At 70.4% G+C, this 102,461-nt stretch carries 87 protein-coding genes and 9 pseudogenes; 39 read left to right on the top strand and 57 right to left on the bottom strand.

Features of this window, described 5'->3' with window-relative positions; translation table 11 throughout:
- Positions 1-116 precede the first annotated feature (116 nt).
- Positions 117-377 carry a hypothetical protein gene (locus ACWGR4_RS29395; RefSeq protein WP_452130192.1) on the top strand — a complete coding sequence of 87 codons (261 nt, stop codon included), beginning with the start codon at positions 117-119 and terminating at the stop codon, positions 375-377.
- A 158-nt stretch (positions 378-535) separates the two neighbouring features.
- Here the strand turns inward: ACWGR4_RS29395 and ACWGR4_RS29390 are convergent, their stop codons facing one another.
- The gene (locus ACWGR4_RS29390; protein WP_452134269.1) at positions 536-946 is read right to left on the bottom strand and encodes a hypothetical protein; all 411 of its coding nucleotides are present in this window, start codon (positions 944-946) and stop codon (positions 536-538) included.
- Between the two features lie 38 nt (positions 947-984).
- Positions 985-1,446, bottom strand: a complete 462-nt coding sequence (locus tag ACWGR4_RS29385; RefSeq protein ID WP_452130240.1) for a DUF2199 domain-containing protein — start codon at positions 1,444-1,446, stop codon at positions 985-987.
- A gap of 451 nt (positions 1,447-1,897) precedes the next feature.
- On the opposite strand from ACWGR4_RS29385, the gene ACWGR4_RS29380 reads away from it, so the two are divergent.
- From ACWGR4_RS29380 to ACWGR4_RS29365, 4 genes are all read left to right on the top strand, one after another.
- Entirely contained in the window at positions 1,898-2,119 is a 222-nt protein-coding gene (locus ACWGR4_RS29380) for a hypothetical protein (protein ID WP_452130194.1), read from the top strand.
- A gap of 107 nt (positions 2,120-2,226) precedes the next feature.
- Complete coding sequence (gene mihF / locus ACWGR4_RS29375) at positions 2,227-2,469, top strand: integration host factor, actinobacterial type (RefSeq protein ID WP_452130195.1); 243 nt, start codon at positions 2,227-2,229, stop codon at positions 2,467-2,469.
- A 700-nt stretch (positions 2,470-3,169) separates the two neighbouring features.
- Entirely contained in the window at positions 3,170-4,195 is a 1,026-nt protein-coding gene (locus ACWGR4_RS29370; RefSeq protein WP_452130196.1) for a hypothetical protein, read from the top strand.
- A 92-nt stretch (positions 4,196-4,287) separates the two neighbouring features.
- The gene (locus ACWGR4_RS29365) at positions 4,288-4,761 is read left to right on the top strand and encodes a hypothetical protein (RefSeq protein ID WP_452130197.1); all 474 of its coding nucleotides are present in this window, start codon (positions 4,288-4,290) and stop codon (positions 4,759-4,761) included.
- A gap of 509 nt (positions 4,762-5,270) precedes the next feature.
- On the opposite strand, the gene ACWGR4_RS29360 is transcribed toward ACWGR4_RS29365, so the two are convergent.
- Complete coding sequence (locus tag ACWGR4_RS29360; protein ID WP_452130198.1) at positions 5,271-5,468, bottom strand: hypothetical protein; 198 nt, start codon at positions 5,466-5,468, stop codon at positions 5,271-5,273.
- 2,053 nt (positions 5,469-7,521) lie between these two features.
- On the opposite strand from ACWGR4_RS29360, the gene ACWGR4_RS29355 reads away from it, so the two are divergent.
- Positions 7,522-9,648 carry a flavin monoamine oxidase family protein gene (locus tag ACWGR4_RS29355; RefSeq protein ID WP_452130199.1) on the top strand — a complete coding sequence of 709 codons (2,127 nt, stop codon included), beginning with the start codon at positions 7,522-7,524 and terminating at the stop codon, positions 9,646-9,648.
- The gene (locus tag ACWGR4_RS29350; protein ID WP_452130200.1) at positions 9,645-11,489 is read left to right on the top strand and encodes an alpha-keto acid decarboxylase family protein; all 1,845 of its coding nucleotides are present in this window, start codon (positions 9,645-9,647) and stop codon (positions 11,487-11,489) included. The genes ACWGR4_RS29355 and ACWGR4_RS29350 overlap by 4 nt, the downstream gene beginning before the upstream one ends.
- Before the next feature lie 214 nt (positions 11,490-11,703).
- Here ACWGR4_RS29350 and ACWGR4_RS29345 read toward each other — a convergent pair.
- Positions 11,704-12,099 (bottom strand): annotated as a pseudogene (locus tag ACWGR4_RS29345) (transposase); the annotation flags it as partial.
- Positions 12,100-12,421: 322 nt separating this feature from the next.
- On the opposite strand from ACWGR4_RS29345, the gene ACWGR4_RS29340 reads away from it, so the two are divergent.
- The 4 genes from ACWGR4_RS29340 to ACWGR4_RS29325 all read left to right on the top strand — a co-directional run bounded on the left by ACWGR4_RS29340 (position 12,422) and on the right by ACWGR4_RS29325 (position 17,162).
- Positions 12,422-12,655, top strand: coding sequence for a hypothetical protein (locus ACWGR4_RS29340; protein ID WP_452130201.1), 234 nt, complete (start codon positions 12,422-12,424; stop codon positions 12,653-12,655).
- A gap of 418 nt (positions 12,656-13,073) precedes the next feature.
- Positions 13,074-14,549, top strand: a complete 1,476-nt coding sequence (locus ACWGR4_RS29335) for a hypothetical protein (protein WP_452130202.1) — start codon at positions 13,074-13,076, stop codon at positions 14,547-14,549.
- Between the two features lie 302 nt (positions 14,550-14,851).
- Positions 14,852-15,460, top strand: a complete 609-nt coding sequence (locus tag ACWGR4_RS29330; RefSeq protein WP_452130203.1) for a DUF6461 domain-containing protein — start codon at positions 14,852-14,854, stop codon at positions 15,458-15,460.
- 685 nt (positions 15,461-16,145) lie between these two features.
- Positions 16,146-17,162: a methyltransferase domain-containing protein gene (locus ACWGR4_RS29325; RefSeq protein ID WP_452130204.1), complete on the top strand. Its 1,017-nt coding sequence runs from the start codon at positions 16,146-16,148 to the stop codon at positions 17,160-17,162.
- Positions 17,163-17,862: 700 nt separating this feature from the next.
- Here ACWGR4_RS29325 and ACWGR4_RS29320 read toward each other — a convergent pair.
- Both ACWGR4_RS29320 and ACWGR4_RS29315 read right to left on the bottom strand, forming a co-directional pair.
- Positions 17,863-18,470, bottom strand: a pseudogene (locus ACWGR4_RS29320) (ATP-binding protein); the annotation flags it as partial.
- A pseudogene (locus ACWGR4_RS29315) lies at positions 18,410-19,120 on the bottom strand (IS21 family transposase); the annotation flags it as partial. The pseudogenes ACWGR4_RS29315 and ACWGR4_RS29320, both read right to left, overlap by 61 nt.
- A gap of 539 nt (positions 19,121-19,659) precedes the next feature.
- Here ACWGR4_RS29315 and ACWGR4_RS29310 point away from each other — a divergent pair.
- From ACWGR4_RS29310 to ACWGR4_RS29300, 3 genes and pseudogenes are all read left to right on the top strand, one after another.
- Positions 19,660-20,098, top strand: a pseudogene (locus ACWGR4_RS29310) (IS110 family transposase); the annotation flags it as partial.
- A 326-nt stretch (positions 20,099-20,424) separates the two neighbouring features.
- Positions 20,425-21,654, top strand: coding sequence for an IS110 family transposase (locus ACWGR4_RS29305; RefSeq protein WP_452130205.1), 1,230 nt, complete (start codon positions 20,425-20,427; stop codon positions 21,652-21,654).
- A 22-nt stretch (positions 21,655-21,676) separates the two neighbouring features.
- Positions 21,677-22,069: pseudogene (locus ACWGR4_RS29300) on the top strand (transposase); the annotation flags it as partial.
- A gap of 269 nt (positions 22,070-22,338) precedes the next feature.
- Here the strand turns inward: ACWGR4_RS29300 and ACWGR4_RS29295 are convergent.
- The 10 genes from ACWGR4_RS29295 to ACWGR4_RS29250 form a co-directional block, all read right to left on the bottom strand.
- A complete protein-coding gene (locus tag ACWGR4_RS29295) occupies positions 22,339-23,184 on the bottom strand; it encodes an alpha/beta fold hydrolase (protein WP_452130206.1) in 846 nt (281 codons plus the stop codon).
- 85 nt (positions 23,185-23,269) lie between these two features.
- Positions 23,270-23,587: a hypothetical protein gene (locus tag ACWGR4_RS29290; RefSeq protein ID WP_452130207.1), complete on the bottom strand. Its 318-nt coding sequence runs from the start codon at positions 23,585-23,587 to the stop codon at positions 23,270-23,272.
- 43 nt (positions 23,588-23,630) lie between these two features.
- Positions 23,631-24,302, bottom strand: a complete 672-nt coding sequence (locus ACWGR4_RS29285) for a saccharopine dehydrogenase NADP-binding domain-containing protein (protein WP_452130208.1) — start codon at positions 24,300-24,302, stop codon at positions 23,631-23,633.
- A gap of 8 nt (positions 24,303-24,310) precedes the next feature.
- Entirely contained in the window at positions 24,311-25,162 is an 852-nt protein-coding gene (locus ACWGR4_RS29280) for an aminotransferase class V-fold PLP-dependent enzyme (protein WP_452130209.1), read from the bottom strand.
- Between the two features lie 524 nt (positions 25,163-25,686).
- Entirely contained in the window at positions 25,687-26,481 is a 795-nt protein-coding gene (locus ACWGR4_RS29275) for an SDR family NAD(P)-dependent oxidoreductase (RefSeq protein WP_452130210.1), read from the bottom strand.
- 5 nt (positions 26,482-26,486) lie between these two features.
- A complete protein-coding gene (locus ACWGR4_RS29270; protein ID WP_452130211.1) occupies positions 26,487-27,296 on the bottom strand; it encodes an SDR family NAD(P)-dependent oxidoreductase in 810 nt (269 codons plus the stop codon).
- A 50-nt stretch (positions 27,297-27,346) separates the two neighbouring features.
- Positions 27,347-27,850 carry a hypothetical protein gene (locus ACWGR4_RS29265; protein ID WP_452130212.1) on the bottom strand — a complete coding sequence of 168 codons (504 nt, stop codon included), beginning with the start codon at positions 27,848-27,850 and terminating at the stop codon, positions 27,347-27,349.
- 300 nt (positions 27,851-28,150) lie between these two features.
- Positions 28,151-28,966 carry an ArsR/SmtB family transcription factor gene (locus ACWGR4_RS29260; RefSeq protein ID WP_452130213.1) on the bottom strand — a complete coding sequence of 272 codons (816 nt, stop codon included), beginning with the start codon at positions 28,964-28,966 and terminating at the stop codon, positions 28,151-28,153.
- A gap of 138 nt (positions 28,967-29,104) precedes the next feature.
- A complete protein-coding gene (locus ACWGR4_RS29255; RefSeq protein ID WP_452130214.1) occupies positions 29,105-30,049 on the bottom strand; it encodes an NADP-dependent oxidoreductase in 945 nt (314 codons plus the stop codon).
- Between the two features lie 136 nt (positions 30,050-30,185).
- Positions 30,186-31,037: an SDR family NAD(P)-dependent oxidoreductase gene (locus ACWGR4_RS29250; RefSeq protein WP_452130215.1), complete on the bottom strand. Its 852-nt coding sequence runs from the start codon at positions 31,035-31,037 to the stop codon at positions 30,186-30,188.
- A 182-nt stretch (positions 31,038-31,219) separates the two neighbouring features.
- Between ACWGR4_RS29250 and ACWGR4_RS29245 the strand changes: the two genes are divergently transcribed.
- On the top strand, positions 31,220-32,098 hold the full coding sequence (locus ACWGR4_RS29245) for a LysR family transcriptional regulator (protein ID WP_452130216.1): 879 nt from the start codon (positions 31,220-31,222) through the stop codon (positions 32,096-32,098).
- A 661-nt stretch (positions 32,099-32,759) separates the two neighbouring features.
- Here ACWGR4_RS29245 and ACWGR4_RS29240 read toward each other — a convergent pair.
- The 10 genes from ACWGR4_RS29240 to ACWGR4_RS29195 form a co-directional block, all read right to left on the bottom strand.
- The gene (locus tag ACWGR4_RS29240) at positions 32,760-33,683 is read right to left on the bottom strand and encodes an NADP-dependent oxidoreductase (protein WP_452130217.1); all 924 of its coding nucleotides are present in this window, start codon (positions 33,681-33,683) and stop codon (positions 32,760-32,762) included.
- Between the two features lie 106 nt (positions 33,684-33,789).
- Positions 33,790-34,185, bottom strand: a complete 396-nt coding sequence (locus ACWGR4_RS29235) for a MerR family transcriptional regulator (protein WP_452130218.1) — start codon at positions 34,183-34,185, stop codon at positions 33,790-33,792.
- A gap of 349 nt (positions 34,186-34,534) precedes the next feature.
- A complete protein-coding gene (locus ACWGR4_RS29230; protein WP_452130219.1) occupies positions 34,535-35,089 on the bottom strand; it encodes a hypothetical protein in 555 nt (184 codons plus the stop codon).
- Positions 35,090-35,156: 67 nt separating this feature from the next.
- On the bottom strand, positions 35,157-35,678 hold the full coding sequence (locus ACWGR4_RS29225; RefSeq protein ID WP_452130220.1) for a transposase: 522 nt from the start codon (positions 35,676-35,678) through the stop codon (positions 35,157-35,159).
- 1,846 nt (positions 35,679-37,524) lie between these two features.
- Positions 37,525-37,932, bottom strand: coding sequence for a hypothetical protein (locus ACWGR4_RS29220; RefSeq protein ID WP_452130221.1), 408 nt, complete (start codon positions 37,930-37,932; stop codon positions 37,525-37,527).
- Positions 37,933-37,967: 35 nt separating this feature from the next.
- Entirely contained in the window at positions 37,968-38,846 is an 879-nt protein-coding gene (locus ACWGR4_RS29215) for a helix-turn-helix domain-containing protein (RefSeq protein ID WP_452130222.1), read from the bottom strand.
- A gap of 438 nt (positions 38,847-39,284) precedes the next feature.
- On the bottom strand, positions 39,285-39,635 hold the full coding sequence (locus tag ACWGR4_RS29210) for a hypothetical protein (protein ID WP_452130223.1): 351 nt from the start codon (positions 39,633-39,635) through the stop codon (positions 39,285-39,287).
- The gene (locus tag ACWGR4_RS29205; protein WP_452130224.1) at positions 39,632-40,891 is read right to left on the bottom strand and encodes an MFS transporter; all 1,260 of its coding nucleotides are present in this window, start codon (positions 40,889-40,891) and stop codon (positions 39,632-39,634) included. The genes ACWGR4_RS29210 and ACWGR4_RS29205 overlap by 4 nt, the downstream gene beginning before the upstream one ends.
- Positions 40,892-40,919: 28 nt before the next feature.
- Complete coding sequence (locus ACWGR4_RS29200) at positions 40,920-41,708, bottom strand: PIG-L deacetylase family protein (protein ID WP_380013931.1); 789 nt, start codon at positions 41,706-41,708, stop codon at positions 40,920-40,922.
- Positions 41,709-41,777: 69 nt separating this feature from the next.
- A complete protein-coding gene (locus ACWGR4_RS29195) occupies positions 41,778-43,130 on the bottom strand; it encodes a glycosyltransferase (RefSeq protein WP_452130225.1) in 1,353 nt (450 codons plus the stop codon).
- Between the two features lie 500 nt (positions 43,131-43,630).
- Between ACWGR4_RS29195 and ACWGR4_RS29190 the strand changes: the two genes are divergently transcribed.
- Positions 43,631-43,933, top strand: a complete 303-nt coding sequence (locus ACWGR4_RS29190; protein WP_452130226.1) for a hypothetical protein — start codon at positions 43,631-43,633, stop codon at positions 43,931-43,933.
- A 427-nt stretch (positions 43,934-44,360) separates the two neighbouring features.
- On the opposite strand, the gene ACWGR4_RS29185 is transcribed toward ACWGR4_RS29190, so the two are convergent.
- Both ACWGR4_RS29185 and ACWGR4_RS29180 read right to left on the bottom strand, forming a co-directional pair.
- Positions 44,361-44,873, bottom strand: coding sequence for a hypothetical protein (locus tag ACWGR4_RS29185; protein ID WP_452130227.1), 513 nt, complete (start codon positions 44,871-44,873; stop codon positions 44,361-44,363).
- Between the two features lie 84 nt (positions 44,874-44,957).
- The gene (locus tag ACWGR4_RS29180) at positions 44,958-46,523 is read right to left on the bottom strand and encodes an ISL3 family transposase (RefSeq protein ID WP_452134268.1); all 1,566 of its coding nucleotides are present in this window, start codon (positions 46,521-46,523) and stop codon (positions 44,958-44,960) included.
- Positions 46,524-46,721: 198 nt separating this feature from the next.
- Here ACWGR4_RS29180 and ACWGR4_RS29175 point away from each other — a divergent pair, with 198 nt between their 5' ends.
- The 4 genes from ACWGR4_RS29175 to ACWGR4_RS29160 all read left to right on the top strand — a co-directional run bounded on the left by ACWGR4_RS29175 (position 46,722) and on the right by ACWGR4_RS29160 (position 50,450).
- Positions 46,722-47,030 (top strand): hypothetical protein, encoded by a 309-nt coding sequence (locus ACWGR4_RS29175; RefSeq protein WP_452130228.1) that lies wholly within the window; start codon positions 46,722-46,724, stop codon positions 47,028-47,030.
- Positions 47,023-49,176, top strand: coding sequence for an NACHT domain-containing protein (locus ACWGR4_RS29170; protein WP_452130229.1), 2,154 nt, complete (start codon positions 47,023-47,025; stop codon positions 49,174-49,176). Before ACWGR4_RS29175 ends, ACWGR4_RS29170 begins: the two co-directional genes overlap by 8 nt.
- Positions 49,177-49,191: 15 nt before the next feature.
- Positions 49,192-49,746, top strand: a complete 555-nt coding sequence (locus ACWGR4_RS29165) for a HEAT repeat domain-containing protein (protein WP_452134270.1) — start codon at positions 49,192-49,194, stop codon at positions 49,744-49,746.
- Between the two features lie 215 nt (positions 49,747-49,961).
- Entirely contained in the window at positions 49,962-50,450 is a 489-nt protein-coding gene (locus tag ACWGR4_RS29160; protein WP_452130230.1) for a DUF4265 domain-containing protein, read from the top strand.
- 117 nt (positions 50,451-50,567) lie between these two features.
- Here ACWGR4_RS29160 and ACWGR4_RS29155 read toward each other — a convergent pair.
- Positions 50,568-50,687, bottom strand: a pseudogene (locus ACWGR4_RS29155) (IS21-like element helper ATPase IstB); the annotation flags it as partial.
- A gap of 177 nt (positions 50,688-50,864) precedes the next feature.
- Between ACWGR4_RS29155 and ACWGR4_RS29150 the strand changes: the two are divergent.
- Complete coding sequence (locus tag ACWGR4_RS29150; RefSeq protein ID WP_452130231.1) at positions 50,865-51,410, top strand: hypothetical protein; 546 nt, start codon at positions 50,865-50,867, stop codon at positions 51,408-51,410.
- 67 nt (positions 51,411-51,477) lie between these two features.
- Here the strand turns inward: ACWGR4_RS29150 and ACWGR4_RS29145 are convergent, their stop codons facing one another.
- Entirely contained in the window at positions 51,478-52,239 is a 762-nt protein-coding gene (locus ACWGR4_RS29145) for a hypothetical protein (protein WP_452130232.1), read from the bottom strand.
- A gap of 393 nt (positions 52,240-52,632) precedes the next feature.
- Positions 52,633-53,976 (bottom strand): Fic family protein, encoded by a 1,344-nt coding sequence (locus tag ACWGR4_RS29140; RefSeq protein WP_452130233.1) that lies wholly within the window; start codon positions 53,974-53,976, stop codon positions 52,633-52,635.
- A 560-nt stretch (positions 53,977-54,536) separates the two neighbouring features.
- On the opposite strand from ACWGR4_RS29140, the gene ACWGR4_RS29135 reads away from it, so the two are divergent.
- Both ACWGR4_RS29135 and ACWGR4_RS29130 read left to right on the top strand, forming a co-directional pair.
- On the top strand, positions 54,537-55,571 hold the full coding sequence (locus ACWGR4_RS29135; protein WP_452130234.1) for an MFS transporter: 1,035 nt from the start codon (positions 54,537-54,539) through the stop codon (positions 55,569-55,571).
- On the top strand, positions 55,538-55,675 hold the full coding sequence (locus ACWGR4_RS29130) for a hypothetical protein (RefSeq protein WP_452130235.1): 138 nt from the start codon (positions 55,538-55,540) through the stop codon (positions 55,673-55,675). Before ACWGR4_RS29135 ends, ACWGR4_RS29130 begins: the two co-directional genes overlap by 34 nt.
- Here the strand turns inward: ACWGR4_RS29130 and ACWGR4_RS29125 are convergent.
- Positions 55,664-55,972, bottom strand: coding sequence for a hypothetical protein (locus ACWGR4_RS29125; protein WP_452130236.1), 309 nt, complete (start codon positions 55,970-55,972; stop codon positions 55,664-55,666). The genes ACWGR4_RS29130 and ACWGR4_RS29125 overlap by 12 nt on opposite strands.
- A gap of 619 nt (positions 55,973-56,591) precedes the next feature.
- On the opposite strand from ACWGR4_RS29125, the gene ACWGR4_RS29120 reads away from it, so the two are divergent.
- Together ACWGR4_RS29120 and ACWGR4_RS29115 are read left to right on the top strand one after the other, a co-directional pair.
- Positions 56,592-56,828: a DUF397 domain-containing protein gene (locus tag ACWGR4_RS29120; protein WP_452130237.1), complete on the top strand. Its 237-nt coding sequence runs from the start codon at positions 56,592-56,594 to the stop codon at positions 56,826-56,828.
- An 88-nt stretch (positions 56,829-56,916) separates the two neighbouring features.
- Positions 56,917-57,801, top strand: a pseudogene (locus ACWGR4_RS29115) (helix-turn-helix domain-containing protein); the annotation flags it as partial.
- Positions 57,802-57,873: 72 nt separating this feature from the next.
- Here the strand turns inward: ACWGR4_RS29115 and ACWGR4_RS29110 are convergent.
- The 8 genes from ACWGR4_RS29110 to ACWGR4_RS29075 all read right to left on the bottom strand — a co-directional run bounded on the left by ACWGR4_RS29110 (position 57,874) and on the right by ACWGR4_RS29075 (position 63,704).
- Positions 57,874-58,629 (bottom strand): SAM-dependent methyltransferase, encoded by a 756-nt coding sequence (locus tag ACWGR4_RS29110; RefSeq protein WP_452130243.1) that lies wholly within the window; start codon positions 58,627-58,629, stop codon positions 57,874-57,876.
- Between the two features lie 249 nt (positions 58,630-58,878).
- Positions 58,879-59,208: a hypothetical protein gene (locus ACWGR4_RS29105; protein ID WP_452130238.1), complete on the bottom strand. Its 330-nt coding sequence runs from the start codon at positions 59,206-59,208 to the stop codon at positions 58,879-58,881.
- A gap of 226 nt (positions 59,209-59,434) precedes the next feature.
- Entirely contained in the window at positions 59,435-60,157 is a 723-nt protein-coding gene (locus ACWGR4_RS29100) for a helix-turn-helix domain-containing protein (protein WP_452134267.1), read from the bottom strand.
- Positions 60,158-60,422: 265 nt separating this feature from the next.
- Complete coding sequence (locus ACWGR4_RS29095) at positions 60,423-60,590, bottom strand: hypothetical protein (protein ID WP_452130411.1); 168 nt, start codon at positions 60,588-60,590, stop codon at positions 60,423-60,425.
- Between the two features lie 1,409 nt (positions 60,591-61,999).
- Positions 62,000-62,617 (bottom strand): S1 RNA-binding domain-containing protein, encoded by a 618-nt coding sequence (locus ACWGR4_RS29090; RefSeq protein ID WP_452130410.1) that lies wholly within the window; start codon positions 62,615-62,617, stop codon positions 62,000-62,002.
- Between the two features lie 102 nt (positions 62,618-62,719).
- Positions 62,720-63,106 carry a hypothetical protein gene (locus tag ACWGR4_RS29085; protein ID WP_452130409.1) on the bottom strand — a complete coding sequence of 129 codons (387 nt, stop codon included), beginning with the start codon at positions 63,104-63,106 and terminating at the stop codon, positions 62,720-62,722.
- A 7-nt stretch (positions 63,107-63,113) separates the two neighbouring features.
- Positions 63,114-63,290, bottom strand: a complete 177-nt coding sequence (locus tag ACWGR4_RS29080) for a hypothetical protein (RefSeq protein WP_452130408.1) — start codon at positions 63,288-63,290, stop codon at positions 63,114-63,116.
- Between the two features lie 96 nt (positions 63,291-63,386).
- Positions 63,387-63,704 (bottom strand): immunity 53 family protein, encoded by a 318-nt coding sequence (locus tag ACWGR4_RS29075; RefSeq protein ID WP_452130407.1) that lies wholly within the window; start codon positions 63,702-63,704, stop codon positions 63,387-63,389.
- Between the two features lie 72 nt (positions 63,705-63,776).
- On the opposite strand from ACWGR4_RS29075, the gene ACWGR4_RS29070 reads away from it, so the two are divergent.
- On the top strand, positions 63,777-64,898 hold the full coding sequence (locus tag ACWGR4_RS29070) for an IS630 family transposase (protein WP_452130406.1): 1,122 nt from the start codon (positions 63,777-63,779) through the stop codon (positions 64,896-64,898).
- A 24-nt stretch (positions 64,899-64,922) separates the two neighbouring features.
- Here ACWGR4_RS29070 and ACWGR4_RS29065 read toward each other — a convergent pair whose 3' ends face one another.
- Entirely contained in the window at positions 64,923-66,221 is a 1,299-nt protein-coding gene (locus ACWGR4_RS29065; protein WP_452130405.1) for an IS630 family transposase, read from the bottom strand.
- Between the two features lie 123 nt (positions 66,222-66,344).
- Here ACWGR4_RS29065 and ACWGR4_RS29060 point away from each other — a divergent pair, with 123 nt between their 5' ends.
- Positions 66,345-67,781 (top strand): hypothetical protein, encoded by a 1,437-nt coding sequence (locus tag ACWGR4_RS29060; RefSeq protein WP_452130404.1) that lies wholly within the window; start codon positions 66,345-66,347, stop codon positions 67,779-67,781.
- On the opposite strand, the gene ACWGR4_RS29055 is transcribed toward ACWGR4_RS29060, so the two are convergent.
- On the bottom strand, positions 67,703-68,089 hold the full coding sequence (locus ACWGR4_RS29055) for a hypothetical protein (RefSeq protein ID WP_452130403.1): 387 nt from the start codon (positions 68,087-68,089) through the stop codon (positions 67,703-67,705). The genes ACWGR4_RS29060 and ACWGR4_RS29055 overlap by 79 nt on opposite strands.
- 216 nt (positions 68,090-68,305) lie before the next feature.
- On the opposite strand from ACWGR4_RS29055, the gene ACWGR4_RS29050 reads away from it, so the two are divergent.
- On the top strand, positions 68,306-69,745 hold the full coding sequence (locus tag ACWGR4_RS29050; RefSeq protein WP_452130402.1) for a hypothetical protein: 1,440 nt from the start codon (positions 68,306-68,308) through the stop codon (positions 69,743-69,745).
- A 297-nt stretch (positions 69,746-70,042) separates the two neighbouring features.
- Positions 70,043-70,723 carry a hypothetical protein gene (locus tag ACWGR4_RS29045; RefSeq protein ID WP_452130414.1) on the top strand — a complete coding sequence of 227 codons (681 nt, stop codon included), beginning with the start codon at positions 70,043-70,045 and terminating at the stop codon, positions 70,721-70,723.
- 302 nt (positions 70,724-71,025) lie between these two features.
- Here ACWGR4_RS29045 and ACWGR4_RS29040 read toward each other — a convergent pair whose 3' ends face one another.
- Positions 71,026-71,175 (bottom strand): hypothetical protein, encoded by a 150-nt coding sequence (locus tag ACWGR4_RS29040; protein WP_452130401.1) that lies wholly within the window; start codon positions 71,173-71,175, stop codon positions 71,026-71,028.
- A 114-nt stretch (positions 71,176-71,289) separates the two neighbouring features.
- The gene (locus ACWGR4_RS29035) at positions 71,290-71,658 is read right to left on the bottom strand and encodes a hypothetical protein (protein ID WP_452130400.1); all 369 of its coding nucleotides are present in this window, start codon (positions 71,656-71,658) and stop codon (positions 71,290-71,292) included.
- Positions 71,659-71,862: 204 nt separating this feature from the next.
- Here ACWGR4_RS29035 and ACWGR4_RS29030 point away from each other — a divergent pair, with 204 nt between their 5' ends.
- Positions 71,863-72,258, top strand: coding sequence for a hypothetical protein (locus ACWGR4_RS29030; protein WP_452130399.1), 396 nt, complete (start codon positions 71,863-71,865; stop codon positions 72,256-72,258).
- Between the two features lie 221 nt (positions 72,259-72,479).
- Positions 72,480-72,917: a hypothetical protein gene (locus ACWGR4_RS29025; RefSeq protein WP_452130398.1), complete on the top strand. Its 438-nt coding sequence runs from the start codon at positions 72,480-72,482 to the stop codon at positions 72,915-72,917.
- 197 nt (positions 72,918-73,114) lie between these two features.
- Here the strand turns inward: ACWGR4_RS29025 and ACWGR4_RS29020 are convergent, their stop codons facing one another.
- Positions 73,115-73,876, bottom strand: coding sequence for a hypothetical protein (locus ACWGR4_RS29020; RefSeq protein WP_452130397.1), 762 nt, complete (start codon positions 73,874-73,876; stop codon positions 73,115-73,117).
- Positions 73,877-74,061: 185 nt separating this feature from the next.
- Entirely contained in the window at positions 74,062-75,114 is a 1,053-nt protein-coding gene (locus ACWGR4_RS29015; protein ID WP_452130396.1) for a hypothetical protein, read from the bottom strand.
- Between the two features lie 199 nt (positions 75,115-75,313).
- On the opposite strand from ACWGR4_RS29015, the gene ACWGR4_RS29010 reads away from it, so the two are divergent.
- Positions 75,314-76,216 carry a hypothetical protein gene (locus tag ACWGR4_RS29010; RefSeq protein WP_452130395.1) on the top strand — a complete coding sequence of 301 codons (903 nt, stop codon included), beginning with the start codon at positions 75,314-75,316 and terminating at the stop codon, positions 76,214-76,216.
- Positions 76,217-76,726: 510 nt separating this feature from the next.
- Positions 76,727-77,188, top strand: coding sequence for a hypothetical protein (locus tag ACWGR4_RS29005; RefSeq protein ID WP_452130394.1), 462 nt, complete (start codon positions 76,727-76,729; stop codon positions 77,186-77,188).
- A gap of 104 nt (positions 77,189-77,292) precedes the next feature.
- Here ACWGR4_RS29005 and ACWGR4_RS29000 read toward each other — a convergent pair whose 3' ends face one another.
- The 7 genes from ACWGR4_RS29000 to ACWGR4_RS28970 all read right to left on the bottom strand — a co-directional run bounded on the left by ACWGR4_RS29000 (position 77,293) and on the right by ACWGR4_RS28970 (position 87,516).
- Positions 77,293-78,444: a hypothetical protein gene (locus ACWGR4_RS29000; protein ID WP_452130393.1), complete on the bottom strand. Its 1,152-nt coding sequence runs from the start codon at positions 78,442-78,444 to the stop codon at positions 77,293-77,295.
- Between the two features lie 2 nt (positions 78,445-78,446).
- The gene (gene fxlM / locus ACWGR4_RS28995; RefSeq protein ID WP_452130392.1) at positions 78,447-80,528 is read right to left on the bottom strand and encodes a methyltransferase, FxLD system; all 2,082 of its coding nucleotides are present in this window, start codon (positions 80,526-80,528) and stop codon (positions 78,447-78,449) included.
- A 20-nt stretch (positions 80,529-80,548) separates the two neighbouring features.
- Positions 80,549-81,778 (bottom strand): lanthionine synthetase C family protein, encoded by a 1,230-nt coding sequence (locus tag ACWGR4_RS28990; protein ID WP_452130391.1) that lies wholly within the window; start codon positions 81,776-81,778, stop codon positions 80,549-80,551.
- Positions 81,775-82,605 (bottom strand): thiopeptide-type bacteriocin biosynthesis protein, encoded by an 831-nt coding sequence (locus ACWGR4_RS28985; protein ID WP_452130390.1) that lies wholly within the window; start codon positions 82,603-82,605, stop codon positions 81,775-81,777. The genes ACWGR4_RS28990 and ACWGR4_RS28985 overlap by 4 nt, the downstream gene beginning before the upstream one ends.
- Positions 82,569-84,845, bottom strand: coding sequence for a lantibiotic dehydratase family protein (locus ACWGR4_RS28980; RefSeq protein WP_452130389.1), 2,277 nt, complete (start codon positions 84,843-84,845; stop codon positions 82,569-82,571). Before ACWGR4_RS28980 ends, ACWGR4_RS28985 begins: the two co-directional genes overlap by 37 nt.
- A gap of 157 nt (positions 84,846-85,002) precedes the next feature.
- Positions 85,003-85,182, bottom strand: coding sequence for an FxLD family lanthipeptide (locus ACWGR4_RS28975; RefSeq protein ID WP_452130388.1), 180 nt, complete (start codon positions 85,180-85,182; stop codon positions 85,003-85,005).
- A gap of 396 nt (positions 85,183-85,578) precedes the next feature.
- On the bottom strand, positions 85,579-87,516 hold the full coding sequence (locus tag ACWGR4_RS28970; RefSeq protein ID WP_452130387.1) for an ABC transporter ATP-binding protein: 1,938 nt from the start codon (positions 87,514-87,516) through the stop codon (positions 85,579-85,581).
- An 899-nt stretch (positions 87,517-88,415) separates the two neighbouring features.
- On the opposite strand from ACWGR4_RS28970, the gene ACWGR4_RS28965 reads away from it, so the two are divergent.
- Positions 88,416-89,771, top strand: a complete 1,356-nt coding sequence (locus ACWGR4_RS28965) for a tetratricopeptide repeat protein (protein ID WP_452130386.1) — start codon at positions 88,416-88,418, stop codon at positions 89,769-89,771.
- Between the two features lie 81 nt (positions 89,772-89,852).
- Positions 89,853-90,308 (top strand): NUDIX domain-containing protein, encoded by a 456-nt coding sequence (locus tag ACWGR4_RS28960; protein ID WP_452130413.1) that lies wholly within the window; start codon positions 89,853-89,855, stop codon positions 90,306-90,308.
- Positions 90,309-90,995: 687 nt separating this feature from the next.
- On the opposite strand, the gene ACWGR4_RS28955 is transcribed toward ACWGR4_RS28960, so the two are convergent.
- The 3 genes from ACWGR4_RS28955 to ACWGR4_RS28945 form a co-directional block, all read right to left on the bottom strand.
- Positions 90,996-92,189: a cell wall protein gene (locus ACWGR4_RS28955; protein ID WP_452130385.1), complete on the bottom strand. Its 1,194-nt coding sequence runs from the start codon at positions 92,187-92,189 to the stop codon at positions 90,996-90,998.
- Positions 92,190-93,626: 1,437 nt separating this feature from the next.
- Positions 93,627-94,643 (bottom strand): HNH endonuclease, encoded by a 1,017-nt coding sequence (locus ACWGR4_RS28950; protein WP_452130384.1) that lies wholly within the window; start codon positions 94,641-94,643, stop codon positions 93,627-93,629.
- Positions 94,640-95,260 (bottom strand): class I SAM-dependent methyltransferase, encoded by a 621-nt coding sequence (locus ACWGR4_RS28945; protein WP_452130383.1) that lies wholly within the window; start codon positions 95,258-95,260, stop codon positions 94,640-94,642. Before ACWGR4_RS28945 ends, ACWGR4_RS28950 begins: the two co-directional genes overlap by 4 nt.
- 1,158 nt (positions 95,261-96,418) lie before the next feature.
- Between ACWGR4_RS28945 and ACWGR4_RS28940 the strand changes: the two genes are divergently transcribed.
- Positions 96,419-98,458: a tyrosine-type recombinase/integrase gene (locus tag ACWGR4_RS28940; protein WP_452130412.1), complete on the top strand. Its 2,040-nt coding sequence runs from the start codon at positions 96,419-96,421 to the stop codon at positions 98,456-98,458.
- Between the two features lie 48 nt (positions 98,459-98,506).
- A pseudogene (locus ACWGR4_RS28935) lies at positions 98,507-99,135 on the top strand (DUF6000 family protein).
- Between the two features lie 117 nt (positions 99,136-99,252).
- Here the strand turns inward: ACWGR4_RS28935 and ACWGR4_RS28930 are convergent.
- Positions 99,253-99,546 (bottom strand): annotated as a pseudogene (locus ACWGR4_RS28930) (DNA cytosine methyltransferase); the annotation flags it as partial.
- A gap of 767 nt (positions 99,547-100,313) precedes the next feature.
- On the opposite strand from ACWGR4_RS28930, the gene ACWGR4_RS28925 reads away from it, so the two are divergent.
- A complete protein-coding gene (locus ACWGR4_RS28925) occupies positions 100,314-100,724 on the top strand; it encodes a hypothetical protein (protein ID WP_452130382.1) in 411 nt (136 codons plus the stop codon).
- On the top strand, positions 100,721-102,461 hold a 1,741-nt coding region (locus ACWGR4_RS28920; RefSeq protein WP_452134266.1), incomplete at its 3' end, for a tetratricopeptide repeat protein. The genes ACWGR4_RS28925 and ACWGR4_RS28920, both read left to right, overlap by 4 nt.

Raw genomic sequence — 102,461 nt, 5'->3', positions numbered from 1 at the left:
CAGTTGCCTTCGCGTCACACCAAGACGATCTACCAGACCAGGACCGCCTTGACGACGAATCCCACAAATTGATCACAACCCGATACGCGACCTAGGGCCTGTCCGACAAAACGATCATGGTTGTGGTCGCGGAGCCACAGGATCAGCGAGGCCAGGACGACACCTGCGGTTGGTACGTCCAACGAAAGCCGGACCACACCGCAGGACTCCTGAGCGAGATCTGCCTGGACGCCCGCACGCGGCTGGACCTGGCCCCCAAGACCGTGGGCCGATTCATCCGCCGATCCCTCCATCTCGACAGCACGTTCGGTAGGGAAACCATCGACGCGCACCTCGACATGGCCCTCCCGCCGTCCGCGAAATCCGTCGCGAGCTAGCTGGCGATCGCAAAGTAGACGTACTGAGTCAACGACACCCGCGGAGATTACCGACGCAGGCCCACTGCCGCCTGAGTATTTCCTCGACTGCTGCATGGGCGTCGGGCGGGATGTTGCAGGCTGCCAGTCCGGTTCGGGTCCGGGCACCAGCCCGTCGGTCATGCCGTTCCTCCGCTCGTCCGCCGCAGAGTGTCAGCTGTGATGCCCGCTCCAGTGATTTCGTCGGCCTCGCACCCGTCGTCAGCCGCCTCGCGTTCGGCTGCGAACTCGTCGAGGAGTTCAAAGAGGACCTTGATCGCGTGCTTGTCGTCGTCGGGCGGCAGGTCCCAGTACGTGTTCCAGCCGTGCGGGAGCGCGATGTGCAGGACATGGCCAGGCCAGGCGTGGTTGCAGTCGCGGCCTCGGCGGGCGATGAGCCACTCCGACCAGCCGGCGAGACCTTGTCCGCCGTGTCGGACGGCGCTTTGGTCGTAGCCGTTCAGGAACGCGGTGATCGTGTGGAAAGAGGCCTTGCCCATGAGCATTCCAGGGCGGTGGCCGACGCAGGCGAAGTACTCGCGATCGCTCATCTCCTCGAGAGGCTTCGTCTGACCCTCGTTCGTGCCGGTCATGAGTTGCCGCCGGTGGGGTGCAGGATGCTTTCAGCGATCTCGCGCACGCGGTCCGGGGTGATGCCGGTGCGTTGCTCGACGGCGAGGGGGTGGTCGGTGGGTTCGAGTTCGATGAACGGGCGGTCGCCGACCGGGCGGCTGTGGACGTGCGTCTTCAGGTTGACCGTGCTCGGTGAGTAGAGCGGCAGATCGGTGCTCAGCCAGCCGAAGTACGGGGTCTCGGCCTCCCGTCCCGGGGTGTCCCACAGGTCCGCCATGCGGACGAAGCTCTCGCGGCTGAGGGAGGCCCAGACGCCCCAGGAGAACACCTCGTCGCTGCCGATGACCGGTATTTCGACCAGTCCTTTCACCAAGTAGTGCTGCCCGTTGATGACGCACTGGTCCGACGACAGCAGGCAGTCGGGGGCGTCGGCGAAGCTCGGGTCCCAGACGTAGGGAGCTGCAGCCGAGTAGTTCATCGCCAGTTCGGCGTGGCGCTCGCCGCAGCACGAGCAGGTGAATCCCAGGTCAGTGGCCATGGGACGGAGCCTAATGATCGCCTTCGCCCCTGATTCACGGTGGGCTCGCGGGTCGGCCGATGATCGGCATGCCCAGGTCCACCGGCTTCCGCACACATGCCTGGTCGATCTGTGTGATCTTGTTGTGGGCCCCGGCGAGGCTGACCTGGAGCCCCTCGATCTCACCGAGCCGGCCCTCCCGGTCGGCTTCGGCGATCCGGGCCGGCAGGTTGTCACGGATCTCCAGCAGCCGTGGTCGCTGGGCGGGGTCTGGCCGCAGGAGTGAGCATCTGACACATGCTCCTCTGAACTATCCCTCGGGTCCCGCCGAATCGCGAACCCCTGTGCGTCGGCGAACGCCGGTGTCGGAGGTGCTGGTTACGGTGTCGCCGTTCGCATCCACGGGAGGATCATGCGTCGGTACCGGAAGCACGTCGTGGTCTACGTGTTCGTCGTCGTGGCGGCGTGGTCGGCGACGCGTGTGCTCGACGAGGGTTCGCCGGCCGCCCCCGCGGAGCGGCCGGCGGTCGCGGACTCCCCGACGTCGCCGCCCCCGAGCGCCTCCGACGTCGCGGCGATGTGTGCCCGGCCGAACGTGGCCTGTCTGGTGGCGACCGCCACGTCGAGGAAGTAGGACGGGGCCGACGCCTCGCGCCGAGTCGCGTGCGTGTCCGCGAGGTTCGGGACGGACGGTCGTGCCGGGCGTCGTCGGTGGCATCGACCATGATCGGCCCGTTCCGGATGGACGACGCGAGAGCGGCGCTCAAGAGCGGTCGGCTGTCACTGGGCGAGGTGTTGGCCACCGACACCCTCGCCGTGGGCAAGATGCCGGTCCGGGCCCTGCTCGAATCCCTCCCGCCCATCGGGAAGGCACGCGCCGCCGAACTTCTCGTCGAGTTGGGGATCTCCGAGAACCGCCGAGTCCGCGGCCTGGGCGTCCAACAGCGCGAGCGGCTTCTGGAGCGCTTCGCGCCTCGGACGTGACCTGCGGACGCGGGGTGCCGACGCCCCACTTCGACGGCTCCGACGAACCCCTCGACGTCGACACCGACGACCTGCGACGCGCCCGCAACAAACGCCGGGGGCGTTGCGGCCGTCCGCGAACGCGAACACGCCGCCCGACGCGCCGGCCACCCCTCCTGGGCCGACGCCACCATCGCCCCGACCGTCGACCGGGCAGCGCGAGCGCCGCGCCCACGAGGCCGGCCACCCCTCGTGGGCCGAGGCGATCAGGGCGACGGCCACGCTGCCCGCTGCCCGAGCGGCCCGGGAATTGGGTGGCTCGATCCGATCGATCCGACTCCGGCGTGCCCGACTCGTCCCCGGGCCCGGCGTGAACGCGCCCGGGCCGGAAGGGCGGAGAGGGCCTTCGAGCGCTCCGCAGCCCTCGATATCCCGTCCCGCGTGCCGAGCCCGATGATTCCGGTCGCCCGCGCGGTACGCCACGCCGGCCCCGCCGATGGGGAACCTGCGCGTGGCCGAGGCCGAGGCGCCGTGAGGAACACGCCGTGCGGGGTCGACGTTCCCCGACGGTTCGCGCTCTTGATCCGATCCGCCCCACCGCTCCGCCCCTGTGGCCTGCGCGTCCGCGTGGTCGCGGTCGCGTGAGAGTGTGGATTCGTCGGTGACGGACGGGAGTTCGGGGGAACGGATGCACAGTCGGGCGAGACGAGTGGGTGCGGCGGTGATCGCTCTGGCCTCGGTCGGGGCCGCGGCGGGGTGCTCGTCGGGGGGCGGGTCGGGCAAGCCGGCCGTGCCCAGCGCGTCGATCGTGGCGCCGGTACCCGATCCTGCGGTGATCTCCGAGGCCGAGGCCCGCCAGGTCCTGGAGCGCTACGACACCGAGAACAACACGGCGAACACGACACTCGACGGCGACCGCCTCGCCGGGGTCGAGGGCGGCGAACTGCTGGAGGCATCCCTGGCGGGGTACCGCGCCGACCGGGCACGCCCGGACCGGGAACCCTACAAGCCGTTCACCCACCCGGCCCCGCAGTTCTGGATCCCCCGGGCGAGCGGCCATCCCCGCACGTTCCTCGCCGTCGCCGCCACCGGTGCCGACAGCGAGGACAAGGCCGTCGTCCACTTCGTCCAGGACACGCCCGGCGCGCCGTGGAAGGCCGTATTCACCGCCCACGCCCGGGTGGGCGACCCACCCGCCACCGCGAGCGCGAGCCCCGAACGCCAGGCCCGCCCCACACTCGACGACGTCGCCCGCGACACCTCCGGCTCCGCGCGCACCACGACCGCGGGCGACGCCGCGACGGTGTGCGGGCGATACGCCGCGATGATGTCGGTGCCCGCCGGGCCCGGCGCGGGCGAGGCCCGCCTCGCGCCGGGCAGTTACACCACCGAACTGCGCAAGCGGATCGAGGACGACGCCCACCGGGACGAGCGGATGTCGCAGACCACCACCGTCACCGCCCGCCCCGTCGTTCGGCAGACGTTCCGGACCGCCACCGGCGACCGCCTGGTCCCCTGCGTCCTGGACAAGACGATCGAGGCCAAGGCCCTGATACCCCAGGCACACCTGACCGCCACCGCCCCCACGACCATCGCGTTCCTGGGCAGGAGCGGGCCCTTCACCACCGTCAAGGAAACATTCCTCGCCTGCGTCCTGATCCGGGTCCCCGCCGCACCCGACGCGCCGGCCACCGTCCTCACCGGCGGACTGGCCCAATCACACCCCCTCGACGCCACCGGAACCTAGACGCGCACCCGGACCGAGCCCGCGGAACGGCCCTGTTCGATCCATACCGGCCGCCACGCTCGCGCCTCGGCCGAATCCGGAAGGACGACCCCGTGACGACGGACCCCGCCGGCTACGCCACCCCCTGGTATTTCGCCCCGGCCCCGGACCAACCGTGGAACCTCGCCGTCGAGCAGGTCATCGCCTCCCTCGAACAACGACCCGACGCCCATTGGAGGGCCGGGGAGGGCTTTCGCGGAGAGCCTCTCCTCGAGGTGTGGTTCCCCATCCGACCGTGGCTGTTCCAAGGCTCCTACACCCCGCGTCCGCCGTCGCTGAGCATCCGCATCTGCGACGCCCGCGCCGCCGCCCAGGCGTGGACCACCTGGTTCCTTCCACAACTCCCCGCACACATCACGAGCGTCGCCTTCAACACCGAGGACGGAGTCGAGAACGGCTACGCCGACATCGACTTCACCCTTTTGTGCCGTGACGGCCGCGACGCCGTCGTCGACACGCTCACCGACCACCTCCGGCACGTGTGGCGCGCCGGCGGCACATCCCCGCCGCCCCGCGCCGACGATTGAGCGCAGGGCACGACGGGTGAGCCGGCCGCCGTCGGCGGCTGCGCCGGAGAATACGCCCACCGAGCACCTCGACCGCGATTGTCCGCGGTCGTCCGCGACCGTCCGCGCCCCCCGGGCGCGCGCCGCGTGCTCCCGTGAGGGTTCTCCACCTGCGCTCGGTGCGCGCAAGATCACCCTCGTAGGCGACGGTCCGTCCCCTCCGCCGGCCGAGGATGCACGCAGGGGGTATGCGCTGACCCGTCGGCCTGGATTAGCCCGCCCTCCGGCGACGCGGCGGTGTGTGCGGGTTCGACACCGGAGGTGGCTACTCGCAGCTTCCGGGGATTTCGAGCCGCGTGGGGCAGTCGGGTTTCGCCGCGTGCATCCCGTGCGGCGCGATCTTGAACACCCACGACCCCGGGCGATCCTCGAGCGCGCACCACGACACTGATTTCGGGCGCCTCGGAAGCGGTCCGGGTCGGTGCCCGCACCGTGGGAGGTCGGGAAGGAGCGCAACGCGTTGCCGTGGTCTACTCGCCGGGTGATTCGGCGGCGATGGCGGTGGCCGTGAGGGTGATGGGCCCGGTGTCGGGGACGGGGATCGGTTGTGGTGGTGAGGTGTCCACGGGCAGGGGTGCGGAGAGTCCTTCGCGCAGTCCGGCGGCGAGGAGTGGGCCGTGGACGACGTCGTGGTGGGGGAGGTCGAGGCCGAACACGGTCTCGGCCATGCGCAGTTCGCATCCGCGCGGCGAAATACTGCCGACAATGGATGCCGCGACCAAGCCCGATCGCGCTCGGAAATGATCATCTGTGTAGCGCTTTCGACGGATACGGAAAGTTGTTGTTACAAGGTCATGGCATCGATGCCATCCTGTGGACCCGCCGCAGAACGCGGCGATACCCGACGTGTATCGCCGACTATCAATACGTGAGCACACTCACCTCCGACCGTGACGGAGGATGACGGATTCGATACGGGAGCGGAACTTTCTTCGCTCGATCGCCGGCGCCGGCCCCCCGTCACCCGGTCGAGCGCAACGCCCGGCCGCCCGAAGGCGGTTGGTCCGCGCAAAATGGATGTCCGTCAGGCGGTCCCAGTGAAGACCCAGCGCGCCGGCGTCGAAGGCATCGGTGTCGTGGTGAAGCCGTGCACGGTGCCGGGGTGGATCTCGGCCGTGTAGTCGACACTCGCCGCATCCAGAGTCCGGCTGAGCCGCCCGAGCGCTCGTCTACCGCTCCACGGCCCGCCGCTACCTCGGCGAGGACGAGGATTGCCACCCACGCCCCCGGCAGCACCCTGGCCGCCCACCTTTCGGTTCCCCTTCCACTTCGCGGGCCCGAACACTCAGGGCGACAAGGCCCCCCGATGGCGGTCCTGAGCGACGATGAGGCCGCGGCCCGGACCGACTCTGTGGCCTGCTCGGCCGCCGGTTTCGCCCGCCTGCGCCTGGTGGTGGTCGCCCACGCCCTCGACTCGACGTCCTGCGGCCGACCGTCGAACGCGGTCACGGTCGCCACGTGGGTGCGCCGCACCTGCGGGTGCCCGACCCGGGCCCGGTACGTCGCCACCGCGCCCACCCCGATCGTCCACGCCCGCTCGCACGTGCGCTTCAGCCCAGGCCCGTCCGACACCGCCACCGCGGTGTCGATCGTCGCGGGCGGGATCGGCCCCGTTGCCCGGCAACTGCTCGCGCTGCGCCGCGTTCGGCCCGTCCCATCCCGACCGCTGCCGGGCCGTCCACCGCCCGATCGACGTCCCGCAGGGCACGACGTGCGGGCCCACGTCGTGCGGCCGTGCCCCGTCGTCCCGCCCGCCGGGGACCGGCCCGGTCACCGGGCGGCGTTGCGGCGGTGCGACCGCCCGGCCGAGGCCGGCAAACGGCTCGGTCGCCTCGATCGGCGCGGTGAGCGCCGGTACCGGCGGGTCGTCGGGGGCCGGTCGCACCCGCAGCCGCAGGAACCGCGAGCGCATTGGACCGCGCGAGCCGTGCCGCCAGGTGACGTCGACGAAGGCGTCACGGCCGTGGCCGCCGCGAGCGCGGCCACGGCCCTGCGCCATGCCCACAGACGAACAACCGAAATCACATCAACGATCCAGGCGCACAAGGTCATGTGGAACACACCCGGGCCTTCTCGACGAAACCGCGATATCCCCAGGCCAGACCTCTCACGGCCCCATCCGAACGGCCATGAACCGCTCCCATCCAACCCGCAACGCCCCAGCCCACACCACCAACCACCACTGCGGAATCACACGGCACTCCCCGGAGCACTACTCAGTGTCATTATTATGATACTTTGCGTGTGCAATCGGAGTTCCGCAGGCTCCGTGCACGATGACACTCGGGGCAGTGGCGACGACCGCCACCTGTCCACCCCTGGGAAGGCGTGTGATGGGCGAGACCTCGACCGGGAGCCGCTCGTCCCCCCTGCCGGATCGGCGGTGCATATCCCAGCGACCGTGAACGCGGGCGCGGGCGCGTAGGCGTCGAAGATCGCCGGTCAACCGCGCAACATTCAGACCATCCGGTTGTATGGAGTCGTCGACAGTCCGTCGACGGCCCTTCCGGCACGGCCCGACGGCCCGAACGAGCCGGTTCCTCGGCACCGCCGGCACAGTCTGCGCGTCCACGCCCTCCGTCGGCACCCCGCGCCCGCCTACCGTGCACAGGCCGCGGCCCGCCCGGTTGCGGACCGCACGGCGGCAGCCTCCCACCGGCAACCCTCGGCCACTCGACCATCCCCCGTCCCAAGACCCTCGTCCCCACCCCAGGAAGTGCGATGAACGACAACTCCAACGGTCACCGCAACGGCGCCGGCCGCGCCGATCAGCAGACCTACCGCCAACTCGCGCGCGAACTGCTGCTCGTCGGCCCCGAACCCGCCAACGAAGACCTCAAACTGCGCTACCTCGACACCCTCATCGACAACGGACTGCAACCGCCGCCGCAACGCAAGCGCGTACTCATCGTCGGCGCCGGCATCGCCGGCCTCGTCGCCGGCTCGCTGCTGACCAAGGTCGGGCACGACGTGACGATCCTGGAGGCCAACGCCAACCGGGTCGGCGGCCGGATCAAGACCTTCCACACCACCAAAGGCGAGCCTTCCCCGTTCGCCGACCCCGCGCAGTACGCCGAGGCCGGGGCCATGCGCGTACCGAGCTTCCACCCGCTCACCCTCGCACTGATCGACAAACTCGGCCTGAAGCGGCGGCTGTTCTACAACGTCGACATCGATCCGACAACCGGCAACGAAGACGTGCGGGTACCGCCCGTGACCTACCGCTCCTTCACCGGCGAGACGTGGACGAACGGCCCCGCCAGCCCCGAGTTCCGCGAACCGGACAAGCGCAACCACACCTGGATCCGCACCAACCGCGAGCAGGCCCGCCGCGCCCGCTACGCCGAGCAGCCCTGCGCACTCAACGAGGGCTTCCACCTCAGCGGCCACGAATCACGGGTGACCGTCGCGCAGTTGGTCCACGACGCCCTGGAGCCGGTCCGGAACTACTACTCCGACCTGATCGACGGCCAACGGATCAACAAGCCCTTCGAACAGTGGCTCGACGGCTGGGCCGCGGTGGTCCGCGACTTCGACGGCTACTCGATGGGCCGCTACCTCCGCGAGTACGCGGGCTTCAGCGACGAGGCCGTCGAGGCGATCGGCACCATCGAGAACATGACCTCCCGACTGCACCTCGCCTTTTTCCACACCTTCCTGGGGCGCAGCGACATCGACCCGAAAGCCACCTACTGGGAGATCGACGGTGGCAGCCGACTGCTCCCGGAGGCGCTCGCAAAGGATCTGCGCGACCAGATCGTGATGGGTCAACGCATGGTCCGCCTCGAGTACCGCGATCCCGACCGCGACGGCTCGGCCGCCGCCGGGGGCCTCGTGGGACCCGGCGATGCGGTCGTCGTGCAGACCGTGCCCGAGGACGACCCATACGCCGAACCGCAGGCCTGGACCGGGGACGTCGCGATCGTCACCATCCCCTTCTCCAGCCTGCGCTTCACCCGGGTGGCTCCGGCGTTCTCGTACAAGAAGCGCCGTGCCGTGATCGAGACGCACTATGACCAGGCGACCAAGGTGCTGCTCGAATTCTCGCGCCGCTGGTGGGAGTTCACCGAGGAGGACTGGAAACGCGAACTCGACGCGATCGACCCGGACCTCTACGACTACTATCAAAACGTGGGCGAGGACCCCGCCGAAGCCGCCCTGTCCGCTCCCTCCGCCGTGCGTGACCTGCCCACCGGGCTGCTCGGCGCCCACCCCAGCGTCGACGAATCCCGGATCGACGCCGCGCAGGTGGCCTACTTGCGCAACGCACCACTGTTCGACGCCGGGGTTCGACCCGCCACCAACGCTTACGGCGGCGGCTCCACCACCGACAACCCCAACCGCTTCATGTACTACCCCTCCCACCCGATCCCCGGCAGCCCCGGCGGGGTCGTCCTGGCGAGCTACTCGTGGTCGGACGACGCGGTGCGCTGGGACTCGTTGGAGGACGCCGAACGCTACGGCTACGCGCTGCGCAACCTCCAGTCCGTGCACGGGCTGCGCATCGAGGTGTTCTTCACCGGCGAGGGCCGGACCCAGAGTTGGCTGCGCGACCCCTACGCGTTCGGCGAAGCCGCCGTGTACACGCCGCATCAGATGACCAGCTTCCACCTGGACGCGGTCCGGCCCGAAGGTCCCGTGCACTTCGCGGGCGAGCACATCTCGCTCAAGCACGCCTGGATCGAGGGCGCCGTGGAAACAGCCGTACGCTCCGCCATCGCCGTCAACGGCGCCCCCGTTCCCGCCCGACCCGGCAACGTCGCCGAGGTCGCGGACGCCGACGGTGTCCAGGTCGTGGACGGAGCCGCGCAGCCGCACCGGATCCCCGAGGAGATGCCCGCGTCATGACCACGAACCAGGACTGCACGGTCGCCGAATACCTCGCCGTCAGGCTCGAACAACTCGGCATCAAACACCTGTTCGGGGTTCCGGGTGATCTTCTCGGCCCGTTCCTGACCACGATGCGCGCCAAGTCCGCGGTGCGCTGGGTGGGTACCCCCACCGAGGTCGGCGCCGGGTACGCCGCCGACGCCTACGCCCGGGTCGCCTCGGCCGACGCCGACCTCGCGCTCGGCGAGCAGGGCGTCGCCGCGTGTGCCGTCACCTACGGTGTGGGCGCGTTCAACCTGCTCAACCCCATCGGCGGCGCCTACGCCGAATTCGTGCCGGTGATCGCGATCAATGCCGCGCCCAGCCACGAACAGTGGCTCAACCAGCAGGCGATCGGCCTGCTCACCACGCACATGATCCAGCGCCCCGAAAGCAACCTCGACGTCTACCGGCAGGTCACCGTCGACGCCCAGGCGATCTCCAACCCCGGCCTGGCGCCCATTCAGATCGACAGCGCCATCACCGCCTGCCTGACCCATCGCCGACCGGTCTACCTGGAAGTCATGGCGGATGTGTGGTCGGCGCCGTGCCCCGCGCCGCAGGGACGACTGACCGCACGCGAACGGCCGTTCACCGAAGCGAACCGACGCATGCTCGCCAAGGCCGTCGCGGCGACCGTCGACCTGATCCGCACCGCCCGCAACCCGATCCTGTGGGCCGGCGAGGAGATCGACCGCTTCCGGCTCTCCGACGAACTCACCGCGCTGGTACGCGATACCCGTATCCCGTTCTGTACCACCATCGGCGCCAAGGCCGTCGTCTCGGAGGAGACCCCCGGCTACTCGGGCGTCTACAACGGCAAGGCCAGCGACCCCGACGTGTACAAGGTGTTCCACGCCGCCGGTTGCCGCATCGGCCTCGGCTCGTGGGCGACGTCGAAGAACCTCGGCGGCGAACAGTCCATCGGCGCCGACTGGGCCGTCGCCGCCCACGAGGGCGTCAACGTCGGCGCCTCCTACTTCCCCGACGTGCAACTCGCACGGTTCATCCCGGCCCTGCGCGAGGCCCTGACCGCCGAGTTCGGGGCGGGCGTCTTCGCCGCCGACTACTTCGCCCAGGCACACGCGGCGGGCCTGGACGTCCCTGCCACCACCTCCGCCTACCTGGCCGGCCTGGTGGGCGGCGACTACCCGACCGACCTGACGTACGACAGCTTCTTCCGCCACGTCAACTCCTTCCTCCAGGACCAGGACAGCGGCATGCCCGGAGCGCGCGTCAACCCGTTCACCGTCGTCTCCGACGCGGCGTTCGCCCTGATCGGCTCGATGAACCTGAACATGGTCGAGCGCGCCTCCTTCGTGGCCCAGAACAGCTGGCTGTCCATCGGCTACTCGGTCGGCGCCGCCTCCGGCGTCGCCCTGGCCCGGCAGGAGCCGGAGAAGCGACCCCTGGTGTTCGTCGGCGACGGCTCCTTCCAGGAGACCTGCCAGGAACTGTCCACCCAGGTCCGGTACGGGCTGCGACCCATCGTGTTCGTTCTGGACAACGAGGGGTTCTACGGCATCGAGCAGATGCTCGTACACCCCTGCTTCTACGCGGAAAACCCGTCCGAGGGAGCCGAGTTCTACAACGAGCTGCACGTATGGCGCTACGAACGACTCGCCGACGTCTTCGGTACCGAGAAACACCCGATGACGGGCGCGAGCGTTCGTACCCACACCGACCTCGAGGCCCTCCTTGCCAAGGTCACCGACCCGGACCACTCGATCAACCGCGGCCCGATCCTGGTCCGGGTGCTACTGGACCGGCGCGACTACCCGAGAGCGATGCAATACAAGATCGACGAGAACTGCCGATAACCACACACCGCATCGCGAGGAGGCGCGTTCTTCGGCGACTTCGGGCGACATCGCCTCCGTCCGCTCCACGATCAAGGTCGGCGAGAGGCCGGTGCGGAACATCGCGCGGATGTCGTCCTCGCACCTCGGGAACAGGCCGTTGCGCCTGATCCCGAGGTGGAACGCCGTACCGGGCGTTCCGTCCCGGCTGCTTTGAAAGATCTTGTCGGTTGATCATGTGTTGACCGCTACCGCAGCCGTAGGTGTGGCAGAACAGCCGGTCCGCGCTGCACTCCGCGTCCGGCCGCAGCCAGTTGCTCACGTCCACCGCCAGGACGAGGCGGTCGTCGGCGGCCTTCGGCTGGGGTAGCGCGGCCGGCGTCCGCCGCGGCCGTCCAGTGTCGAGGCGGCCGCGGTTGAGAGCGTCGTACAGCGCGCCGTGCCCATCTCGGTGCTCGGCCACCAGCGTCAGCTCCACCGGCGACGTCACCGGGCCGTCCGCGCACGGCAACGCGTCCGCGAGCTCGAACAGTTCGTCACGCCGCGCGGTCAGGCACCCGCAGAAGTCCTCCCGGAAGTGTGACGCTTCAGCGAACGGCTCTCGCCGGACATTGCGGTACAGCAGACTCATCCCCCACGGCCTTCGTCGAGTTCGGGTGCGTCCTTGGTCGGAGCACATGGTCAGACGAAGGCCGTGTCCACGTCCGGCGAACTCCCGGATGAGTGAACTCGTTCGAGAAGCGCGCGTGATCGTGACACCATGGACCGCGTGACGACGAACCGAAAGGTCCATGCCGCGTAGACGGCCGACGGACGTCCGGACCAGCTTCCCTCTGCACCGGACACAGGCTTCGAGACCCGCGATCGACGGTGTCTCCTCGCGGGCGCTCTCCGAGGCAGCCCGCCTCGAACGCACTCGGAACTACCTGCAACCAGGGGATGTCACCGTCGCTGTGCGCCTGTGGCGAGACCACGTTCGCCGCTCCGAGCGGCAGCAGTGGCACGACTACGAGTGGGGCAACGTGCACTGGTACTGCTGTGGCAACCCCTTGGAGGCGCGCGCCCTCCTGGACACGGTGATGAACGCGATGTCACCCCGGGGCGCCCGCGAACTCCGGAAGATCATCAACAGGCTTGACGCCGCCTACAGCATCCCCCAGCCGCCGCATGACGGCGAAGGAGGATAAAGCACAAGCTCAGTGATCGTTCTGGATCCGGATCCCCGCGCAACCGCTGGGCGACCCCTCGTTGGCGCCGGGTGAGTCCCCGATATCCGGACCGCGAACGCTCCTGCCGGTGCGCCTCACCCGACCGGAAGCCGCAGTGATCAAAGTACGGAGCACCGGCGAGGAACGTGGCGGACGTCGGCCTCGGTATCGGCTCGTGGTTGCAAGCTCTCGCCGTCGCCCGTGCAACCCCCGGGGTGTGGCTTCGGGATCGGCCTGCTGGCCGTGGCGTCCGTTTCGCCTCGCCTCCGGTGATGTCAGTCCGGGCCCGGCGATCACATACGCCGGTCCGCGGCGCGAGTGTCGAGTCCGCCTTCGGCGGCGGACCCGACGGGCCCGGGGATCGAGCCGGGCCCCTGGAACGGGCACGATCGTCCGTATGCCGCAAACTCCCGAATCCGGCCCGGACACGGCCGTGATCGTTCTCGTGCTGACGTTGGCCCTGCCGGACGCCCGGGTGGAGGTGAGGGTGCTGGGGCATCACGCGACCGGGGAGCGCCTGCGGCCCGAGGAAGCGCGATCCCCCATCGACGTCGGCGAACTCGTTCGGGACGGCATGGTGGATTCCTCGGTGATCACCCGGGCATTCCCCGGCGCGCACGTGCGCCACGGACGCTGCCTGTCCGCCCCACCGCGTCCCCTGCCGGAAGGGGACCTCGCCCACGGAGTGGTCGACGTCCCAGCGGACAGCCCCCTGCTTCCACAGCCCCCGAAGCCCGCGCCGAACACCTTCGACCGGCCGGACATGACGTCCCCGACCAAGCGCCTGATGGAGGCCCTGGGCCGGATCGGCTGTGCCCTGGGACTGGTCGACCCCGACGCGCACGCCTCGCCGGGAGACGATCTCCATCGACTCCTGCGGGTTCTGCGCGACGTACACACCACTACGGGAGAGGAAGCCCGCGGCGAGGGGCTGGAACTCGGGCTGGTGATGCCGCTCGAGTACGCCCACATCGAGGACCGGCCCGCGACGATGGCCCGGGTGAACGAGGAGGGATGGCCCGTCGATTGGAGACTCGAGGTGGCGTCCGGCGAATTCGACCGGATCACCAACATCACCGTCCTGTGTACGAACTGCCACACCCTGTTCGACCAACGACGGACCCTTCCGCGGTCCGTGGTCGAGGCCGCCGCCCGCGCCGTCTGGGCCACCGCCGCCGCTGGCGACGCCCTGGACGAGTTCATCCGCGCATCGTTGGCCATGCGCTCCAAGCACAAGCCCGACCTCGTCAACGTCGCGCTCGCCGCCGCGCTCCTGCGTGAACATCATCCCGGCCGACCCCCGTACGTGATCTCTCCTCAAGCACGACCCGACGAACGATTCACCGTGAACCCCGACGCCCGGCGGCACGTCGTGGTCCCCGGCTGGCACTTCCACGGCGAGGGAGGCCGACGAGCATGCAGACCCCGGGCAGAGCCCCACGCGCTGACCTTCAATCGGTACGGCGCAGGAACGCGTACCACCCCTCGCCCGAGGCGGCGGTTCACCGTCATCGCCGACCTGCAGGCCCGACCGGCACCGTGGGGCCCGAACGCGGCCGCGGTGCACCGCGAGTCGATCGCCGAGGCCCATGCGCGGCCACCACACACCGCGCGACGGGAACAGGGGACACGCCGACCCCACCCCCACCGCCGGCCGTGCCGTCGTCCGCCACACCGCGGCGCGCGGTACGCCGAGGTGTCGCGCGCCGCGTTCAAGGGCGGTGAACGCGCCCGCCGCCTGCACGCCGTCCCTCCTGCCGGGACCCGTCTTCGGGCCGTGGTCCCGGGCTGTACCACCCCGGTGGGTTCCGACCCGCCCGACTGTGCCCGGCCCTCCGGCCCGAACATCGTCGACGCCACCGAGAACTCGTGAATGCGGGCATGGGAGGGCGGCGTCGACGCATTCGAGGCCATCCTGTACCGAACGGCACGTCAGCCGGCTCCTGTTCCTCGCGCGGCCGTACGCCGATCACGGAAGAAGCGGCGGCCCGGGGCCGCGTGTGGTGTGTCGGTCTGCGTGTCGGGCGGGTTTCCTGCCCGGTGTGCGGTGGGGTGTTCTTCGACACCGGCCCGTTTGTGACCCGACGCGCGATGTCGGCTCGACCCGGCAGGCTCGGCCCACTCGCCGCCCGGCTCACCCGTGCCCGGGCCGAGGAGCCGCCGGGAGGATGACGCATGAGTGTCGGTCACCAGTCGTACGCGTGGATCAACGAACCCGGATTACCCGTCTATTACCGCATCACCTTGGTTCGGAGTCTGGAGCCGGACGAGGTCCTGCGTCGCTTCGGCGCCGATCCGAGCACCGTGAGGTCGATGACGCTCGAGGAGCGTTCGTTGCACCCGCAATCGTGGCTGTTGGTCTGCGTGCACGACCTCGGCGGCTGGACCCTGGCGCTCGAGGACGACTGTCACGACGGCCCGGGGGAGAACGCGGTGACCGCGCTGTCGGCCGGGACCGAACTGGTCACCGTGTACACCGATGTTCTCGCACACCACCGCTTCACCCACATCGTCGACGGGGACGTTCGCACCGACTTCGACGCGCTGGACGCCGGCACGCGCTTCGGGAGCCGACCCGACGGCCTGGCGGCCGCAATGCGCCGGATCGGCCTCGACTCCCGCCCCGAGTTCGAGGACCCGGACGACGAGCCCGAGTACGTCGCGCACGCGGGCGCGATGCTTCTCGCCCTCGCCGAGGAGGTGACCGGCGTTTCCGTCACCGCCGAGATGTTGAGCGGCCCGGCACCCACCGCCAAGGTCCCCGACCCGGCGACGAACGGATGATGCAACCCGGACGGCGGAAGGAACGGAGCACACGCCGGCGTGGCTCCGCTTCGCGTCGGCGCCGATCCGCCGACCCCCACCGGGAGCCGACGGTGGGGCACCGCGGATGTCCCGCCTCCCCCGGCCGACTCCCCTGCGGGCAGCCGTGTGCGATGATCCGACGCCGGCGCGCTACACGACCACGCCCGCAGCGAGGCAACACCATTACGACCACGCCCGGTGAACCCAGGACCGGCCGTTCCTGCGGTGGCTGATCGACGGACTTGCCACGGCCGGTTCCACTCTCCGCCGAGACCGCCTCCTCCTTCGCCCCCCGCGAACCGCTATCGCAAGCCTCAGGTGACACGTGCGTAGAGCTATTGCGACCCTCACCGACCGACATCAGCGTCGAGCAGGTGCACACCGCGCATGGGGCCGGCCTCGTGGACCGGGCGCGGGAGCAGAAGTTGCGGGCCGCCCGGATCTCGCCCGCTTGGACGCGGACCTGCATCGCACCCGGGCCACGCCTGAACCGGAGGCTCGCCCGGCCGCGTTGGCCCTTCGACTCGATCTGCCGTGCGGGCACCCGACCACGGTCGATGCTGCGGCGGCGACGTCGGGTGTTTCTGGGTTCGGTTCCCCTCGGGGTGTGTTCCGCGTCATCATGGGACTTCGGACCGTGACGATCCCGGGGTGTGTGTGGTGGGTGATCACAGTATGCCGGAGCAGCCGTTGGGTCGACCGCGCCGAGGATCCGCAAGGTTGGGCCCGGCTCGTCCACGCCGGCCCGGACGACGCGACGATCACCGAGATCACCGACGGCGTCCCGTCCTCGTCCTTGTCGTGTACGTCGATCGTCGTCGACATGCTCGACTCCCTCGACCTCGAACCCGGCCACCGTGTCTTGGAGTTGGGCACGGGCACCGGTTGGAACGCCGCCCTGATCGCCCACCGGGTCGGTCCCACCGGCCACGTCACCAGCGTCGAGGCCGACCGCGCCCTCGCGACCACTGCGGCCGCGACCTTGACCGGCGCCGGAGCGCGCGTGGACGTCCGGGTCGGCGACGGTGCCCTCGGCTGGGCCCCGAACGCCCCCTACGACCGGCTGATCGCCACCTACGCGGTCGAACGCGTCCCCCGCGCCTGGATCGAACAGACCACCCCCGGCGGTGACATCGTCTTCCCCTGGACCCGCTTGGGCTACTTCGCCCTCACCATCGGCAAGGACGGACGGTCGGCGAGTGGATGGCTCCACGGCCTCGCCCAATTCATGAACGCCCGCGGAACCCCCACCACCCCCACGCACCGCCAGGTCCGCGCAGACCGCGACCCCGATCACGAACGCGCCTTCACCCGCGACCCGCGCCCCCTGCACGACGACGCCCATCTGATGTGGGCGCTGCGCCTGCGCCTGCCCGACGTCCTGTTCGACACCACCGCCGACACGCACGGCGTCCACGCTCGCCTCCACGACAGCGCCGAGTCCTGGGCGACGATCACCACACCGCCGAACGGCCCCGCGATCGCCTCCCAGGGCGGTCCGCGTCGCCTCGTCGACGAAATCGAGGCCGCGTGGGACGCGTGGACTGCGGCGGGCGCGATCGGCCTGTACGAGCACGGCATGACCGTCACGGCCGACGACGAGCAGTTCGTCTGGGCGGGTGACCCCGACACCGGCCCCCGTTGGCCTCTTCCCGTGCCCGCGTCGATCACGATTGGGTGAGGCTGGCATCCCCGCGGCGCGGCCCGGCGACGGCGTGATCAGGGCCGCCCCGGGCGTGACGTGGCAGCCGATCCACGCACGCTCACCCGCCGGGGTTTGCGGCGCTCGTCAATGACGAGCCCGCGTGCGCGGGATCACCGTGCACCAGCTGCTGGGGTCAGGAGTTTCCTGCTCGGTTTTCCTGTCTGGTTTCTCACGACTGCGTCTTCTCAACGGCGGGTTCGGGGCGCGGTGCTCTGACCTGGGGTGCGGCACCGATTGGGAAGGTCGGCCTGTGCTTGGTGACATGGGACTTCGGTCTGTGGTGGTGGGTGTGCTTTCGGCGATGGGTCGGTTGACCTGCGGTGCAGCAAGGTTTGAGAAGGCCGCGCAATGTGATTGAGAATTCCGTGTGGCGGGCGATGTGTTCGTGCGTCGAAACCGTGCTCGCTGCGCCGGGTGTACCGAGTCGGAGAGGTCCGGACTCCCCTGACCGGTGACCGGTGTGAGTGGGGCTGGCCGACGCCGCGACTCTCGCGCCCACCCGGGGCCGCCCGCGCCGGCCTCTCTGCGTTCCCGGCTGCGGGGGCGGGCTCGCGGAATGTGGTGGATGTCAACGGCCTTTGAGTCCTCCCTGCTGGCGGCCAGATAATCAACGCGCTGGTGGCCGATATGCCCTCCCCAACGGCGGCCGGATAATTCCCCGCTGTTGGTGGGTGGGTCAGCGCAAGGGGATCACCCCCTGGCCGGAGGTCGCCTGGTTGAGCCGGAAGGAATCACCCTGGGTGACCACGACGTGGGCGTGATGCAGGAGCCGGTCGACGGTCGCGGTGGCGAGGGTCTTGGTCATGATCTCGTCGAAGCCGGACGGGTGGAGGTTGCTGCTGACCGCGAGCGCGCGTCGTTCGTAGGCGGCGTCGACCAGGCGGTAGAAGCCCTCGGCGGCGTCCGGACTGACGGGCAACAGGCCGATGTCGTCGACGATGATCAGGTCCGTGGGATCAGACGGGCCATCGCGCGGGCGAGGGAATCGTTTGCGCGGTGTCGTCGAACCAGGGCGCCCAGGTCCTCGATGGTGAACCACGCGACCGTCATGCCCGCCTCGATCGCGGCTTGCCCGAGGGCCTCGGTGAAGTGCGACTTCCCGGTTCCCGAGGGCCCGCAGATGCAGAGGTTCTCCTTGCGGGTGACCCATTCGAGCATCTTCAGCGAGTCCTGGGTCGGCCGCGGGATCGAGGACGGGGTCTCGTCCCAGTCCCCGAAGGTCATCCCGGCCGGGAACCCGGCCCGCTTTCGCCGGGTCCGCAGGTTGGCCGCGTCGCGGCCGGCATGCCGTAATGCCGTCCGATTTCGACGATCTCGGGGTTGCGGATCGCGATGTTCGCGACGTGGGTGGTGGTGACGGTCTTCTCGTTGTCGGTCAGACCGTAGGTGGGAACCCCGCCTATCCGCCGCAACGTCGCGTCCAGGCAGGCCACGATCGTGGGCAGCGTCTTGTCGAACACCGGGATCACGACCCGGAACCGCGACCAGGACAACCACACACACCACAGGGAAGTACGACGTCCGCCGATCCTCGGACCCTCCCCCCAGTCCCATTGCATCCACAGTCCCGGCTCGACGATCCACGGCCGATAGACCCTGCGCTGTCCGGCTCGCAGAGCCGCCTTGGCCTCCGCGACCGCGCGGCGGGTGGTGCGTTCCCCGCCGGTGAAGCCCATCGCGGTGATCCGGCGGTGCACGACGTCGGCACGTATCCTGCCGCGCGAGTTGACCACCAATTCCTCGATCTTGCCGAGGTATTCGTCGATCGGCTGGGCCCGGTGGGCGCGGGCCACCGGGCGCTCTCCGGTCTCACGCATCCGGACATACCTGGCCACGGTGTGGTGGTCGCACCCGGCCAGCTCGGCCGCCGCGCGGTAACTCCCCGTGAGGTCGTATGCCTCGAGGATTTCCATGATCTCCCTGCTGTTCTTCACACCGGTCAGCCTCACCGACCGGCATATCCGTCCAGGTCCGGGGAGGTATCTGGCCATACGTGGGGAAGATCGTGGCCATCAGTGGGCCGATAAATGGCCGCCTGCGGGGAGTATCCACTGACCGCTGTCAGCGGTGTCACCGCCACGGCCAAGCGCCCACGTTTGCGCCAAACCTGCACGCGGCGAACATTCGACACCGGGGTCGAGATCGTCCGGGGCCCGCATCTCGCGCGGGTGGGCGTACGCCGCGAAAAGCACCGAGAACCGTCCAGGCCGACGGTGAGATCACGTGTGGTTTCGACCAAGGCGCTCCCGAGGGCCGCTTCGGCGCGGACCCCGACCGGCTCGTGCACATGATCACCGCCGAGCTCCTCACCTCGGACAGCACACCCTCTCCCGGCACGGTCGCCAAGCTCGGTCGAAGCAACCCCGGCCCCGTCCGAACGAATGCCCCAGCCCGCCCCAGGAATCCCGACGCCGAGATGCCGCCCCCTGGAACCACCGGCCGGCGCACCACCACGTCCACGGCCTCACCACAGCGGGCCGTCTTCGACAAACTCCGGACGACGTTCGGCACCGTCCTGGTGATCGTCGACCAACCCGCCTCCATCGGCGCCCTGCCGCCGACGGTGGCCCGGGACGCCCGCTGCGAGGTCGCCTACCCGCCGGGCCTGGCCATGCGCCGCATCGCGGACCTCTACCCGGGCGAGGCCAAGTCCGACGCCCGCGACGCCCACGTCATCGCCGACGCCGCCCGCACCATGCCCCAGGCCCCACGCATGGCCGAACGCCTGGTGAACGACATCTTCGACGCCCTCGACGAAAAAACAGACCGTCGTCGGCCCCGGCACCACCACCCTCGACACCGTCGTGCCCTCCCTCGCACGCTCGCTCGCCGCCGTCCACGACCAACGACGCGCCGTCGAGGCGCAGATCGCCGAGCTCCCGGAGGCCCACCCTGTTTCCGAGGTCCTGACCTAATGGTGGTGCACGACGGTGACGGAGGGCCGGTGGACGTCTGGTCCCGACCCGGAGCTCGACTCCTACTTCACTGAGGCTGCGCGCAACCGGTCCTCCGTTTCCGGCACATCGTGATCATCCGCTGGATAGTGCGTCTTTCGAGCCGCCGGCAAGGAGACCTCTCATCGAGACCAGAGCCACCTGCTCCGCATACAGAGCGCGGCCCTTGCCGACCGCTGGGGATGCGAACTGCCAATCGGATGCCGGACCTACGAGTCCTCCCATTAGGGCGCGGCGTTTCCCTGCACAGGCTCCTGTCTCATCTGTGTTCAAGGAGGGCCCACTTGAAGATCTTCTGCGGAATCGACTGGGCGGAGGACCACCACGACGTCGCCCTGGTCAACGAGCCGGGCGACCTGGTCGCCAAGCAACGGATCACCGATGACCTCGCCGGGCTGGAGACCCTGCAGCAACTTCTTGCCGCGGCCGAGGAGAATCCCGCGGACCCGATCCCCGTTGCGATCGAGACTTCCCGGGGCCTCCTGGTGGCCTGCCTGCGAGCCGCAGGCCGTCCCGTCTACGCCATCAATCCCATGGCGCTCGCTCGCTATCGTGAGCGACGGTCGGTGACACGGGCCAAGTCGGACCACGCAGACGCCCTCGCCTTGGCGAACATCCTGCGCACGGACGCGGACCATCACCGTCCGCTGCCCGCCGACTCCGAACTCATCCAGGCGATCGCCGTCCCGGCCCGGGCTCAACAGGACGCCGTCTGGAACCGCCGGCAACTGGCCAACCAACTCCGTTCCCTGTTGCGAGAGTTCTTCCCGGCCGCCCTGTCCGCCTTCCAGGTCGAGAACGTGGGCCTGGCCCACCCGGAGGCCCGCGCCGTCCTGGCCGCAGCCCCCACCCCTGCCGCGGTTGCCGCCCTGAGCAAAGCGCGGCTTCGGTCCCTTCTGCGCAGGGCGGGCCGCCGGCCCCGCATCGACACTCGGGCCGAGCATCTCGCCGATGTTCTGCGCGAACCGCACATGCGTCAGCTCCCGTGGGTCGAGGAAGCCCTCGGTCACCAGGTCCGGGCACTCGTCTTGCAACTCGATGCGGCTGCCCAGGCAGCCGACAACCTCGCCGCCGCATGCGCCGAGAGGTTCACCGAACACGAGGACGCGGAGATCGTCACCAGCCTCCCCGGCCTGGGTGACCTCACCGGAGCCCGCATCCTCGCCGAGATCGGCGACGACCGGTCCCGGTTCGCCGACGGCCGGGCGCTCAAGGCATACGCAGGCTCTGCACCCATCACCAGAGCCTCCGGCAAGAGCTTGATCGTCCACCACCGCAAGGTGAAGAACCAGCGATTGGCCGCAGTCGGCTATGTCTGGTCCTTCGCCGCGCTGACCGGCTCCCGCGGAGCTCGCGGCCACTACGACCGCCGCCGAAGTATCGGGAACCGGCACACGGCCGCCTTGCGCAACCTCTTCAACCGGCTCCTCGGCCAACTCCACCACTGCCTCGTGACACGCCGGCACTACAACGAGAACACCGCCTTTCCCACCCCACTGCCGGTCTCGGCTTGACGCCATGGACCGATCGGATGTCTCGATGCCCGGAATCGGCGTCAGGACCGCAGCCACCCTCCTCGTGACCATCGGCGACGGATCGTCGTTCCCGACCGCCGCCCACCTTGCCTCCTACGCGGGTCTCGCCCCGGCCACGAAGTCCTCCGGAACCTCCATCCACGGCGAACACGCCCCCAGGACGGGCAACCGGCTCCTGAAACGGGCGATGTTCCTCTCCGCGTTCGCGGCCCTGCACGACCCCGCCTCCCGCACCCACCACGACCGATGCAGAACTCGCCGCAAAACCCGCACCCAGGCCCTCCTTCGCCTCGCCCGCCAACGCATCGGCGACCTGTTCGCCATGCTCGGAGACGGCACCTTCTACGAATCCCGACCGGCCGAACCGGTCGCAGCATGGCCCGCCCACGCTTGACGAAAGACATAGAGGCACGTTACGGAAGTCCCACTCGCCCGCACGCGTGCTTCCCGGCCGGCCACCCTCGGCCTCGCAACGTGAACTCGATTGGGCAACAGGGTCATCGAAGCCTGGTAGAACATCCGCAGGCTCCACAGCAGCCTCGGCTACCGCACACCCGTCGAATACGAAACCACACTCGCGGCCCGACCACCACAACGGCGGTGTCCGTCAAAACGGAGCAAGCTCACATACCACCACCCGGACACCAACCAACCACCCCCGGGCTATTCGGCGAGGAAGAACGCCGTGACTGCTGCGGCGATAACGGCGGGGGAGTTCTCCGGGCCGAAGTGGTCGAGTTTGGGGAAGAGTGCCAGTTCGGCGTTCGGCAGAACGTCCTTGAGGCGGACGGCCGTGCGTCCCGCGCCGGTGTTCTTGACGCCCTTGCCCGCCATCAGCAGCACGGGGGTGGTGAGCGCCCTGTACTTCGGATAGTCGCCGTCCCGGCGCGCCGCCTCGCCGTGCTCCGCGATGGTGCCGGGGAGCAGCGCGTACTTCCTCAGGCGCTCCGGCTTTTTGATGGCGATCGGGATGATCCGGCGCAGCAGCCAGCGCGGCGCTTTGCCGCTGGTCTCCGGGTTGATGCCCTGGATGAACGCGAGGAAGGCCTCGGCCGGCCTGCCGGCGTCCAAGTGGCACCGGCACTCGTCGGCCCAGCCGAACGGGACCGAGCCGTCGATGGAGACACCCGGCTCGTAGAGGGCCATGCGTTCGAACGCGGAACCGGCCAGGGCCGCTTCGAGGGTGAGGAACGCCCCGAGGCTCTGCGCGACGACGAAGCGGGAGCCGGTCGCGGCACGCACCGCCTCGATGTCGGCGGCCTCGGCGTCGGAGCTGTACGCGTCGCCTTGCTGCCCGCTCGCGCCGCGGCCGCGCCGTTCGATCGTGTGCACGGTGAAGCGGTCGGCGAGCGCGGCGGCAAGGGTGTCGTAGTCGGCGGCGACGACGAGGGCGCCGGGCACGATCAACAAGTCGGGCCCCGACCCGACGGTCCGATAGCTGATGACCGTTTCATCCGCAGATCTCACGAATTTCACTGATATATCCAGTATTGACGGTACTTCCGTCATCAGGCCTCCTCGTCTGCGTGATGGTTAAAGTCGTGTATCGCACGCAGTGGCGTCCGGGCCGACGACGGAGCGCGCACTGCGCAACTCAGTGCCGGAACCAGGCGATGTCGCCGACCGACGAGAGGAAGTCCTCGGCGTCGAACACCTCGCCCGCCGCGCGCATCCCGGTGGCCGCCCCGCCCGGCGCGGTGTCGCCCGCCAGGATCCGGACGGCCGCCTCCGCGACCAGGGGGGCGGTCACGGCATAGATGTCCTGACCGGTCGCGGAGGCGGCGCGGCGTTCGTCCCCGCGCCGCACCACGACGTCGACCAGCCACGTCTGCGCCGAGCGGCCGTCCTCGGACACTGCGGTGGGCGGCGGCGTGCCGGGGTCGCGCAGGTCGGTCAGCGGCGCCTCGTTCATGAACGCCCGCACCTCGGGCGCCTTCAGATCTGGTCGGCCGTGCCTAGCGCCCGCACCGGCTGCGTGCCTGCGGGTGCGGGGAACACCCAGTCCACCGCGACGTCCTGGTCGTCGTCGAACGGCACCAGCCGCCCGCCGCTGACCGTGATCCGGTGCCCGGCGCTGCGCGCCCCCGCCTTACGGGTGCCCGCCGTCGGCTGCCAGCTGTCCAGCGCGAACGCCAGGGTGATCTCGTCGGCGCCGCCGCCCAGTCGCCCATCGCGGCGGTGGCCAGCAGGTCCGGCAGCCCACCGAAGAAGCCGAACGCCGGCAGGAACAGCAGCCCGCTGTCCGCCAGCCGCTCCCGGTATGTCTCGAAGCTGCGCCGGGTGACCGGCTGCTCGCCGGTGATGTCGATGTAGTGGACGCCCACGCGCAGCGCCGCCTCGATCAGCGGCGGCGTGGTGTCGCCGAACGGCCCCGCCGCGTTGACCACCAGCGACGCGCCAGCCAGCAGCGCGTCCAGCGACGCCGGGTCCTCCACGGTCGCGACGTGCGTGCGGGCGTACGGATGAGCCTCCGCGACCTCGGCCATCCGCTCCGGGTTCCGGCCGCCGAGCGAGAGGGCGAAGCCGCGCGTGTGCAGGCTGCCGATGAGGAAGCGGGCCGTGTGGCCGTAGGCGCCGAACAGCGCAATGCGGTGCTGCTGTGGGGTCTGCGAGGCGTCGGTTTCCATGACCAAGATCATCGTTCGAATGTCCAGGCCTTGCGAGTGCCGCAACGGACGGGCTGCGCACGTTTTCGGACAGGACTCTGGCGGCCACGCCACTCTGCAGTGGCATGACGATCACGCGGCGCACGCCGTGCGTCAGCCGGGCAGGGGTGCAGGCAGCGCGTCGACGAGGCTGTCGTGCCCGTCGACGGTGAACGTGACGATCGCGCACTGTTCGGAGCCGAGGTCTCGCGGAGGGTGACGCCGGGGCATTCGGCGAGGGCGTCGTTGCGGGCCTTGACGGCGCCCATGCCGATGTCGAGCATGTAGTCGACGGCGACGCCGAGTCCGATTTTGCCCGCATAGTTGGTCTCCCACGTCTCGAAGCGCCGCGCATCGTCGCGGATCTCATAACCGTCGGCGGACGTCCACGTAGCGGCTTGCAGGTCGAGGAACGGCGGCTCGAGGTCCGCGAGGAGGCGGCGCAAGCAGTACAGGAATCCAGTGCCGCGCGGGCCGCGCAGGAACTTGCGGCCGGTGGCGCTCAGCAGGTCGCAGCCGATCTCGGCGACGTCGACGGGCAGTTGCCCGACCGACTGGCAGGCGTCGAGCAGGTACGTGATGCCGGCCGCGTTGGCGACGCGGCCGGCCTCGGCGGGGTTGACCAGGCCGCCTTGAGTCGGCACGTGGGTGATGGCGATGAGCTTCAGGCGCTCGTCGAGCATGCCGCGCAGGGCGTCGACGGGCAGCCGTCCTGTCTCGTGGTCCGGGACGACGTCGATCTGGACGCCGGGGCGGCGCGCGGTCTGGAGGAACACGATCGCATTGCCGGCGTACTCGGCGCGCGGTGAGGATGTGGTCGCCAGGCTGCTGGCGCCGGCCATAGAAGGCCATGTCCCAGGCCCGGGTGGCGTTCTCGACGACCGCGATCTCATCGGACCCGGCGCCGATCAGGCGGGCGATCGCGTCGTATGTGTGCTCGATGTCGGCGGCGCGCGCGGCGGCTCCTCGTAGCCGCCGGTCTCGGCCTCGAAGCGCACCGCGTCGGTCACCGGGCGCGGCGGCAGCGCGGCGCCGGCGTTGTTCAGGCGGGCGACGTTGGCACAGCCGGGAGTGTCGGCCCGGAATCGCGCGATCTCGGAATTCGCGAGTACAGGGATCTCTTGAGTAGCGAATAGGGACCGGTGGCACCATGAAACCTTCCGTCGAGCAATGTGCCGGGAAGATCACGCACACGCTCGGCGCCCGACGACGGATCGATGCCCCAGGGATGACGCACTGCGAGCAGGACCCCGGATGCCGGCCCCAGCACACCCGCCGCGCCGCGTCGGGCCGTCGGACGGATGTCGATCTTGACGCAGCGTTGGATCCACCTCGACTGCGTAAGGCTATGCAGTCGATGCGCCGGTCAAGACGCGTCCGCTGCCATCGCCGCGAATTCGCGTTCCAGCGCCTTCGCCGGGCTCACGTCCCAGTTGCCTGCGGCCATGTTGGAGACCGGGTCGGGGAAGATGTCCTCCTCGCCCTTCTCCACGGCGTCGAACACCGCGCGTGCCACAGACTCGACGGTCGCCTTGGGGATGTCGAAGTCGCGGTTCATTTCCGTGTCGGTCGGCCCGGTCAGCACCGCGTGCACGCTCACGCCCTGCCTGGCCAGCAGCATGCGCAGTGCCTGCGTCAACGAGAACGCCGCCGCTTTCGACGCCGAGTACGCCGGGACCATCGGCAGCGGCGCAACGGCCGCGAGTGAGATGTTGTTCACCAGCGCTCCGCCCGACCGGATCAGGTGCGGGAGGAACGCCTGCGTCACGCGGTTCGTGCCGAACAGGTTGACGGCCAGGTGCCGTTCCAGGACGGCCGGGTCGGTCAGGTCGTCGAACTCGGATATGCCGGCGTTGTTGACCAGCACGTCCAGAAGCTCGACTGCGGCGGCCGCGGCGGCGATCTGCCGCGGGTCGGTCACGTCGAGCGCGAGCGGAACGACCCTCGCATCATGATGGGTGAACGACTCGATACGCGTGCCGGCGTAGAGGAGGCGGGCACCGCGGCGCAGCGCCTCGTCGACCAATCCGGCGCCGATGCCACGGTTGGCGCCGGTCACCAGGAGGGTCTTGTCGGTGATACTCGGCATGCTGTTCTCCTTGGCGAAGTGATGATGCGTCGTTGGGAGGGTCGGAGGGCGATGTCGGTTGGCGAGCAGCACAAGGCTCAGTCGACGAGTGCGCCGGCGGAGAGGTTGACGACCGTGCCGGTCATGGCCCCCGCACGGTCTGATGCCAGGAACGCGGCGGTCTCCGCGATCTGGGAGAGCGTCGGAAGCCGCTTGAGGAGCGTGCCCTGCGCGAGGCCGCCGTCCAGGAATTCCTGGACGGTCAGCCCGGCGGCTTCCGCGGACGGCTGGAACAGGTCCTCGGTGTAGGACCCCGCTGCCGGTGCGTCCGCGACGGCATGCGGCCGGATGGCGATCACCCGGACGTTGTCCGGTGCCAGCTCCGCGGCCAGGACCCGCGAGAACGCCTCCTTGCCGGCCGCGGTCACGCTGTGCCCCAGGATCCCACCGAGTGCCAGCTTGGAGCCCGGCTCCGACAGCGTCAGGATGACGCCGGGGCGCTCGCCGCCCATGTGCCGTGCCACGGCTTTGCTGGTGATGAACAGGGCCCGCAGGAAGCCGTCGATCGGCCGCATGAACTCCTCGATCGACAGGTCGGCCAGCAGCGTCCCCTGGTCGTGCATGACACTCACGGCGTTGACGGCAATGTCGATGCCGCCAGCCGCCGCGGCGACCGCGTCGGCGTGCTTCTCGACCGCCTCCTGGTCAAGGACGTCGACGAGCGCGGTCTCGACCGTGCCGCCCGCGGCGGCGATGTGGCCCGCCACGGCGTCGAGCTTCGCCTGCGTCCGCCCTGCGATGAAGACGCGCGCCCCTTCCCGCGCGAAGACCCGGGCAATGGCGCCTCCGATGGCGCCCCCTCCGCCGTAGACCACGGCGTTCTTGTTCTCAAGCAGCAAGCGGTTCATCTGTGTTCTCCGGTTGATCGATGTGTGCGGGTGGTTGTGCGGGCAGGTGGTCACGCCGTCGCCGCTGCGGGGTCTGTCGTTTCCGCGTCGGCCGGGGGCTTGAGGAAGCCGGTAGCCCAGGCGATCGGGTTTGCGATCAGCGCGACGACGAGTCCGGTGATGACCGCGGACGAGGCGGTGGAGGTGCCGATCGCCAGGCCGCCCGCGTACGAGCCCAGCGCGATGCCGAGATTGGCGGCGGAGGCGCGATCACCGTGAACGCACCGCGCAGGCCCAGCGCCTGGCCGACCAGTGTGCCCGGCGGCACCCCCGAAGCGGTCGACACGAACGCCCCGGAGACAACCACCGAGATCGCCCGCCCCCTGCGCTCCGGGGGCACGATCGCATCGCCGGCACGAACCCGACGGCGACGAACAGGCTGTGAAGCGCGCCGACGACGACGCGCACCACGACGAACACGGCGAAGCCGTGATCAGCAGCGGGATGACAGTGAGCAGGACGACGCACGCGAGCGTGCCGGTCGGGATCGCCTGCTTGTTCGGCTTGATGGCCAATGCGGTCGAACAGCGGCCCGCCGATGGCCGGGCCCAACGCATAGGCGGTCACCAGTACGCCGCGGGAACGGTGACCCGAAAGTCGGTGGAGATCCGGTTCAGCAGACCGACCACGAGCAGTTCCCCGCTGCCCATCACGGACATCCCCAGGAACAGCGCGGCCAACGCGAGATTGGTCTTGCCCCGGTCCGGCGCCTCGGGCGGCGTGCTTGTGTGTATCGTCTTGCTCCAAAGGTCGCGGCCAAGTGTCCACCCGGCATGGGGGCGAGTGGCCGACGGCGCCGTGGCCGCCGGGGTCGTTCAGAGCGCTGTCGACACGACCGTGCCGGTTTCCAGCAGCGACTTGAGGTTGGCGATCACCGCCGGCCAGCCGTTCGACATACGGGTGTGCAGTTCCGCGTCGGGCAGGTTCTCGTGGGTCACGGTCAGCCGGACGATGTCGGCGTGCGGCTCGATCAGGAATGTGACCACCGACGGCCCGTTGGCCCGCTGCTCGTCCGGGGAGACCTCGAAGGTGACCGTCAGACGGGTCGGCGCGTCCACCTCGAGAACGGTGCCGACGACGTCGACGAAACCGGAGCCGTCGACCCGACGGTGCTCCCACGGCGAACCGACCCGCCAGTCGGACACGTTGGCATGGTGCCAGTACTGCGCGGTCACGTCGGCGTCGGTGAGTGCCTGCCACACCTGCTCGGCGGTCGCCTTGATGTACGTGATGTAGACGTAGGTCGGGACGGTCGTCGCAGCCCCGGTCACGGCGGTGTCGGTCAGGGTGGTCTCGGTCACGGCATGCTCCTCTGCTCGGTCTCGGATGGCGCCCAGGGCGGTCAGCCGGGGCACGTCGTACGCCGCGATCCAGCGCTCGCCGATCTCGTGGATCGGGGCGGGGTTGAGGTAGTGCAGGCGCTCCCGCCCCCGCCGCACGACGACGACCAGGTTCGCCTGCACCAGCAGGTCGAGGTGCTGGGTCGCCGACTGACGCGCCATCCCCAGGGCGCTGCACAGCTCGGAGAGAGGCTGGCCGTTCCGCCGGCGGAGCCGGTCGAGGAACAGCCGCCGGGTCGGGTCGGCCAGTGCCTTGAACACCGGGTCGAAGGCGTCCTGTTGCGCGGTCATGAATCCATCATGCAGGTATTTGCCTGCCTATTCAAGCAGCATCTCGCGCCGCGCGGATGGATTGTGAGATATCGCCGCTTAAGTCACTGCTTGAACAAGCACCTGCACACGGGCGGCGGCGTGCCGGGCCGAGCCGGTTCAGGGCGTGAGCACGACCTTGCCGGTCACCCGGTTCGTCTCGACCAGTCGGTGCGCCGCCGCGGCCTCGGCCAGCGGGAACACCGCGGCCACGTGCACCGCGAGGTGCCCCGCTTCCACCAGCGCGGTGATCTCCTCCAGGTCGGAGCCCGAAGGGGCGACACCGACCGTGTGGAACCGCAGGCCGCGCGCGGCGGCCTCGGCCCCCGAAGTGCCCGGGTCGGCGAGGAAGGCGGACACCAGGAGGCCCCCGGGGCGGAGGGTGGCCAGCGAACGCGCCCCGTACTCGCCGCCGACCAGGTCGAAGGCGATGTCGACGTCCTTGACCGCCTCGGCGAAGTCCACTTCCGTGTAGTCGACCGCTTCGTCCAGGCCTACGCCGCGCAGGAATTCGTGCTTTTCGGCGCGTGCGGTGCCCAGCACGTACGCACCGCGGGCCTTCGCGATCTGCACCGCCAGATGCCCGACCCCACCCGAGGCCGCGTGCACCAGCACCCGCTGCCCCTCGGTCACACCCCCGATGCGGACCAGCGCCTGCCAAGCGGTCAGCGCGGACGACGCCAGCGCCGCCGCCTGGACGTGGTCGAGCGAGGCCGGCTTGCGGGCCAACCCGGCGGCCGGAGCGGCGGTGTACTCGGCGTACGCCTGCCCGGACTCCGGCATGCGCGGCATCCCGAACACCTCGTCGCCGATCGCGAACCGGCCCACGCCGGGCCCGATTTCCGCGACCGTGCCGGACACATCCACGCCGAGCACGAACGGCGGCTCGCCGTACATCGGATGCACGCCTTCCCGGACCTTCCAGTCCAGCGGATTCACCCCCGCTGCGGCGACCTTCACCAGTACTTCGCCGGGGCCCGGCACCGGCCTCTCCCACTCGACGGGTTCGAGCACTTCCGGTCCGCCGAACCGGCTCTGGACAACGGCGCGCATGACGGTGGACACGGTGTCTCCTCGGACGTATGGCTGACTGGGTCGTGTGCGGGGCCGCCGTCGTGCGGACGGCCCTGGTTCTTCCTGGACGCGTTCGCCCGTGTGGCGCCGCCGCCCGGGCGGCCGGCGACCGGTCCGCGAACGGGAATCACGAACGGAAGGGCAGAACCTTGCGGTACTGGACAAGCTCGCCGTGCGGCGCGGTGGTTCCCGCCGACAACGTGGCGAGCCACAGCACGTCCCGTGCGGCGTCGTCGGGGCTCAGTGCGTCGGCCATGCTCGCGGCGTCGAACCACGGCCGCGACGCGTCGGTGTCGACCAGGCCCGGGCACGCCGCGTTCACCAAGATGTCCCGCCGAACCGCGGCCTCGCCGAGGTCGCGGGCCAGGATCCGCACCGCCGCGACCTGACCGACCTTCGAGGGCACGTTGATCCAGTCGGGCCAGCCGCTTTCGGCGGCCCGGTCCTGTTCCACGGCGTCGACATAGCCGTCCATCGCATGCTCGAGATCCACGAGGGACAGGCCCGCGTCGGTGTCGAACAGCGGCCGCAGCGGCTGGGGCAGGTTGCGCAGCCGCCCGAACGAACTCGCGACCACGACGAAGCGCGCACCATCCGCGAGCAGCGGCGTGAACGCCTCGATCAGGCGTACCGTGCCATGGTTGTTGGTGTCGACGAACGCCCGCACCTGCGCCGCGTTCGATGCGTCCGGTGAGATCCTTGCCGCAGCGTTTCCGACGACGACGTCGACCGCCCCGTGCCGACTCCGGACCTGCTCCGCAAGGGCCGCGACCGACCCGTCGTCGCGCACGTCCACCTCGGCGAGTTCGGGTGCCAGCCCCTCGGCGCGCAGCACGGCGACCGCGTCCGCTCCGCGCCGCGCGTCGCGGGCGCACAGGTACACCGTGCTGCCCGGCGGCAACTCCCGGCACAGCCCGCGCACCAGCGCGAACCCGAGGCCCTGGTTCCCGCCGGTGACCACAGCCGTCTTGGCGTTCATGAAGCTCCCTGGGTGGTGCGCCGGTCCAGGTGACACGGCGCTCCGCAATCGTCGGCGGGCTGCCCACGTCCGACAAGATCGGGATCGGCAATAATCGATTCGTCCGACTGATCGATCGCACATCCGGAACTCCGGCGACACCGCCGGGCATTCCGGACGACCGGCACGCGAGGGGGTGGGGCATGGCCTTGGATCGGCACGAGATCGAGTGCTTCCTGACGCTCGCCGAGGAACTGCACTTCGGCCGCACCGCAACCCGCCTGCTGGTCTCGCAGGCGAACGTCAGCCAGACCGTGCGCAAAACCGAACGGCACATCGGCGCACCGCTCTTCGAGCGCACCAGCCGTTCGGTGCGGCTCACCCCGCTCGGGCAGCGCTTCCACGACGAACTCGCGCCCGCGTACCGCGAGATGACCGCCATCGTCGAACGCGCCAGGGAACGCGCCCGCGGCGTCACGGGCGTACTCAACGCCGGGTTCATGGGCGCCGGCCTCGCCGACCGGCTCGCCGCCCGCGCCGCGGCGTACCGCACGGCCAACCCCGGCGCCGACATCCGGCTGCGCGAGGTGCACTTCGCCGCCGGGTTCGCTCCGCTGCGTGCCGGCGAGGTCGACGTCATGACCACCTGTATGCCCGTCACCGAGCCCGATCTCGTGACCGGCCCGACGGTGCTGCGCGAACCGCAGGTCCTCGCCGTCGCCGTCGACCACCCGCTCGCCAGGCGCGGTACCGCCTCCCTCGAGGACCTCGCCGACCAACGCGTCCCCACCATGACGACCAGCTACCCCGACGCCTGGGTGGACGCCCGGCTGCCGCGCAACACGCCGGCCGGCCGGGCGATCGAACGCGGCTCCGGCGCCGCCACACTCCAGGAACTGATCGCACTGGTCACATCCGGTGGCTACGTCATGCCGTTCGGCGCGCACATCCGCCGCTACTACGCCCGGCCCGACATCGCCTACCTGCCGCTCACCGCCGCCCCCGAACTCGACTGGCGGCTGTTCTGGGCACGCAGCCACGAGACGGAGCTGGTCCGTGGGTTCGCCGCCGAGACGACCTGAGGGACGCTGCTCCCGACCCACGTCAGGACCTGGGGCCTCGGCGGGTGTGGCGGATCAGCACAGCCCGTCACGCCCTGTCGGGGGTGACGGGCGAAGCCCAGGATGCGGGCGCCGGTCTCGATGCGGGGCCGGTAGCTGCTGCCGGGACCTCGGCGCCGTCGCGGTCGTCGACGTTCGCCGGGCCGACGCAGACTGCCGGGACCAGGGCGTCCCCGAATCGCTGCCGACCCTCGTCACCGAACTCGCCGAGCAAGCGGCGCACCCGCACCTGGTGCGGCCCCGATGCCACCGCAAGGCGACTTGCCCGGTTCGGACCGGCAGCCGCACCAGCAGTGCCGGACCTGCGCTGGCTGTGGCTACCCGCGGCATTGCCAAGACCCATGTCCAACACGTTCTCGCCGCCGCTGGCACCAACATCGCCCGGCTCAGCGGATGCCTGCCACCAGGCACGATGCCCACCCGAACACCCAGAGCTCCCAGCCGTTTCCAACGACTCTGCGACGAGCTCGCGATCCCCCGGAATCACTGACCCACAGAAGATCGCCAACAGCATCCAAGATCAGCGACAGAGCCGACGAACGTGCTCAGTTGATGATGCGCTGACCACGGGTTCCGTCAGTCCGCAATGGACGGTCGACAGCTTCGGACGGCCGGGCACTTCTCATGCCACCTTGATGACAACCTTGCCCGAGGTGTGACCGTTCTCGACGGTGGCGAGGGCGGCCGGGGCATCGGAGAGCGGATGGACCGCGGTGATTACGGGTGCGAGGAGCCCGTCGAGGGCCAGCCGGGCCGACCGCTCCAGGTTCTCGCGGTCGACGCGACGCTCGACGAAACGCCCACCGAGATCGGGCACAGACATATCACCCACAGCGATGACGTTGCGGGGATCCTGGGCCAGCGGAGCGACCGTCCGCAGCGAGGTGCCTCCGGCCAGGTCGACGATCCCGTCGAAGCCGTCCGGAACCAGCTCGCGTGCCGCGGCGGCGACGTCCTCGGCGGTGTAGTCGATGAACCGCACCCCGATGGCCTCGGCGTGCTCGCGTTTGGCGGTACTCCCGGTGCCGATCACACGCAGCTCGCGCCCGATAGCCAGCCGGGCGACGGCAAGGCCGACCCCGCCCCCGACTCCGTTGACCAGGACCGTGGCACCGGCCGGGAGGCCGAGCTGGTCGAGCACGTCCATCGCGGTCGTCCCGGCTACTGGCAGCGTTGCCGCCACGGTCGTGGACAGACCCTCCGGGATGCGCGCGGTGTTCGGCGCGGACAGCACCGTCGTCTCGGCGTAGGTGCCGCCACCGGTGAGTGCGAAGCCGAAGACCGCGTCACCCACCTCGAGCCCGTCGACGTCCTCGCCCCGGGCGAGAACGATTCCGGCTGCCTCCATGCCCAGCACACGGGGAAACGGACGCCCGCCGTCGAGCCCGTCGACCAGACCCGAGCGCAGAAGGTGGTCGAGGGGATTCACGCCGGCGACATCGACCCGGATCAGCACCTCGCCGCGACCGGGGACGGGATCGGGACGATCGAAGAACTCCTGCACCTCGGGCCCGCCATACCTGCCGAAACCCCACGCCTGGCCCATCTTCCGCCGCCTCTCGTACCACCGACCCGGTGATTCCGGGCGTTGTCACCATCCTCACCTCTGACATTGACGTGAGGGGCAACCGACTGAGATGCAGATCACATCATCAGGCCGACTGCGCCACCGGTTCCGGGCCCGTGGACAGCTCCGCCCGGTGTCGGCTGTTGGCCCTGATCAGCACGTCGAGTGCATCCCGGGTTTCGATCAGGTGCGCGATGTCGGCGTCGATCCGGTCGCGCTCGCGCATCATCGCCGTGAACGTCTCCTCGGCGACGCCCAGGTCACCCGGGACGTCCACACACGGCAGCACAGTCGCGATCACCCTGCTGGACATACCCGCGTCGAACAGCTGTCGGATGAGTGACACGCGCTGGACCGCAGCATCGGAATAGTGACGCTGCCCCGCGTCGGAGCGTGAGCTGGTCAGCAGGCCCTGCTCTTCGTAGTACCGCAGTGAGCGCGGACTCACGCCCGTGCGCTTGGACAACTCGCCTATACGCATCCCTGAGAGCCTACGCCCGCGTGCTCCAGGTTCATACCGCCGTCGAGTCATGGACGCTCGCGGACACCCCCACGGCCGCAGGGTTGTCCTCCCGGTCCCACGACTGAGCACGTTCGTCTGTACACGCCTGAGCACTTTTCTGGCTCTGGCAAGATTTTCGTAGCCGGAGATCAGTCCGAGCTCGTGATCGGCCGATCCTGGTATCGGCGGCGTAAGTGGGCGATGAGAACGACGCGTTGGCGGAGAAGGGGGACGCCGGCGCATCCCGCCATGATGCGTTTCTGGAGTTTCACGTCGGTGATGCGGCCTTCGTCGACGCCGGAGTTGTAGGGGGTGGTGATCCCCTGGATCAGCGCGTCCCGGTCCTCGCGCAGGGCTGTCGCGATCCCGACGAGAGGTGGCAGTCGAGCCAGTCCGGTAGTGGTGTGGCGTCGTGGTTGTCGAGCATGGCCGCGAACCGGCGGATCAGGTCGTGGGTGCGGTGGAGTTCCGGGCAGTGCTCGAGGAGCCGGTGCAGTCGCTCGGCGGTCTGCGGGGTGTGCCGGTGGGGCGCGGTGACGATCCAGCGCGCGACCTCGCGCGGAGACGGCGGTCGTTCGCGCGGCTCGTCCAGGGGCAGGCCGCGCCGCAGCGGCGCGACCGCCATCTTCACGCGCTGGTAGTGGCCCGAGTAGCCCTTGGTCGAGAGCTCCTGGTGAAGGACGGTGGCGCTGTGCTCGCCTTCGTCCCAGCGTTGTTGCAGGTAGTCGAGGTACGGATCCAGTGTGGACGGGCGGCGGGGCGGTCGGCGCACGACCTCCTGCCAGGTGCGGGCGCGAGCGTACTTGCGGACCGTGCGGCGGTCCAGGCCGAGTTCGCGGGCCACGCTGCTGTGGGAGCGACCGGTGTCGATGGCCGCGTGCACGGCTTCGAACAGCCGCCGTGCGTGGCGATCGGCGCGTGTGTCCGCCGTTGTTGCCGCCCCGTCGCGCTCAGGGGTGGTGTCCTCGGGTTCGGGCAGCGCGGTGGGCGGAGGCGATGTCCTTCACGCGCCGGGACAGGCCCTGCCAGAGGTGGAAACGGTCGCTGACCTGGAGGGCATCGGGGGCGCCCGCGGCGATGCCCTGCCGATAGGCGAGAGAGCCGTCGCGGCAGGCGACCTCGACGCCGGGGTGTTCACGCAGCCATCGGCCGAGCTGCTCGGCGTCCCGGCCCTCCCACAGAGAGAGCGGGAGGCGGGTCGTGGCGTCCACCAGGAGGGTGCCGTAGGTGTCGCCGTACAGCGCGAAGTCGTCCACCCCCAGCACGTGTGGTGTGACGAGCGGGGGCAGCGGCATGCGCATAAGTTGGGAAAGGACGGTGCTCCGCGAGAGCGCGACGTCGACGACCCGCAGCATCCGGGCCCCGCCGCGGCCCGCCAGGAGGACGCCGACCTCCTCGACCACACGCTGCAACAGCGGAGTGCGCTGTTGACAGCGCTCGGTCAACCCCGGCATCTGCTCGGCGAAGGTCACCTTCGGGCAGGCCGGATTCTCGCACTACAAACGGCGCACACTCAGGTCGATCCGCACGGGCCGACCCCCGACCGCAGCGTCTGCGAGGTGACGCACGTAGCGGCTGCGACTCCACTCGCTCGGCGCACCACACCCCGTACAAGCCGCCGCCGCAAGGGAGTTCGTACGGGCCTGGATCCCGATCACGGGACCCGTGAGATCAGTCGAGGTCACCAGCACGTCGGCCAAGTTCGGTATCAATTGCGACAGTTCGATAGAACACAGTCAGAGGATTCCCGCCGACGACTGGGCAGACCATCATCTCGGGATGATCTCCGGCTACGAAAATCTTGCCAGAGCCACTTTTCTCGGTACGCCGACAACTGGTCGACGACCAGCACGACACGAGACCCGGGGGCCGCTCTGGCGAACGGCCGGAACAAACCGGCCGTCCAGGACCGGTCGCGCTCCAGCGTTGTCGTAAGCCTCGTGCCACCCGACGAGCGGCCGGAGATGGCGAACCGGCAGGGAGCGCGGGCACGGCCACCTCCCAGGATCCGAGCGGAGGGACACTGGCTCCAGTGCGCCTCGATCGGCGTACACACGCCAGGGCGCGCGGGGCGCAGATGGGTGACAGGGGGACGGCGGGGGAGACTTCGGGGGCGCTTGGCCCAGGGCTGGGTGTCGGCGAGGGACACCACCGCCGACGACACACCAAGTACGTGCCAGCCGGATTCGAAAATAAGACGTAACCGGACGATCAGGGCGCCGTGTGAGGCACCGCCCACCCACGAGGTTGTTGCGGAATCGGCACGGACGACACGAGGACGGTCAGGGCACGATCGGTTCCCGGCCGGTCCAGGAGATGTCCAGGTGCGGGGCGTCTTCGCTGAGTTTTGCGTTGCATGATCGCGAAGCCGGTGGGGCCGGTGAACGGCGGCCGGCCGGTCAGGAGCGCGAACAGGTTCATCGTCTGTCCGCACCTGGAGGCGGTGCACTTGGATCGGGACGGCGGCAACGGCTGGAGCGTGAACACCGAACGGCACTGGCGGGCCCGAGGGCTGCGCCCCATGGGCCGCGAACTGATCGTCGACAAGTGGGTGGCCGACCAGGGCCCCGCCCCTCGCCCGACTGACCGGCTCCACCGTCCACGTCGACGCCGGCCCGGACGGGCAATGGTCGTCGTCGGCGAGCTTGGACGCCGTCAAAGCGTGTCGCGTGACGGGCGGGCTGCTGCTGGGGGTCTCCACCGCGTGCGAGCCGACTTCCACCACCGGCCCTCAGGACGTTCTGCGCTACGGGGCCGCCGGCCACATCTTCCTCGGTTGGGTTCCGCTCGTGTGAGCGAAGGAAGGCGGCCGTGGCAACACAGAGGGCGGCCTTCGCACCGGATACCCACTCGGCGCTCCTGCGGATCGCCCGCGTCCTGGCGCCTGGCGGCGTGGGCACCACCCTGCGGAGCGGTGCCCGAGGTCACTCGGGCCCGTGAGATGAAAGAGCAACTTCCGGAGAAAGGCGGGGCGCGAGCTTGACAACTCGGAACAGCGGCTCGGTTCCTGCGGGCAGGTCGGGAGATCCATTGCCAACGGAGGCTCGGATTCGCTCCAAGACCGAGCGGCGGGCTCGCGCCGACTCGGGGCGGGCGGCGATCACCGCACGCATGGTGTTCGGGCGGCGTGCCCGTGCCCGGTCCGAGTCGAAGGGTGCGTTCACTCGGACGAACCAGCGTCGATCTCGCCCACCGAGCCGAGAGGTTGCGATCGGCTCGACGCGTCCGGCACCGGCAGGGGCGTACTCCGCACCGGCTCCTCGGCATCGGCCCGAACGAACCTGAGCGGCCACCGGTCCGCCTGCGCCTCGCCGATGGTCAGGTGATGGCGCAGCGTGTGGCGAGTGCGCGGAGTTCGGGTGTGGTGCGTGCGCTCACGAGGAGGGTGGTGACGAGGGCGCGGACGGCGGGGCGGGTGTGGGTTTCCTCGGGGGAGCAGCGTTCGGCGTTCAGGAGGGCTTGGAGGCTTTGGTCGCGGCGTCTCCAGTGGGCGTAGGCGGTGGCGATGTCGGTGTAGTAGCGGCAGCGGCGCTCCACCGTGGGCAGGGTCGCGGGTGCGATGGTGCGGGCGGCGGTGATGGCCGCGTCGGGGTCGCCGGCGGCGTTCTCGGCGGAGATGCGGTGCAGGGCGACGGTGGCGGGTCCGAAGCCGCCGCCGTGGTCGCGGAGCATGACCCCGCCCAGGCGCTCGGCGATGGCGGCAGCCTCGTCGGTGAGTTCACGCATGCCGTCCCGATCCCCGGCCCGCGCGGCTAATTGGATCAGCAAACCGCGTTCGGCGGCGAAGCGCGGGAGGGGCCCTGGAGGGTGGGGTGGTCGGCGGCGTCGAGAGCGATGCGCATGGCCTGTTCGTGCCAGCCGGCCTTGCGGGCGAGAACGGCCAGGTTCCGGGCGGCCTCCGCGGCGACGAGTGGACTGTTCCCGGCGTGGGCGGTGGCGCGGGCGCGGTCGGCGGCCATCCACCCCAACTGGACGTCGTCCAGCTTGATCAGCACATAGACCTCCGCCAGCAGCGCCTGGTGCTCGGGGCTCGCGCTGTCGTCGGCCAAGGCGTGGCCGGCCACGACCAGGCACGGCAGACGTTCCGCGAGGGCACCGTAGCGACCGGCGTGATAGTCGCCCATGGCCACGGCCAAAGCGCCGCGCACCCGCGCCGTAGTAGTGGTCGGCGGCGCGGCGTCAAGACCGAGCATCGCATCGCGCACCCGCGCGACCAGGACATCGCCCGACGCCGGCGTCCGCGCGCCTCCGGCCCCGACGAGGGGGAGGGACGCGGTGGCCGCCAGGTTCGCCAACAGGCGTCGTCTGCGCACGTTCTCGCCCTCTTGTGGTTCCTCGCGCACCACAGTAGGACCCGGCAGCCCCGGAAACGGTCCATGCGCGGCCGGACGCGCTCCCGGTAACGGCGGCGTCGGCGCGAGCCCGAAGTCCTCGACCGACAACTCCAGCGCGTGGGCGAACCGCCGGATGACCGTGACGTCCGTCAACGGCGCGAGACCGCGTTCGTACCGCGAGACCTGCGCGGCGGAGTACCCGGCACGCCGACCGAGTTCGGCCGGCGTCCATGCCCGGGCCAACCGAGCCTGCCGTACCCGCATGCCCGAACCCGGGCGCTGCCGCTGTTGCCTGACGCCGGCCACGGACGACCTCCTCGCCTGCCGGTGCGGGAACTCCCAGTGATAGCACCCGCACACCCCCACGATGAACCGCTTTGCACAACACGCAAAGGGATTGCGCCATGCGTTCCCGGCCGGGACGCGACGACCCCGTCCGAGGCGTGATGGGACCACGCGGCCCACTTTCCAGTCCGCGTCCGGCGTCGGAGTGGCCGCGGTCGCGGCCGCGGCGCTCCTGGTCGTCGCGGCCTGCGGCGGCAAGAACTCCTCGAGCAAGGCCGGCGGCCCGCAGAACAACGACGCCAAGGCGACCGGCACCAAAAGCAACGTCACCATCGGCCTGTTCAACCCGACCATCGGCCCGTTCGCGGCGCTCGGCACCGACGTCAATGCCGGCTTCGACGCGGCTGTGCGGGGAATGACATACGGATTCACCCGGGGCAGATCGCGCCGCGCTGCTGCTCACCGCGTTCGGCGTGCCGGCCACCCACATGACGAACCGCTCGGCACGACGCGCTTGCGGGCATGGTCGGTGCACGCGTCGAGCGCGGCCTCGGCGACGCCGATCGACAACCACGGCAGGCCGAGCACGATGACGTTCGGCGCGGTCGGGTCGACGATGTGGCACCGGTGCTCGCGCGCGCAGCAGCGTTTCGCGAACTCCACCAACCGGCTGCGGGTGCCGCGCAGTCCCATCGAGTCCCGGATCGAGACCAGCTCGATGGTGTCGTCCCGGCCGACCCCGAAGAACGCCGGTCCGTCGTCGAGCAGCGCGTTGACCAGGAAGTGGTCCGCCCTGTCGATCTGTGTCACGCACTGGCACACGGTTGTGGCCGGCGTGGGTGTGGGTCGATGCTCGGTTCGCGGGACAGGAGTCCGGCGAGGGACGCGGCGGCGAGGGCGAGGAGGGGCAGCACGAGCAGGGCCGCGCGGAGGGCGAGGTGGGCGGCGAGGAAGCCGACGAGTGGCGGTCCGGCGAGGAAGGCCAGGTAGCCGGTGCTGGAGACGGTGGCGACCGCCGGGCCCGGCGCATCGGGGAACTGCCGGCCGACACCGCCGAGCACGAGCGGGAACGAGGACGCGATACCCAGGCCGACGGCCGCGAACGCCGGTACCACCACCCACGGGGTGGGCGCCGCGATCGCGATCGCGGCGGCGGAGCCGGCCGTCAGCGCGCCGAAGCGCACGACGCGAACCGGGCCGAATCGCGCCGCCACACGGTCACCGGCGAGCCGCCCGAGCGTCATGGCCAGCGCGAATGCCGCGTAGCCCGTGCCCGACACGCCGGGCCGCGCGTGCACCGAATCCGCGAGGTATACCGTGCCCCAGTCGGTGATCACCCCTTCGATGAGCAGCACGGACAGCCCGAGCAGGCTCAGCCACAGCAGGCGCCGGCGCGATCCGGGCCCGACCCGGGAGCGGGGCCGCGTCCGCGAACGGTGGATGGCGTGTACGGCCGGCCGCAGCACCGCGGCGGCCGGCGCCGAGGCGAGTAGGGCCACGGCGGCGGTGACGAGGAACTGGGTGTCCGGACGCACTCCGGCCGCCGCCGCGGCCGTACCGATCAGCGCGCCGGCGAGCGCGCCCGCGCTGTAGAGGCCGTGGAACGAGGAGATGCCGGAGCGCCGCGAGCCGCGTTCGCCGTCGACGGCGTGGGTGTTCATGGCCACGTCCAGGGTGCCCACCGCGGCGCCCAGGACCGCGAGGGCGAGGGTCAGGGAGAGCAGTCCGTCTGCCGGTGCGAGCAGGGCGATCGCCGACGCGTACACCGGCAGTGCGGCGCGGGTGACGATCCGGCTGCCGAATCGGTCCACCAAGATGCCGGCCGCCGGCATCGCCGGAACCGAACCGAGCGCGACGCCGAGCAGGGCGATGCCCAGTTGCCCATCCGACAGGTGGAGGTCGGCCTTGACCTGCGGAATGCGCGGCGCCCAACTGGCGAGGATCGATCCGTTGAGGAAGAACACGGTGTACAACCCGCGACGGCCGACGCGCGATCGGCGCTGCTCGGCGCCGCGTCGGGGCCCTTCGGGCCGGGTGGCGGGCGCCGCGTCGGCTCGGATACGCATGCGGTTCCGTTCCTTCCCGTCCCGGGTCTCATGCCCCGGCTCGGCGGTGTTCGCGCGTCGTGTCGAGGGACTCGGACGCGTTGCCCACCTCTGGCGCGGCACGGGCGATCCACGGCAGTTCGAGGGCGGTGGGGGTCGTCGGCGGATGGGCCCGGGCGCCCGTGAACGCCTCCGCGTGGGCGACGCCCACCTCGGCGCCGCGCACGGTGGACTGCCGCCGGGCGAGATCCACGAAGTCCCGGCCGGCGCGCCGGCGGCGGCGATCGTTCTGGCTCTCGTGGCGCGCCAGCATGGCCTCCTTCGTCGGCATCGTGTCGGTGATGTCCACCCACAGGTCCGGTGTACCCGCGTTCGCGCCGGTCAGGGTGTCCATGTGGAACATCCCCGGCACCGCGCCGAGCGCGGGGTGGTCGGTTTCGATGCCCGGTTCGCGGGCCAGCAGCCGCGCGGCGCCCGCGAGGGCGCTCGCGGCCCGGTGGTCGGGGTGGTAGTCGTCGGGGTGGTGTGCGAAGACCAGGTCGGGGCGGGTACGGCGGAGCAGGTCCACGACGAGCAGTCGGGTCTCGGGGGTGTCGTAGAGGAAGCCGTCGGGGAGGCCGAGGAGGATCGGATCGACTCCCAGTACCGACGCGGCTTCGCGAGCCTCGCGCGCGCGGACGCCGATCGTGGCAACGGGAGGGGCGACTCGCGCGGTGGGCGCGCCGTTGGTCAGGATGGCGATGTCCACGTGGGCGCCTCGTGCCCGGTAGTACGCGAGGGTGCCCGCGCACAAAAGTTCGACGTCGTCGGGATGGGCGCCGAGGGCGAGAATGCGCATGGTGATCGGTTCTCCTTGGTGTCGTGGTGGACGGGGCCGCTGCCGCGTCCAGCCGTCTCCGGCCGTCTCCTACGCGACATCGGAGAGAATCCGGGCGAGCCCCAGCACGCCGCTGTCGGTGAGGAAGCGCCCGCGCACGTGTCGTCGTCCGTTCTCGCCCAGTTCCCGGGCGTACCTCGGGTCGGCGAGCAATCGCCCGACCGCGGCGCCGAGCCCGGACAGATCACGTGCGTGCGCCAACAGCAGCCCGGACCGGCCGTGTTCGATCTGCTGCCGGATGCCGCCCACCGGTGAGGCGATGACGGGCCGCCCCTTCCAGGCGGCCTCCGACACGGTCAACCCGAATCCCTCCGCGAGACTCTTCTGGATCACCACGGTCGAGCACCTCTGGATGGCGTTGATCGTCAGCGCGTGCTCGGTGGGCTGGTCGGTGGGGATCTGCACCAGATGCACCCGATCCCGCTGGTTCGGGCGACGCTCGCGGGCTTCGCGGCACTCCGCGAGTACCCGTTCGGCCTGCGGATCGCCGGCCGCCCGGGGCCCCACGAGGAGCAGGTGCGCGCCGAACCCCGGATCGACGTGGTCGGTGAACGCCTCGATCACGCCCGGAATGTCCTTCACCCGGTCCCATCGACTCACCTGCGTCACCAGCGGGGTACCCACCGGCAACGATCCGGTGTCCCGGTCGATCCGGGCCATCACCCGCGACGCCTCTGCGGCGGGCCGCAGGAGGAGGTTCTTCGGTGCCAGCGGATTGATGGAGGGCGTCAGGATACGAATCGGCACATCGGGTGGCCCTGCGGACAACGCTCCGTCGTAGGACGCGATGAAGCCGTGTGCGGCGGACAGGTATCGACGCAGGAAGTCCCATGCGGGACCCGCCCGTTCGGCGTCGAGAGGGGTGCCGATGTGGCATTGCCACAAGACGACGCACCCGGCCTCGCGCAGGTACGGGATCAGGCCGGCCGTCTGGTGATCGTGCAGGACGACCACGCTGCTCCGACGCACGACGCCGAGCAGTCGCCGCGCGGCGGCGCGACTCACCTGCTCGTACAGGTCCCGTCCGCTTTCCGGGTCCGGCACGTCCTCGTGGTCGCGGGCGGCCACCCCGCACAACCGGTAGTAGAGCGCCTTGGTGAAGGCGCGGAACTCCCTGCTGCCCTCGATCGTGGCCCATCGGGTATCGATACCCTCGCCACGCAGGTGGGGCAGGGTGGTGCGCAGGAGTTCGGCGACGCCGCCGCGCGTCGGATTGTCGCTGACGTGCCAGACCTCGCGGCCGGCGAGGCGCGTCCGGGCCGCACGCAGCGCGTCGCGCACCTCGGCCAACCGGCGTGCCCCGACGAGGTGTTCGAGCCGGGACAGGGGCGTCGCCGGCAGCAGCACCTCCGGGAGCGGAGCGGTCGGCCCGGGGGGCGGCATGGGCGGGTATCGAACACGGCGCCGGCTCGGGTCCGGGTTGGGGTTGGGGTGGGGGTCCGGGTTCGGGCGGTTCTCCGGAGTGACGGTATCCCTGGCGCGGGCGCCGAAGCGGGGACGGGGTGGCCCGTGCGGGCATCCGGTGTGGTTCATCGTGTTGCCTTGCTGTGCGTGGACGGGGGCGGCGGCGGGCCGGGGTGCGACCCGGCTCGCGGCCATCCGGTCCCGGTCGAGGTCCCGGATCCGGCACCGGACCCGATCCCGGCGCCTGCGCTTCACCATCGGCCCCCCGTTGTCCCGGGTGCCTGAGTCCGCCGTCCCTGACCGGTCCCACCCTCGCCGCGCCGAGATGGGCGCCTCCGGGATGTACCCCCTCGTGCATACCGTCGCCAACGTTCGCGCCGACGACGCGAGTACGGACGACGGGGGAACGAGGGCCCACGCATGTTCGACGACGCATCGGCAGACGAGACCGCTTCCGAGTCACCGAGACCGCGCTGCTCGTGGCCATCGGGCGGGCAGCAGACCACGAACCCGATCTCGACCGAGAGTTCGCGCTGTTCACCCGGCCTCTGACACGGAGAGTTCCGCCGCGCAGCCTGGTGGACGCCGTCTTCGCGTCCCACCGGTCACCCGGACCCGAACTCGTCCGCGCCCAGATCGACGCCCTCATGGCAATGACGACCAGGATCAGCAACCACGGCCTAAAACTCGAACACGCCTCCCAAGGCGACATCACCACCGCTCGCACCTTCGTCTGCACGGTCGAGTCACTGCTCATGTCGCTTTTCCTGGAGCGTCTGTGACCCCCGGCCATCACGAGCGCCGCAGCACGGAACGAGCGAAACCGATCACGTGAGCCCCGGAGCGGCCAAGGGCTCGGCACGCCGACGAAGCCGCACGGCGCACCCGGCCGGGCGCCATGCCGGCCCTGCCCACGACCCAGAACGCGCCAACCATGCGGGGCGGACGACGACCTTCCGAACGTCGGCACCCGTTCCCCGTGAAGGCGCCCGGTCGGATGTACCGCCCGCCCGCACCGCTCGCCATCCGGGTCCACCGGCTCCGGCGGACACCTCGAGTCGGCGTACTGGTCTATCTGGCTCTGGCAAGATTTTCGTAGCCGGAGATCATCCCGAGACGGTGGTCTGCCGATCCGGATGTGGGTGCGGTTCGTTTCGAGGACCGACACTGATCATCCAGTGAGCGCGAACTTCCGTGCGGGAGCGCCGGTTACGGGCGGATGGCGATGGTGCTGAGCGTGCCGTTGCCCCAGATGGTGGTGCTCATCATCATCTGACCGTCCAGGGACGCCACCGTGAACTCCGGAACGAAACGATCAGTGAAGAGGGTCGCGAAGCCGCTCCGCAGCAAGTCCACCTCACTTCTCACCAGGTCCCACTCGTCGAGCAGTTGGAAACGGAACCACACCTCGTACGGCTCATGGTCCGAATCGTCCCCGAGGCGGGCTCGGCCGAGCGCGAGCAGAAACTCGCGCTTCTCGTCGAGGAGCCCGAACTCCGCGGCCATTCGATGCCAGCCCGTGTTGACCTTGTCGGCGAAGTCCGAAGCGTCCAGGTCGGCGACCTCTTCCGGGTCGGAGTCGAAGCGTCCGTGCTCAGGCCCGGCGCTCGCAGGCGACGCGTACTTCGGTAGCGGCAGTCGGACCTCCTGTCGGACTCGTTCGACGAGTCGGAGCCCGGCGGAGGCGAGCAAGTCACCTATCTCGGCGTCAGTCAGAATCACGGCAGCACAGTAACCGCAGTTCACGCCACCCGCGCCGGATTTTCTGGCGATCCAAGAGCGCCTACCACCCCTTGATCGCAAGCTTCACTCGAAACGAGCCGCACCCTCCGGATATCGGCGGCGTAGGTGGGCGATGAGGACGACGCGGTGGCGGAGGAGGGGGACGCCGGCGCGTCCGGCCATGATGCGTTTCTGGAGTTTCACGTCGGTGATGCGACCTTCGTTGACGCCGGAGTTATAGCGGGTGGTGATCCCCTGGACGACGGCGTTCCGGTCCTCGCGCAGGGCTGCTGCGACCCCGACGAGAGGCGCCGGTCCGCTGTTGGTGAGCCCGTCGAGCCAGTCGGGTAGCGGTGCGGCGTCGTGGGAGTCGAGCATGGCGGAGAACCGCCGTACCAGGCCGTGGGTGCGGTGGAGTTCCGGACAGTGTTCGAGGAGCCGGTGCAGGCGCTCGGCGGTCTGCGGAGTGTGCTTGTGGGGAGCGGTGACGATCCAGCGTGCGACCTCGCGTGGGGACGGCGGTCGTTCGCGCGGCTCGTCCAGGGGCAGGTCGCGCCGCAGCGGCGCGACAGCCATCTTCACGCGCTGGTAGTGGCCCGAGTAGCCCTTGGTCGAGAGCTCCTGGTGAAGGACGGTGGCGCTGTGCTCGCCTTCGTCCCAGCGTTGTTGCAGGTAGTCGAGGTAGGGGTCCAACGTGGACGGTCGGCGGGGCGGTCGGCGCACGACCTCCTGCCAGGTGCGGGCGCGAGCGTAGTTGCGGACCGTGCGGTGGTCCAGGCCGAGTTCGCGGGCCACGCTGCTGTGGGAGCGATCGGTGTGGGTGGCCGCGTGCACGGCTTCGAACAGCCGCCGTGCGTGGCGATCGGCGCGCGTGTCCGCCGTTGCCGCCCCGTCGCGCTCGGGGGTGGTGTCCTGAGGTTCGGGCAGCGCGGCGGGCAGGCAGTCGCGGTGGGCGGAGGCGACGTCCTTCACGCGCCGGGACAGGCCCTGCCAGAGGTGAAAACGGTCGCTGACCTGGAGGGCGTCGGGGGCGCCCGCGGCGATGCCCTGCCGATAGGCGAGAGAGCCGTCGCGGCAGGCGACCTCGACGCCGGGGTGTTCACGCAGCCATCGGCCGAGCTGCTCGGCGTCCCGGCCTTCCCAGAGCGTGAGCGGAAGGCGGGTCGTGGCGTCCACCAGGAGGGTGCCGTAGGTGTCGCCGTACAGCGCGAAGTCGTCCACCCCCAGTACTCGGGGAGTGACGAGCGGGGGCAGCGGTATGCGCATCAACTGGGCGAGCACGGTGCTCCGCGAGAGTGCGACATCGACGACCCGCAGCGTCCGGGCCCCGCCGCGGCCCGCCAGGAGGACGCCGACCTCCTCGACCACACGCTGCAACAGCGGAGTGCGCCGTTGATAGCGCACGGTCAACCCCGGCACCTGCTCGGCGAAGGTCACCTTCGGGCAGGCCGGATTCTCGCAGTACAAACGGCGCACACTCAGGTCGATCCGCACGGGCCGACCCCCGACCCCAGCGTCCGCGAGGTGCCGCACGTAGCGGCTGTGACTCCACTCGCTCGGCACACCACACCCCGTACAGGCCATTGCAGCAAGGGAGTTCGTACGGGCCCGGATCCCGATCACGGGACCCGTGAGATCAGTCGAGGTCACCAGCACGTCGGCCAAGTTCGGTATCAATTGCGACAGTTCGATAGAACACAGTCAGAGGTTTCCCGCCGACGACCGCGCCGACCATCATCTCGGGATGATCTCCGGCTACGAAAATCTTGCCAGAGCCACTTCGACGAGTACGCCGACACCGCGACATGCTTCGTGTTGGGGGTGTCGGTTTTGCCCGGGGGGTAGTGGATGAGTCCGGTCGTGCAGCGTTTCGTGGGTGCCGCGGGGACGGTGGTGGTCGCGGTCGTGGTGAACGTGGCCACCGGGTTCCTCACCGATCACCGGTCGACGGCCTGGTGGGTCTCCGCGGTCGTGTTGCTCGTGGTGGGTGTCGGGGTGCAGTGGTGCCTTCCGGTGCCGGCCGCGGGGACCAGGCGCCAGTCGGCCGAGGACAACACGGTCGGCGGTTCGTTCACCCAGACGTCCGCGGGACCCGCCGAGCAGCAGGCGCACCGGAACGCGATCACGGGCGACTTCGAGCAGCGCCAGGATGGGTGAGCCGCGCAAGGGCCTTCGGCGCCTGTTCGGCCGGCGTCCCGCGCGGCGATCCGAGATCGTCCAGGAGGCGCACGGCAACACCGCCGCGGGGAGCCTTCAGCAGAACATCGGCGGGACCAACGTCGGTGGTGACCAGCACAACGTCACCGCGCACACCGTCCTGGTCTCTCAGGCCGCGGCCGGGGACGACACCGGTGCCAGCGAGTCGCAGGACGCGGCTTTCGCACGGGAGCGGCGGGAGTACCTGCATCGCGTGTGCGACCGGTACCGGCGGGTGGATCTGGAGATCCTCACCCCCCTCGACGCGCAGGACGAGCACCCGGAGATGCTCCTGCGCGAAGTGTTCGTCCCCCAGAACGTGCGGGAGAACCCCCCTCCCTTCGAACTCCTCGACCTCCCCCGCGAGGTGCTGCGGCGCCTCGCCGACGGCGAACACATACCCGCTCTGCCGGACCGCCTGGACCGCGAACGCCTGGAACAGGCCCGCCCGGCCTACCGCGACCGCCCCGCGCACCCGGTCCTGGACGCGCTCGCCCGCACGGACCGAGCTGTGATCCTCGGCGGCCCCGGAGCCGGCAAGTCCACCCTCGCCCGCTTCGCGATGCTCGCCCTGGCCACGGCCGAACTCGAACCCCACACCGACACCACCACCGTGCCCGCCGATTGGGAGGGCCGGCTGCCGCTCCTGGTCGAACTGCGCTCCTACGCCGACCCGATGTGGCGCGGCCGCGGCTTCCTCGACCTGATCGACGAGCTCGGGCGCGAACACAACCTGGGCCTGCCCAAGACCCGACTCAAAGCCTTCCTCGACGACGGCGGACGGGCACTGGTCGTCTTCGACGGTCTCGACGAGATCTTCGACCCCGACACCAGAGCCGACGTCGTCGCCCGCATCGAGGGATTCGCCTCCCTGTATCGAGGCGTCCGTACGATCGTCACCTCTCGCGTCATCGGCTACCGCCGAGCCGCGCTCGACGCCGCCGGGTTCACCACCCACATGCTCCAGGACCTCGAACCCGCCCAGATCGAAGCGTTTGCCACCGCCTGGTACGACCGCAGCTGCAAGGGCGACCCCCAGGCGGGCACACGGATGCGCGCCCGACTCTTGGACGCCATCGCCGACTCCAAGGCCGTCGCCGAACTCGCCGGCAATCCGATGCTCCTGACCATCCTGGCCATCATCGCCCGTCGACGAGAACTGCCCCGAGACCGACGAACGGTCTACCGACACGCCGTCACCGTCCTGATCGAACACTGGGACGTCAACAAACACCTCGGACACACCGAGAACAGCGGACTACCCCGCCCCGAACCCGACGACAAACTCGCCATGCTCCACCGCGTCGCCCGCCGCATGCAGGACGGCCCCGCCGGACTCGCCGGCAACCACCTCGCCGCCAAAGACCTGATCGAAGAACTCACCGCCTACTTCACCGACGAACTCAAATACCCCCACGACCGCGCTCGCACGGCCGCCCGCGCGATCCTCAGCCAATTCCAACACCGCAACTTCATCCTCTCCAGCTTCGGCGCCGGCCTCTACGGCTTCGTCCACCGCGCCTTCCTCGAATACCTCGCCGCCGACGACATCAACGAACGACTCACCAACCGCGACCTCGAAGTATCCGAACTCCTCGACCTGTTCGCCACACATGCCCACGACCCCGCCTGGAGGGAAACACTCCTCCTCCTCGTCGGCATGATCCCCAACAAATTCGCCGCCGCCGTCACCCGACTCCGCGACGCCACCCCCACCTGGCAACCCCACCTCCGGCTGCCGACCACTTCCCTCCTCGCCCTGAGCGCCGTCGGCGAGATCCGCCACCTCCCCACCCTCACAAGCCTGGCCCCCGACACCACCCGCCTTCTCATCCGACTGCTCACCGAAGCGGCGAGAAGAGAAAGAACCTACAACTCGAGCCTCATCGAGGCGCTGAGGTCTCGGGCACTGCCCACCCTCGACCAACCACCCGCATGGCTGGACGCCCCCCGGTATCAGGTCTGGTACCAGACTTCCGGATACGCCCTGCGGCGGGCCCCCGCCACCCGCCACACCGCCGCGCGACTCCACCTCGCCACTCGAAACCAGACCCCGACCTCCTTGCATCACTACGCCACTTCCGACACCAGCCCAATTCTTCGGTAGGTCGCGGTCGAGGCGATCGCGGGTGGGTGGCCGGATGATCCGGGGACGCTCGCGTTGCTTCGCGACCTCGCCACCACCGACACCGACGCTGGCCTTCGAGTAGTCGCGGTCGAGGCGATTGCGGGTGGGTGGCCGGATGATGCGGGGACGCTCGCGTTGCTTCGCGAGCGCGCCACCACCGACACCGACAGTGGCGTTCGGAGGGTCGCGGTCGATGCGATTGCGGACGGGTGGCCGGATGATGCGGGCGCGCTCGCGTTGCTTCGCGAGCGCGCCACCACCGACGAGGACTGGGACGTTTGCTGGGCTGCGGTCGATGCGATTGCGGGTGGGTGGCCGGATGATCCGGGGACGCTCGCGTTGCTTCGCGACCTCGCCACCACTGACACCGAAGCTAGCGTTCGACAGGTCGCGGTCGCGGCGTTCGCGCGAGCGGGAGCCGGTGATCCGGGGGCACTTGCGTTGCTTCGCGACCTCGCCACTACTGACACCGACGGTGACGTTCGGCGGGTCGCGGTCCACGCCATCGCGCGACACCACCCCAAGGCTGGCCAACAGGCCTCTGATTGAGAGGTGTCTTCGCGTACGTGCTCATATGGCTTCGTTCACTTTCAACAGCAGCGTTTGTTCACCGTTTTGGGCTGCGGTGGGTGATGAGCGGCGGCATCGATGTTCACTTCAAATGACGTCACTGAGGTCCACCTGTGAGGGCGAGGGCAACATCGAGGCGGGAAGCGGATCGCCCTGGTCGGTCAACAGCAATTCGGGTTCGACATGCTGGTGCGATGAGTGATCGTGCGGGTGCATCGGTGAAGGTGTGGTTCGCCCTTGACCGGGACGAGGATGGTTGGCCGCCGGTCGGTGTCGAGAGTCTTTGGGCGGTCGACATCGGCGAAGGGCTGGTCCGGATCGACAACGTGCCGTTCTTCGTGCGCGATCTCGCGTGTGGTGACATCGTGCGCACCCGGGTCGACCGGGAGGACGGGCGCCTGCACTTTCGGGAACGGCTGCGCTGGTCGGGAAACTGCACCGTGCGGGTGATCCCGTTCCGGGACGGGGCCTTGCGGGGGGATCGGCAGGCCGTGCTCGACCTGTTCGGGCCGTTGGGGGTCTCCGGTGAGGGTGTCGAGCGGTTCGGGATGGTGGCACTCGACGTGCCCGCGAACACGGACTTCGGGCCGGTCCGAGAGTTGTTGGCGCGGGGTGCGACCGAGGAGTGGTGGGACTTCGAGGAGAGCTGTGTGGGCGACGCGTGGGAGGCGGCCGCCGTCTGATGGCCGATCGTCGAGGACGAATGGAGGCGACGTATTGCCGCGGCTCGGCCTCGAAGGACGGTTGGTGGCCCGCCGCCTGTGTGGGTTGCGGGCCACCGAGTCGAACGGGGCAGTGGGTCAGCCGGTCTCGGCGCGTTCCTCGGCTCGTGCGCGGGTGCTGGCAAGGCGGTAGGAATCGGTGCCGGTCTCGATGATGGTGCCGTTGAAGGTGAGGCGATCGAGGATGGCCGCGCAAAGCACTCCGCGACCGTCTTCGACCGCGACCCGATCCGGCGGCCGTCGTCCTGCATGTCCCACCGGTCGACCAGCTCGTTCAGCTCGGCGAGCGTGGCGACCTCGGGAACCGGGGTGAAGTGATTCCGGCGGAAATAGCCAATCTGCCCTTCCACCCCGCCCTTCGAATGGCACCTCGACGTGGGCGGCCACCTCCAGAACTGGACGGTCCGGGCGGTGCGCGACGCGATCGCCGCGGACGCGCACATCCCGATCACGTTGCTGGACGACCCGGACCCGCAGGTGCGGGAGACGGCCGCGTACGCCCTGGCCGCGGCCTCGGCCCGGGCGGAGGAGATCTCCGCCGCCCTGCACGGGCGCCTGCGCACCGAAACCGCCCCCCGCGTGCGCGCGAGCCTGGTCCTGGTGATCGCGCAACTGGCCCGGGAACACCGGCACGAGGGCGCCGCCGTCTTCACCCGCGCCCTGTGGTCGGAGGCGACCGGTCCCTCGGAGGTGCGGGTGTGTGCCGCGTTGGGGTGGCTGTGCCTGGTCGAAGACCCCGTCCCCGACACGCTGCGCACGATGATCGAGGAGACCGTCACCCCCGAACTCCACCGGGTGTTGTCCCCGACGCCGTGGCTGACGCAGGTCGACGACCTGGGTGTCGCCGGGTTGTCCCACACCCTGTGGCAGATGCTCGACCCCGAAACCTGGCCCGGCCCTGCGCCGGAGCCCTGCTTCTGACGGTCCGCGCCCCGAACCGCGGTGGGCCGCGGTCCGGGCCGGGGGTCTCCGGGCGCGGCCGGGGCGTTCATGTTCCCGGGAGCTTGGGCGTGCCGTCGGATGCGACGCGTTTCTCGAACGCGGGGGCGATCGCGAACGCGCGTCCGCAGGGCGGGCATTGTGCCGTTCCGAAGACGTACGGCAGGCCGCGGGCGAGCGAGGCCTGCCCGTCGCGGATCGCGATCGCGCGCAGCCGCGCACCGAGCGGGGACATCTCCTCGGGCGGGCTCGCGCACAGGGGACGGCGGTCGATGTCACCGCGATGCCAGTCCCGGATCGCGGAGTAGTTGTTGTGATCGCCCACCGCGACGGTGACGTCGGTACCGCAGTGCGGGCAGTGGACGGCGAGGAACGCGTCGGTGAGGTCGTCGAGCCCCCAGGCCCAGGCGAGATGCCCTTCGAGCGCGAGCATGCCGCACAACCGGTGGACGTAGTGCGTCTCGTGCGCGTGGTCGGCGAGACGCGCGTCCGCGACGACCGCCATCTCCGCGATCCGTGCGGCGTACGGCTCCGATACCCAGTCGTAGCAGCGTATCCGGCGTCCTGCCGAGACGATCCCACCGGCCAGGAACACCGCCGCGCCCCGATCCTCCCTGGCGCCGCCGACGGCGACCTCCCACAACAGGGGCAACGCGGCGAAGCTCGCGGGGCACACACTCTCGTCCCGACACAGCCTGCCGTGCAGAGCGCGCCAGGTCCGCTCCCGGTTGTGCGGCGCGAGGTTCGCGAACAGCACGGGGATGTCGCCGGCCGGGCCCTTGAAGTGATACAGCCGCGACCAATCCGTCATGGGAGCGCAGTCAACCAGCTGCCACGGACACCCCCCAGACCCGACGGCGCGCATCCCGACGACCCCACTCGAGTCACAACGGCGAACGCACGGGCGGCTACGACCCGGAGACCTGCGGGCGTCAAGACCGCGACGGGAAATCCGCACCTCGCCCGCCCTGCCGAACCCGCAACACCTCGACCCTGACGCCGACTTCGGGCAACGCCCGTCACGGGCTCCGGCGATCCGCACGGCGGCGCCGCTGGAGCACTGGATCCTTGTCCGCGAGCGTGACGTGGGCCTGGTGGGAGGTCCCCGCGCGGCCGATACGGTCGACCCCGGCCGGTCGAACAACGACGAAGTTCGACGTTCGGCGAACGCACGGCGGCATGTTCCTCGGGTGGCGGCAGTGCGTCATGCGTCCGTAAGGTGTGCGTCGATGTATCGGGCGAGAGTCAGCGCGTCCTGAGGGTTGTCTGCCTGGAAGGTGACCCGGCGGATCAGACTGACGCCGTTGGGCGTGATGCCCTCGCGGGCGAGGACGAAGAGCAGGGCCAGGAAAGCGGATCGGGCGTTGCCGTCGTCGAACGGATGGAAGAAGCAGACGTCGAGGTAGGCCCGTGCGGCACGCGCGGTGACCGGCGGTACCCGCCCGTCGGCCGCCTGGCTTTCGCTCAGGCAACCGTCGAGGCGCGTACGGGTGTCCGGGTTGATGCCGTAGCGTTCGCGGCCGCCTTTGGCAAAGGCCGGAAGGCTGCGAAACTGCGGCGGCTCGGGTACGCCCAGGACGTGTTGCTGCCATCTGCGCAGCAGTTCGAAGTCGAGCGGGGCGCCGCGCGCAGCGTCGAGCCGTACCAACTCCAGGGCGGCCAACAGCCCGTCGGCGCGGGCAGGATCGATGGCCCCGTCGAAAGCGCGAATGTCCTCCGTGGCACCGTCGCGCGACACGGCTGCGGGAGCGCCCGTGCCACGGTCCGGTGCCTCGTGCCAAGGCACGTCCTCCCGGACCTCCAGCCAGCGCCGGAGGTGGTCGGGCGCGACCGCGGCGGGCCGTGCCCCGGTGTCCGGACGGACCGACAGCGCGAGCCGCTCGACGACGTCCTCGATCAGTACCGTGTCGGGCCCGGTCCAACTCTCGAACCGGCCGCCGATTGCCCGCCGGACCATGTCCCGCGCGACGTCGGGCGCGACTCCCCACCGGCTGAGGAACCAGGTCAGCACCTGCTCGCAGTGCCCGTACCAGCCGCTTTCACAGCCGGTGCGATCGACCACGTGCCGGATGAGGTTCCGGGCGGCACATTCCCACAGGATTCGCTGTTCCTCCACGGATTCCGGATCCAGCGGGTATGTCTCGAACCATCCGGCGAGGCTCTCCAGCCACTCCCGCCACTCGCACAGCGCCGTCACGACTTGCGCGAGCGTCTCCGGCGGGGTGGTGATCGAATCGCGCATGCAGCACCAGTTCCCGACCGGCCCACCGTCGAAGTCCCCCTCGCCCTGCGACCATCGCCAACCCACCGCCCAGCGCCCGTAGCGCTCGACAAGGGCGTGCGACATGGCGTCCGCCCACGGCCTGGCCACCTCCCAACTCCAGACGTTCATCGCCGAGTCGGCGATGGAGACATCGGGCCGGCCCGGTATGCACCGAGCCGGCCCGAGCGAACGCACCACCTGCGTTGCGGACGCGGGGTCGAACGGATGACGGGCAGGGTCCACCTCGTCCCACATCAGATGGCCGGGAGCCAGGTCGGGGATCATTGCGCAAGCCTGCCATGCCCATCCGGGGTGCACTCGAGCGGATTGCCGCGCCGCCCGGCATCGCCGTGTCGCCTCGCCGTGAGTGTGGGGCCAAGCGTGTTCGGGGTGTGGATCACGTCCGTTCGAGGAACCCCGTCTACGGGCCATCGTCGCTTCCCGACGCCGCCTGGATCGGCCACCTCTCCCTCCCGCGTGCACAACCGCAGCGTTGCCGCTTGTGGCGGGGCATCCAGGTGTACCCACTCACGGGCAGGGCGCCCGGATTGTAGGCATGGGAGTCTCGGGGCGGGGTCGGTTCGTTGTTCCTCGCCGCCACAGGTGGGGCATTCGAGGTCGTCTTCCTGCAGGACGTCCCACTCGGGCTCGTTCACATGCTCCACATGCCCGCGCCGAGCATCGACTTGATCTCGCCTGCCAGGCCCCCTCGGGGTTGACCCGAAAGTCCAGGTTGTAGCGGGTGCGCATGCGCGCGCTCTCCAGGATCATGTGCACCGGGTTGTCGCCGGGGTGTGAAGACAGCACCCGCTTGATGTCCTTGATGACCTTCTCGTTGACCTTGGTTGGCGCTGGCGTTCGCCGCCCTGCGCTTGGGTGGGACCGCGTCGTCGTTGGGCGTGGTGCTCGCGGCCGGGACACTTCCCCAACTCGTGTTCGCCTTGGCCGGTGGCGTGTTCGGGGATCGTTGGGACCGTGTCCGGTTGATGGTGGGTTCGAACGTGGTCGCCGCGTCGGCGCAGGGTCTGTCCGCAGTCCTGTTGTTGTCGGGGGTCGCGGCGGTGTGGCACCTGGCGCTCCTGGCGGTGGTCGTCGGCGGCGCGAGCGCGTTCTTCCAGCCCGCGGCGGCGGGCACGGTGTCGGCGCTGGTGCCCAAGGGCGATCTGGTGCGGGCGAACGCGCTCCTGCAGACCGGCTTGCAACTGGTCAAGGTGGGTGGGCCGATCCTCGGCGGTGTCCTGGTGGCCGCCGCCGGACCGGGGTGGGGAATCGCCGTCGACGCCTTGTCGTTTCTGGCGTGTGCCGCGGTGATGTCCCGAGTGCGGGCTCCGCTGCCCGCGTTGGTGTCCGGGCGGCGTTCGGTGATGCGCGATCTGGGCGAGGGGTGGGCGGAGTTCGTGTCCCGAACCTGGCTGTGGGTCCTGACGGCGCAGGGCGCGATCGTCGTGGGGGCGTGGCTGGTCGGATACACCCTGCTGGGCCCGGCCTATGCCCAGCGGTACCTGGGTGGGCCGGGTCCGTGGGGGTTGGTGGCCGCGGCGTTCACGGTGGGCCTGGTGGTGGGCAGTACCGCGTGTCTGGCGTGGCGGCCGAGCCGGCCGGGCTGGGTGAGTTGTGTGTCCAGCGCGGCCATGGCGTTGCCGATGGTCGCGATGGCGACCCGGGCCCCGCTGTGGGTCCTGTCGGCGGCTGTGGCGGTGACCGGGGCGTCGTCGAACGCGTCGATCGTGGCGTGGCGCTCGTTGATGCAGCATCGGATCCCGCAGGAGCGGCTTGCCCGGGTGACGGGGCTGAACACCGCCGGACAGTTGTTGTTCGTGCCGGTCGGCTACCGATCGCGGGGCCGGTGGCCGAGCACTACGGGCTGCGGCACACCCTGATGCTCACCGGGCTGGGTCTGGCGGCGGTGTCGCTTCTTCCCCTGCTCGTGCGGGACGTCAGGGGCCTGGTGCTGCCCGCGAGCGTCGCGGAGTCAGCCGCGTGAGGTCGTTTCCACCGTGAGGACGGCGAGGTGGTGGGCGCGGTCGACGGGAAGTACGGACGCGCCCACCCAGCCGGGGGCGATCAGGGCGTGGCCGGGTGCGGCGTGCAGGGTCAGTGGTCGTCCCCAGGGGAGACCGGGCAGCGAGGTGGTGTCGCAGCCCGCCCGGGGATCGTGCAGGGTGATCGCGCCCGAGTCGGGGTGCGGAGGCGGTCCGAGGTCCGCGAGATGACACCAGGCACGCCACGGGCCGGTTCCGTAGGAGAGGGTCACGCGGTGGTCGGGGCCCCACAGCTCCATGGTCGCCGCCCGGATGGGGGCGGCGGGCAGGCCCAGCAGCGCGGCGATCGAGGTCAGGGCGGCGTGGATGGCCTCGATGTCGAGGACGTCGTCGGCCGCGAGGGCCGGCGGCGGGCTGCCGTTGCGGGCGTGGCGCAGGGCGGCCTGGACTCGATCGAGGTCCGGGTCGAGCGTGAGGTGCCCGACCCAGACGGGCGTGGCCCACGACCATCCTCTCGTTCCGCGAAGGTGTCTTGCGAACCGTACGGTCGGGCACCCACATCCCGTGCGAAGCCGGGGATGGCGAACGAGCCGGGGCCTGCGGCGGCGCCCCGGTCCGCCCGACCCCGTCGAAGCCCCGCGTGAAGTCCGGGATGGGGGCGGCGGTTCGCATCGACGGTCGCATGCGGCAGCCGTCGGTGTACGCGGTGAAGGGTCGGTGGGTTCACGCGGTCGGAAGTGATCGTATTTCGACACTCTTTCGGGGGACTTCGTAATCGGGGATCCGGACCTAGGATTTCACTGCCGCGTCCCATGCAATTGCAGGTGGGCTTGCGCCGATGGGAGAACCGCAGACGGCGGGTGTGCCGGATGGTGGGGGCGCGGTTCGGGTTCCGACGCATATTCGAATGGGGTTTCGATGAGTGGATTCGACAACGGGATGCCGGCCGACTCCGTTTCCGGGGTGGTGTGGGTGAAGAGCACGGCCAGCAACGCCGAGGGGAACTGCGTGGAGTTGGCGGGGTTGCCCGACGGGCGGGTCGCGGTGCGCAATTCGCGTCATCCCTCGGGGCCGGCGCTCGTCTATACACGATCCGAGATCGCCGCGTTCGTGAACGGTGCAAAGAGCGGTGAATTCGATCGGTTGGTTTCCTGACGTCCTTCCGAACATCTTTTCGAAATTGCGGACATGCGAGCGAGTATGAGGATAATGGGCCCGTCTCACGATTCCTTCAGGAGTTCGCATGTCCGCTCATTCGCCGAACGGTGATCCCTCGCTCGCCCCGATCGTTCCCATGGCGGGCAGAACGGAGAAGCCGGGCTTCGCGGCCATGATGGTCGGCATGCATCTGCGGGACCTGTGCGAGTCCCTGGGCCTGCAGATCAAGGACGTCGCGGGCATCATCCGGGCCTCCGATTCCAAGATCAGCCGGATGGAGCGGGGGGAGAACCCGCAGAGCGAACGCGACGTGCTGGACCTGCTGAAGGCGTATCGGGTCACCGACGAGGCGACCGTGGCCGTGATCAAGGACCTGGCACGGCAGGCGCGGCAACGCACGTGGTACCGCGCCTACAACGACGTGATGCCCGGCTGGTCCCGTCGTCTCATCGGTCTGGTGGATTCCGCCCGGGCGATCCGCACCTACGAGACCTCCCTGGTGCCCGGCCTGTTGCAGACCCAGGGCTACGCGCGCGCGATCGTGTGTGCCGGCCTGCCGAACGCGACGGCGCAGGAGGTGGAGCGTCGCGTCGAGCTGCGGATGCGCCGGCAGGGGGTGTTGCGGGACGAGGCGCCGCCGAACCTGCAGGTGATCCTGAACGAGGCGGTCCTGCATCTGCGGGTGGCCGAGGACGCGGTGATGGCCGAGCAGTTCCGGCACCTGCGTGCCATGACGGAACACCCGTACGTGACCATCCGCGTGGTGCGCTTCGCCGACTTCGTCGGTCTGGTGCCGCCTCCGGCGGCGGTCACCCACCTGACCTTCCCGCGCATCGAGCCCTCGGAGTTGATCTATCTCGAGGAGTCGGAGGGTGCGACATATCACGTCACCAAGGAGGGTGTCGATCCGCACCGGCGCATGCTGGACCAGTTGATCATGCGTGCCGAGGCGCGTGGCCCCAGCCTGGCGCTCCTGGACGAGGCCGCCGCCCGCTTCGCCGACCGACCTCCCGCCGCGGCGGTGTGCCCGGCCGGGTGCGGGTCAACGGATGCGGGCGACGCCGCCGTACTCGATCCATTCGGGGTCGGGCCCCTGACGGGGCCTGACCTCGGTGTCGGGTCGCCACTGGGACACCTCGACCAGGCCGGGCGCGAGGATGTCCTTGCCGACGAAGTACGCGTCCACCTCGTGGGGTTCGCGCACGCGCCCCCACGTGTCGTTCGTGCTCTCGGCCATGAACGCGGTGACGGAGTCGCGGATGTGGGCGTGTTCGCTGACGAGTTGGCAGATGACCATGAAGCTGCCCGGGGCCAGTCGGCTCGCGACGCGTTCGATCATCGCGGCGGGGTCGTCGCGGTCGGGGATGCAGTGCAGCACGCTCACGAACAACGCGGCCACCGGGGCGTCGAAGTCCAGGAAGTCCCGCACGTCGGGATGCCCGAAGATGCCCTCGGTGTCGGTCATCTCCGCCCGGATCACGGTGGTGCGGTCGTTCTCGTCCAACAGCATGCGGCCGTGGGCCAGGACGAGCGGGTCGTTGTCGATGTAGACCACCCGCGACCGCGGATCCACGCGCTGGGCGACCTGATGGACGTTGTCCTGGGTGGGCAGACCCGAGCCGTGGTCGAGGAACTGGCGGATCCCGTACTCCCGGGCAAGGGTGCGCACGACCCGCTGCAGGAAGAACCTGTTGTTCAAGGCCAGCGCCCGCGTCGTCGGGACGATGCCCAGCAGTTTCAGACACGCCTGTTCGTCGGAGGCGTAGTTGTCCGTCCCGCCCAACAACCAGTCGTACATGCGGGCCACGCTGGGCACGTCCACATCGATGGACGAAAAAACGGGATTGTCGTCGCCATCCACGGGACCCCCAGGTCGGCGCCGCACGCGGCGCGTCGACTGCCGAAGCCCCCATCGTAGGCCGCCTCATGAGGACGCGGACAGGACTTCGCCCGGACGACGGCGACTCTCGCGCACGGGGCGAGGCGGCACTCGACGCGAGAGGGAGACGCACACCCTGCGGCGTGCGCACGCGCGAGCGCCCGCGCACTACCCGCGCAACGGTGAGCGGCCCTCCAGCGCGCGCACCACGCGGACGGGCAGCGCGCGTTCGGCGGCCAGCACACGGGCAGCGACCGTCGACGCCTCATCGCCCGTCAGCTCCGCGGCGGACGTCAGCGTCATCCCGAGCAGATAGTGCAGGGCCACCGCGTCCGCCTCCCGTGTCGGCAACACCTCGTACAGGGTCTCCTCCGTGCTCCCGGGCACCGGGACGCCGCCCACCGCCTCGACGGCCAGGCCCAACAGATGCCAGGCGTCGGCCGCCGGATTGGGCCCGCGCAACACCTGCGGCCACTGCCCGGCCAAACCGGCGAACACCGCCCGACCGTCTCGACCCCCAAGGCCCGGTCCCCGGTGCGCAGACGGGCGTACTCCTCGTACCGCGCACGCCGCGCCTCGCAGAAGACGGCCAGATCCGGCCCATTCCCACACGAGGAGGCGACGGCCGAACCGGTTCGGGCCTGAACCGGCCGCCCGGACGGTTCGCGGTGACGGGACATGACCTGGACACCACCGGGGACTCGCCGCGCGCGTGCGTGCGCGGTCACGGATCGACCTCCCCGCCGCCACCCGGGGTCTCGCTGTCGAACCGCCGCGCACCGCCGGAGGGCGCGGCATCGGATGTCCGCGGCCGCTCGCGGGCGCTCGCGGCGCGGGATTTGTCGACGTCCGGCGCGGCACCCCACGCCCGCGCCTGCCGCCACGGACCGAACAGGACGGCCGGATCCCGCCCGTACACCTCGGTCAACGCCGCCACCACCGCCCACGGCGGCCGAACCTCACCCGCCAGAACCAACGCCACGTACACCCGCGGCAGTTCCACCCGCGCCGCGACCGCCGCGAGGGAGATTCCGCTCGCGACGTGCAGGCGAACGAGCGCCACCGCCAGCCCCGCACCCGCCCCTCGCGCCGACGACGAAAGCCCGCCCTCCAGGCGCGACTCCACCGAGGGTTCCTCGTATCGCATCGACCGAGGCGCGACAGACGCCCCGCGATCCGAAACCGGTGTTCCGAGCGGATAAGGGCGACGCGCCCACGACAGGCCCCATGTCGACCGTGCGGTGGCCGGATCGGTCCCCGCCGCGGCGGCGACCGCCTGCCACCCGAGACCGCAGACCAACGCATCGCGCACCGCCGCCTCGACGTAGACGTCCAGCGCGCCCACCATCCGACGCACGCACTCCAGCGTCACCGGGAGCGCCGCCCCCCGGGACTCGGCCTCGGACAAGGCCGTCGCCGTCGCCATCACCTCCTCGACCGCATCCACACCCCGCCACCGCCCCCCGGCCGGAGCCCGCACACCCTTGCCGTCACGCAGGCGCTGTGCCCGACGTCGACACGGCTTGTCGCAGTAGTCCCTCTTGCGCCGCGGTCGGCGCTCCTGACGAAACCGCCGGCCGCAGTACGCGCACCGCCCGCACTCCACCGACGCACCCACACCCGTCCCCTCCCGACCCGACCCGACCCGTACGACGTCGTTCGCCTGCGGTGTCCGTCCCCGGGCGGCGCGCCCGGGGACGGATACCGCGCGGTCACAGGCGACGCAGGCGGGCCCAGCCGAAACCGGACCGGCCCGCGACTCCCGCCATCGCCAGGAGGAACGCCGCCGTCGCCGGGTCCGGGACACCCCCGGCGGCCAGTGCCCACGGCACGGAAGCCACCGCGACCACGAGATCCAGCCGCACATTGACGGCGCACACGCACACACCGCACGTTTCACGGCCCGTGGTCCACGGAATGGTAGGTTGGTGGGTCACCGAAGGACCATGGAAAACCCTTCGGTACATCTGGTCGTCGCGCATCAATGCTCCGATCGGAACGCGTGCCCCGGGCCGGCGATCAACCCGCCGCCCCGGGGCTCCTGCTGTGACGGACCGAAACGCTACAACCCAACTCTCGGAAAAATTCGCCGCATTCTCGCGATGCACGTGCACCTGCGCCGGCATCGAATACGAGCCCACCGACGCGAAGAGCCGGAAAGTACGACTAATGCGCCAGGTCGGCGACAAAGCGAAAGACGACGCTCGTGCGGCGTGCGTGAATCACCGATCCGTGATCGATACGGGTGCGAAAACGCCTGTTTGATGTCGGCCTGCCGGGGGCTCGACGGTCGAACGCTGGCACGCATATAGCACCCGGATTTCCTCAAAAAATGAGCGTGCACGGGCACTTCGACCCACACGACCGGACCCGCCTTCTACCCGCCCCACATCCCATCGGCGGGTTCCGAGGAGGCGCCGCAGACGGTAGCCGGGGCGGACACCGCGTTGCCATCCTGGTGGACTCCCTGCACCTCGCGATCCGTTGCACCGGATCGTTCCGTTCGACGACGCGTTTCCCCCGATCGCGCCGCAGGCACGAAACGGTGTCCGGCGCGCGCGGAGGGTGGGACGACTCGGTCTCCGAGGCGCAGGCAATGGACGGCGGAAATCGGTTCCCAGAGCAAGCGCGGCAACCGCACCCGTGCCGTTGCCCAGCTGCTCGGTGGAATCGGCCCGCCGCATCGGCCGGCCGCCCAAGGAACAACCCGCCGCATTGCTCGCTTCGTAACGCCGCAGCGGCTCGAACGTGCGAGCCCGGTAAGGGCCTCACCGTGTTCGTCCTGAACGCCGGAGATCTTCTCCAGCAGGTCGGTCGGTACGCGTGTTGACTCGCGATGACGTGGTTGATTAGCACCCAACCGTCGGGATCGGCCTGGAACAGGCGCGCGAGCCGGTGATTCCGGACGTCTCGCCGTGGCAACGGTGGATTGCCTCGATGACTGTGTTCGGGGCGACCCGGAAGAACTCCCTGTCCGCAATCCCCGGCGTGCGAGGCGCCCGCGCTGCGAGAGGTCCCTGCGGGGGCGGCGAGTTACCTTCCCCGGCCCGGTCACCACCCTGTACAGGCAAGGGAACGCCGCACCGTCGACCCCGCGAGTGGCAACCCACCCGCGGAGCGTGCAACAAGCCGTTCAGGGAGGGGCGAGGCATTCCCGGCATCGACGGCGATGCTGCTGCGGCAGGATCGGATACGGCATCACCCCGTGGTCTCAGTGCCATCGAAGTGCTCGGCTCCAGGCCAATCCCCGGCCGGCTCGGATGGCCCCCCTTTGCGCACAGGCCAGGAGTCAGTGGACGAGCGACAGGGCGATCCGCCGATGTTGGAGCTGGATGGCGATCACGGTGACGGTGACGTCGTCGCCGACCTGCACGACGTCACTCGGCTGTGGGACCGGCGTTGGCGCGAGGTCGCCGAGCGGGACGAGGCCTTCGATGCCGTCACCGATGCGGACGAACACACCGAAGGGGACCAGCTTCGTGACGGTTCCGGGAAGCCTGGCTCCCACCGCGTAGGTGTCGGCGAAGATCCGCCACGGGTCCGGAGCGACGGCCTTCAGCGACAGGCGTGCCTCGTCGTGATGGGTGTCGAAGACGAGGAACTGCGCGGCGATGCGTTCGCCGACGTGAACGATTTGCTCCGGGTTGTCGAAGTGCTTCCACGTCAGCTCGGGGAACGTGATGAAGCCCACGCCGGGGAAGACCGGGTGCTTCGGGCTGCCGTCGAGGGCGACGAAGATCCCGAACCTCTCGATCGAGGCCACGGTTCCCGTGAGGACCTCACCTGGGCGGTGCCCTGCCAACCATGCCCGGACGGCGTCGCGTTCGGCGTCCTCGGATGCCGGGCTTGTCGCGCCGCCTTGCCGGGGCGATATTCCTCCAGGACGCTCTTCGGTCGGTTCGGCCATGCGCTGAGCTTCTCACGCCGGGTAGGTACCGCCTCGAGAACCGACTCATCGCCGTCGAGGGCCGAGCCGGCGTCGCCTAACTCGTCGAACCTCTCCCATCGGTCAACGAATCACACAGATCACCGGCATCGGCAGACGCCACTTTCCTACGAGGTCGACGAGCAGCCGGCGGGACGACGTGCGGACCTCGATCCATCCCGAGTCGGTGAGCAGGGCCTCGCGAACCCAACGCTCGACGTTATCCCGGTCGCTCATGCCCTCGAACAGCACATCGATTTTTCGGAGTTCGGCCACGACATCCCCATCGAGGCACCCTGCCTCCACAAGACTCGGGACGAGACGATGGGCATGATCGAAGTCCAACGCCAACTCGTCCGTTCCAACGCAATACTCGTCCAGCCAGGCAAGCTGGTCGGCAGGATCCGCGGCGAGCGTCGTCAACGACTCGATCAACAGGCGCCACGAGAAGGAGACATCGGGATTTCGCACGAACGCATCATCGCACCGATTCGAGATCACATTCGGAGTGAATCCGACGCGCCGACAGCGCGTAGCCCGCCTCTGCCGGGTCTTTGTGCCCGAGGCCGCATCGCGTGAGGGTGAGCATCAACCCCCGACGACCGGCCAGTTCGCCGACCCGACCACGCGGATGATCGACGTCGACGAACTGCACGCCGTCCTGGGCATTGTGGCTCGCTACTGCTCTGACCGCATAGGTTCACCGGCTTGGGGTGGTGTCCGGAGCTGGAGGTATCAGGTTGGGGCCGTCTTACCGTTCGTTGGGGGTGTTCTCCATCGCCCACCTGCGGAAGAGGACGAGTACCTCGGTGAGGTTGCCTGGTCCGCATGCGGCGTCGAAGGTCATGTCGGAGGTCCGGGCCATGACCCAGTCATTCTTGCTGCGTTTGAGGTCCTGGTGGGGGAAGTCGTGTCCCTCCAGGTCGGTGTCCTCCAGGTCGATGCGGACGGACCAGCCGGGGTTGTCGAGCGTCTCGATCTTGACACCCCACTCGTGCTCCCAGTCCTCGTTGCACTGTGCGGAGTACCAGGCCTGCAGCCACTCCAAGACGTTCTCGGCTTTGTTCATGGCACGAGATGCTAGGTCAGCCGCGAGTCCAGGGCCGGACCGCGGATGGCACAACTTGCTCTGGGGGTCGCGATGGCCGAGCCGGTACGTGTGCGAAGACTGACCGATCAGGAGGGGCAGCGGTTGCAGCAGATCGTGCGGCGGGGCAGCACCAGTTCGGTGCGCTACCGGCGCGCGATGATGCTGCTGGCCTCCGCCGGCGGTAACCGCGTGCCGGTCATCGCCCAACTCGTGCAGGCGGACGAGGACACGGTGCGCGACGTCATCCACCGCTTCAACGAGATCGGCTTGGCCGCACTGGACCCTCAGTGGGCGGGAGGCCGTCCCCGCCTACTCAGCCCTGACGACGAGGACTTCGTCATCAAGACGGCCACCACCCGCCCCGCCAGGCTCGGCCAGCCCTTCACCCGCTGGTCACTGCGCAAACTCGCCGCCTACCTGCGGAAAGTCCACGGCCGCGTCATCCGCATCGGCCGCGAGGCCCTGCGCTGCCTGCTCGCCCGACGCAGCGTCACCTTCCAACGCACCAAGACGTGGAAGGAGTCCACCGACCCTCAACGCGAAGTCAAACTGGACCGGATCGAACACGTGCTGGAGCACTTCCCTGACCGGGTGTTCGCCTTCGATGAATTCGGCCCGCTGGGAATCCGTCCCACCGCAGGCTCCTGCTGGGCTGCCCAGACCAAGCCCGACCGCATCCCGGCGACCTACCACCGCACCCACGGCGTCACCTACTTCCACGGCTGCTACTCCATCGGCGACGACACCCTGTGGGGCGTCAACCGCCGTCACAAAGGCTCTGCCCGGTCCCCGGCCGCGCTGAGATCGATCCGTGCGGCCCGACCCGACGGCGCACCCATCTACGTGATCATGGACAACCTGTCCGCCCACAAGGGGGCGAAGATCCGCGCCTGGGCCAGGAAGAACCGGGTCGAACTGTGCTTCACCCCGACCAACGCCTCCTGGGCGAACCCGATCGAAGCACACTTCGGACCCCTGCGGCAGTTCACCCTGGCCAACTCGAACCACCCCAACCACACCGTCCAGACCCGTGAGCTGCACCGCTACCTGCGCTGGCGCAACGCCAACGCCCGTCACCGCGATGTCCTCGCCGCCGAACGCAAGGAACGCGCCCGTATTCGCAGCGCGAAAGCCATCCGCTGGGGCGGACGCCCCCTCACCGACGCAGCCTGACCCCAAACCGGTGAACCTATGCGGTCAGAGCACTAGGGAGTTGAGGATCTCGTCGGCGGTCTTGGTCCAGACGAACGGCCTCGGGTCCTCGTTCCAGGTTCGGATCCAGTCGCGGATGTCGGCTTCGAGGGCTTGCACGGATCTGTGGGTGCCGCGGCGGATGAGCTTGTCGGTCAGGTGCCCGAACCATCGCTCGACCTGGTTGATCCAACTGGAGCCGGTGGGCGTGAAATGAACGTTGAAGCGCGGATGTCGCGCGAGCCATGCCTTGATCGCGGGCGTCTTGTGGGTGGCGTAATTGTCACAGATCAGGTGCACGTCGAGTTCGGCGGGCACTGCCTTGTCTATCTTGACCAGGAACTTCTTGAATTCCACTGCCCGGTGACGGCGATGCAGCGAGCTGATGACGGTGCCGTCGTCGATGTCGAAGGCCGCGAACAGGCTCGTCACGCCGTGTCGTTGGTAGTCGTGAGTGCGTCGTTCCGGCATGCCGGGCATCATCGGCAACACGGGCTGGGAGCGGTCCAACGCCTGGACCTGGGACTTCTCGTCCACGCACAGCACCACGGCCCTCTCCGGCGGGTGGTGATACAGACCGACGACGTCGACGACCTTCTCCACGAACTGCGGGTCCGTGGACAGCTTGAACGTGTCCTGGACGTGCGGCTTGAGGTCGAATCTGTGCCAGATCCGTCCGATCGTAGATCTCGACAGGCCGGTGCGTTCCGCCATGGCGGCCCGTGACCAGTGCGTCGCGCCTCGCGGGGACGTCTCCAACGTCGCGACGACGACGTCCTCGACCCGGTCGAGCAGGATCGACGGCGGCCGGCCGGGACGCAACTCGTCGGCCAGGCCCTCCAATCGGGACTCCACGAAGCGGCGCCGCCACCGGGTCACCATGGAGGGCGTCGTCCCCAGCCGGGCGGCGACACCCTTGTTCGATGCGTCCTCGGCGCACGCCAACACGATCCTCGATCTCAAGGCCAGCGCCTGCGAGGTCTTCGCCCGACGTGCCCATCGCGTCAACTGCCCCCGCTCGACGTCCGTCAGCGTCAGGACGGCCTTCGGACGACCCGAACGCCCCGCGTCCTCCAAACCCTCGACCCGCGATTCCGCGAACCGTTTGCGCCACTTGCCGACCGTCATCTCCGACACGCCCACATCGGCGGCGACCCGCGCATACACGACGTCCGGCTCGGCACACCGCAACACGATCCGTGCACGCACCGCCAACCTCGACGAGCCCCGCGACCAACGAACCAACCGATCACGCTCGTCGTCGGTCAATACGAACTCCGCCGAAGACCGCCCCGAACTCGCCATACCGAAAATAGCAACTTAAGACTATGAATTCAGGTGCAGCACACTAGGTCCCCGCGCCGGTCGGTGGTTCGTCGTGAGCATCGTCGGTGTGCGGTCGGGTTCCTGGGTGAAGGGGAGTCGGGCATGGCGTGGTGGCGGGACGATCCGGCCTTTCGAGCGGTCGCACGGGCGTTTCCGGTCAACGGGGACTTCGAGGATCAGGTGGGTGGTCCGTTGGACGTGCGGGCGGTGGTGGCGTCGGTGCCGCGCGGGGTGTGGGACACGTTCGCGCACGAACGCCTGCCGTGGGACCGCTTTCCGTGCGGGCCGCAGGCCGCGACAAACGTGGCCGAGCTGCGGTCCGACGACACCGAAACGGTCCGCCACGGTCTCCGCGGCCTGCGAGGATGGTTGGCGAACACTTCGTGGTCGCCGTGCGCGTTGGCCGTGCCGTTCCTGCTGCGGATCGCCGCCGACCCCGCCGGCCGGTGCCGCGCCGAGGCGTTGGTCCTGGCCGCGGAGACGGCACGCCGGACCCGCGGCCCGTCGACGTGTACCCGCGAGGAATTCCTCCGCGTCGCCGACGGGTGGTGTTTCGAACCGACCGGCTACCCGGGGAACTGGGCCATCGAGGCCGCCCGCACGGCGATCGCCACCGACGCCGACCTCCTCCTCCCGCTGCTCGACGACCCCGACACCGACATCCGCACCGCCGCCGCCCACGTCCTGGCGGCGACCTCCGGCCGCCTGGACGACATTCGCCGCGCCCTCCACGCACGCCTGCGGGTCGAGGACGACCCGACCGTGCGGGCCAGCCTGGTGCTCGCCGTCGCACAACTCGCCCACGAACACCCCGAGGCCGACACCGGATGCCAGGCCTGGGTCCGGGCCCTGTGGCGCGATCCCGCGAACCCGCCCGAGGTGCGCACGAGCGCCGCCATCGGGTGGCTGTGCCTGACCGACGCACCCGTCCCCGACGAACTGCGCACGACCCTGGACGCCTGCGCGACCGAGACCACCGCCCGACTGATGGCGCCACTGCCCCGGATGCGCGCGATCGACCACACCGGCGACACCGCCCTCCACCGCTGCCTGCGCACACTCCTCGACCCCGACGACGTCGAACACGAGACGGACGACCCGTGGGCAACACCCACGGAGGCCGTACCGGGCAACCACGGAAAAGCGTCGCGATCGCGCCCACGACACCCACGCGCGTCCGGCGCCGCGCGATCCTTGGCCTCGCATGGAGGGATGCGCCGACGACCCGCCCTTCTGACGACGTCGTGGCGAGCCTCGGCGCGGACGCGCAGTGCCGACCGTCGCGATGTCGACGTCGAACAGCGCGTCATCGCGGCGGGTCGGACAGGTGCGGAACTCGACCCGGAACCGGAACGGTTCCGCGGACGCCTCGGCCCTCCCGACCCACGCGGCAGCTCGCCAATACTGGACCGAGGATCGCTCCTGCGGGCAGGTGAGAGGACGGCCCGAATCGAGCCGCGTTACTCGTTGGGCACACGCTCCTCGGAGGCCGATGGTACGTCCGGTGAACCGGGAACGTGGTGGCCGTGGCTGTCTTGACTGTCGGGCGGCGGGGCCAGGGTACGGCCGTCGATGATCTCGATGTGGGTGACAGTCGTTGCCGTGGCGTCGAGCCACAACCACATCACGACGTCCGCTTCACGTTCCAGCTCGGCGACGAACGAGCAGGGCGAACTCCGTGGAGCGGTCAGCAGGCACGTCGGCGAGCACGTGCACTGTCCGAAGTACCGCAGGCCACCCACCACGCCGGCCAACGCGTCGTCGCCGTCGGCGCGCAGCAACTCGTCGATCTCGGCGGCGAGTTCCGGAAATGCGTGCACCAACATGGGGTACTCGGCCGCGGTCATGGCAGAACCGTACAGGCGGTGCATGGTCTCGCTTCGAGAACGGAGCCAATCGCGGGATCCACGGTGCGGTGTGGACGCGGAAGGAGGCCGAAATCGTCGTTCGCCGAACGCTGTTCGCGGTCGGCCCTTGCCGGCTCGGGCCTGCCGGGATGGATGTGCGACGATCACGACGTGGCCATACCTGTCCCTCCACCGTCCGACGCACCGTGCTCGCCCGTGCGTCCGGCGTCGGCGATGTCCGTCCTGGCGGCGCTGCTGGATCGTTCGCTGGATCGGATGGCGGACGCCGCGGCGGATGTTCGCCGGTTCGACCGGGAAGCCATTCGCGAGTCGGCGGATGTGTGGGACAACAATCTGTTTCCCCTGTTCTGGGCCGCGAGCACGTCCAACGCCGGTCGACGCGAGCGGCGGGCGAGGATCGTACTGGAGTGGATGGCCGGTTTCGGGGAGCGGCGCCGCGGGTGGATGACCGAGCAGGCCGCGATCGCCGGGTACGACATCGAACCGCTCCTACCACCGGCCGGTCCGCACATGCCGGGCCGGGACTATCGCGGACACGTGATGGCACCGCAATGCCGGCTCACGCACCCAAACGTGGACGAACTGTCCTCCGACTACGATCTGGCGGCGGCGTCGGTCCGTCACCTGCGGGTCGAGCGTGCCGGTACCCGCCTGACCGCCTTTGTCCAACTGGTCGCCGATCGCAGGTTCGCCGTCGACGAGGCCGCGCCGCCCGCCCTGCTGGACGTGTGGTTGGACGACGTCACCGACATCGCCTTCGACCTCGCCGACACCCGGGGAGCGATCCTGCACACCGGGCCGCGAGAGGTCGGGATCTCCCTGGGCCCGAGCGGTCGGCTCCGCGCCGCCGGCGGCGAGTATCGCCTGGACGACCGCTCATGGCACCTGTCGACCACCGGCCGCCGCGCCGACGCCACCACTCCCGCCCGAACCAGCCGATCGAATCCACCGCGTCGGCCGCCGGGCGCAGATCTGGACCCCGACGCGCACGCCGCCGCCACACTCCTGCACCACGCCATGCTGGAACTGCGTTCCGTACGCTACGCCGCCCACGCGGACGACGTCCCGGTGACGAAGCTGTGCGAAGCCTTCTCGGGAGCGAGCGAAGCGATCCTGGCCGCCGGGTCGCAACGCGGCGCCTGCCGCCGCGAGGCGGCCTTCCGGGACGTGATCCGAGCCTGGGCCGACCAAGGCGACCCGGAGATCACCCGCTGGATCGCCACCGTCCTCAAGCAACGCGCGGGCCGCCCCGACATCATCGACACCCCTCGCCCCGCACAACGAACAACCCCCTCCCTCGACGACGGCTCGCCCGTGTCGCGTACGCCGTCGCAGGCGGTTCTCGTCATGGCCTCCTGGACGGCGACACACACCGACTACGGGACAGAGCGTCCGGCCGCCGCCCAACTCCACTTCGCCCTGCCACCCAGCAGCGACGAAAACTTTTCGGCCCCCTGGCGCCTGCGCACCGTCGACTGCGCCGATCCGGACACCTTCCGCATTCGCACCGATGCGTTCCAGGGCCCCGGCCGGCTTGTCCGCGTGGGCAAGCCCACCACCGCCCGCGGTCTCGACCTGCACCGGGGTGCCCTGCACGTCGCGACCGGAGCCGGCCGGAGCGCGCCTGTGACCTGACCCTCTCCGGCGCCGTCACCGCTCTGTCCCCATTTTTTGACAGCGGGAGACGATGTCCACCTCGTGGGGAGGCCGAACAGGCACACACAGTTCCTTGCGGCGCGCCGCGTCGGCGGCTTCGACCGGCGGACGACGGAGGTCGCACCCCGACCGTCGCCGTCGAACCGGGCCGCTCGACGACGTGGTGGACTCGCGTATGTCGACGCGAGTCGACCGACCGTGCTGCCCGCCCCGCCGCAGAGCGGAACGGCTCTGGGGGAGACTCCGGATGTCAGGAGCGTCCGGTTGGATGGGCACGTGACTGTCCATGACGTAGCTCGCCTGCTTCCTTCGATCGCCGATTTGCGGAACGTGTGCCGTTCACTGGCGATGCTCGATGCGATTTTGAGCCCGCACTGGGAAGGGCGGTACCACTCCTTCAATGCCGGTTGGGCCGACGGCGAGGAGATGGCGTCGATGCGCAACGGGTCGGGGGACGAGTACTCCGTCGTGTTCTCGGCGGCCGGGGTCTATGTTCGCGGCTTCGACCACGAGGCACCGATGAGCCCGTATGCCAACGATGGCGAGCCCTGGCCGGGGGTGATCGACGAGGTTCCGGAGGTCTTCGGGCCGTTCGTCGAGGAACCTGCGTTCACCGACGAGGACGATGTCCCCGTCGTGACGGCCTGCCTGTGGCGGGAGTCGACGGATGATCGGTGGCGGCACGGCGCGATCGACTTCCCCGCCGGGTCTTCCGACCCCGACGGGGCGACGCGTCTGTTCGAACTCCTGGTCGACCGTTCGCCGGAAGCGTTCCGGCGCTTCGCCGAGGACTACTACGAGGTTCCCGTGGATTTGGGAGCGGTGCGTGACGTGTATGCCTTGCGGCCGCTGAGCCACGAGCTCGTGTCGTCGCTGAACGCGGAGGTCTCCCTCACGGACCTGGCCGAGGACATCACCGAGATCGGCTACCCGCAGCCGGGCCGGGACGAGATGTGAGCTTCGGCCGTCGTTGAGGCGATGGGGGAGTCCAGCCACATGGTGACCGTGGGTGGTCGCCCGCGGCGTACCGGCTCCAAGTTCTGCCGCCTTCTCCGAGCGCGGCGCGACGTTCGTCCGCCTCGTGATCGCTTCGGGTTCTACGCCGACTTCATCGCCGTCGTCGGCTCTGCCATTGCCGGCTGTTGCACGACCGGCTTCGACGAATCCTCACCTTTCCCGGCGGCTGGAGGGTGGCCCGTGGCGGTGGGTGTGTGCCGAGGAAATGGTCCGCCGGAATCTCGGTGCGAACCCTGGGTGTTTCAGTCCCGGGTGTCGGTCACCTCGGCGAATTCGACGTGTCCGGTGTCGTCGATCGCGAGCGGGCGTCCCATGCGGGGGCGGCGGGATTGGGCCGCGAAGTCCGGTTCGACGAGGAGTCGCAGGCCGGTGGCGATCTCGTAGACGGTCACGCGGGGTTGGAGGGAGTACAGGAGGGTGCCGTCGACGGCGAGGTCGGCGGCCGGTCCGGGGAACCAGTCGGTCTCCGTTCCTGATTCCGTGTCGAAGATTCTTACACCGTCGTGCTATTGCTCGTCCACGCCGAACCCCCATATTGCGAGTCGCCGGTCGTCGGGCCAGACTCGAGGGGCGTCCTGGGGCCCGAGTCTGGGGGCGAGTTCACGGCGGCTGGGGCCGTCCTCGGATTCGTAGGGGTTGTCGGTCAGCCACGCCTGGAGGTCCCACGTCGCCAGGACACCGCAGGGGGACCACATCCATCCGTCCGACACGATGCGGCGGCCGGTGGGCGAGACACTCAGACCGCAGAAGAAGTAGTCCAGGTAGTGCTCGTCGACGGGCATCTCGCGCTGCGGGCTCGGGGATGCGCGGTGGGTGAGGTTGGCGCCCGTCGACGGGTCGGAACAGTCGAGCCGGTTCCACGCGGTGGCGTGCACCTCAATTCCGGAGATGAGTTGCGGCGGTGATGAGCGAACCACTGGACCCGTATGAGCGGCTACGTGTCGACAGGCCTGCGGACCAGCGTGCATGGATGGCCGCCTGCGTGCCGGCGGACATGCACCTTCAGGCATGGGGCGCAATCAACGACTTGCTGAAGACGGATGCCATGTACGCGCCGGCCGATCCGGACAATCACCCGCGTGAGGATTTCGATCGAGCTGTCGAATCGTGGTCGCCGCAGTGGATTCCGGGCGCATTCCGGCGTTCTGGGAGTGAACTGGCTGGGCGTCTATGTGACGATGGCTGATCGGTTCGGCTGGACGATCGAGCATCCGATACTCGATCCGGACGGATTCGGGCGGCGCGTCCTGGCGTGCTTTTCGTCGGATCGAGTCGAGGCGCTCGCGGGGCGACTGCGTGTCGGAGGGTGCCGAGGGGAGACCGACCTCGGGTTGGATCCGGACATGTTGTCGGCAGTGAGGTCCGTGAGGCTGGAACTGGAGTGGGCGCAGCCGCGGATCAAGGATCCACATCTCGCAATCGCGGCGAAGGAAGGGCTCGAACTCATCCGTCGTATCGCCGCCTTGATCGATTGATCGAACCGGTGCCGCATCGAGCACCGGTGCATACAGGTCGGAAGGCGGGTCGTGTCGGGCAGTTCGTTGCTCGGGCAGATGGGCCCGTGTCTCGGTCACTTTGCTCGACGCTTCGGGTGCCCTGGTCGGCGAAGATCACCGGGATGTGTTCCCGAGGATCGGGCCATCCGGGAATCGGGTTGCGTCGGGCGGAGGGGATGGGGTGGTATCCCGGGATGGGTATGGATGCCGAGGTTGTCGTGTTGGCGCTGCATGCGCACGAGGTGATGGAGCCGTTGACGCGTTTCGACGAGAGTCGTTCGTGGCGGGGGAGGTTCGAGCCGATCGAGGTGCTGGGCGGCTACGGGTGGGCGGCGGAGTTTCCGCGCCAGAGCGGCAGGAGTGGGTTGTTGCGGTCTCTGGAATCGTTGGCGTGGCCGATTCCGGGCAGCGTGCAGGTGTTGATGCACGACGTGGACGACGAGTGTTTCGGCCTGTGGATGCTCCACGACGGGAAACTCGCCGAGGTTCCGCTTCCGCGCACGCGCCGCTTCCATCTCCCGGCGCCGGCAACTCTCGAATTCGCGCCGCATCCCGGCTTCCTCCTGCGTACCGACGGGTCGCGAGCCCTGCCCGCACAGACCCCGCCACACCTGCGCGACCCCAGACCGGCCTGGTGACGACGCCTCCGGCCGCGCCGAGGACAGCCCTCGTGTCACGGCTTTGGCGCGAGTACCCCCTGCCCCGGTCGAGGCGAAAGCGCCGCGCTGGTGCAGGCGTGCTGCTCCGCCTCCAGAGCCCTGCTTCCGACGCGATGCGCCCGAACCGCGGTGGGCCGGGGCCCGGGCCGACGGTTTCCCGGGCGCGGTCGGAGCGTTCATGTTCCCGAGAGTTGGGGCGTGCCGTCGGACGCGATGCGTTTCTCGAACGCGGGGGCGATCGCGAAGGAGCGTCCGCAGGGCGGGCATTGTGCCGCTCCGAAGATGTACGGCAGGCCGCGGGCGAGCGAGGCCTGCCCGTCGCGGATCGCGATCGAACGCAGTCGTGCACCCAGAGGTGCCATCTCCTCGGGCGCGGTCGGGCGCAGGGGCCGGCGGTCGATGTCGCCCCGGTGCCAGTCGCGGATCGCGGAGTAGTGGCCGTAATCACCCACTGCGATGGTGACGTCGGCGCCGCAGTGCGGGCAGTGGACGGCGAGGAACGCGTCGGTGAGGTCGTCGAGCCCCCACGCCCAGGCGAGATGCCCTTCGAGCGCGAGCATGTTGCACAACCCGTGGATGTGGTGCGCCTGGTGTGCGTAGTCGGTGAGATGCGCGTCCGCGACGACCGCCATCTCCGCGATCCGCGCGGCGTACGGCTCCAGCGCCGAGTCGTATTCGCGGTACCGGCGTCCCACCGAGACGATCTCACCGGCCAGGAACACCGCGGCGCCCCGATCCTCCGGGGTGCCGTCCACGGCGACCTCCCACAACAGGGGCAACGCGGCGAAGCTCGCGGGGCACACGCTCTCGTCCCGACACAGCCTGTCGTGCAGGGTTCGCCAGGTCCGCTCCCGGTTGTGCGGCGCGAGGTTCGCGAACAGCACGGGGATGTCGTCCGCCGGGCCCCCGAAGTGATACAGCCGCGGCCAATCCGTCATGGGAGCGCATTCAACCAGCCTGTGCGCCGTGCGGAGCGACCTGAGCGACCGACGATTCGAATTTCACCTCGCGAGCGAATGTGCGCCGACATGATCGGATGCCTTCGAGGACGGATTCCCAAGCGAGCCCCGGGTGGCGTCCATGCGACTCGTGGGGCGGCGGGAGGACGGTCTGCGGCGTTCCGTCAGGCGGATCGTTCGGCACCGTAGTAGCCGTGGCGCATCAGGAACCTCATCTGGTCGGTGCCGTCCGCCCGGATGTGCCCGATCAGCATCGACCGCAGCGGCTCGGGCAGGTCCTTGCCGTGCGCTCGGGTCCATTCGAGAGAGCCGAAGAGTTGGGCCGCGCCGTCCAGTCGGGCCGGGTTCGGCGAGCCGGTGACGAGTGCCGTGAGGATGAGGTCGGGGTCCTCGGCGAGCAGCATCCGCTCGATGGCCATGTCGTACCACATCAGGCCGCCGGCGGACTCCCTGGCGGAAGCCCCGGCCCATGCCAACAGGACGCCGACACGCTCGATTCCGTCGGGATGGCCGTCTCGGACGAGCGTGGCGAGCCGGGTCTCGGCGTTGCGCAGCCGATCCGACCATGCCTGGCGGTCACGACCCGGCGGACCGGAGACCTCGGTGGCCACGTCCCGCAACCCGGCGGGCGCGGCATTCAGCCAACGCAGCCGACGCTGCTCATCCTCGGCTCGTTGCACCGCCAGGTCCGCCTGAACGTCCCGAGATCCGGTCAGGCCTCGCTCCGCCAGCCACTCGGTGAGCGCCGGACCATCCCGAAGCTCGGCATCGCAATCCCCGATTCCCCGAAGACGAGATTGGTGGTGCAGCGTCCACACGGCCACCGGCTCGCCCACCACGCCGTAGATCAGGATCGTCGGCCAGCCAATGCACAGGCACCGGTCGCCGGTGCCGCCGTCCACGACGGCCAGCACGCGGGCCAAATCGGTGATCCCGGCACCGGTCACCACGATCCTCGCCACGCCCGCGGAGTCCGCTTCGCCGGGAGAGCCCTCCACGATCACGACGCGCCCGGCACGGCTCAGTACACCGCGAAGGCGCGCGGTTGTCGGAACGCCCTTGTCCATGTCCTTCGTTGCCTCGTGGAGCACGTCCGCGAGGGTATCGGCCCGCCACCACGCCCCCGGCCGCAGGCACCGACATGCCTCGCCGCAGGTGATGACGGACGGCCTGGACCCGACGCCTAAACGAAGACAGGTCCCGCCGACTTCGCGCAAGCGCGTCTCGTATCCCGGGGAACTCGCGTCATACTGTGCGCCCGGCGAATGCCGGGGCGGCCGCGGTCCGGACGCCACAGGGACGGCGGTCCGGGCCGCGCGTTGAACCTACGGACCCACCACCTTGTCGGGTGTCGAGGATCCGTCGACGGAGGCTGCGTCGACCGTCCGGATTCCTCTCACCCGTTAGCCTGCGGCCATGAGTCTGGAAGCCGAACTGGACGCTCTGGCGGCCCAAAAGGACCTCGCGCCCGACCTGGTATGGCGCCTGCTCCGACACCCGCAGGCCCGCCGCACGGCGGCGCTGCTGCGCGGGGACCTGACCGAGGCGATGATCGAGGAGATCATCGCGCTCGGCTCCATACGTTCCCTCTCGGTCAACGCCTGCGTCCCCGCCGACATCAGGGCCCGCCTGGCCGAGCACCCGGAGCCGATCGTCCGGTGCGGAATCGCCAGCAGCGTCGCCGACGATCCGCCGGGGCTGCTTGCCCGACTGGCGGACGATCCGGATCCCTCCGTGCGGACATTCCTTGCGGGCAACCATCATCTGCCACCGGAACTGCGGGCCCGCCTGGCCGCGGACCCGAATCCCGGTGTGCGCCGGGAGATCGTCCACCACTGGCCCGATGCCCCGGACCGGGTGCGTCGGGCCCTGACGACCGATCCCGACCCGAACGTCCGCACGAGCAGTATCCACAAATGGGTCCCACCGGCGGACCTGCTGCCCGCACTCCTCGCCGACCCCCAGACCCGCGCCGCCGCCGTCGATCATGCGGGCCCCTCACCGGAACTGGCCGCCGACCCGGATCCCGCCGTGCGCGTGGCCGTCGCCGACCACCCGGACCTTCCCGCGAACCTGCGCGACCGACTCGCCGAGGACCCCGACATGTTCGTCCGCAACGCGATCGCGGCCCGCCCGGACACCCCACCGGCCCTGCGCGAGCGGATCGTGGCCACCCTGAACACCGACAACCCGGTCGCCCAGTGGATCCTGACGTACCGCCGCAACCCCAACGTCGGCGGCGACCGCACACGGCCACCGGCCCCACCGATACTCACCCGGGAACAGGCGGAAGCGCTCCTGGCCCGGGCCGGCCTATAGGACGAACGACACGTCCCAGGCGAACGAGGCAGGCAGGCCCCGGCTTCCACGCCGCGAGGAAGAGCCGGACCACACCCCCGACGCGTCGTCCCACGCACGTGAGCGGCACGATCACGGGCGCGTGCTCGTGCCAGTGGGATGGGCACACCGTTCGGACGGTGTGTACGCGGACGCCAAGTCGCGTCGGCAACACGGTTGTTGACGAAACAGCGAGTGAGGACAGACACGATCACGACGCTGCTCTGGGCCGGCGTGGGCGCGTTCGTGACGGATCCGGCGCTGAAATCCGCGCGTCGTCCGGAACCGAACGCCGATGCACGTCCCAGTGGCCGCTACCGTGCAGCGCCGGCGTCCACGGGTCGATGTGCCGATCGGTTGCTGTTGCTCCGTGAAGCTCGTCCGCGAACGTGTCCCGAGGAACCCTGCCTGTGGGAGTTGTCGACCCTGCTCGGTCGACGGGCGAGATGGGCCGCCGGATCGGGTGTCCCCGGCTCCTTCTAGCATCCGCACATGCTGATCTCTACGACGTACACCCACACGTGGCGGACCGGTGCCGCAGCGACGTTCGCGGCCTATCCGAGGTGGGGCCGCTGGGGGGTGGTCGCCGTGCCCGTGGCGGTGATGCTCCTGGCGTTCCCCATGGGGAGTCTCCAGATGGGTCTGTGGTCGGTCTTCTTCGTGCTTTTCATGGTGTTCGTGCACGGCAGGCACGTGCGTGCGCTGATCGGGCAGGGAGTGATCGACGTCGTGCTCGACGACGAGGGATTCACGCGCGAACGACCCGGGGTGAGTACGGCGAGCATACGGTGGACGGCCACCTTGGGTGTGCGGCGGCAGTTCGGACTGCTGGTGATCCGCACGGCGCCGCGGTCTGTGGCCACCGTGCCCGAGACCGCCTTCAACGCCGAACAACTGGCCCGACTCGACGAGTTCATCCGCGTATACAACTCTCGGACGGTGACCGCCGGATAGCTCGACGGCTGCCGCGTCGTCGGCCGGGTCTCGCTCGGGTCTGACAGATGGATCTTGAAGACCGAGCCGACACCGGCGGGTGCGGGCCGACGATGCCCGTCGGGTCATGGCAGGGCACTTCGCGTTCTCTCGGCGTCGGGTTTCGGCGGTGGGGGCCGAGCGCCGCCTCCGCTCGGGGTGTGCGCGATCACGGTTGCCGCGATCGTGAGCGCGGTGTCGAGCTCGGTGCGCACGGCCGGGGGCAGGGTGCCGGCGCCGAGTGCGCAGGCACGCACGGTCGTGGCGAGTCGTCGTGTTCGGGCGGTGGTGAGGAGGGCCGAGCAGAAGGGGTGTGTGAGGAGGTCGCGGGCGGTGTATCCGTCGGGTTCGGCGGTGATGTGTCGGATGAGGTCGTGGCCGACGGTGTGTGCCGCGCAGGCGTGGTGTGGGGAGAGGACGTCGACGATGGCCAGGCCGAGGCGGCAGCGAAAGACGCTCAGTCCTGGGAGACGGGGGTCGACGGCCGTTCGGTAGAGGTGGGGGAGTCGGGAGGCGTCGGGGTGGTCCGGCTCGCAGAGCGTGGCGAGGCATGCGGTGACGGCTTGTTCCCACGGTTCGCCGGGCGTGGTGGTGGCGCACAGTTCGAGGGCTGTGGTCGGGTTGCCGGTCGTCGCGTGGGTGAGGACCGCGATCTGGCGGCCGTCGAGCATGCGCCGGCCGATGCCCCTGTGCGCGGCCAGGTGGGCGTGGGCGTGTTCCCACCGTCCTGAGGCGGCGAGTGCGCGGGCGGTGGTGGCGAGGAGGACGGCCCACAACCAGCTTCGTATCTCGCGGTGTTCGTCGCGGGTCGTGGCCATGGAGGACGCGGGGATGTGGATGCCGTCGACGGTGGTGTCGGTGCGGGTGGCGACGGCGGTGTGGATCGCGTCGACGAGGGTGTGGGCGCCGGGGCCGTCGCCTGCGCGGATGCGGAGCCGGGCGAGGTTGATCAGGGGTTCGAGGGCCTGGCGGACGGCCTGCGCGTCCAAGGGCCGGGCGTGCAGATACAGGTCGGCGTGTCGGTGGCACCACAGGCGGGCGAGGTCGGGCATGCCGCAGTCGGAAGCGAGCAGGGCGGCGAGGTTGTGGACGGCGGACGCCTCCGTGCGATCGCCGGTGCGCGCCGCCTCCCGCGCGTCCGCGGCCAGTTCCGCGACGCGCTCCGGTAGCGGGCGACAGACGGGGCGCGGTCGGGGGATGAGAGGGAAGCGGCGCGCGGCGCGCCCGGTGGCGTCCATGGCTATTGCCACGCGACGGTGACGGGGTGGTCCGGCCGGGCCAGGACGAACCGTCCGTCGGCAGGGTCGGCGGGGGCGGGCCGGTCCTCGAGGGCGAAGCGGACGGTGCGGGTGTGGAATTGGTCCCGGTTCCACGTCCGGACGTGCCCGGCGATGGTCTCGGCGAGGGCACCCGCCTCGGGTCCGTGGGCGATCACACCGACCTCATGCCGAGCGCCGCCGTCGAGCGGTTCGCCGGCCCGGACGGTGAGATAGGCCAAGGCGCCGGCGGGGGTGGTGGTGGCCATGGCTGCGATGGGGAACATCGGTGAGACCAGGCCGCGTTCGCGGGCGCCGGGCTCGACGTTCATGCGCATGATCGGGTTGGCCAGGGCGCAGCCGAGCCACAGGTCCAGCCACTCGAAGGATTCCCCGTTGCCGAACGTCACACCGGTCCAGACGGTGTGACGGGGGGTGTCCAGGACACCGGTCAGGGTGGCGGGTTCGGTGTGGGGGTGGTTGTCGCGGTGGGTCTGCAGGGTGACCTCTCCCGTGCCGGTGAGGTCAATGATGGTGCGGGAGTCGTCGCCGATGCCGCCGCGCAGCGGCATGAACACGGCCATCTCGCTGCCGCGGTCGACCCAGGCGCCCGTCGCGCGTTCGAAGACGATGGTGCGCGAGACGGCGCCGGCCAAACGCAGGGGCAGGAGCAGGAGCCCGTCGGGGGCGAGTTGGTCCAGCCAGGCGGTGGGGACCTCGTGGGCGCCGACGGTGGCCACCACACGGTCGTACGGTGCCGCTTTGGGGTGTCCGAGAGCGCCGTCGCCCAGGATGACGTCGACGCCGGTGATGCCAGCGGCATCGAGGTGGGCCCGGGCTCCGTGGACGAGGTCCTGGTCGACGTCGATGGTGGTCACGTGTCCGTCGGGGCCGGTGATCGCCGCCAGTAGCGCGGCGTTGTACCCGGTGCCGGCGCCGATTTCGAGGATGCGTTGTCCGGGTTCGACGGCGAGTTGTTCGAGCATGGTGGCGACGATCGTCGGTTGTGAGGCGGCGCTGAGCGAGACGCCGTTCTTCGTCTTGGTGTAGACGGCTTCGTCGGAGTACGCGTCCTCGATCGGCGCGTCGGGGACGAACAGGTGGCGGGGCACGGTGCGCAGGGCCGCGTGGACGGGGGCGCTGCGGACGGTGCCCTCGTCGTGCAGGCGGTCGGCGAGACGGTGGCGCAGGGTGGTTGTGGCAGCGAAAGATGCCGGGTTGTCACCGAGGGTGTTCGTCATTTCACGGACCTTAGTGGGCTCGGGGTGTTCCGCGGGAACGGTGGGACGGTGGTGGTGCGTCGGGGCGCGGTGGTGGAAGACGTCGTCGACGGCCAGGGCGGCGAGGGTGGCTTGGTCGCGGGCGCAGAGCCCGGCACGGTTGGCGGCGAAGATGAAGTGGTGGGCCAGGACGGCCCGCAGACCCCGTTCGAGAACCCCAGTGTGGTGGAGTTCCGCGAGAGCGTGGCCGGCGTCGCGGAACGCTTGTGTCCACGCTGCGGGGACGAGTTCCGGGACGCGTGCCGGGTCGGTGGTCGTCAGGCGACGAAGGGCTTCCCGGTGTCGGGCGCGCATCGGCGTTGTGGGGGCCGGGCGCAGGTCCCCGATCCCGGACCAGATGTCGCCTTGTTCGAACCAGTCCTGGCCTGCGGCGCGCAGCAGCGTGGCGTAGAGCATGACGGTCGTCTCGCGGGGTCCGAGCGGTGGCGGGTCGGGAAGGGCGGCGCGGGCGAGGATGTGCCGGCTGTCGTGATGGAACAATTCGTGGGCTGTGGCCATGGCACGGGTTCCGCCAAAGGCGAGGGTCTCGGGTTCGTAGGTGCCCGGGACGAAGGCGGTGAGGTGCCCGTCGGTCGTGAGCGCTGTGAGGATGTCGCCGGCGGCGTCGGTGTCGGTGTCGGGCTGTATCCGCAGGCGCCAGGTGGGGGACTTCCGCAGGAACCACCACGCGCCGATTCGGCCCGAGGCACGGGCGTCCTCGAGGGCGGGCGCGAGATGACGGGCGGCGGAGGCATCTTCGGGGTGCGCGAGGGTGATCGCGTAGTGCTGCCATGCGGTGTCCGGCATCGCGGTGCTCCTTCGACAGGTCAGGCGATCGACAGGCAGGTGTCCCAGTCGCCGGCCGGGGCGCGATAGGGCGTCAGGACCGCGAGCGCGATGCCGGCGGCTCCCTCCAGCAGACCGGGTCCGGGACCGGCGATGGGCGCACGTGCGGCTTCCAGGAGCTCGGGGATCACCGACCGCAGCGCGACGGCGGTGTCCGCGTCGGCGTCGTCGGCGACGCGCGCGGTGATACGCGCCAGTCCGGCGTGTCCGTGACACAGCGATCCATCGACGATCAGAGACCGCTGCTCCGGGTCCCGCAACGCGCCCAGGAGCGCCGCCTCGGCGGCGCGCCGCGCCGCCTCGTCCCCGGTGGCCAAGGCCGCGAGCTGCAGGGCCCGGGCAACACCCGCGGTGCCGTAACACCACGACGGACGCCGCTGCGCCCCGTGGTGGTGCAGGCGTGCGGGCGCGGGGTTCCGGGCGTGTTCGTCGCGGGTGAGCAGGTACGGCCATCGGGCGCCGTATGGGGTGTTCAGGCGGTGGGTGTCGAGCCACCCGCGGACGGCGTCGATGGCCTGCGTCTGGCCGGGGACGGTGACGCCGCGTCGGGCGCAGAGGCCGAGTGTGGCGAGCACGCCGCAAATTCCGTGCGCCATACCGGCGTTGCCGTGGCCGCCGGGGAATGCCTCGTCGGATCGACCGGTGGGCCCGGTCGGGCTCCACCAGCCGGGCACCCGGCCGCGGGCGTCCGTCGTCGGCTCGGTCAGGCGCACCAGGTACGTCAGGACGGCGCGGATGGTGTCGCCGTCGGGGTCGCGGCGCAACAGGTGCGTGCCGATGCCCGCCAGGCCCCGGAGCGTGTCGAATTCCGCCAGGTGCGGCAACTCTCCGGTGTCGAGTCGGGCTTGGGCGGCGCGGACGCGGTTTTGCGCGTGCGCGGCGATCCGCGCGTCCAACATCTCCAGAGCCCGGGCGTAGGAGCCGGGACGTACGGTGTCGACTGCCGTCAGTGCGTGCGCGAGTGCGGGCGCGCCGTAGAAGGCGCCGGTGCCGTCGGCGGCGCTGACCGGTGCGGCGGCGGCGACCGCCAGCCAGTCCTTCACCCGTTTCCACGGTCGCAGTCCCGCGGCTGCGGCCTCGGTGTGCAGGAGCGCGATGCCGGGTGCGCCGTGGGCCAGCGACAACGCCCACCACGGGTCACCGGTCGGCAGGCGGGCGTCTGTCGGGTCGGCGAGGTTGTCCGCGACGGCGAGGGCATCGTCCGGGGTCACCGCCCGTCCCTCCCGTCGTGTCGGCCGGCGCGGGCGACGTGGGCCAGTGCGGCACAGCGTGCCAGGTATGCGCACGCGGCCTTGTCGGCGCGGTCGGTGCCCACGGCGCGCAGGACGTGGGCGTGCAGGAGTGCGTCGAGGACGGCGTCCGGGTCGATGCCCCGGGTGTGCGGGCCGGGAACGTGCCCGCGGTATGCGCGGATTGCCTGCGCGCGGGCGGCCCAGGCCCCGTTCGGTGCGTCGGTCGGGGCGTTCTCGGCGTGCAGGGCGCGGAAGTCGTCCCGGGGGTCGGCCAGGTGTACGGCGCGGTCGAACAGTGGGCGGGGCAGCGGTCGGGGCGGGTGGCGCGACACGTGCGCGATGAGCCATCGCGCCCCGGCGTCGGGGGAGCCGGTGAACGCGGCGGCGATCGCGAGCAGGTGCGCGGCCACCGTCGCCCTGCGGTCCCCGTCGGGTGGGGCCGGGCGCGCCAGTTCGGCGAGGACGGCGCGCGAGTCGGCGGCGAAGACGGCCTGTGCGGCGGCCAACGCCGGGCCGTCGCCCCATCGTCCGGTCTCCGGGTGACACGTCGCCAACACCGTCTCCCGCAGCAGACCGTCGCGCCGTAACCGGTCGGCCCATGCCCCCACCCGGCCCGCGGCCGTGCCGCAGGCGCCGGCGTCGGGCAGGGCGATCCTCAGGCGCAGGTGGTGCTCGCCCGCGCCGTCGTCGAACCGCAGGAACCACCACACGGGAGGAGGACCGGCCCCGTCGGGGTCCCAACCGTTCACCAACGCGGGCAGGTACTCGCTCAGGATCGTGTCCTGGCGCCGGGGATCGCCGTACATGCGCGCGTACAGCAGCGCGGATGCGCCTGGGGTACGGGCGTGATCACGACCGACGATCCGCTCCGCGACGGGCGCCGGAGGGCACGGCCAGGACGGCGGGTGGGCGGCCGCGACGGGTACCACGACCTCGTGCGCCCGCCGCCCAGCCAACCGTGGGCGTGGGTGGTCGGGGCCTCCTCCAGCACCGCGCACGACCGCTTGCGCAGGTGCTCGCGCAGCAACACCCGGTCCGCGACCTCGTCCATCTCCAGCGGCAACCCGCGATCCCCGTCCACCAACACCACACGGGCCGGCAACCGTCGTCGCAGTCGCCACTCGGTCAAACGCTCGTCCCACAGCGCCCACGGCGCCGACCGCCCCGGAACCTCGGCGGCCTCCAGCCGCCACCGTGCGGGCGACAACACGACGCGCCCCGCCCGCACCCGGGGCAGAAACGGCAGGTGCGCCGCCGCGCCCCAGTCGAAGTCGACGACCTGGCAGCAGGTCGCCCGGGACAACTCGGTCACCAACCGTGCCAACGGCGGGGTGTGTCGGCGCAGGTTCAACGCGTGCAGTGCCCACGCCTCCACCCGCCGGCCCCACTTCGGAACCGCGAGGTAGAGGCGGTGCGCGTCGGCGCCCACGACCAGGTCCCGCGCCGTGACCACGTCCGGGTCGAGGCGGTCGCGATGCTCCGCGAGCGAGACGACCCGCGACGAGACCCGCGAAGTGCGGGCCACGTGCCCGGCCGCCGGATCCAACGGCGGAAACGACAACCGGGCGGTGACGGTCGCCGCGTCCCCCGCCGGCAGCCGCGCATACGCTGCGGCGAACTCGGCGCTCGCCGAGGGCTCCAGTACGTCGAGAAACCGCCCGGCGACGACACCCGCGGCCCGGGACACCGACGACACCACCACCCGGAAGTCCCCGCGGTCCAACGCCCGGACGTCGGCGGCCTCGACCCGCACCACCACCTCCAGGTGCGGCGGCAGCCACACCTGCGAGGCATCCGCCGGCGCCAGGCTCGTCCACAGCGCCTCGTCCGCGACCACCTCCGTGCACCCCTCCAACGCCGCCTGCTGGGCCAGAGCCGACAACACCCGGTCCCGCTCCCCCCGGCGAAGCGCTCTCTCCGGCACCGACGTGCCCGGGTATCCGTCCGGCCAGCCGATCCCGTCGTCGGCGACCAGGTCGAGCAGCGGCACGAGCGCGCCCGCGCCGTACCGGCGATAGAACCGTCGGTGATAGTCCGCCCACGCCGGCGACCCGTGCGGCAACGGACTCGACCGCGCCAACAACCGGGCCGCCGACTCCACTTCACGCGCCACCGCCGCCGGGAGCACCACGTCCGCGTCCAGCCGCACATCGACGGCGACCGGATGTCGCACGCACTCCTGCACCTCCCGCATCCGCGCCGCCGCCACACTCCGCCGCCCGGCACTGTGTCCGACCCCGACGTCCCGGTGCCGGGCGAGGAGCGTGTGCACCTGCCGCAGCGCGTCGGCGCCGGCATCGACACCGGCCGCGTCCAGAATCCGCAGCACGTACCCCAGCGCGTCCGCTTCCGTGGCCGGCGCCCGCAGCGCGGTGAGCAGGACCCTTCGTGTCACCAGGTCGCGGACCAGCGCGGCCACCCGCTCCCGGGCGACGCCAGGGAAAAGCTCCCCGAGCCGCGACTCCAGATCGGCGTACACGATCGGAACCGCCGCCAACTCCAGGGCCGTCCGCAGCGGGCCGGTGTGCCGCAACGACACCTCCACCGCCGGGCCCGCCGGATCCGCGCCGGGACCGTACGGCACCACCAGGCGGCCGCCGCGGACGAACACCGTGTCGTTGGCGACCACCGGTATCGACCTCACGACGCCCGGCGTCGACTCCAGACGGTCGATCACCGACGCAAGCCATCGCGCGTCGGCCCGGGCGACACCCCGATGGTCGTGACCCCATCGCACCGACGCGCCCTCGCCGAACCGGACCGGGGCGATCCCGCCGAACAACCCCGCGGGCGTCGGGCGCTCGGCCATCCGCCGCAGGTAGCGGGCCACCGACAACGCCGCCGCGCGCGTGCCGCCCGCGTCGGGGACACGCGCCGCGCACAACGCACGCACACGCGCATCCAGAACCGGACTCGCGTGAGCTATCGCCTCGACCACCCTCGGCATCGCCCACACCCGCCGCAACCACCCCGCCCACGCCGCGGCCGCGTCCGGCCCGGAACCGGCCGGGTCGGGCAACGGCGGCGCTGTTGGGATCGGATGCACGGCACGAAGCAACACCCCGCCCACAACCTGGAATCCCGCACTACGCGCCGCACCGTTCGTGGAACCCACCCGAGCCCTCCCAAGATCGTGTGTCTGCAAGGGGACGACAACCGGCCGCCCGTCCCGACGGAACCGGGCCCAGGCGGCCGGCAGCCACTCAGGAGGACGTGATGCAGGTGGTCTTCTTGCACGTCGATCCGCAGTTGTCGTCGGTCATGGTGATCAGACCGTTCGGGTCCGCGATCTCCAGGATGCTGATGTCCAGGTCGAAGCCCTCGTCGTCGGGATCGACGACCGGCCGCACGACCGGCTCTTGTTCCGTGACGCCCGTGGTCATGTGAATCTCTCCGCTTCCTTGGCGAACAGTGCACCGGTCGAAGACACCCCGTCGCCGTGGCGGAGCACGCGAACCCCCGCCGCGCCCCGACAGCGTGGACGCCCGCGCACCCGGGAACACGCTCCGGCTCCGATCCCCGCGCCCCCGCGAACACCCACCCACCGCGACCCCCGACCCCTGGGTGTCCGATCGCATCCGCATGATCACTACATGCATCGGCCATGTCCTGGGCACGATGCATCCGCGACCGACCAACCGGCGACCCTGTAAAGGGAATTCGCAACAGGTGGCGCGGCGCGCCTTCTGCGCCCACACCGGGGCACCACACGCACGCGCCCGGCCTCCGATGGAATCGCCGCCGACACCCGACGCCTGGGACGGCGCTCGCTCGCCGGATCATCGGCGCGCCGACGGCACGTTGCACCCGGTGCCATTGCGCCCGCCTCCGTATTGGTCGGATTGGAGGGTGAACATGTCCGCGTAACCTCCGCGCCGCGCCATGAGCTCGCCGTGGGTGCCGTGTTCGGCGATGCGGCCCTTGTCGAGGACGTAGATGTGGTCGGCGTGTTGGACCGAGGCGAGGCGGTGGGTAATCAGGACGACGATGGTGCCGTCGGCGACGAGCGCGCGGATACGGGCGAACGTCTCGATCTCCTTGCGGGCATCCAGCGCCGAGGTGGGCTCGTCCGCAATCACCACGGGCGCACGCCGGTACCGTTCGCGAGCCAGGGCGATCGCCTGCCACTGCCCGCCGGACAACTCGACGCCGCCCTCGTAGTTGCGGTCGAGCAACGTGTCCAGCCCGCGCGGCAGTTCCTCGACCACAGGCCCGGCGCCCGCGTACTCGCACGCCGCCCACAGGGCGTCCTCGTCGGGCCCGGTGTCGATGTCGGGCCGGCCGAGAACGATGTTCGCGCGGGCGGTGAGGTCCCACCGGACGAAGTCCTGCGGGACCAGGGCGACCTGATCGAACACGCTGGTGCGGTCGGCGTCGGCCACATCCACGCCGTCCCACTCGATGCTGCCGCTCTCGGGCCGGTACAGGCCCGCGATCAGCTTCGCCAACGTCGTCTTGCCCGAGCCGTTCTCCCCGGCGAACGCCACGATCGTGCCCCGGGTCAGGGTGACGTCCACCCCGTCGAGGGCCTTGCGGTCCCGGCCGGGATAGGTGAACGACACGTCCTTGACCCGCACCGTGTCCGGCGCGCCGACCGTGCTCCCGCTCGTGGGGATGGCGTGCAGATCGGCCTGGGCGCACGCCTCCCGGAGGTCGTTGGCAAACAGCGCCTGCTCGTACAGGTGTTGAATCCCGGTGACCAGGGTGCCCAGGCTTGAGGTGCCGGTGCGGATCGCCAACACGGCAGTGCCGGAGGTTGCCAGATCCGCGCGACCGCTCAACAACAGCCACGCGAGTGTCAGATACGTCAACCCCGACGCGACCCCGGACAACGCGGACGCGACCAGGTCCGTGCCCGCCTCCGCCTTCGCCAACCGCTCCTTCTCCGCCTCCGCCGCAGCCGCCATACGCTCATAGTGGTGCAAAAGGTACGGCCCCGCGCCGTGCACCCGGACCTCCTGCGCGGCGCTCTGCGCCGTCAACGCCCAGGCGATCTCCCCCTGCTGCCGCCCATGGTCCGTCCACGCGAGGACGCTTTCGTAGCGACGCCGGGCCGAGCGCACGGTGCCCCACCCCGGCGGCAGGATGATCAACAACATCATCGGCAACAACAACGGGTGCAGCACCGCCAGGACCGTGCCCACGGCGGCCAGCGACACGAGCGCGTTGACGACCTGCACGCTGTACGTGATCATCAACCGGCTGGCGTTGGTGCCCCACTTGGCGGTCTGCAGGAGGCGTTTGAAGTCGGCGTCCTCCAGCGTCGCCATCTCCACCCGCATCACCCGCCGCAGCAACTCCACCTCGGCGAACCGCTCCACCTTCGGCTCCAGCCGCCCGGTCGCCGCCGTGGACGCCGCCCGCAACAGCGCCCCCAGCACCCCCATCGCGGCGACGAACACCAGCGCGGGCGCGGCGGAACGCACCCGGTCCGGCGTCGGCCCGGCACTGAACAACTCGACCAGGATGCGGTTGGTGCCCACCAACCCCAGCGCGGAGGTGACGCCCTGCCCGATCTGGGCGAACGCCACCACCAACAGCGCGACGCGGTCCGCGGCCCAGCCCAGGCGCACCGACCGGGCGATCAGCCGCGGCAGCCGCCGCAACGTCCCCAGGAACGACAGTTCCATGTGGACGCCGCGATGCAGGTGACGGCCCCACGTGGGTTTGAGCTTCCCGCCGAACAGCGCCCGGCCGCTCGCGTCACCGACCGCCATCGCCTCCGCAGCACGGTTACGCCGTCCCCGGCGCGGCCGGATCACCCGGACACCGCCTCGAGCGCGTGCCGGGGCGGGGAATGCGGTGGCGTGGCGGGTTGCGGCCTGCGAGGCCGAGCGAGGTGTCGATCCATGGGGAAGCCTCCGATTCCGGTCGTGGTCCGATCCGTTCTGTCTCGATGCCGGCGCGGGGCCGGCGGCACGTCCGGAGTACCGGGGGACACGACCAGTCCCGGACGACGTCGTCGTGTGGAACACGGTTGTCCGCGAACGCGTGGAGGCGAAGTGCTCGCGGTACGCCCCGTCCCGGTCCGCTCGTCGATTGTTGCCTCGCGCGGGGGCCGAGGCAGCGTCGTGTTCGGGGCTTTTTGGCGCAGAGCCGGTGGTGATGGCAGGCGCGGGAGCGCCTCCCGACGGACGAACGCGCCCGGATCGTGGGGGGCCGTCTCGACGTTCGGGCCGAAGTGTCGGTTCGACGGCGACGGGTCGTCGCCGGTGAGGAACACTCTGCGCAGTCCGACCGTCCTCAAGCCCGCGATCGCCCGCACGAGATCGTCGGCGTCCACGGCACGCGGCCGGGTAGGACGTTGCGGTCGGTGTGCGTCAGGCGCGGTGGGATCTCGCTCTCGTTGTGGCAGCACCTGCAGCCGGGTCGACAGCGGGGCGTGAGGGAGGCGCGAAGCCGGCCGCGGAGCGTGGCGAATTCGGCGAACCCGGCGCTCGTGGCGGCGGCCGGGGAGAGGGGCGGCCATGTCGGCTCCTCGACGTGGGTGCGGGTGACGAGGCCCCCTATGCCACGGTGGCCTCGTCGAACAGTGAACCCGCTGTGTTGCGTCGCCGGTACGGTGTGCAGTGGTCGGGCTGGTTTATCGGGTTTACAGCTCCGGATCGGGGGATCCGTGACGGCGAACAGAGCACCCAACTCCCTCCTGCGCGAGGCGATTACGGCAACCGGCTGGACGTACGAGGCCCTTGCCGCAGCAGTGCGGCAGGTGGCCGCGGAAAGCGGTGAGACGCTGCGCACGAACAAGTCGGCGGTCGCGCACTGGGTCGACGGCGCACAACCCTCCGGACACACGGCCCACCACATCGCCGAAGCGTTCTCCAGGCGCGCCGGACGGCTGGTGACTCCCGTCGAAATCGGCCTGCGGCCCGCCCGGGAACCGTTGCGGTTGGCGCTCGCGGACCCGGTTTCGGATGCCATTGAACTGGGCCGGAGCGACCTCGATCGGCGCGGTTTCCTGGCCGTGGCAGCCTTCACCACGGCGGGTGTCGCGATGCCTTTGCGTTACGACCACGAGGCCGTCGCCCGGTTGCTGCGCGCCCGGACCGGGAGCTCACGGATCGGATCGGTCGAGGTCGAGGTCGTCCGCGAGATCACCTCCGCGTTCGGCGCCGCCGACGAACGCCTCGGCGGCGGACACGGCCTGACCACCGTCACCGCCTACCTTGCCGACACGGCGGCGCCGATGCTGCGCGGGCGCTTCGCCACCGAGGCGATCCGCCGGGCCGCGTTCGGCGCGGTCGCCGAGCTGGCCTACCTCGCCGGCTGGAAGCACCACGACCTCGGCCACGAGGGCACCTCCCAGCGGTACTATCAGATCGGCTACCAACTCGCGTTCGAGGCCGACCCGCACGGCCACGCCGCCTGGATGATGCGCGCCCTCGCCCACCAGGCCCTGAGCCTGCGACAACCCCACCACTGCGTAGACCTCATCGAGCACGCGCTCGCCCGAGGTCTGGGCCACGTCGACAGCCGCACCGAGGCCCTTCTGCGGATCACTCACGCCCGCGCCTACGCGGCCACCGGCGAACGGCCCGCTGCCGCCAAGGCCCTGTTGGCAGCCGAGAACGCGCTCACCCGAGGCGGTGACGAACAGGCCCGCTACTCCCTGGCCACCGGCCCCGCCGCCGGAACCGTCGCAAGCCACACCGCCCGTACCCTGACCGGCCTCGCGGACCACACCGGCACCGAACACCTCCACCGCGAAGCGCTCCTGCGCTGGGATCCCACGAAGTACCGGCGCGTCCACGTGCTCACCCACGCCGACCTCGGCGACAGCCTCGCCGCCCAGGCCCGCGCCGACGAAGCCATCGACGCCTGGACGCACGCGTTGACCCTCTCCGAAGGCATGGCCTCCGACCGTGCCCGCGAGGCCGTTGCCGCGATGCGGCCGATCCTCGCGGTCTACCGTGGACGCGGCGTACCGGGCGCGGCAGACCTCGAGCAGCGCATCCGCGACGCCCTCGGATGAGACCAGCGCTCCACCGACGAAAGGACCGTCGTGGCCCGACCCGCCGACCGCACCTCGAACCTTGCACCCGCCACGGACGCCATGACCCTCCTGGTGGCCGCCGTCATCGTCCACGACCGCGACACCGAACGCGTACTCCTGCTCCGACGCGGCCCGAACGCGAAGTTCGCCGCCGGGATGTGGGACCTGCCCGTGGGCAAGAGCGAACCGGGCGAGCCCATCACCGCCACCGCAGTACGTGAACTCCGCGAGGAGACCGGCCTGATCGTCGACCCCGGCACGCTGCGCGTCGCGCACGTCATCCACGCGGCGTGGGGCGTGGAGGGTCCCGGCGGCTTCGTCACCATCGTCTTCGCCACCGATACCTGGACGGGTGAGCCTGTCAACGCCGAGCCCACCAAACACGACCGCGTTCGCTGGGCCGACATCCACGACATCCCGAAAGACTTCGTCACCACCACGGCCAGTGCTCTCGACGGATACCTGCACCAAGGCTCCGACACCACTCTCCACGGCTGGGAGCCGATCCGTCGCTGACGCAGCGACAAGACGAACATCCCCGCTGCATCTGCCCCGCTCGTGACACCGCGCCTGCGGTGGGTCGACGACTGCGCGTTGTGCGGTCACGCGTACGGCAACCTCCTGCCGGACGTGACCACTTGCCTCCCGCTTGCCGTCTGGTGTCGGCCTACACGTCGTCGAAGTGCCCAGGCAAGTACATGCGAGCATGCTCACCGCGTCGCACGCGATGACAGCCGTGGGACCCATCCCAGGGCGAATCCTGCCGGGCCGCCGGCCTTGACGTTGCCGAGGCCGGCCCGGCGCGGAGGAGTGCCGGGGGCAGGTGTGTTGCGATCGTGGCGATACGGCCCGCCGGTGGGCGTCCGTGTCGAGGGGGATGACCGACAGGCCTGCCACCAGCGGGTATGCGGGATGGAAGAAGGCGTTCGGCAGTCGCATGAGCCGCGCGTCGCAGACCACGAGGACGGATGCGAGGAGTACGAACGCGAGATGTGCCGGGAGATCGCTGCGCGGTCCGTGGCGGCCGATAATGGCGCCGCTCGTGACGGTGGCGAGGGCGGCGATCGACAGCCGATCGGCGCGGAGCACGCGGCGGACGTCCTCGTCGAGCCGGATCCGGCCGGTGCGCATCGTTCGATCCTGCCACTGCGGGACCGCGGGGCGTGGCGACTGTCCCGTCGCTTCGAGCACGGGGGCCGGGGGTCAGTCGATTCCCCAGTGGATGGTGGTGGAGGCGGCGAGGTTGCCGGCGCGTCGTGTGAGGTCGGTTCCGTACAGGTCCAGGGCGTCGGTGAAGTCGTGTTGGAGGTGTTCGATGACGCGGACGAGGTCGTGGCGTCCTGCGGCGCGGGCGGCGCGGCGTGCTTCGGTGGTGCGCGCGGGTGCGTGCGTCGGGTCGGCGGACGGGGGGAACAGCCGTTCCATGCATGCGCGCCATGCGGGGTTGCTCGTCGGGTGGACGGCCGCGGCCCGTTCGGTGTCGCGCTGGGCGTCGAGGGCGGCTTCGCGGCGCAGTCGTGCGGTGATGAATGCTGCCGGGTGTCGGGGGCGCCAGTCGTCGAGGTGCCATGCGGTGAGTTCGCCGGCGATGCGGGGGGCGTCGAGTCCGCGGTCGATCAGGGGTCGCAGGGCCCAGGCCAGGCGGCGCAGCGCTTCGTGGGCGGTCCAGGTCACCCGGGCACGGACGGTGGCGGCGATGCGGACGTCGCGGGCGACCTGCAGGGGCGAACGGATACCCACCCCCGGGTGATTGATCGCGGTCGTGGTGGACGGGGCTGCGGTCGTCGCCGTGTTGGGAGGCGTGCGTGTGTTCTTGAACCCGTTGATCGACTGAGACCCGAACGGGGGAGTGGGTGTGTTCAGGGAAGGGGGCGCATGGCGTGGCGGCGGTGGGATCGCGCGTCCCCGGTGGGGTGAGGGAGTGGCCTCGCGTCGCGAACGTATGGCCGCATTCACCGCTGCGGCCATACGGGCCCGGCCGGCTGGGGTGAGGCCGATCAGGCGGGCGGTGTAGCCGGTGCCGGTGGTGCGGTGGCCGTGGGCGTGGTCGTAGGCGGGTGGGACGGTGGCGGCGTAGACGGTGCCGGTGGCGGTGTAGCGGCGCTCGGGTTTGTGCAGGTTGCGCCGGGATCCGTGGATGTGCCAGGCCAGGGCGCCGAGTTCGCGCAGGATCGCGATGTGTCGTTTGACGGTGGCGCGCGACAGTCGCAGGCGCTCGGCGGTGGCGTCGAGGCCGTAGATCACGGTTCCCTCGTGGTGGTCCATGCGGGCGGCCAGGTCCCGTGCGACGCGGGCGGTGGTCGCTCCGGCCCTGGGGTGCGAGCGTGTGGCGATCAGCCAGGCCACGGCGCGCAGCCATGCCTGCGGTCGGACGCGACGCGAGGCGGTGGATTCCACCTCCTGCGCACGGGCCGAGCGGACGAGGGGCACGACGGTGGCCGGCAGCGCGTGACGGCGCCTCGCGTGGGAGGGCCCGGGAGCCGGCTCCGGGTTGACGGGGGGCGTGGTGTCCGCGGCCGACGCGGCGCGGGCGGCAAGGGTATTCGCGAGGGCTGTCGGAGTGTCGGGACGCCGCGGGCCGAGGCCGTGCCCGACCGCACCGGGAGCGGGGTGCGGGGTGGACGATGCCCGGCGCGCAGGATTTCGCGGGCCGAGGGGCCGTGGTCGCTGCGGCTGTGCGCGGGTTTCGAGGCCCCTTTGAGGACCGGGCTCGGGTGGCCGGTTTGCGGAGGGCGGGCGCATGGTGTGTTCGTCCTTTCGGGGCGCGGGGCAGGGCGGGATCCGGTCGCGGCTCGCGCAGTTGTGCGCCGGATCGGTCGCGGGGGAGTGGGCACCCGGCGTCTGTGCGTGTGCGGGGTCGAGACGGTTGGCTCGACCGGTGGGCCCGGATGGCCGAGGGTGGTGTGTCGTCGGCCTCGCGGCTGATCAGACGGGTCGAGGCGGCCGGTGTAGGGGACGTCGGTGCGCGCCACGCGCGGAGGTCACGGCGGATCCGGGGGGGCGCGGGATGCGACGTGTGCGCCGAAGCCCCGCGGCGCCGCATCCCTCGAAACCCGCGCTGCGGTGGGCATGTTCACGCCTGGTGTCGCGGGGTGTGGTGCATGGGTCGCATCCGCCTTGTCTTCGTCGGACCCGCCCGTGAGACGCGTCGCGCCGGGTGCGGCGCCCGCGGCGGCGGGTGGGGACGGTACCTCCACTCTTCGCTCGCCGTCGCCGCGGCGGGGGATCGTTGGGCGACCCGCCCCGAAGACGCGCGTCGTTGGGACCACTGCGAGAAACGGGCCCCTGCACGGGTGTGGTTTGTTGCCCTGGGGCGGGCGTTCGGCCCCGGCGTGGGGGTGGGCCTTGGTGTCTCGGGCGTCGCGGGAGGGTCACCACGAAGTGTGTCGAACCGCGAAGTCGCCCCGCAGAGGGCAGAGTTCATCGCCGCGTCCGGCCCAGAGCCGCCGTGATGGTTGTCAGCCCCGCAGGTTTGTGACGGGTTCGCAAGCCGGCGCCGGTAGTGGCTGCGCCCGGGGCGCACGTCGAAGCCGTACGCGCGTGCCCCGTCGGCCCGGTGATGCGATGCCACGTGCCGAGGACGATCCGGATCCTCCGCCGGTGCGCTGGCGGATCGGATACAACTCTCGCCGTTGCGGGCGGAGTTGGCAATCCTCAACCGATGTCCGCGATACCGGCCGGGGCGGTGTCCGTGAAGACGGCCGGGGTCCTGCTCCGAGGATCGGTGCTGTGCGGCGGGGCGTCGACGTTCGGGGCCGATCTCCGTCGTCGTCGGATCGGGCCGGGGCGGGTGGGGCCGATCGTCGGGTGCTTCCGTGCCGGTGTGGTCGGAGGTCAGCCGCAGAGGCTTTGCACGTGGCGCAGGAACAGCGGCCACCGGTCGGTGCCCGGGCCGGTGATGCGTGCGGCTTGCAGGCTGAGGGCGAGGGTCGTCTTGAGTGGGTGGGGCGAGTGCATGATCGCCTCGTTGCGTCGGGCGAGTCGGTGCAGGTGTTCCGAGGTGGGGGGTCGGTCGCTCTTGGCGGCGTTGCATTCCCGGTGGGTGGGGGCGAGGTTCCAGACGGCGTCCAGGTCGGGGCCGTGCCATCCGGAGACGACGCCCAGGCGTCGCATGAGAGAGTGCGCGAAGGTGTGGTCGACGGCGATCGGGTCGTCGGGGGTGATGGTCTGCTCGCAGATCAGGCAACGGCCGTGTTGGAAGCCGATGACGGCGTCGGCGATGCCCGCGACGGACCGGCGGCGGTGGCGGTCGACGAGGGTGTGCGTGTCCACGTCCACGGCGAAGCCTTCGTGGACGAGGCTGCGGCCGATGCCTGCGGCGAACGACAGGGCCACGATGTTCCATCGCGCGTCGAGTTCGGTACGCAGGCCGGGGGCGTGCTCGGAGAGGGCGACGCGCAGGAGGTCGGGAGTCAGGCGCACGATCCGTGCGCGGGCGGTGCCGGTCACCTCGTAGAAGGTGTGGGCCGTGGGGGTGTCGCCGGGCAGGTTGTGGAACTTGCGCATGACCATCGACGGCATGGACTTCACCGCGGCGCGTCGGAGCGGCTCGGTGGGGTGTCCCAGGGCGGTGGACTCCGTGGCCTCGCGTCGGGCCACCTCCAGGAAGTCCGTCTCCCGGAGTACGGACGTCGAGGGCGCCTGCGGGGCGTGGGCCTGATGCGCCACCAGGGCCATGGCGTACAGTGCGGCGACCTCGTCCAGAGGCGCGTCGGTTCGGCCCTGCGCGGCGAGTTCGAGCAGGACGGCGCCCAGAGCGAACTTGTACGTGCGCGAGTTCGCGCCGGTCAGGACCGCAAGCCGCCACGAGGTGACGGCGGTGGGTTCGCTCCGGTAGAAGTCCGACGTCATCGCTTCTCCTCGGCGGTGTCGGGCGCCGCGCGGAAGACGAGGGTGTCCCAGCGCACGTCCGCGCGGTCCATGCGGTCGGGTTCCTCGCCGCGGTGGACCAGGTCGAGCCCGGCCCGGCCGGCCAGTGCGATCGTCTCGCCGACGGGAACGGGGAACATGCGCCGTCCCTCGGGGACGGGGCCTCGCCGGACGGACATCGCGACGTGCCCGCCGGGCGCGGTCAGTTGGGCCACCCGTCGCATTCCCTCGGCGCGTTCGATCGTGTCCAGGTGCATCCACACCGCCGACAACAACACCAAGTCGTATCGTCCACTCACCGTGGCCAGGTCGGGCAGGGCGTCGTCGACCCACTCGATCCCCGCTTCGGGATGCGAGCGGCGAGCGATGTCGCGCAGTTCGTCGGTGGGTTCGACCGCCACCACCCGATGCCCGCGAGCAGCCAGCGCGGCGGCGTCACGCCCGCTTCCCGCGCCGATGTCCAGAACGTAGCCCGAACGTGTGGGCAGCCACGGCAGGAGAGCGGCGTGCACGGTCTCGAACGACATGCCCGCGTACCGGCGGGCCAACGCCTCGACGTCGCGTCCGTAGCCCGCCGTTCCGGGCGGTGGTGCCTGCATGCGCGTCAATCCTCCCTGACAGCGCCGGATTCGGCCGGGGACAGACGCTACGGCATTGCACCGACAATGCCTTCTGTCGGTGCTGTCGAGCGTGCCGGCGCGGTGTTCGCGGGTGTGCGGTGAGGTTCGATGCCCGGTTGCCTATGGTCGGTGGTCCTATGCCCGCAGCGCAGGCGGCGGATCGAACGGCATGTTCGGGGTCCCGTCCCGGCTCTCGACGGTAGTGCGGAGGTCTCGGCCGGTGGACCCTCGGGTGTGGAGGAGGACCGGCAACGAGGGGCTGCGGACAACCATGGCCGCTACGACAAGCGCCCCGGCCCTCGGAGACGTGTTCGTTCGCTCCACCCGCTGTGCCGGCGTCCGCGAGCCCGGCGGTCCGTGTGCGCAGTGAACGCTCGCGTGAGGCGCCCATCGTCACGGGCGTTCATCCGTCCGCCGCGCGATGGTTTCCGAAGGCGGTGGCCAGGGGTTGTCCGTGCCGCTGGCGTAGTTGTCCGAGGCGAGGTGGTGGAGGGCGCAGCGTGCCTGGTGGGGGACGACGCCGTTGCCGTGGATGCGTAGTTGTGCGGCGCGGGTCAGGCCGGGGGTGTGGGTGACGTGTCCCGGGTTGGAGGCCCATGAGCCATTCGACGAATTCGGGGGTGAGTTGGGGGTTGCCTCGGGGTCCGGGGCGGGTGGGTGGGGGTGCGGGGCGGTGGAGGAGGGTTTCCCAGTGGCGGATCGCGGGTTCGTAGGGACCCCAGTCGACGTCGGTGTTGTGCCGGGCCGGTTGCGTGACGGGGCGGGGCGGGTGCGGGGCGCGGAGGGGGTGTGGGGGTGAGGGAGTTGGTGAGGCCGCCGCGTTGGCGGAATGAGCCTTTCGTGCCCTCGCTGGCGATCGGCGTGGGCAGAAGGCGCCGCCGGGCGTGTGCGGACGCCGTACTCCCGGCCTCGGCCGTGTCGGAGCCGGTCGTCGGGGCACCGCCGTCGGTGTGCTCCGTGGGCGGTGTCGGAGCCTGGACGACATCGGGGAGGGCGTCGCGTCTGCGCCCGACGGGGCCCTTGCCGTCGCGGGCGCGCGGGGTGGGTGGGCCAGGCCACGAAGTTATCTGGACACTTCACCTGAATCGGTGACTGTGAACGCTCTTCCGTGCACGTAAGGTTCCGGCCGTGCGAGTGATGAAGGTGCTCGATGCACTGCCGGGCCGGCCGCAGGTGCAGCTGGTCAACGCCGACGGTGAACCAGTTGTCGAGGTTGAGGAGTGTCTGCGGTTGTTGACGGTGCGGGCGTACGCCTACGACCTGTTGAAGCTGTACACATTCTGCGAGGAGCGCGGCATCGAGGCAGGCGAGTTCACGCCCGCACGGGCGGTGGAGTTCCTGCAGTGGCTGCGGCTGGCTTCCTCGTCGCGGCGGGCTCAGCGGTTGGAGCTGGGCGTGCTGGCCAGCGAGGGACGGCTGCTGTCTGCGAAGACATGCAACCGGGTGTTGGCCGCGGTGTCCTCGTTCTACGAGTTCCTGATCGCGAGCGAGAAGTACGCCGGCCGGGACAACCCGATCGTAAAGAAGGTCGACCAGGCCGCGGCGCGGGTGCCCGACCGGTACCGACCATCGCTGATGAACTCCGGTCGGCAGCAACCGGTGCGGCGGGTGTTGCGTGTCAAGACGGTCGAGCCGGTGCCCCGGCCGATGCCGGATGGCGTCTACCGGGCCTTGCTGGGCGAGCTGCGGACCCGCCGGGATCTAGCCTTGCTGGAGCTGATGTGGGAAGGCGGACTGCGTCCTGGCGAAGTGCTGGGGCTGCGGCTGGAGGACGTCTCCTATGGCCAGCGCCGGGTGACGGTCCGCAAACGTGACGACCATCCCCGCGGGGTGCAGCAGAAGTCGCGCCGCGACCGGGTGGTCGACCTGCTGGAGGGCCGTGCGCTGCCGGCGCTGAACGCATACGTGATGCGCGAGCGTCCGACGGACGTGGACAGCCCGTTTGTGTTCCTGGTCGGCGGCCGGGGCAAGCGCCGCGGTGAGCCGCTGGGGTACGACGCGCTGGTTCGGATGTTCGCCCGCACCGCGGAACGGGCCGGGGTCCGGGACGCGTGGCTGACGCCGCACAGCCTGCGGCACACCCACGCCACCCGGATGTTCGAGGGCGGCATGCGGGAGCTGACGCTGATGACCCGGCTCGGGCATGCGACGCCGGACTCGATGAAGGTCTACACCCGGGTGAGTGATCCCGAGGTCGTCGTTGAGCGTGTTCCCCGGTTCATCCCCGAGGACCAGCTCGGACCGGTCATGGAACGCGTCCGCGAGCTGGAGTGCCCCCTGCAGCGCTGCGCGCTGCTGGTCGCACGCTGGAGCGGTGCCCGACGCACGGAGATCCGCAAGCTCCATCTCGACTGCCTCGACGCCTACCCGGACGGCACGCCCAGGTTGCGGCTCGCGCCCGGCAAGTCGCTGAAGGAACGCACCGTTCCCCTCCACGAGGAAGCCGCCGACGCCATCCGAGCGCTGGTCGCGCTGCGGCAGGCCCAAGCTGATCGGGCCATCCACGATCCCGACCTCGGGCGTCCGGTGCGCTACCTGTTCCTGCGCAACGGCAGCGTCGCTCACCCCGACTACCTGTTCGCCGGACCGCTCCGCGGGATCTGCAACGAGTTGGGCATCCTCAACGGCGTCGGCAAGCCCGCGATCCACCCGCACCGGTTCCGGCGCACCCTGGGCACCCAACTCACCGAGAAGGGCGCCCGGGTGCAGACCATCATGAAGGTCCTCGGCCACAAGAGCCCGGGCATGTCGATGACCTACACCCACATCTCGGACCCCACCGTGCTGGCCGACTACCAGGCCGTCCTCCAGCCCGGCGCGGTCATCGCCGGCCCGCTCGCCGACACCCTGCGCTCGGGCCAACTCGATCAGGACGCGCTGGACTGGCTCAAGACCAACTTCTACAAGACCGAACTCGAACTCGGCCGCTGCCTGCGCCTGCCCCAAGAGGGCCCCTGCGAGTGCGACCTCTACCTGACCTGCGCGAAGTTCGTCACCACTCCCCAGTACGCTCCGCGCCTGCGCGAACGCCTTTGCGTCGAACGACAACTGGTCACCGACGCCGAAGACCGCGGCTGGGGACGCGAAGTCGAACGCCACAAGCGCATCGCCGAGCGCATCACCCACCTCCTCGACGACCTCGGCGAGCCCGTGGACGCCGATGGGGAAGGTCCGTGAAAGGGAAACCGCCTGGACGATGGCCGATTCCCCGGCCAGGATGCGGCCATGGATCTCCCGCCGCCGATGCCCGACCCCGGCACCAACACCGTCCGCCGCTTCGTGATCGGCGAGGCCGAGCACGGCCGCTACCTGGAGCTGCTCGGCGGCAACTTCGTCCGCCTGCCGACCCAGGAACGCGTCAAGTTCCTCCAGGATCTCGGCCGTGATGCGCGGCAGGTCACCGACGCCGAGCTGGAGTTCCTCCTCCAACCCAACTGGCGCCCGCGCATCGTCGCGGGCTGGATGATCGGCCTGGACCGCCGCGGGCAGTTCCGCGAACGCTCGGCGCGCTCCTCATGGCAAGCGAACTGACCTACGCCTGTCAGGGCTACTGCATCGCGCTCGCCATGCTCGGAACCGACGAGGACGCGGCTCTGCTGGTGGCCTATCTGGATCACTACCTCAGACGGCCCGAATGCCGGTACGACCAGCCCTGGGCACTCGGAGCGCTTCTTCACCTCGACGATGTCTTGGGCAGCGACCACGCCGCAGGCTTCCTTGAGCCCGACGGGCTCTGGGAACGCTGGGCGAACGAACACTCCTCCAAGCCCGCGAAGCTGAAGGGGTACATCGAAGAGATGTGCGCCCTCGCCGACCAGTACGCACCCAGCCCGGGCGAGCTCAAGCGCGATTGACCCGGTGGACCCGATCGAGCGAAATCCCGGGACGGTTGACCCAAAGTTGTCCAGATAAGCGAGGAACAGGCGTGTGCGGCGGTGTGGGGCGCCGACGTCGGAGGCCGAAAGGCTCGTCCATTGCGTGTCGTACCGTGCTTGGGCCAGGTCGGCGAGGACGGTGTCGAGGCCCCGGTGCCGCAGGGCGGGAACGTTCTCCAGGACGACGAGGCCGGGTCGTAGACGGCGAATTGCGTCCATGACGGTGTGCCAGAGGCCGCTGCGGGTTCCATGGGTGATGCCTCCTCCGGGGCCGACGAGGGAGATGTCCTGGCAGGGCCATCCGGCGGTGACCACGTCGACGGGGGCGGTGGCGGCGATGTGGTCCCAGTCGACGGTGCGCAGGTCGCCGAGGTTGGGCACGCCGGGCATGTGGTGGGTCAGGACGGCGCGCACGTCGGGGTCGTGGTCGGCGCGACCCAGGCCACCTCGCCGCCGAGGAGGTCGAGCACGGCCAGGTCCAGGCCGCCGTACCCGGTGCACATGCTTCCGATCCGCGGCCCCGTGCCCGGCGGGATGCCGTCCGGGGCGGTGCCCGCCGGGTTTCGCGAGGGTTCCGATCGCGGGCGTGCTGGGTGTTCGCCGGGATGGTGGCGACCGGGGCAGCGCGGTGCCCGGAGATGTGAGGGTGTGCGGGTTCGTGGGGTGATGGGGCGGGGGATCACGGGGCTCCGGGTGTGCGAGGGCGTGCGGTTGTCGGTGCGCCGGGTGTTCGGCGTCGCCGGCCCGGTCGGTTGCGGTGTGTTCTCGTCGGTGGGCGGTCGGCGGGCGGCTCGGCCACGCTTCGCTTCGGGGGTGGGTCGTCGTCGTGGTGGAGCAGGCGGGCTCGCCAGGCGAGGGCGTGGCGCATGCAGTTGGCCTCGGTGCGGTGGGTGGGGGTGCAGCCGGGTGTGTATCGGCCGCTGAAGGACCAGGCCATGGTTCTCTACTCGGTACGCAGTTGTTGGTGTTCAACGTAATGGCGACCCTGTCCCACCGTGCCTGGTTGACCTGCTTCGACCGCCGTCCCCGGACGCGAGAGGTTTCCGGGCCGTCTGCGAGTCGGGGGAAGGCGGGACTGTCCGTCGCACCTCGTCTTGGTCGCCGGCCAACGCACAGACTCTGTGACTTGATCATGGGGCGGGGTGCACGATGGTTTCATGACGGGGTTGACGAAGGTGTGTTGGTGGGGGCTGGCCGTTGTCGGGGCCGTGGTGGCGGTCGGGTCGGTGGCTTGGGTGTCGGCCGCGGACCTGGAGCGGTCGAGTCAGGTGTCGGGGGTGGTCGGTTCGGTGGTCGCGGTCGCCGCGCTGGGCGTGGCCCTGTGGCAGTTGAGGACGACGAACCCGCCGCCCGGCCCGGCGCCGACACCGTCCGCCCCGGAGTCCGTGCGGGTGCGGGACGGCTCGGTCGCAGGGCGCGGGAACATCCGCAACGCGCGAGCGCGCGACACCGCGCCCGGCACGCCGTCGGGCACGCCGGCAGCAGGCGGGCCGGGAATCTCCGCGAGCGGCGGGTCGATCGCCGCCGGCGGGGACATCGACGGGGCGAGCGCACACCACGGCCCGTGAAGGACGGGCGCCGGTGGTGGCGGCGCGCCGCGGACCTACCCGTTCCGGGGCCGGCCTCGGCCCTGGGCGTGTCCGCGGTCCGAGGATCGATCGCGGCGGGTGGCGACGTCGTCAACTCCTCGGTGGTGTTCGCCGAGCACGCCCTGCCCGCCCAGGCGTACGCGCCGATCCCCGACGACGCAGCCGCCCGGGGCGTGTCGAACATTCCCCGGATGGATCTGTTCGTCGGCCGCGGCAACGAACTGGACGAGTTGGACGCGGCGTTCGCCGTCCCGGGCGGGGTGGTGTTGCGGACGGTGCACGGGCTGGGCGGGGTCGGGAAGTCGGCGCTGGCCGCGCACTGGGCCGCGCACCGTGCGTCCGCCGGGGTGCGGTGGTGGATCAGCGCGGACCGTCGTGCGGCCGTCGACGCCGGCCTGGCCGGCCTGGCCCGCGCCCTGCAACCGGGCCTGACCGAACTGCCCACCGAGACACAGGGCGAACGCGCCCTGCACTGGCTCGCCACGCACGGCGACTGGCTGATCGTGCTCGACGACGTCGAACACCCCGACCACATCGCCGCCCTCCTCGACCGCACCGGCACCGGCACCGGCCGCGTCCTGGTCACCACCCGCCGCACCACCGGATGGCACCGCAACGCCACCACGATCCGACTCGGCGTGTTCGAACCCGCCGACTCCCTCGAACTCTTCACCCGGATCCTCGACCACCAAGGCCCACGCGACCACGACGGCTCCGACCGGGTCTGCGACGAACTCGGGCACCTGGCCCTCGGGGTCGAACAGGCGGCCGCGTTCTGCGCCGAGACCGGCACCACCCCCCGCGCCTACCTCGACATGCTCCGCGACTGGCCCGCCCGGACCTACGCCGCCGGCGCCGAAGGCGTCGACGCCGAACGCACCGTCGCCCGGATCTGGCACCTGACCCTGGACCGACTCGCCGACACCCCTCTCGCCGCGGACCTCCTACGGATCCTGGCCTGGTACGCCCCCGACCGCATCCCCCGCGACCTCCTGGACGGCCTCGCCGAACCCCCCGAACTCGCCACCGCGATCGGCCGGCTCGTCGCCTACAGCATGATCACCGACAACCACGACGACACCCTGACCGTCCACCGCCTCGTCCAGGCCCTCGCCCGCACCCCCGACCCCCACGACCCCCACCGCCGACCCCAAGCCGTCGACCACGCCCGCGACCGAGCCGCCGCCCGCCTCGCGGACACCTTCCCCACCGACGTCGACCATCCCGGGAACTGGCCCCGGTGCCGAGCCCTCCTCCCCCACACCGACGCCCTCACCCGCCACCACACCCCCGACCACGACACCGCCCACACCGCCCACGCCCTCGACCGCGCCGCGGCCTACCAACTGGGGCAAGGTGCACTGGTCCCCACCATCCACGCTCTCCGACGCGCCCTCACCACTCGGGAGCGGGTCCTGGGCGACGACCACCCCGACACGTTGGACTCCCGCGACAACCTCGCGAACGCGTATGTGTCGGCGGGGGACCTCGGCCGCGCCATCGCGCTGCACGAGCACACCCTGAAGGACCGACAGCGCGTCCTGGGCGACGACCACCCCAACACCCTGATGTCCCGCAGCAACCTCGCGAACGCTTATATGTCGGCGGGGGACCTGGGCCGCGCCACACGGCTGCTCGAACGCACCGTGAACGACCGTGAGCGGGTCCTGAGCAACGACCACCCCGGCACGATGACCTCCCGCAACAACCTCGCGC

The organism is Embleya sp. NPDC055664, assembly GCF_053618075.1.
The sequence above is the reverse complement of the archived record's forward strand: the minus strand, read 5'-3'. Positions and strand labels throughout refer to the sequence as shown.

Coding starts and splice junctions, on each gene's coding strand:
- ACWGR4_RS29280 (WP_452130209.1), bottom strand. CDS start 25,162: ATGGCCGGCGCCAGCAGCCTGGCGACCACATCCTCACCGCGCGCCGAG.
- ACWGR4_RS29385 (WP_452130240.1), bottom strand. CDS start 1,446: ATGAACTACTCGGCTGCAGCTCCCTACGTCTGGGACCCGAGCTTCGCC.
- ACWGR4_RS29000 (WP_452130393.1), bottom strand. CDS start 78,444: ATGGACGCCACCGGGCGCGCCGCGCGCCGCTTCCCTCTCATCCCCCGA.
- ACWGR4_RS29245 (WP_452130216.1), top strand. CDS start 31,220: ATGGCCTTGGATCGGCACGAGATCGAGTGCTTCCTGACGCTCGCCGAG.
- ACWGR4_RS29290 (WP_452130207.1), bottom strand. CDS start 23,587: ATGAACGAGGCGCCGCTGACCGACCTGCGCGACCCCGGCACGCCGCCG.
- ACWGR4_RS29020 (WP_452130397.1), bottom strand. CDS start 73,876: ATGACGGATTGGCCGCGGCTGTATCACTTCGGGGGCCCGGCGGACGAC.
- ACWGR4_RS29175 (WP_452130228.1), top strand. CDS start 46,722: ATGAGTCCGGTCGTGCAGCGTTTCGTGGGTGCCGCGGGGACGGTGGTG.
- ACWGR4_RS29140 (WP_452130233.1), bottom strand. CDS start 53,976: ATGATCCCCGACCTGGCTCCCGGCCATCTGATGTGGGACGAGGTGGAC.
- mihF (WP_452130195.1), top strand. CDS start 2,227: ATGGACGACGCGAGAGCGGCGCTCAAGAGCGGTCGGCTGTCACTGGGC.
- ACWGR4_RS29065 (WP_452130405.1), bottom strand. CDS start 66,221: ATGGCGAGTTCGGGGCGGTCTTCGGCGGAGTTCGTATTGACCGACGAC.
- ACWGR4_RS29070 (WP_452130406.1), top strand. CDS start 63,777: ATGGCCGAGCCGGTACGTGTGCGAAGACTGACCGATCAGGAGGGGCAG.
- ACWGR4_RS29335 (WP_452130202.1), top strand. CDS start 13,074: ATGCCGCAAACTCCCGAATCCGGCCCGGACACGGCCGTGATCGTTCTC.
- ACWGR4_RS28975 (WP_452130388.1), bottom strand. CDS start 85,182: ATGACCACGGGCGTCACGGAACAAGAGCCGGTCGTGCGGCCGGTCGTC.
- ACWGR4_RS29200 (WP_380013931.1), bottom strand. CDS start 41,708: ATGCGCATTCTCGCCCTCGGCGCCCATCCCGACGACGTCGAACTTTTG.
- ACWGR4_RS29110 (WP_452130243.1), bottom strand. CDS start 58,629: ATGTACGACTGGTTGTTGGGCGGGACGGACAACTACGCCTCCGACGAA.
- ACWGR4_RS28945 (WP_452130383.1), bottom strand. CDS start 95,260: ATGCAGGCACCACCGCCCGGAACGGCGGGCTACGGACGCGACGTCGAG.
- ACWGR4_RS28970 (WP_452130387.1), bottom strand. CDS start 87,516: ATGGCGGTCGGTGACGCGAGCGGCCGGGCGCTGTTCGGCGGGAAGCTC.
- ACWGR4_RS29125 (WP_452130236.1), bottom strand. CDS start 55,972: ATGGAGCTGTGGGGCCCCGACCACCGCGTGACCCTCTCCTACGGAACC.
- ACWGR4_RS29205 (WP_452130224.1), bottom strand. CDS start 40,891: ATGCGTATCCGAGCCGACGCGGCGCCCGCCACCCGGCCCGAAGGGCCC.
- ACWGR4_RS29330 (WP_452130203.1), top strand. CDS start 14,852: ATGAGTGTCGGTCACCAGTCGTACGCGTGGATCAACGAACCCGGATTA.
- ACWGR4_RS29005 (WP_452130394.1), top strand. CDS start 76,727: ATGCTGATCTCTACGACGTACACCCACACGTGGCGGACCGGTGCCGCA.
- ACWGR4_RS29010 (WP_452130395.1), top strand. CDS start 75,314: ATGAGTCTGGAAGCCGAACTGGACGCTCTGGCGGCCCAAAAGGACCTC.
- ACWGR4_RS29145 (WP_452130232.1), bottom strand. CDS start 52,239: ATGACGGATTGGTCGCGGCTGTATCACTTCAAGGGCCCGGCCGGCGAC.
- ACWGR4_RS29295 (WP_452130206.1), bottom strand. CDS start 23,184: ATGACGGAAGTACCGTCAATACTGGATATATCAGTGAAATTCGTGAGA.
- ACWGR4_RS28925 (WP_452130382.1), top strand. CDS start 100,314: ATGACGGGGTTGACGAAGGTGTGTTGGTGGGGGCTGGCCGTTGTCGGG.
- ACWGR4_RS28960 (WP_452130413.1), top strand. CDS start 89,853: ATGACCCTCCTGGTGGCCGCCGTCATCGTCCACGACCGCGACACCGAA.
- ACWGR4_RS29195 (WP_452130225.1), bottom strand. CDS start 43,130: ATGCCGCCCCCCGGGCCGACCGCTCCGCTCCCGGAGGTGCTGCTGCCG.
- ACWGR4_RS29260 (WP_452130213.1), bottom strand. CDS start 28,966: ATGACCGCGCAACAGGACGCCTTCGACCCGGTGTTCAAGGCACTGGCC.
- ACWGR4_RS29390 (WP_452134269.1), bottom strand. CDS start 946: ATGAGCGATCGCGAGTACTTCGCCTGCGTCGGCCACCGCCCTGGAATG.
- ACWGR4_RS29120 (WP_452130237.1), top strand. CDS start 56,592: ATGAGTGGATTCGACAACGGGATGCCGGCCGACTCCGTTTCCGGGGTG.
- ACWGR4_RS29220 (WP_452130221.1), bottom strand. CDS start 37,932: ATGCGTGAACTCACCGACGAGGCTGCCGCCATCGCCGAGCGCCTGGGC.
- ACWGR4_RS29235 (WP_452130218.1), bottom strand. CDS start 34,185: ATGCGTATAGGCGAGTTGTCCAAGCGCACGGGCGTGAGTCCGCGCTCA.
- ACWGR4_RS29075 (WP_452130407.1), bottom strand. CDS start 63,704: ATGAACAAAGCCGAGAACGTCTTGGAGTGGCTGCAGGCCTGGTACTCC.
- ACWGR4_RS29355 (WP_452130199.1), top strand. CDS start 7,522: ATGAACGACAACTCCAACGGTCACCGCAACGGCGCCGGCCGCGCCGAT.
- ACWGR4_RS29380 (WP_452130194.1), top strand. CDS start 1,898: ATGCGTCGGTACCGGAAGCACGTCGTGGTCTACGTGTTCGTCGTCGTG.
- ACWGR4_RS29270 (WP_452130211.1), bottom strand. CDS start 27,296: ATGAACCGCTTGCTGCTTGAGAACAAGAACGCCGTGGTCTACGGCGGA.
- ACWGR4_RS29025 (WP_452130398.1), top strand. CDS start 72,480: ATGGATGCCGAGGTTGTCGTGTTGGCGCTGCATGCGCACGAGGTGATG.
- ACWGR4_RS29170 (WP_452130229.1), top strand. CDS start 47,023: ATGGGTGAGCCGCGCAAGGGCCTTCGGCGCCTGTTCGGCCGGCGTCCC.
- ACWGR4_RS28950 (WP_452130384.1), bottom strand. CDS start 94,643: ATGACGTCGGACTTCTACCGGAGCGAACCCACCGCCGTCACCTCGTGG.
- ACWGR4_RS29240 (WP_452130217.1), bottom strand. CDS start 33,683: ATGGGCCAGGCGTGGGGTTTCGGCAGGTATGGCGGGCCCGAGGTGCAG.
- ACWGR4_RS29350 (WP_452130200.1), top strand. CDS start 9,645: ATGACCACGAACCAGGACTGCACGGTCGCCGAATACCTCGCCGTCAGG.
- ACWGR4_RS28940 (WP_452130412.1), top strand. CDS start 96,419: ATGAAGGTGCTCGATGCACTGCCGGGCCGGCCGCAGGTGCAGCTGGTC.
- ACWGR4_RS29055 (WP_452130403.1), bottom strand. CDS start 68,089: ATGACCGCGGCCGAGTACCCCATGTTGGTGCACGCATTTCCGGAACTC.
- fxlM (WP_452130392.1), bottom strand. CDS start 80,528: ATGCCGGACACCGCATGGCAGCACTACGCGATCACCCTCGCGCACCCC.
- ACWGR4_RS29060 (WP_452130404.1), top strand. CDS start 66,345: ATGGCGTGGTGGCGGGACGATCCGGCCTTTCGAGCGGTCGCACGGGCG.
- ACWGR4_RS29360 (WP_452130198.1), bottom strand. CDS start 5,468: ATGGCCGAGACCGTGTTCGGCCTCGACCTCCCCCACCACGACGTCGTC.
- ACWGR4_RS29090 (WP_452130410.1), bottom strand. CDS start 62,617: ATGGCCGAACCGACCGAAGAGCGTCCTGGAGGAATATCGCCCCGGCAA.
- ACWGR4_RS29285 (WP_452130208.1), bottom strand. CDS start 24,302: ATGGAAACCGACGCCTCGCAGACCCCACAGCAGCACCGCATTGCGCTG.
- ACWGR4_RS29395 (WP_452130192.1), top strand. CDS start 117: ATGGTTGTGGTCGCGGAGCCACAGGATCAGCGAGGCCAGGACGACACC.
- ACWGR4_RS28985 (WP_452130390.1), bottom strand. CDS start 82,605: ATGTACGGCGATCCCCGGCGCCAGGACACGATCCTGAGCGAGTACCTG.
- ACWGR4_RS29160 (WP_452130230.1), top strand. CDS start 49,962: ATGAGTGATCGTGCGGGTGCATCGGTGAAGGTGTGGTTCGCCCTTGAC.
- ACWGR4_RS29250 (WP_452130215.1), bottom strand. CDS start 31,037: ATGAACGCCAAGACGGCTGTGGTCACCGGCGGGAACCAGGGCCTCGGG.